107 protein-coding genes, 1 pseudogene and 1 riboswitch (1 of these 109 running past the window's edge) are annotated in these 112,215 nt (G+C 63.4%); of the genes and pseudogenes, 46 read left to right on the top strand and 62 right to left on the bottom strand.

Annotated elements, in window-relative coordinates:
* Positions 1-379, top strand: the 3' portion of a protein-coding gene (locus A3OO_RS0109355) for a hypothetical protein (RefSeq protein WP_018407581.1). Its footprint begins 113 nt before the window's first position; 379 of the gene's 492 nt are visible here — the last part of the coding sequence; its start codon lies beyond the left edge, outside the window; the stop codon is at positions 377-379.
* Positions 380-408: 29 nt separating this feature from the next.
* Here the strand turns inward: A3OO_RS0109355 and A3OO_RS0109350 are convergent, their stop codons facing one another.
* From A3OO_RS0109350 to A3OO_RS0109340, 3 genes are all read right to left on the bottom strand, one after another.
* Positions 409-1,398, bottom strand: a complete 990-nt coding sequence (locus A3OO_RS0109350; protein WP_018407580.1) for an SDR family oxidoreductase — start codon at positions 1,396-1,398, stop codon at positions 409-411.
* Between the two features lie 378 nt (positions 1,399-1,776).
* Positions 1,777-2,703, bottom strand: coding sequence for a translation elongation factor Ts (gene tsf / locus A3OO_RS0109345; protein WP_018407579.1), 927 nt, complete (start codon positions 2,701-2,703; stop codon positions 1,777-1,779).
* Positions 2,704-2,792: 89 nt separating this feature from the next.
* Complete coding sequence (locus A3OO_RS0109340) at positions 2,793-3,836, bottom strand: 30S ribosomal protein S2 (RefSeq protein ID WP_018407578.1); 1,044 nt, start codon at positions 3,834-3,836, stop codon at positions 2,793-2,795.
* A 422-nt stretch (positions 3,837-4,258) separates the two neighbouring features.
* Here A3OO_RS0109340 and A3OO_RS0109335 point away from each other — a divergent pair, with 422 nt between their 5' ends.
* Positions 4,259-4,450, top strand: coding sequence for a hypothetical protein (locus tag A3OO_RS0109335; protein ID WP_018407577.1), 192 nt, complete (start codon positions 4,259-4,261; stop codon positions 4,448-4,450).
* Between the two features lie 146 nt (positions 4,451-4,596).
* Here A3OO_RS0109335 and A3OO_RS0109330 read toward each other — a convergent pair whose 3' ends face one another.
* The 3 genes from A3OO_RS0109330 to cobO all read right to left on the bottom strand — a co-directional run bounded on the left by A3OO_RS0109330 (position 4,597) and on the right by cobO (position 7,379).
* The gene (locus tag A3OO_RS0109330) at positions 4,597-5,526 is read right to left on the bottom strand and encodes a DMT family transporter (protein ID WP_018407576.1); all 930 of its coding nucleotides are present in this window, start codon (positions 5,524-5,526) and stop codon (positions 4,597-4,599) included.
* Positions 5,523-6,566 carry a sterol desaturase family protein gene (locus A3OO_RS0109325; RefSeq protein ID WP_018407575.1) on the bottom strand — a complete coding sequence of 348 codons (1,044 nt, stop codon included), beginning with the start codon at positions 6,564-6,566 and terminating at the stop codon, positions 5,523-5,525. Before A3OO_RS0109325 ends, A3OO_RS0109330 begins: the two co-directional genes overlap by 4 nt.
* 180 nt (positions 6,567-6,746) lie before the next feature.
* The gene (gene cobO / locus A3OO_RS0109320) at positions 6,747-7,379 is read right to left on the bottom strand and encodes a cob(I)yrinic acid a,c-diamide adenosyltransferase (protein WP_018407574.1); all 633 of its coding nucleotides are present in this window, start codon (positions 7,377-7,379) and stop codon (positions 6,747-6,749) included.
* A gap of 48 nt (positions 7,380-7,427) precedes the next feature.
* Positions 7,428-7,623: riboswitch (cobalamin riboswitch) on the top strand.
* Positions 7,624-7,674: 51 nt separating this feature from the next.
* Between cobO and A3OO_RS0109315 the strand changes: the two genes are divergently transcribed.
* Genes A3OO_RS0109315 through A3OO_RS0109260 form a run of 12 tightly spaced genes read left to right on the top strand, consistent with a single transcriptional unit; the run spans position 7,675 to position 20,219 of the window.
* The gene (locus tag A3OO_RS0109315) at positions 7,675-7,860 is read left to right on the top strand and encodes a CbtB domain-containing protein (protein ID WP_018407573.1); all 186 of its coding nucleotides are present in this window, start codon (positions 7,675-7,677) and stop codon (positions 7,858-7,860) included.
* Between the two features lie 12 nt (positions 7,861-7,872).
* Positions 7,873-8,535 carry a CbtA family protein gene (locus A3OO_RS0109310; protein WP_018407572.1) on the top strand — a complete coding sequence of 221 codons (663 nt, stop codon included), beginning with the start codon at positions 7,873-7,875 and terminating at the stop codon, positions 8,533-8,535.
* The gene (cobW, locus tag A3OO_RS0109305; RefSeq protein ID WP_018407571.1) at positions 8,532-9,563 is read left to right on the top strand and encodes a cobalamin biosynthesis protein CobW; all 1,032 of its coding nucleotides are present in this window, start codon (positions 8,532-8,534) and stop codon (positions 9,561-9,563) included. The genes A3OO_RS0109310 and cobW overlap by 4 nt, the downstream gene beginning before the upstream one ends.
* A 6-nt stretch (positions 9,564-9,569) precedes the next feature.
* On the top strand, positions 9,570-13,052 hold the full coding sequence (cobN, locus tag A3OO_RS0109300; protein ID WP_018407570.1) for a cobaltochelatase subunit CobN: 3,483 nt from the start codon (positions 9,570-9,572) through the stop codon (positions 13,050-13,052).
* Complete coding sequence (cobG, locus tag A3OO_RS0109295) at positions 13,036-14,316, top strand: precorrin-3B synthase (RefSeq protein ID WP_018407569.1); 1,281 nt, start codon at positions 13,036-13,038, stop codon at positions 14,314-14,316. The genes cobN and cobG overlap by 17 nt, the downstream gene beginning before the upstream one ends.
* Positions 14,313-14,945: a precorrin-8X methylmutase gene (locus A3OO_RS0109290; RefSeq protein WP_018407568.1), complete on the top strand. Its 633-nt coding sequence runs from the start codon at positions 14,313-14,315 to the stop codon at positions 14,943-14,945. The genes cobG and A3OO_RS0109290 overlap by 4 nt, the downstream gene beginning before the upstream one ends.
* Positions 14,942-15,706 carry a precorrin-2 C(20)-methyltransferase gene (locus A3OO_RS0109285; protein WP_018407567.1) on the top strand — a complete coding sequence of 255 codons (765 nt, stop codon included), beginning with the start codon at positions 14,942-14,944 and terminating at the stop codon, positions 15,704-15,706. The genes A3OO_RS0109290 and A3OO_RS0109285 overlap by 4 nt, the downstream gene beginning before the upstream one ends.
* Positions 15,703-16,455, top strand: a complete 753-nt coding sequence (gene cobJ / locus A3OO_RS0109280) for a precorrin-3B C(17)-methyltransferase (RefSeq protein WP_018407566.1) — start codon at positions 15,703-15,705, stop codon at positions 16,453-16,455. Before A3OO_RS0109285 ends, cobJ begins: the two co-directional genes overlap by 4 nt.
* Positions 16,452-17,654 (top strand): bifunctional cobalt-precorrin-7 (C(5))-methyltransferase/cobalt-precorrin-6B (C(15))-methyltransferase, encoded by a 1,203-nt coding sequence (locus A3OO_RS0109275; RefSeq protein WP_018407565.1) that lies wholly within the window; start codon positions 16,452-16,454, stop codon positions 17,652-17,654. Before cobJ ends, A3OO_RS0109275 begins: the two co-directional genes overlap by 4 nt.
* Positions 17,633-18,049: a cobalamin biosynthesis protein gene (locus A3OO_RS0109270; protein ID WP_018407564.1), complete on the top strand. Its 417-nt coding sequence runs from the start codon at positions 17,633-17,635 to the stop codon at positions 18,047-18,049. The genes A3OO_RS0109275 and A3OO_RS0109270 overlap by 22 nt, the downstream gene beginning before the upstream one ends.
* Entirely contained in the window at positions 18,046-18,810 is a 765-nt protein-coding gene (cobM, locus tag A3OO_RS0109265; RefSeq protein WP_018407563.1) for a precorrin-4 C(11)-methyltransferase, read from the top strand. Before A3OO_RS0109270 ends, cobM begins: the two co-directional genes overlap by 4 nt.
* A complete protein-coding gene (locus A3OO_RS0109260) occupies positions 18,807-20,219 on the top strand; it encodes a cobyrinic acid a,c-diamide synthase CobB (RefSeq protein WP_018407562.1) in 1,413 nt (470 codons plus the stop codon). The genes cobM and A3OO_RS0109260 overlap by 4 nt, the downstream gene beginning before the upstream one ends.
* Positions 20,220-20,445: 226 nt before the next feature.
* Here the strand turns inward: A3OO_RS0109260 and A3OO_RS0109255 are convergent, their stop codons facing one another.
* Both A3OO_RS0109255 and A3OO_RS0109250 read right to left on the bottom strand, forming a co-directional pair.
* On the bottom strand, positions 20,446-21,705 hold the full coding sequence (locus A3OO_RS0109255; RefSeq protein WP_051080401.1) for a L,D-transpeptidase family protein: 1,260 nt from the start codon (positions 21,703-21,705) through the stop codon (positions 20,446-20,448).
* Between the two features lie 152 nt (positions 21,706-21,857).
* The gene (locus A3OO_RS0109250) at positions 21,858-22,823 is read right to left on the bottom strand and encodes an acetyl-CoA carboxylase carboxyltransferase subunit alpha (protein ID WP_018407560.1); all 966 of its coding nucleotides are present in this window, start codon (positions 22,821-22,823) and stop codon (positions 21,858-21,860) included.
* A gap of 173 nt (positions 22,824-22,996) precedes the next feature.
* Here A3OO_RS0109250 and A3OO_RS0109245 point away from each other — a divergent pair, with 173 nt between their 5' ends.
* The gene (locus A3OO_RS0109245) at positions 22,997-23,878 is read left to right on the top strand and encodes an alpha/beta fold hydrolase (protein WP_026222834.1); all 882 of its coding nucleotides are present in this window, start codon (positions 22,997-22,999) and stop codon (positions 23,876-23,878) included.
* A gap of 127 nt (positions 23,879-24,005) precedes the next feature.
* Here A3OO_RS0109245 and A3OO_RS0109240 read toward each other — a convergent pair whose 3' ends face one another.
* The 3 genes from A3OO_RS0109240 to A3OO_RS0109230 form a co-directional block, all read right to left on the bottom strand.
* Positions 24,006-25,220, bottom strand: a complete 1,215-nt coding sequence (locus A3OO_RS0109240; RefSeq protein WP_245257141.1) for a TolC family protein — start codon at positions 25,218-25,220, stop codon at positions 24,006-24,008.
* 140 nt (positions 25,221-25,360) lie between these two features.
* On the bottom strand, positions 25,361-28,507 hold the full coding sequence (locus tag A3OO_RS0109235) for an efflux RND transporter permease subunit (RefSeq protein ID WP_018407557.1): 3,147 nt from the start codon (positions 28,505-28,507) through the stop codon (positions 25,361-25,363).
* Positions 28,508-28,516: 9 nt separating this feature from the next.
* Positions 28,517-29,686, bottom strand: a complete 1,170-nt coding sequence (locus A3OO_RS0109230; RefSeq protein WP_040573777.1) for an efflux RND transporter periplasmic adaptor subunit — start codon at positions 29,684-29,686, stop codon at positions 28,517-28,519.
* Positions 29,687-29,988: 302 nt separating this feature from the next.
* Here A3OO_RS0109230 and pepN point away from each other — a divergent pair, with 302 nt between their 5' ends.
* Positions 29,989-32,625, top strand: a complete 2,637-nt coding sequence (gene pepN, locus A3OO_RS0109225) for an aminopeptidase N (RefSeq protein ID WP_018407555.1) — start codon at positions 29,989-29,991, stop codon at positions 32,623-32,625.
* Positions 32,626-32,747: 122 nt separating this feature from the next.
* Positions 32,748-35,186 (top strand): PAS domain-containing sensor histidine kinase, encoded by a 2,439-nt coding sequence (locus A3OO_RS21410; protein WP_018407554.1) that lies wholly within the window; start codon positions 32,748-32,750, stop codon positions 35,184-35,186.
* Here the strand turns inward: A3OO_RS21410 and A3OO_RS0109215 are convergent.
* From A3OO_RS0109215 to A3OO_RS0109170, 9 genes are all read right to left on the bottom strand, one after another.
* Positions 35,078-36,490: a sensor histidine kinase gene (locus A3OO_RS0109215; RefSeq protein ID WP_018407553.1), complete on the bottom strand. Its 1,413-nt coding sequence runs from the start codon at positions 36,488-36,490 to the stop codon at positions 35,078-35,080. The genes A3OO_RS21410 and A3OO_RS0109215 overlap by 109 nt on opposite strands.
* Positions 36,474-37,157, bottom strand: coding sequence for a response regulator transcription factor (locus tag A3OO_RS0109210; protein ID WP_018407552.1), 684 nt, complete (start codon positions 37,155-37,157; stop codon positions 36,474-36,476). The genes A3OO_RS0109215 and A3OO_RS0109210 overlap by 17 nt, the downstream gene beginning before the upstream one ends.
* 173 nt (positions 37,158-37,330) lie before the next feature.
* Positions 37,331-38,848: a Do family serine endopeptidase gene (locus A3OO_RS0109205; RefSeq protein ID WP_026222833.1), complete on the bottom strand. Its 1,518-nt coding sequence runs from the start codon at positions 38,846-38,848 to the stop codon at positions 37,331-37,333.
* A 218-nt stretch (positions 38,849-39,066) separates the two neighbouring features.
* Positions 39,067-40,071, bottom strand: coding sequence for a magnesium/cobalt transporter CorA (gene corA / locus A3OO_RS0109195; RefSeq protein ID WP_018407550.1), 1,005 nt, complete (start codon positions 40,069-40,071; stop codon positions 39,067-39,069).
* A gap of 14 nt (positions 40,072-40,085) precedes the next feature.
* The gene (gene grpE / locus A3OO_RS0109190) at positions 40,086-40,682 is read right to left on the bottom strand and encodes a nucleotide exchange factor GrpE (protein ID WP_026222832.1); all 597 of its coding nucleotides are present in this window, start codon (positions 40,680-40,682) and stop codon (positions 40,086-40,088) included.
* 56 nt (positions 40,683-40,738) lie between these two features.
* A complete protein-coding gene (locus A3OO_RS0109185) occupies positions 40,739-43,549 on the bottom strand; it encodes a [protein-PII] uridylyltransferase (protein ID WP_018407548.1) in 2,811 nt (936 codons plus the stop codon).
* A complete protein-coding gene (gene gshB / locus A3OO_RS0109180) occupies positions 43,546-44,523 on the bottom strand; it encodes a glutathione synthase (RefSeq protein ID WP_018407547.1) in 978 nt (325 codons plus the stop codon). The genes A3OO_RS0109185 and gshB overlap by 4 nt, the downstream gene beginning before the upstream one ends.
* 138 nt (positions 44,524-44,661) lie before the next feature.
* Positions 44,662-45,501: a serine O-acetyltransferase gene (gene cysE, locus A3OO_RS0109175; protein ID WP_026222830.1), complete on the bottom strand. Its 840-nt coding sequence runs from the start codon at positions 45,499-45,501 to the stop codon at positions 44,662-44,664.
* A 3-nt stretch (positions 45,502-45,504) separates the two neighbouring features.
* Complete coding sequence (locus A3OO_RS0109170; protein WP_018407545.1) at positions 45,505-46,101, bottom strand: LemA family protein; 597 nt, start codon at positions 46,099-46,101, stop codon at positions 45,505-45,507.
* Positions 46,102-46,237: 136 nt separating this feature from the next.
* On the opposite strand from A3OO_RS0109170, the gene A3OO_RS0109165 reads away from it, so the two are divergent.
* Positions 46,238-46,660 (top strand): SufE family protein, encoded by a 423-nt coding sequence (locus A3OO_RS0109165; protein WP_018407544.1) that lies wholly within the window; start codon positions 46,238-46,240, stop codon positions 46,658-46,660.
* A 64-nt stretch (positions 46,661-46,724) separates the two neighbouring features.
* Positions 46,725-47,399 carry a hypothetical protein gene (locus tag A3OO_RS0109160; RefSeq protein WP_018407543.1) on the top strand — a complete coding sequence of 225 codons (675 nt, stop codon included), beginning with the start codon at positions 46,725-46,727 and terminating at the stop codon, positions 47,397-47,399.
* Between the two features lies 1 nt (position 47,400).
* Here the strand turns inward: A3OO_RS0109160 and A3OO_RS0109155 are convergent, their stop codons facing one another.
* Positions 47,401-48,258, bottom strand: coding sequence for a DUF6456 domain-containing protein (locus A3OO_RS0109155; protein ID WP_018407542.1), 858 nt, complete (start codon positions 48,256-48,258; stop codon positions 47,401-47,403).
* A complete protein-coding gene (locus tag A3OO_RS0109150; protein ID WP_040573776.1) occupies positions 48,255-48,599 on the bottom strand; it encodes a helix-turn-helix domain-containing protein in 345 nt (114 codons plus the stop codon). Before A3OO_RS0109150 ends, A3OO_RS0109155 begins: the two co-directional genes overlap by 4 nt.
* Before the next feature lie 118 nt (positions 48,600-48,717).
* Between A3OO_RS0109150 and A3OO_RS0109145 the strand changes: the two genes are divergently transcribed.
* Positions 48,718-49,050 (top strand): DUF6477 family protein, encoded by a 333-nt coding sequence (locus A3OO_RS0109145; protein ID WP_018407540.1) that lies wholly within the window; start codon positions 48,718-48,720, stop codon positions 49,048-49,050.
* 74 nt (positions 49,051-49,124) lie between these two features.
* Positions 49,125-49,943 carry a hypothetical protein gene (locus A3OO_RS0109140; protein ID WP_018407539.1) on the top strand — a complete coding sequence of 273 codons (819 nt, stop codon included), beginning with the start codon at positions 49,125-49,127 and terminating at the stop codon, positions 49,941-49,943.
* A gap of 9 nt (positions 49,944-49,952) precedes the next feature.
* Here A3OO_RS0109140 and A3OO_RS0109135 read toward each other — a convergent pair whose 3' ends face one another.
* The 5 genes from A3OO_RS0109135 to A3OO_RS0109115 form a co-directional block, all read right to left on the bottom strand.
* A complete protein-coding gene (locus tag A3OO_RS0109135) occupies positions 49,953-51,056 on the bottom strand; it encodes a hypothetical protein (RefSeq protein ID WP_018407538.1) in 1,104 nt (367 codons plus the stop codon).
* 92 nt (positions 51,057-51,148) lie between these two features.
* Positions 51,149-51,622 carry a hypothetical protein gene (locus A3OO_RS0109130; protein ID WP_018407537.1) on the bottom strand — a complete coding sequence of 158 codons (474 nt, stop codon included), beginning with the start codon at positions 51,620-51,622 and terminating at the stop codon, positions 51,149-51,151.
* 23 nt (positions 51,623-51,645) lie between these two features.
* The gene (locus A3OO_RS0109125; protein ID WP_018407536.1) at positions 51,646-52,110 is read right to left on the bottom strand and encodes a cupin domain-containing protein; all 465 of its coding nucleotides are present in this window, start codon (positions 52,108-52,110) and stop codon (positions 51,646-51,648) included.
* A gap of 2 nt (positions 52,111-52,112) precedes the next feature.
* Positions 52,113-52,496 carry a hypothetical protein gene (locus A3OO_RS24240; protein ID WP_018407535.1) on the bottom strand — a complete coding sequence of 128 codons (384 nt, stop codon included), beginning with the start codon at positions 52,494-52,496 and terminating at the stop codon, positions 52,113-52,115.
* A gap of 143 nt (positions 52,497-52,639) precedes the next feature.
* Positions 52,640-53,176 (bottom strand): SixA phosphatase family protein, encoded by a 537-nt coding sequence (locus tag A3OO_RS0109115; RefSeq protein ID WP_018407534.1) that lies wholly within the window; start codon positions 53,174-53,176, stop codon positions 52,640-52,642.
* A gap of 139 nt (positions 53,177-53,315) precedes the next feature.
* Between A3OO_RS0109115 and A3OO_RS0109110 the strand changes: the two genes are divergently transcribed.
* On the top strand, positions 53,316-55,022 hold the full coding sequence (locus A3OO_RS0109110) for a hypothetical protein (RefSeq protein WP_018407533.1): 1,707 nt from the start codon (positions 53,316-53,318) through the stop codon (positions 55,020-55,022).
* An 88-nt stretch (positions 55,023-55,110) separates the two neighbouring features.
* Here A3OO_RS0109110 and A3OO_RS0109105 read toward each other — a convergent pair whose 3' ends face one another.
* Complete coding sequence (locus tag A3OO_RS0109105; protein ID WP_018407532.1) at positions 55,111-55,800, bottom strand: hypothetical protein; 690 nt, start codon at positions 55,798-55,800, stop codon at positions 55,111-55,113.
* Positions 55,801-56,438: 638 nt separating this feature from the next.
* On the bottom strand, positions 56,439-57,239 hold the full coding sequence (locus tag A3OO_RS0109100; protein ID WP_018407530.1) for an enoyl-CoA hydratase-related protein: 801 nt from the start codon (positions 57,237-57,239) through the stop codon (positions 56,439-56,441).
* 100 nt (positions 57,240-57,339) lie between these two features.
* Here A3OO_RS0109100 and A3OO_RS0109095 point away from each other — a divergent pair, with 100 nt between their 5' ends.
* The 8 genes from A3OO_RS0109095 to A3OO_RS0109055 all read left to right on the top strand — a co-directional run bounded on the left by A3OO_RS0109095 (position 57,340) and on the right by A3OO_RS0109055 (position 64,332).
* Positions 57,340-57,519, top strand: coding sequence for a hypothetical protein (locus A3OO_RS0109095; protein WP_198008777.1), 180 nt, complete (start codon positions 57,340-57,342; stop codon positions 57,517-57,519).
* 106 nt (positions 57,520-57,625) lie between these two features.
* Complete coding sequence (locus tag A3OO_RS0109085; RefSeq protein WP_018407528.1) at positions 57,626-58,309, top strand: RluA family pseudouridine synthase; 684 nt, start codon at positions 57,626-57,628, stop codon at positions 58,307-58,309.
* 67 nt (positions 58,310-58,376) lie between these two features.
* The gene (locus A3OO_RS0109080; protein WP_018407527.1) at positions 58,377-59,915 is read left to right on the top strand and encodes a TldD/PmbA family protein; all 1,539 of its coding nucleotides are present in this window, start codon (positions 58,377-58,379) and stop codon (positions 59,913-59,915) included.
* A gap of 3 nt (positions 59,916-59,918) precedes the next feature.
* Positions 59,919-61,253, top strand: coding sequence for a TldD/PmbA family protein (locus A3OO_RS0109075; protein ID WP_018407526.1), 1,335 nt, complete (start codon positions 59,919-59,921; stop codon positions 61,251-61,253).
* 15 nt (positions 61,254-61,268) lie between these two features.
* Positions 61,269-62,291 carry an ABC transporter substrate-binding protein gene (locus tag A3OO_RS0109070; protein ID WP_018407525.1) on the top strand — a complete coding sequence of 341 codons (1,023 nt, stop codon included), beginning with the start codon at positions 61,269-61,271 and terminating at the stop codon, positions 62,289-62,291.
* A 15-nt stretch (positions 62,292-62,306) separates the two neighbouring features.
* Positions 62,307-63,101, top strand: a complete 795-nt coding sequence (locus tag A3OO_RS0109065; RefSeq protein ID WP_018407524.1) for an ABC transporter ATP-binding protein — start codon at positions 62,307-62,309, stop codon at positions 63,099-63,101.
* Positions 63,098-63,895, top strand: coding sequence for an ABC transporter permease (locus tag A3OO_RS0109060; protein WP_083909802.1), 798 nt, complete (start codon positions 63,098-63,100; stop codon positions 63,893-63,895). The genes A3OO_RS0109065 and A3OO_RS0109060 overlap by 4 nt, the downstream gene beginning before the upstream one ends.
* Positions 63,892-64,332, top strand: a complete 441-nt coding sequence (locus A3OO_RS0109055; protein WP_018407522.1) for a GNAT family N-acetyltransferase — start codon at positions 63,892-63,894, stop codon at positions 64,330-64,332. Before A3OO_RS0109060 ends, A3OO_RS0109055 begins: the two co-directional genes overlap by 4 nt.
* A gap of 147 nt (positions 64,333-64,479) precedes the next feature.
* Here the strand turns inward: A3OO_RS0109055 and A3OO_RS21405 are convergent, their stop codons facing one another.
* Positions 64,480-65,883, bottom strand: coding sequence for a L,D-transpeptidase family protein (locus A3OO_RS21405; protein ID WP_210162186.1), 1,404 nt, complete (start codon positions 65,881-65,883; stop codon positions 64,480-64,482).
* Between the two features lie 115 nt (positions 65,884-65,998).
* Here A3OO_RS21405 and A3OO_RS0109045 point away from each other — a divergent pair, with 115 nt between their 5' ends.
* The 4 genes from A3OO_RS0109045 (at position 65,999) to A3OO_RS21400 (ending at position 69,719) form a co-directional block, all read left to right on the top strand.
* On the top strand, positions 65,999-67,810 hold the full coding sequence (locus A3OO_RS0109045) for a di-heme-cytochrome C peroxidase (protein ID WP_018407520.1): 1,812 nt from the start codon (positions 65,999-66,001) through the stop codon (positions 67,808-67,810).
* Positions 67,811-67,929: 119 nt separating this feature from the next.
* Positions 67,930-69,027 carry a redox-regulated ATPase YchF gene (gene ychF, locus A3OO_RS0109040; RefSeq protein ID WP_018407519.1) on the top strand — a complete coding sequence of 366 codons (1,098 nt, stop codon included), beginning with the start codon at positions 67,930-67,932 and terminating at the stop codon, positions 69,025-69,027.
* 75 nt (positions 69,028-69,102) lie between these two features.
* A complete protein-coding gene (locus A3OO_RS0109035) occupies positions 69,103-69,351 on the top strand; it encodes a hypothetical protein (protein ID WP_018407518.1) in 249 nt (82 codons plus the stop codon).
* The gene (locus tag A3OO_RS21400) at positions 69,348-69,719 is read left to right on the top strand and encodes a hypothetical protein (RefSeq protein WP_018407517.1); all 372 of its coding nucleotides are present in this window, start codon (positions 69,348-69,350) and stop codon (positions 69,717-69,719) included. Before A3OO_RS0109035 ends, A3OO_RS21400 begins: the two co-directional genes overlap by 4 nt.
* A gap of 196 nt (positions 69,720-69,915) precedes the next feature.
* On the opposite strand, the gene phaR is transcribed toward A3OO_RS21400, so the two are convergent.
* The gene (gene phaR, locus A3OO_RS0109020; protein ID WP_018407515.1) at positions 69,916-70,545 is read right to left on the bottom strand and encodes a polyhydroxyalkanoate synthesis repressor PhaR; all 630 of its coding nucleotides are present in this window, start codon (positions 70,543-70,545) and stop codon (positions 69,916-69,918) included.
* 243 nt (positions 70,546-70,788) lie between these two features.
* Here phaR and A3OO_RS0109015 point away from each other — a divergent pair, with 243 nt between their 5' ends.
* The 4 genes from A3OO_RS0109015 to A3OO_RS0109000 all read left to right on the top strand — a co-directional run bounded on the left by A3OO_RS0109015 (position 70,789) and on the right by A3OO_RS0109000 (position 74,710).
* A complete protein-coding gene (locus A3OO_RS0109015; RefSeq protein WP_018407514.1) occupies positions 70,789-71,961 on the top strand; it encodes an acetyl-CoA C-acetyltransferase in 1,173 nt (390 codons plus the stop codon).
* A gap of 177 nt (positions 71,962-72,138) precedes the next feature.
* Complete coding sequence (gene phbB / locus A3OO_RS0109010) at positions 72,139-72,864, top strand: acetoacetyl-CoA reductase (RefSeq protein WP_026222828.1); 726 nt, start codon at positions 72,139-72,141, stop codon at positions 72,862-72,864.
* Between the two features lie 99 nt (positions 72,865-72,963).
* The gene (locus tag A3OO_RS0109005) at positions 72,964-74,091 is read left to right on the top strand and encodes a lysylphosphatidylglycerol synthase transmembrane domain-containing protein (RefSeq protein WP_245257139.1); all 1,128 of its coding nucleotides are present in this window, start codon (positions 72,964-72,966) and stop codon (positions 74,089-74,091) included.
* A gap of 13 nt (positions 74,092-74,104) precedes the next feature.
* On the top strand, positions 74,105-74,710 hold the full coding sequence (locus tag A3OO_RS0109000; protein ID WP_018407511.1) for a L,D-transpeptidase: 606 nt from the start codon (positions 74,105-74,107) through the stop codon (positions 74,708-74,710).
* A 16-nt stretch (positions 74,711-74,726) separates the two neighbouring features.
* Here the strand turns inward: A3OO_RS0109000 and A3OO_RS24785 are convergent.
* The 5 genes and pseudogenes from A3OO_RS24785 to A3OO_RS0108985 form a co-directional block, all read right to left on the bottom strand.
* Positions 74,727-74,859, bottom strand: a pseudogene (locus A3OO_RS24785) (IS630 family transposase); the annotation flags it as partial.
* Positions 74,860-74,867: 8 nt separating this feature from the next.
* A complete protein-coding gene (locus A3OO_RS21390; protein WP_342446756.1) occupies positions 74,868-75,323 on the bottom strand; it encodes a pyridoxamine 5'-phosphate oxidase family protein in 456 nt (151 codons plus the stop codon).
* A gap of 44 nt (positions 75,324-75,367) precedes the next feature.
* Complete coding sequence (locus A3OO_RS24680; protein ID WP_342446755.1) at positions 75,368-75,490, bottom strand: hypothetical protein; 123 nt, start codon at positions 75,488-75,490, stop codon at positions 75,368-75,370.
* Between the two features lie 30 nt (positions 75,491-75,520).
* A complete protein-coding gene (locus tag A3OO_RS0108990) occupies positions 75,521-76,009 on the bottom strand; it encodes a nuclear transport factor 2 family protein (RefSeq protein WP_018407510.1) in 489 nt (162 codons plus the stop codon).
* 63 nt (positions 76,010-76,072) lie between these two features.
* The gene (locus tag A3OO_RS0108985) at positions 76,073-76,618 is read right to left on the bottom strand and encodes a carboxymuconolactone decarboxylase family protein (RefSeq protein WP_018407509.1); all 546 of its coding nucleotides are present in this window, start codon (positions 76,616-76,618) and stop codon (positions 76,073-76,075) included.
* A 125-nt stretch (positions 76,619-76,743) separates the two neighbouring features.
* Between A3OO_RS0108985 and A3OO_RS0108980 the strand changes: the two genes are divergently transcribed.
* Positions 76,744-77,688, top strand: a complete 945-nt coding sequence (locus A3OO_RS0108980; RefSeq protein WP_018407508.1) for a LysR family transcriptional regulator — start codon at positions 76,744-76,746, stop codon at positions 77,686-77,688.
* A 98-nt stretch (positions 77,689-77,786) separates the two neighbouring features.
* Here A3OO_RS0108980 and A3OO_RS0108975 read toward each other — a convergent pair whose 3' ends face one another.
* The 3 genes from A3OO_RS0108975 to A3OO_RS0108965 all read right to left on the bottom strand — a co-directional run bounded on the left by A3OO_RS0108975 (position 77,787) and on the right by A3OO_RS0108965 (position 81,202).
* Positions 77,787-78,686, bottom strand: coding sequence for a pirin family protein (locus A3OO_RS0108975; protein WP_051080399.1), 900 nt, complete (start codon positions 78,684-78,686; stop codon positions 77,787-77,789).
* Positions 78,687-78,760: 74 nt separating this feature from the next.
* On the bottom strand, positions 78,761-78,961 hold the full coding sequence (locus A3OO_RS0108970) for a hypothetical protein (RefSeq protein WP_040573771.1): 201 nt from the start codon (positions 78,959-78,961) through the stop codon (positions 78,761-78,763).
* Positions 78,962-79,102: 141 nt separating this feature from the next.
* Positions 79,103-81,202: an elongation factor G gene (locus tag A3OO_RS0108965; RefSeq protein ID WP_018407505.1), complete on the bottom strand. Its 2,100-nt coding sequence runs from the start codon at positions 81,200-81,202 to the stop codon at positions 79,103-79,105.
* 157 nt (positions 81,203-81,359) lie between these two features.
* Here A3OO_RS0108965 and rph point away from each other — a divergent pair, with 157 nt between their 5' ends.
* Positions 81,360-82,073 carry a ribonuclease PH gene (rph, locus tag A3OO_RS0108960; RefSeq protein ID WP_018407504.1) on the top strand — a complete coding sequence of 238 codons (714 nt, stop codon included), beginning with the start codon at positions 81,360-81,362 and terminating at the stop codon, positions 82,071-82,073.
* Positions 82,074-82,208: 135 nt separating this feature from the next.
* Here the strand turns inward: rph and A3OO_RS0108955 are convergent, their stop codons facing one another.
* The 10 genes from A3OO_RS0108955 to coxB form a co-directional block, all read right to left on the bottom strand.
* Positions 82,209-82,811 carry a GNAT family N-acetyltransferase gene (locus tag A3OO_RS0108955; protein ID WP_018407503.1) on the bottom strand — a complete coding sequence of 201 codons (603 nt, stop codon included), beginning with the start codon at positions 82,809-82,811 and terminating at the stop codon, positions 82,209-82,211.
* A 21-nt stretch (positions 82,812-82,832) separates the two neighbouring features.
* A complete protein-coding gene (gene thrC, locus A3OO_RS0108950) occupies positions 82,833-84,239 on the bottom strand; it encodes a threonine synthase (RefSeq protein WP_026222824.1) in 1,407 nt (468 codons plus the stop codon).
* A gap of 93 nt (positions 84,240-84,332) precedes the next feature.
* Positions 84,333-85,070, bottom strand: a complete 738-nt coding sequence (locus A3OO_RS0108945) for an SURF1 family protein (protein WP_018407501.1) — start codon at positions 85,068-85,070, stop codon at positions 84,333-84,335.
* On the bottom strand, positions 85,067-85,444 hold the full coding sequence (locus tag A3OO_RS0108940; RefSeq protein WP_018407500.1) for a DUF983 domain-containing protein: 378 nt from the start codon (positions 85,442-85,444) through the stop codon (positions 85,067-85,069). Before A3OO_RS0108940 ends, A3OO_RS0108945 begins: the two co-directional genes overlap by 4 nt.
* Before the next feature lie 71 nt (positions 85,445-85,515).
* On the bottom strand, positions 85,516-86,406 hold the full coding sequence (locus A3OO_RS0108935; protein ID WP_018407499.1) for a cytochrome c oxidase subunit 3: 891 nt from the start codon (positions 86,404-86,406) through the stop codon (positions 85,516-85,518).
* 76 nt (positions 86,407-86,482) lie between these two features.
* Positions 86,483-87,079, bottom strand: coding sequence for a cytochrome c oxidase assembly protein (locus A3OO_RS0108930; RefSeq protein ID WP_018407498.1), 597 nt, complete (start codon positions 87,077-87,079; stop codon positions 86,483-86,485).
* A complete protein-coding gene (locus A3OO_RS0108925) occupies positions 87,079-87,288 on the bottom strand; it encodes a hypothetical protein (protein WP_018407497.1) in 210 nt (69 codons plus the stop codon). Before A3OO_RS0108925 ends, A3OO_RS0108930 begins: the two co-directional genes overlap by 1 nt.
* Positions 87,289-87,300: 12 nt before the next feature.
* Positions 87,301-88,233 carry a heme o synthase gene (locus A3OO_RS0108920; protein ID WP_018407496.1) on the bottom strand — a complete coding sequence of 311 codons (933 nt, stop codon included), beginning with the start codon at positions 88,231-88,233 and terminating at the stop codon, positions 87,301-87,303.
* A gap of 112 nt (positions 88,234-88,345) precedes the next feature.
* Positions 88,346-90,007, bottom strand: coding sequence for a cytochrome c oxidase subunit I (ctaD, locus tag A3OO_RS0108915; RefSeq protein ID WP_040573769.1), 1,662 nt, complete (start codon positions 90,005-90,007; stop codon positions 88,346-88,348).
* Positions 90,008-90,062: 55 nt separating this feature from the next.
* Positions 90,063-90,926 carry a cytochrome c oxidase subunit II gene (gene coxB / locus A3OO_RS0108910; protein WP_018407494.1) on the bottom strand — a complete coding sequence of 288 codons (864 nt, stop codon included), beginning with the start codon at positions 90,924-90,926 and terminating at the stop codon, positions 90,063-90,065.
* Between the two features lie 326 nt (positions 90,927-91,252).
* Here coxB and A3OO_RS0108900 point away from each other — a divergent pair, with 326 nt between their 5' ends.
* Both A3OO_RS0108900 and A3OO_RS0108895 read left to right on the top strand, forming a co-directional pair.
* On the top strand, positions 91,253-91,789 hold the full coding sequence (locus A3OO_RS0108900; RefSeq protein ID WP_051080347.1) for an invasion associated locus B family protein: 537 nt from the start codon (positions 91,253-91,255) through the stop codon (positions 91,787-91,789).
* A 7-nt stretch (positions 91,790-91,796) separates the two neighbouring features.
* A complete protein-coding gene (locus A3OO_RS0108895) occupies positions 91,797-92,414 on the top strand; it encodes a hypothetical protein (protein WP_018407491.1) in 618 nt (205 codons plus the stop codon).
* A 77-nt stretch (positions 92,415-92,491) separates the two neighbouring features.
* On the opposite strand, the gene A3OO_RS0108890 is transcribed toward A3OO_RS0108895, so the two are convergent.
* From A3OO_RS0108890 to A3OO_RS0108870, 5 genes are all read right to left on the bottom strand, one after another.
* Positions 92,492-92,971, bottom strand: coding sequence for a F0F1 ATP synthase subunit B family protein (locus A3OO_RS0108890; RefSeq protein WP_018407490.1), 480 nt, complete (start codon positions 92,969-92,971; stop codon positions 92,492-92,494).
* A gap of 11 nt (positions 92,972-92,982) precedes the next feature.
* Positions 92,983-93,552, bottom strand: coding sequence for a F0F1 ATP synthase subunit B family protein (locus tag A3OO_RS0108885; protein WP_036242395.1), 570 nt, complete (start codon positions 93,550-93,552; stop codon positions 92,983-92,985).
* An 89-nt stretch (positions 93,553-93,641) separates the two neighbouring features.
* On the bottom strand, positions 93,642-93,863 hold the full coding sequence (locus tag A3OO_RS0108880) for a F0F1 ATP synthase subunit C (protein WP_014892520.1): 222 nt from the start codon (positions 93,861-93,863) through the stop codon (positions 93,642-93,644).
* A 45-nt stretch (positions 93,864-93,908) separates the two neighbouring features.
* On the bottom strand, positions 93,909-94,676 hold the full coding sequence (locus A3OO_RS0108875) for a F0F1 ATP synthase subunit A (protein ID WP_018407488.1): 768 nt from the start codon (positions 94,674-94,676) through the stop codon (positions 93,909-93,911).
* A gap of 169 nt (positions 94,677-94,845) precedes the next feature.
* Positions 94,846-95,334 carry an AtpZ/AtpI family protein gene (locus A3OO_RS0108870; RefSeq protein ID WP_018407487.1) on the bottom strand — a complete coding sequence of 163 codons (489 nt, stop codon included), beginning with the start codon at positions 95,332-95,334 and terminating at the stop codon, positions 94,846-94,848.
* Positions 95,335-95,504: 170 nt separating this feature from the next.
* On the opposite strand from A3OO_RS0108870, the gene A3OO_RS0108865 reads away from it, so the two are divergent.
* Positions 95,505-96,104: a CPBP family intramembrane glutamic endopeptidase gene (locus A3OO_RS0108865; protein ID WP_018407486.1), complete on the top strand. Its 600-nt coding sequence runs from the start codon at positions 95,505-95,507 to the stop codon at positions 96,102-96,104.
* Here A3OO_RS0108865 and A3OO_RS21385 read toward each other — a convergent pair.
* Positions 96,059-96,727, bottom strand: coding sequence for a ceramidase domain-containing protein (locus A3OO_RS21385; RefSeq protein ID WP_018407485.1), 669 nt, complete (start codon positions 96,725-96,727; stop codon positions 96,059-96,061). The two genes, A3OO_RS0108865 and A3OO_RS21385, sit on opposite strands and share 46 nt — an antisense overlap.
* 416 nt (positions 96,728-97,143) lie before the next feature.
* Between A3OO_RS21385 and A3OO_RS0108855 the strand changes: the two genes are divergently transcribed.
* Positions 97,144-99,687: an HWE histidine kinase domain-containing protein gene (locus A3OO_RS0108855; RefSeq protein ID WP_018407484.1), complete on the top strand. Its 2,544-nt coding sequence runs from the start codon at positions 97,144-97,146 to the stop codon at positions 99,685-99,687.
* 334 nt (positions 99,688-100,021) lie between these two features.
* On the opposite strand, the gene A3OO_RS23525 is transcribed toward A3OO_RS0108855, so the two are convergent.
* From A3OO_RS23525 to smc, 5 genes are all read right to left on the bottom strand, one after another.
* On the bottom strand, positions 100,022-100,165 hold the full coding sequence (locus tag A3OO_RS23525) for a hypothetical protein (protein ID WP_018407483.1): 144 nt from the start codon (positions 100,163-100,165) through the stop codon (positions 100,022-100,024).
* A complete protein-coding gene (locus tag A3OO_RS21380; RefSeq protein WP_051080346.1) occupies positions 100,135-101,061 on the bottom strand; it encodes an AI-2E family transporter in 927 nt (308 codons plus the stop codon). The genes A3OO_RS23525 and A3OO_RS21380 overlap by 31 nt, the downstream gene beginning before the upstream one ends.
* A 177-nt stretch (positions 101,062-101,238) precedes the next feature.
* On the bottom strand, positions 101,239-101,751 hold the full coding sequence (locus A3OO_RS22560) for a hypothetical protein (protein ID WP_018407482.1): 513 nt from the start codon (positions 101,749-101,751) through the stop codon (positions 101,239-101,241).
* The gene (locus A3OO_RS22555) at positions 101,738-103,162 is read right to left on the bottom strand and encodes an HD domain-containing protein (protein ID WP_198008776.1); all 1,425 of its coding nucleotides are present in this window, start codon (positions 103,160-103,162) and stop codon (positions 101,738-101,740) included. Before A3OO_RS22555 ends, A3OO_RS22560 begins: the two co-directional genes overlap by 14 nt.
* Before the next feature lie 134 nt (positions 103,163-103,296).
* Entirely contained in the window at positions 103,297-106,752 is a 3,456-nt protein-coding gene (gene smc / locus A3OO_RS0108830; protein WP_018407480.1) for a chromosome segregation protein SMC, read from the bottom strand.
* 440 nt (positions 106,753-107,192) lie between these two features.
* Here smc and A3OO_RS0108825 point away from each other — a divergent pair, with 440 nt between their 5' ends.
* Positions 107,193-107,789: a gamma-glutamylcyclotransferase gene (locus A3OO_RS0108825; protein ID WP_040573764.1), complete on the top strand. Its 597-nt coding sequence runs from the start codon at positions 107,193-107,195 to the stop codon at positions 107,787-107,789.
* 107 nt (positions 107,790-107,896) lie between these two features.
* Here the strand turns inward: A3OO_RS0108825 and A3OO_RS0108820 are convergent, their stop codons facing one another.
* Together A3OO_RS0108820 and A3OO_RS0108815 are read right to left on the bottom strand one after the other, a co-directional pair.
* Complete coding sequence (locus A3OO_RS0108820) at positions 107,897-108,343, bottom strand: hypothetical protein (protein ID WP_156824784.1); 447 nt, start codon at positions 108,341-108,343, stop codon at positions 107,897-107,899.
* A 280-nt stretch (positions 108,344-108,623) separates the two neighbouring features.
* Positions 108,624-109,556, bottom strand: coding sequence for a glycine--tRNA ligase subunit alpha (locus A3OO_RS0108815; protein ID WP_018407477.1), 933 nt, complete (start codon positions 109,554-109,556; stop codon positions 108,624-108,626).
* 259 nt (positions 109,557-109,815) lie between these two features.
* Between A3OO_RS0108815 and A3OO_RS0108810 the strand changes: the two genes are divergently transcribed.
* Complete coding sequence (locus A3OO_RS0108810) at positions 109,816-111,699, top strand: ATP-dependent nuclease (RefSeq protein WP_018407476.1); 1,884 nt, start codon at positions 109,816-109,818, stop codon at positions 111,697-111,699.
* Positions 111,700-112,215 lie beyond the last annotated feature (516 nt).

Genomic DNA, 112,215 nt, shown 5'->3' with positions numbered 1-112,215 from the left:
TTTTTTTGGTCCCGGCCTGCCCTTCAAAACCTATGAGCATGACGTGCTGGCGCGGCACAGAGACGTGTTTGAGGCGAGTTTGCTGTATCTTCGAGACCACTTCGACGCGATCAGCGCTGACGAGATGGATGCGATTCAAGAGATACGAAAATATCGGAACCGCATCGCCCATGAGCTTCCCCAACTAATCCTCGATATGGACGCCACGCAGAACGAGCTTATGCTCATTAAGGCAAGGACTTGCTTATTTCGGCTGAGTAACTTCTGGGTCTACATCAATGTAGGGGCGGACCCCGATTTCCGAGACACCGATTGGGAAGCAGCAGCAGGCGATGATCTGATGCTGCTGGATCAGATCATCGAACATCTAGCGGCATAGCTGTCGCGCGCCATCCGGCTGACACGGCGTCAAGGCCCCACCTCGCCGCCCGTCGCGCCAAACACCTGGCCCGTCGTGAAACTCGCCTCGCTTGACGCGAGCAGCACATAAAGCGGCGCGATTTCTGCCGGTTGTCCCGGGCGCCCCAGCGGCGTATCGACGCCAAATTCGGCGAGATGATCGGGAAATTGTCCGCCGCTCGGCTGCAGGGCCGTCCAGAACTGGCCGGGCGCGACGGCGTTGACCCTGATGCCTTTGTCGGCGAGCTGCTTCGCCAGACATCTGGTGAAATTGAGAATGGCGGCTTTGGTCGCCGAATAATCCAGAAGCTGCGGCGAAGGATCGAAGGCGACGATCGAACTCGTATTGATGATCGACGATCCCGGCTGGAGATGCGGAATCGCGGCTTTCGTGATCCAGAACAGCGCGTAGAGATTGGTTTGAAACGTCCAGTCGAGATCCTCGGTCGTAATGTCGAGAATCGATTTGCGCGCATGCTGACGCGCGGCGTTATTGACGAGAATATCCAAGCCGCCGAGATCGCGCGCCGCATCGTCGACTAGCTTGCGGCAAAAGCCTTCGTCGCGAATATCGCCCGGAAGCGCCACCGCATTGACGTCCGCCTCGCCCAGGAGAGTCATGACCTCCTTCGCGTCCGCTTCCTCCTCGGGCAGATAATTGATGGCGACATCGGCGCCTTCGCGGGCGAAGGCGATCGCTGCGGCACGGCCAATGCCGCTGTCGCCGCCGGTGATGAGCGCCTTGCGGCCAAGGAGACGCCCCGAGCCTCGGTAGCTCTCCTCGCCATGATCGGGACGCGGCGTCATAAGGCCGGCGAGACCCGGCCAGGGCTGCGTCTGCTTCTCGAAGGGCGGCTTGGGATAGAGCTCGCGCGGATCGCGCAGTTCCCGCGGGGAACGCGCATCGTCAAAGCCGAGCACGGAGGTCGCGGCTTCGATCGCGCTCTCAACGCGCGGTCCGCGAATCATTTCGTCTGCGGCGGTCTTCTTGGCGCGCATGCGCTGCTCCTTCTGCTTGATCTTCGCATTGCGACGAAAACCAATGTCCGGAGCCTAAACGCCGCCCGCCGGCGATTGTTTCGCGCGGGCGCAACAACCAGAGCATCGCCAACAGCTGGTGCAGCCTTCTTCGCGCACGCGGCCTAAGGAGGATGAGGCGAAGGCGAAGGTCGCCGCGGCGATGCGTGGGGAGTGACGGCGCGGACGTTCAGCCGTCATGGCCGGGCTTGTCCCGGCCATCACGCGACGCCGCTGAGCAGACCCGTGGATGCCCGGAAAAAGGCCGGGCATGACGCGGAGAGGTTCGCGGACACAAAAAAAGGCCGGGGTAAACGCCCCGGCCCGCACTAATTTTTTACCACAAGCGGAGGGAGTGACTTACCCCTTCGCGGCGGCCGCGACCTCGGCGGCGAAGTCGCTCGTCTGCTTCTCGATGCCTTCGCCGAGCGCATAGCGCACGAAGCCCTTGATGGCGATCGGCGCGCCGGCCTTGCCTTCGATCTCCTTGACCGCCTGGGCGACGCTCTTGCCGCTGTGGTCAGGATGGTTGGAGACCTGATCGAGCATGCAGACCTCCTTGGCGTAGGTCTTGATGCCGGAGTCGATGATCTTCTGCAGCACATTCTCCGGCTTGCCGGCGTTCTTCTCGGCAAGCAGCTTCTTTTCGCGCTCGACCGTCGCCGGATCGAGGCCCGAGGCGTCAAGCGCCAGCGGATTCGCCGAGGCGACATGCATGGCGAGCTGGCGCGCGAGCGTCGCCAGCACGTCCTTGTCGCCCTTCGATTCGAGCGCGACGATCACCGCGATCTTGCCCTGGCCGTCGACGACCTGCGCATGCACGTAACGGCCGACGACGCCCTCGCTGACGCTAAGCGCGGCGGCGCGGCGCAACGTCAGGTTCTCGCCGATGCCGGCGATCGCATGGGTGATCGCTTCGCTCACCGTTCCGCCGCCGGGATAGGCTTCCTTGCCGAGCGCCTCGACGTCGCTCTTGCCGCTTTTTAAGGCGACTTCGGCGATGTTCTTCACAAGCGTCTGGAAATCGGCGTTGCGGGCGACGAAGTCCGTCTCCGAATTCACCTCGACGACGACGCCGGAATTGTCTGAAACGAGCGCGGCGACGAGCCCTTCGGCGGCGACGCGATCGGCTTTCTTCGCGGCCTTGGAGAGGCCCTTCTTGCGCAGCCAGTCGACCGCCGCTTCGAAAGCGCCGTCCGTCTGGGTGAGCGCCGCCTTGCAATCCATCATGCCCGCGCCGGTGCTCTCGCGCAGTTCCTTTACAAGGGCGGCGGTGATCGTAGCCATGGCTGAAATTCCTTCTTAAGGGAGTCATGCGACGACGCCGGCCCATTGGACCGGCGCGCGCGTCTTAAGCATTGGACCTGACGGGTCGATTAGGCGGCGAGAAGCGCCTTCGCCTGATCGACCCAGCCGTCGCGCGCAATGCGGCCGTTCAGCTTCAACTCGCCGTCGAGTTTTTCGACTTCCGCCGAAGTCATCGCGGCAAGCTGCCAATAGTGATAGACGCCGGCGTCGTTCAGCTTCTTGACAAGCTGCGGGCCGACGCCGTGCAGCTTGGCGAGATCGTCCGGCGCGCCGCGCGGCGCCGACAGCAGTTCGAAGGCCTCGAGAGGCGTCTCCGCATCCGTCCCGGCGGCTTCGGCGGGACGCAAATCTTCGCGCACCACGGCGAGCGCGGGCTCAAGCGCCGGCGACTCATCGGCGCCGATATCGATTCCCACCGAGCCCTGGCTGCGCGAAATGCCGTCGATGGCGGCTCTCGCCACGAGATCGCAGTAGAGCGCGATGGCGCGGCCCGCGTCGTCGTTGCCGGGGATCGGATGGGTGACGCCATCCGGATCGCAATTGGTGTCGAGCACGGCGACGACGGGAATCTTGAGGCGATTCGCCTCCTTGATCGCGAGCTGCTCTTTGTTGGTGTCGATCACGAAGATCAAATCCGGCGTGCCGCCCATATCCTTGATGCCGCCGAGCGCCTTTTCGAGCTTGTCGCGCTCGCGGGTCAGCAGCAGGCGCTCTTTCTTAGTGATGCCCGAAGCGCCGGCCGAAAGCATCTCGTCGAGCTTGCGCAGACGGGTGATCGATCCGGAAATCGTCTTCCAGTTGGTGAGCGTGCCGCCCAACCAGCGGGAATTGATGTAATATTGAGCGCTGCGCTTGGCGGCGTCGGCGATCTGCTCCTGCGCCTGGCGCTTGGTGCCCACGAACAGCACGCGGCCGCCCTTGGAGACGGTGTCCGAAATCGTCTTCAGCGCCTGATGGAGCAGCGGCACCGTCTGGGCGAGATCGATGATGTGGATGTTGTTGCGGGCGCCAAAGATGAAAGGCGCCATCTTCGGGTTCCAGCGATGCGACTGATGGCCGAAGTGAGCGCCGGCCTCCAGGAGGCCGCGCATGGTGAAATCGGGCAGAGCCATAGTGTCTTTTCTCCGGTTGAACCTCGGCGAGAGAGTAAAGAGGCCGGAGATCCGGCCACCGGAGCGACGTCTTGAGGCAGACGCCGCGTAACTCTCGCCTGTGGAATGGCGCGCTTATAGGCGATGCGCCTACATCCGGCAAGGGCCGCCGCCGGCCAACCCCGCTCGGACGCTTTAGTCGTTTGACGCCTGGCTGGCTTATCGGCGTTCGAAGGGAAACGAAGACAAGGAAGTGCGCTCAATTTTTGCAACGTCCGCGACGTTCTGTCGCACGTTAACTTGTTGAAATTCAAAGGTATTGTTGCTTTTTTGGCCGGCGTTTCAGTCCCCAGAAGAGCGCATTGCCATCCGATCCGAAACAAGCTAGGCTCCCTCTCGATGCGGCAAGCATTCACGTAAAATCAAGAACAGGGGGAAAACGCATGGCCGTCAACGTTCACAATACCGGCGATATCGGCAAGATGCTGCTTTGGGTCGCCGCTTTCGTCGCGTTCGTCGTCGTCGCTCTGACCTGGGTTCCGGACTGGATCTCTCCTGAAGGAACCAACGGCACGGGCAACCGCAACGGCATGCAGGGCGATGGCGTTGGCTCTACCGCCCGCATGATCCAGTAATACATACCCCTGCCGAAAAGACTCGCCGGGCGCGAAAGCTCCCGGCCCTTGTCTTTCTGGCGGGTGATCGGCCGGTTACCGCGCAGATCATTTTGGAGCCGACGTTCTCGACGTGATCGAGCGTCGGCTTCCACTTTTTCGGACGGCTAGCGCGCCCGACTCCACACTTGCGACAGCCGACTCCAGTATTGCGATGCCCATATATTTTGTGCGGCCGGTCCAGCTTCGACGAGCACGGCGCTGAGCAAGATGAGCAACCCGCCCAGCATCGCCGGCGTGGTGAGGCGCTCGGATAGCAGGATGACGCCCGACAAGGCCGCGAAAACGCTCTCCAGCGACATGATAAGGGCGGCTTCGGCCGCTGGCGTGTAGTTGAGCGCCACGATTTGAAGCGTGAAGGCGATCCCTCCGGAGCAAAGCCCCGCATAGAGAATCGACGGCAGGGCGGCGCTCAGGCCCTCGAGCGAAAAAGGCTCGCCGCCGAGGCCCACGACAGTTCCAAGAACGCCGATGACGCCGAACTGCGCGAAAGCCAAAAAATACGGCCGATTGGCGCGAGCGAGAAAAGTCGGGACGAGACTGATCCCGGCCGCCCACGCAATATCCGCAATCAAAACCAAGGCGTCGCCCGACGTCCAACTCTGCAGCTGGCCGCTGTCCGTCAGCAGCCAGGCGCCCACGATGGACCCGAGGCCCGCGACGAGAACGACCTGCCGGGGTCGTACGCCGGTCAGCGCAAAGACAAATACTGGAACGAGCACGACATATAGCGCCGTGAGAAATCCGCCGTTGGTCGCCGTCGTCGTGGCAAGGCCGACTTGCTGCAAAGCCGCGGCGAGGAAGACGCACAAGCCGATCAGGCCGGCGAGCGCCAAATCGCCCTTTTTTAGGGAAGACTCACTGTGACGGCCCTCATAGAGGGCCAGCGGCGCGAGCGCGACGCACGACAGGAGAAAACGGACGCCGACGAAGGTGATCGGCCCCATAAGCTCGCCGGCGTTTTTTTGCGCGATAAAGGCCGTCCCCCAGATAAAAGCCGCAAGCACAAGCAGCAAGTCGGCGCGAACGCGGCTCATAATATGCCTGTGCTCTTCAGCCTTTGACGGCGCTGCTCGAGTCGCTCATTCGCTGCATTCCACGCGTCGGCGAGCGCGCCCCAGAGCGCGAGGGCGGCTCTATAAATCGGGGTCGCCAATAATCCGAATGACGAATGCGGGTCCGCGGCGTCTTCCTCGACCCCGTATTTGAGGCGCGGGTTTTTGCTCGTAGGCATCTCGAGCGATCCGAACATCCAGTCCCAAATGGCAAGAACGCTGCCGAAGTTGCGATTGAAGTGCTGGGGATCTGTCGAATGATGAATCTGGTGATGCGCGGGGCTAAGGACGATGTGTCCCAAAATCCCGCGAAAGGGAATCCAGAACTGCGAATGTTGAAGATGCCCGATCGTCCAAAGGAAGAAGATGAAAAGGATGTTCTTCCCGTCGACCGTGAAGGATTCAGTGGTTCGCCCAAAGACCCACGCCAATATGCCTGACGCGCCGCCAATGAACATCGCCAGCATGTAGCCGAAAAAGATGTTGTCGATCGGATGATTGCGAAAATTCGTCACCGGGGTAAGCACCTCGGCGGTGTGATGCACCTTGTGGAACTCCCACAAAAACGGGATTCGATGCTTGAGGTAGTGATCGACCCAATAGCCGATCTCATAGGCCAAAAAGAGCACGGCGGTAGAGAAGAGCTTTATCGAAAGGTCACAGCAAGAGGTCGGCGCAAAAGCGCCAAACGAACTACGCAGCGCGGCGCTCACGGCGGTCGCAACGCCGTTCGTCGATAGAACAAGCGCGCCCACCACGACCGGCATGAGAACGACGCTCAGGACGAAGAGCTTGACGTCCGCGGCAAAAGATTTGGATAGCAGGAGTCTCTTGTCGAAGATCGCCCGCGCCATGGCCCGCGGGTTGACGCGCCCCCGACGCATCTTGCGCTGATAGGCCAGCGCGCCAACGGCGATGAGAAACGTCGTCGCCAGGGAGTAGACCGAAAAAATCGATCCCGCCGAAAACAGTTCGTTGGAGATCTTCGCAGCGGAAAAGCGGAGCGCGCCGTAAACGTCCATCGAGCTTTCGGGTCCAGATGATGTTGAGAGTTCAGCCAGGACTGACGCGCCTCGGGATGCCTGCTCGCGTCGCTGGCGCGCGTCCCTGTCCGCCACGGAACTGCCTGCCCGCAAAGCGTATTCTCTACGCGAGCCGCTGCCAAGAGCGATATGCCGGCGGGCTTCAGAACAGGTTTCAGGTTAGAATTCGATTCCCTCCTGCGCTTTGACGCCAGCGCCGAAATGATGCTTGACCAAGGTCATCTCGGTGACGAGATCGGCTGCGGCGATGAGCTCCGGCTTGGCGTTGCGCCCGGTCACGACGACGTTGAGATCGTCGCGCCGCGCGGCGAGCGCGCTAAGCACTTCCTCCAGCGGCAAATGCTCGTAGCGCAGCGCAATGTTCAATTCATCGAGCACCAGCAGGCGAATGTGAGGGTCGTCCATCAGTTCGCACGCCTTCTCCCAGGCGCGCCGCGCCGCCGCCTCGTCCCGCGCGCGGTCCTGGGTCTCCCAGGTGAAGCCCTCGCCGAGCGTATGCCAGGCAACTTGACCGAACTCTTGGCCGAACTCTTGGCCAAGCTTTTCGAGCATGTTGCGCTCACCTGTCTGCCACTGGCCCTTGCCGAACTGAACGACGCCGATCTTCCAGCCATGGCCGAGCGCGCGCAGCGCCAGCCCGAAGGCCGCCGTCGACTTGCCCTTGCCGGCGCCAGTGTGGACCATCAGCAGGCCTTTGCGGGCGACCGTCTTGCCGGCGACCTCGGCGTCCTGGACGGCCTTGCGCTTCTCCATCTTGAGACGATGGCGGCGCGCCTCGTCCTCTTCATTCATCTCGGTCACAGGCGCTCCTCGGCCGGTTTGACGGAAGCCTAAGCCGCGCATATGACTAGTCAGGACGGTCCTTCGCAAGAAGTGAAAAGGGAACGCGGCGTGGGCATTACGCCCCTATCCGCGGCTGCCCCCGCAACTGTAGCCGGCAAGGTCCGCGCCATCTGCCACTGAGCGTGAGGCTTGGGAAGGCGGCGCGGTCCGACGACCCGGGAGCCAGGAGACCTGCCGTCAGGGCGATCAATTTGGATCGCCACGCGCATCGCATCGCCGCCGGTGGGGCGGCAGGGAGACCGATATGAACGCCAAATCATCCGCCAACGCCGCCGCCCTCCCCTCTTCGAGACTTGAGGCGCTGAAGGCCGCCGTTGTTGCGCTTACTCTCGGCTTCGGGCTCGTTTGGCTTGCGGGCTTCGCCTATCCAGAAAGCGTGCATGACGCGGCGCATGACACGCGCCACGCGCTCTCCTTCCCCTGTCACTAGGCCGCAACGCGCTTGATCGCGCGCGTTTTGACGACCGGCCTGATCGCCGGCCTTGTCGCCGGGCTTGCGGTCGCGGCCCTGCAGCACTTCACCACGACGCCGCTCATCCTCGCCTCCGAGGTCTATGAGGCGGCGCAGCATGCGCATGACGGCGGCGAAGCGAGCGCGGCGCTTTCCGGCCTGAGCCGCACGGCGGCGACCAGCGCCGCGACGATCGCCGTCTCGATCGGCTATGCGCTCATTCTTCTCGCCGCGATGCTTTTCTCTGGCGACGCCATCGCGCCGCGCCGCGCCGCGCTCTGGGGCGCCTGCGCCTTCGCCGCAACCGGGCTCGCGACGAGTCTCGGCCTCGCGCCGCAGCTTCCCGGCATGGCGGAAACCGATCTCGCCGTGCGCCAAATCTGGTGGCTTGCGACAGCGCTGTCGACCGGCGCCGGACTCTTCGCCTTGTTGCGGCTTGACTCGACCGCGGCAAAAATCGCCGGCGTCGTGTTGATCGTCGCGCCGCATTTCTTCGCGCCGCAGCCCGCGACGCCCGAGAGCACGGCGCCCGCGGAACTCGCCGCGCGCTTCGCGGCCGCCTCTCTCGCCGTGCAGGCGATCAGCTGGGCGCTTGCCGGCGCGCTCGCCGGTCTCGTCTGGCGACTCCAGTCGCGCCAACAGGAACTCTCATGAGCGCCAAAATCCCTGCAACGATTATCACCGGCTTCCTTGGCGCGGGGAAAACGACGCTCATTCGTCATGTGCTCGAGAACGCCAAGGGTCGACGTCTGGCGCTCGTCATCAATGAATTCGGCGACGTCGGCGTCGACGGCGAAATCCTGCGCGCCTGCGGCGTCGAAAACTGCCCGGAAGAAAACATCGTCGAACTCGCCAACGGCTGTCTGTGCTGCACCGTCGCCGATGATTTCATCCCGGCGATCGAAGCGCTGCTCGCGCATGACAAGCGTCCTGACCACATCATCATCGAGACGTCCGGACTGGCTCTGCCCAAACCGCTCGTCAAGGCGTTCGATTGGCCGGCGATCCGCTCGAAGCTGACGGTTGACGGCGTCATCGCCGTCATCGACGGCAAGGCCGTGGCGGAGGGCCGTTTCGCCGACGATCTCGACGCCATCGCCAAGGAGCGCGAAGACACGCAGACGATCGATCACGACAATCCGCTTGAAGAAGTGTTCGAAGATCAGCTCGCCTGCGCCGATCTTATCATCCTCAACAAGACCGATCTGCTGGGCGCCGACGAAGAACGCGACGTCGCAAACCGTTTGGCGCGAGGCGCTCGGAAAGCGGCGAAGATCGTGCGCGCCAGCGGCGGGCGAGTCGATCCGCTCGTGCTGCTCGGCCTTTCCGCGGCGGCGGAGGATGATCTGGCGACCCGTCCGTCGCATCATGACGCCGAGCCCGGACACGACCATGATGACTTCGACAGTTTCGTCGTGTCGCTCTCGGCGGTCGCCGATCCGGCGGCGCTGGTTGCGAGACTCGCCGAAGCGGCGCGCGCGCATGACGTGCTGCGCATCAAGGGATTCGTCGAAGTTATCGGCAAGCCCATGCGCCTGCTCGTGCAAGGCGTCGGCGCGCGCATCGAACATCATTTCGATCGGGCGTGGAGAGCCGATGAGCAGCGCATGAGTCGCGTCGTGATCATCGGCGAGAAAGGCCTCAATCGCGACGCGGTGATCGCGACGCTGGCGCAGCCGTGATACGCCATGCATCTTCTCCCGCGCGATCTCCATAATCTCGACGACGCCGGCGGCGCGGTCGATCTCGGTCAATCTCCCGCGGAGATCGTGTTTCTATCCTTTTCGGATTCCGAGCTGCGGCTGCTGGCGCGGCTTTATGAGCAAAGTCGCGCGACTCTCCCGAGCTTTCGCTGCGCGTCGCTCGCGCAATTGAAGCACCCCTACTCCGTCGATCTCTATCTCGACGCTGTGGCGCGACATGCGCGGCTGATCGTCGTGCGGCTGCTCGGCGGCAAAGAATATTGGCCCTATGGCGTCGAGCAGCTCGAGGCGCTTGCGCGCGCGAAGGGAATCGCCCTCGCGATCACGCCCGGCGATATGCATGACGACGCGCGCCTGAAGCAGGCGTCGACGCTCGACGCGCAGACGCTCGATCGAATTTGGCGTTTCTTGCAGGATGGCGGTCCAGACAATCTGCGTTCCTTTCTCGGTTACGCCGCGACGATCGCCGGCTATCCGGCGCAGTGGCGCGAAAGCGCTTGCGTCGCCAGCGCCGGGCGGTTCGACGCCGCCTGTCGCGGCGACGGCGCGTTACGCGCGACAATCGTCTTCTATCGCGCCATGTTCCTCGCCGACGACGTTGCGCCGATCGTCGCGCTCGCCGATGCGCTGGCTGAGCGCGGGTTCTCCGTCGAGGCGATCTATGTCGCGAGCCTGAAGGAGGCGGAGAGCGAAGCCTTCGTTTCGGGCGCGCTCGAATCCTTCGCGCCCGACGTCATTATCAACGCCACCGCCTTTTCGGCACGTCGCGACATGGGAAGCGTGCTCGATGGCGCGGACGCGCCGGTGCTGCAGGTCGCACTTGCCACCTCTTCACGCGAAGCATGGGAAGGCTCGACGCGCGGCGCGAACGGCGCCGATCTCGCGATGAATGTCGTTCTGCCGGAAGTTGACGGGCGCATCTTCACGCGCGCGATTTCCTTCAAGGAGGAAGCGCCGCTGCGTCTTGCGGCGGAATTCAGCGAGACGCGGCATGCGCCGGAACGCTCGCGCATCGACTTCGTCGCGGACCTCGCTTTGAACTGGGCGCGGCTGCGGCGCAAACCCAACGCGGAAAAAAGCCTCGCGCTCATTCTCTCCGACTATCCGACGCGACGCGGCCGGGGCGGCTACGCCATCGGCCTCGATGCCGAGGCGAGCGTGCATGAGATCGTCTCGGCGTTGCAAGAGGCGGGATATGACGTTGGCGCGGCGCCCACCTCCCCCTCGAGGGGGGAGGTCGCGTCGCGAAGCGACGCGGGTGGGGGTGACTCTGCGTATTGTGGAACGTCGCCCCACCCCGAACCGCTTCGCGGTTCGACCCTCCCCCAGCCAAAGTCGGCTGTTGCCGACTTTGGCCATTCTAGAAGCGCAAACCGGGAGCACCCGGTTTGCGAGGGGAGGGTGATACGCGCTCTGGAAGATGGATATCAGGCTAACCGCTTCCCGCTCGCCTACTATCTGGCCTTGCTATCGACCCTCCCCGCATCTTTCGTCGCGAGCGTCAACGACGCCTGGGGCGCGCCGCAAGATGATCCTGCCGTCGTCGACGGCGCCTTCCGCTTTTCCTGTCTCGAAGCCGGCAAGCTCGTCATCGCGCTGCAGCCCGATCGCGGCGCGCGCACGGAGCGCTACGAATCCTATCACGACGTGCAGCGCCCGCCGCGTCACGCCTATGTCGCTTTCTATCTTTGGCTGCGGCATGTGCAAAAGATCGATGCGCTCATTCATCTTGGCGCGCATGGCACGCTCGAATGGCTTCCCGGCAAATCAGTCATGCTGTCCGAGGCGTGCGCGCCTGAAGCGGTGCTCGGCCCAACGCCGCTCATCTATCCGTTCATCGTCAACGATCCCGGCGAGGCCGCGCAGGCGAAGCGACGCACATGCGCCGTGACCATCGGCCATCTGACGCCGCCGCTTGTCGACGCCGAACTGTTCGACGCGGCGGCGAAAGTCGAAACGCTTCTCGACGAATATGCGACAGCAAGCGCGCTCGACGCGCGCCGCGCGAAACTCATCGCCGGCGCGATCATCGACGAAGCCGAGCGCAGCGGCCTTGACGCCGAATGCGGCGTCTCGCGCGAGATGGACATCGCCGAGACTTTGACGCGGCTCGACGCCTGGATGTGCGACCTCAAGGACATGCGCATCGGCGACGGACTCCATGTCTTCGGGCGCACCCAGGACCATTCAATCGCCGATCCCGCGCGGGGCGCCTGCGCGCACGCCGAACGCAACGCGCTGATCGCCGCGCTTGCGGGCCGCTTCGTCGAGCCCGGTCCGGCCGGCGCGCCGTCGCGCGGGCGCGCCGACGTTCTGCCTACGGGACGCAATCTTTATTGCATCGATCCGCGCCACGCGCCCACGCAAACGGCCTATGACATTGGCCGGCGCGCCGCCGCCGAGGTGATGACGCGTCACGCGCAACTGCATGGCGAATTCCCGCGCCGCATCATGCTCGACCTGTGGGGCAGCGCCACAATTCGCACCGGCGGCGAAGATTTCGCGCAAGCGCTCGCGCTTCTTGGCGTCGCGCCGCGCTGGGACACGGCGAGCGCGCGCGTCATCGGCTTCGAAATTCTACCACAGGCGCGGCTCGAGTTTCCGCGCGTCGACGTGACGCTGCAGGTCTCGGGGCTGTTTCGCGACATGTTCGGAAATCTCATCGCGCTGTTCGACGACGCCGTGCGCGCGGTCGCCGCGCGCGATGAAGACGCTGAAATCAGTCCGCTGAAAACGGCCGATGATCTGCGCCGCGTCTTCGGAGCCGCTGATGGAACTTACGGAATTGGCGTGAGCGATCGCGTGCTGCGCGGCGAATGGTCGGACCGTGACGATCTTGCGCGCGCCTATCTTTGCGCCGCGGGTCACGCCTATGATCGCGCTGGCGAAAGCAACGAAGCCGTCGCGGCGTTCAGCGCGCGCGTCGCTGACGCCGATGCGCATGTCCATGTGCAAGACATGGCGGAAGTCGACGTTCTGATCGGACCCGCCTTCGCCGATTACGAGGGGGGCTTTGCCGCCGCCAACGCCATGCTTGGCGGCGACGCCGATTTGGTGCATATCGATGCGACGCGGCCGGAACGGTTACGGCCGCGCGCTCTGAAAGACGAAATCGCGCGCATCCTGCGCATGCGGCTCGCCAATCCCCAATGGCTGCAAGGCCAGAAGCGGCACGGTCACCGCGGCGCCGGCGAAATCGCCGAGACGATCGACAATCTCTATGCTTTCGCCGCGACAAGCGGCCTCATCAGCGACGCGCAATTCGATCTCGCTTTTGACGCCACCTTAGGCGATGATGCGACACGGGGTTTTCTTGCTTTAGAGAATCCCCGCGCGCTCACCGCCATCGCGCGCGTTTTTAACGAAGCGCTCGCGCGCGGCTTGTGGAATACGCAACGCAACAGCGTGCGCGGCGCCTTAAGCGATATCGAACACCAAGAGGGAGGGCGTCTTGCAGCCGAGGCCTGAGATCAAGGGCTGGTGTCCCGGAGCCTTCGCGCCGATGCCGAGCGGCGACGGTTTGCTGATCCGCGCCAAGGCGGTCGGCTCTCGCATGAGCGCGGCGCAGGCGCGTGAGATCGCGAGAATTGCGGACAACTGCGGCAATGGGCTGATTGATCTCTCGCAGCGCGCGCAATTGCAGCTGCGCGGAATCAGCGAGGCGACGATCGCCGAAGCCCTGCGCTGCCTCGAGGCGATCGGCATGCTCGCGCCGAGCGCCGACGCCGAACGCGTCACGAATGTCATCACGTCGCCGCTCGCCGGACTCGTCGCTGGCGCTTTCGACGCCAACGCCATGGCGGCGCAGCTCGCCGCTGAGCTACAGCGCGATGGCGCGCTGCGCGCGCTTCCGCCGAAATTTCTTTTTCTTCTCGATGATGGCGGCGCGCTGTCGATCGCCGACGTCGAGGCCGACATTCGGATCGAAGCGATTGCAAACGGGGAGGTCGCAATTCGCATCGCTGGCGTTTCCAATCGCGCCGTCGTCGTCGCGACCGATGACGCGCTCGACGTGGCGTTGCGCTTTGCGCGCGCCTTCGTGGAGCTGCGTGACTGTCATGCGAATAGCTTCAGGCGCGTCCGCGCGTTGGTCGAGGCGCTCGGCGCCGACGCGCTGCCACGCGCGGCCGGATTCGTCATGCGCTTCTGCAAGGAAGCGCCCGCGCCTGCGCGATGGTCGCAAATTTTTGGCGCCCAGCGCCGCGGCGCCGTCGCTTTCGCCGGCGTCGGCGCGCCTTTCGGCCGCTGGCGCGCAGACGAACTCGCGGCGGTCGCCGATTTTGCACAAAGCGAGGGAACAGGCGAACTGCGCCTCACGCCGTGGCGCGCCCTGCTGATCGTCACGCCCGATGAGGACAACGCGCGACGCGTCGTCTCGCGCGCGGAAAACCGCGACTTCATCACGTCGGCAGACGACAAGCGCCTTGCCGTCATCGCCTGTCCCGGAGCGCCGGAATGTCCGCAGGCGGCCGCCGAGACGCGCGCGCATGTCATGGATCTCGCGGCGCTGGCGCAAAAGATCGGCGGCGCTGACGGCGTTGGCCTACATCTTTCGGGCTGCGCAAAAGGCTGCGCCCGGCAGAGCGCCTCGCCCATCACGCTGCTTGCCTGCGCTGAAGGATTCGATCTCATCGAGAACGGCGGCGCCGACGGCGCGCCGCGCTTCCGATCGCTGACCTTCGAGGCCGTCATGCGCGAACTCTCCGCGCGCGCAAGCGGTCGGACGCAATGAGCCGCCGCTTCGACTATATCCATGAAGGCGTGCAGATTTATGCGCGCTCTTTTGCAACCATTCGCGCCGAGTCGAATCTCTCGCGTTTCACGCCCGAGCAGGAAAAGATCGCCGTGCGCATGATCCACGCCTGCGGCATGGTGGAACTCGCCGACGACATCGAATTCTCGCCGGACTTTGTTGCGGCGGCGCGCGACGCGCTGCAGAAGGGCGCGCCGATCCTATGCGACTCCAACATGGTCGCGCATGGCGTCACCCGTTCACGTCTGCCGGCGGAAAACCAGGTGGTCTGCACGCTGCTCGAGCCGCGCGTGCCGGCGCTCGCCGCCGAGATCGGCACCACGCGCAGCGCCGCGGCGCTGGAACTGTGGCGCAATCGTATGGATGGCGCGTTGGTCGCGATCGGCAATGCGCCGACCGCGCTGTTTCGCCTCCTCGAGATGATCGACGAAGGCGCGGCGCCTCCGGCCGCCATCATCGGCATGCCGGTCGGCTTCGTCGGCGCGGCGGAATCGAAGGACGCGCTGCGCGAATACGGCCGCGTCCCCTTCGTGATCGTGAAAGGCCGCAAGGGCGGCAGCGCCATGGCCGCCGCCGCCATCAATGCGCTGGCGAGCGAGCAGGAATGAACGCGCTCGCCTCGACATCGCAAGAAGCCGTCGCGACGCTCGGGGCGCTGATCGGCGTCGGACTCGGTCCTGGCGATCCGGAGCTTGTGACTGTCAAGGCAGCGCGCCTCATCGGCGCGGCGAACGTCGTCGCCTTCTTCGCCAAGCGCGGACGCGCAAGCCACGCGCGCGCGATCGCCGCGCCCTATCTCGCGCCTGGCTGCGAAGAGATCGCGCTGCTCTATCCGGTGACAACGGAGATTCCTTTCGATCAGCCGGAATATGTCTCGTCGCTTCAGGACTTCTATGAAGATTGCGTGATGCGCATTCGCGCCGTGCTCGAAGCCGGCCGCGACGTGACGCTGCTCTGTGAAGGCGATCCGCTGCTCTACGGCTCCTTCATGCATATGTTCGCGCGGCTCGATGCGCGCTTTCGGATCGAGATTTGCGCCGGCGTCTCGGGCATGTCGGGATGTTTCGCCGCGGCGCGCCAGCCGATGGCCTGGGGGGACGACATTCTCACCGTTCTCCCGGCGACTCTCGACGAAGACAGACTTGCGTCGCGCCTCGCCGAAACCGACGCCGCGGTGGTGATGAAGCTCGGCGGCAATTTCGCCAAGCTGCGCCGCGCGATGACTCGCGCCGGCGTCATCGATCGCGCGATCTATGTCGAACGCGGCGCGATGCCCGGCGAAAAGATCATGCGCTTCGCCGACAAGCGCGACGATGACGCGCCCTATTTCTCGATGGCGCTTGTGCCGGGGCGAGGCCGGCGCCCTTGAGCGGCGCGCTCGACATTGTCGGCCTTGGTCCGGCCGACGCGCGATGGCTGACTCACGAGGCGCAGGCGGCGCTCGATGAGGCGCAGGACATTATCGGTTATGCGCCTTATGTCGCGCGCGTTCCCGAGCGCGCAGGACAGACACGGCTTGCAAGCGACAACCGCGTCGAGATCGACCGCGCCCAGGAGGCGCTGGCGCGCGCCGCGCAGGGTCGCCACGTGGCCGTCGTCTCCGGCGGCGATCCCGGCGTCTTCGCAATGGCCGCGGCGGTGTTTGAAGCGGTCGATTGCGGCCCGCGGGAGTGGCGCGATCTCGATATTTGCGTGCTGCCCGGCGTTTCGGCGATGCAGGCGGCGGCGGCGCGGCTCGGCGCGCCGCTCGGCCATGACTTTTGCGCGATCTCGCTGTCCGACAATCTCAAGCCGTGGGACGTCATCGCCAAGCGGCTGGAACATGCCGCGCAAGGCGACTTTGTCATCGCGTTATACAATCCCGCGTCCCGCGCCCGGCCGACGCGCATCGACGACGCCTTTGCGCTGCTGCGTCGTCATCTTCCCGGCGAGACATTCGTTGGCCTCGCGAAATCCGTCGGTCGCGAGAATGAAGAGATCATTCTGACGCGACTTGATGAAGCCGAGGGCGCCAGGGTCGATATGTCGACGCTTGTCGTCATCGGCGCCAGCGGCACGCGGCGCATTGCGCGCGAGGGCGCGCGCGACTGGGTCTATACGTCGCGGAAGTCGATATGAACGCGCCATGGCTGTCGCTGATCGGCCTCGGCGAAGACGGCGCCGACGCTCTCGCGCCGGCGGCGCGCGCGCTCGTCGCGCAAGCCTCGCTGATCGTCGGCGGCGCGCGACATCTCGCGATGATCGACGCGCCGGCGGAGCGCCTGCAGTGGCCCTCGCCGCTCTCCGACGCCTTGCCGAGAATTCTGGCGCAGCGCGGCAAGCCCACGGTGGTTCTGGCCTCAGGCGATCCCTTCTTCTACGGCGTCGGCGATCTCATAGCGCGCCATGTCGCGCCTGACGAAATTTTCTGCGTTCCGGCGCCCTCGGCGTTTTCGCTCGCGGCCGCGCGACTCAAATGGAGCCTGCAGGATTGCGCGCTGTTGTCGCTGCACGGCCGCGCCTTTGAGCGCGTGACGCCGCATCTGCAGCCGCGCGCAAAGATCATCGCGCTCTCCTGGGACGAGTCGACGCCGGCACACCTTGCGCGCCATCTCGCCGAGCGCGGCATGGGCGGATCGCGCGTCTTTGTGCTCGAGCGGCTCGGCGGCGCGCATGAGCGCGTCCGCGACGCGCGCGCCGACACCTTCGGGCTCAATGACATTGCGCCGCTTAATACGGTCGCCGTCGAAGTGGAAGCCGGCGAAGACGCAGCGGTCATCCCGCGTACGCCGGGCCTGCCCGATGATTGGTTCGAGCATGACGGGCAGCTCACCAAACGCGACATCCGCGCCGTGACGCTTTCGGCGCTCGCGCCGCGCAAGGGCGAATTGCTGTGGGACGTCGGCGCCGGCGCGGGCTCCGTCGCCATCGAATGGATGCTGAGCGATCCCGCAAACCGCGCCATCGCTATTGAACGAGACATGGAGCGTGCGGCGCGCATCGCGCGCAACGCGCTGTCGCTCGGCGTCCCGGATCTCAGCATCATCAAGGGCGAAGCCCCGCAAGCGCTCGTTGAACTCGAACCGCCGCAGGCGATCTTCATCGGCGGCGGCGCCGATGCGGCGACGCTCGCCGCCGCGTGGGACGCGCTCCCTCGCTTCGGACGCATTGTCGTCAACGCCGTAACGATTGAGACTCAATCGCTGCTCGCCGACGCCTATCGCGACAAGGGCGGCGAGCTCATACATCTGCAGATAGCGCATGCGCGCCCGATCGGCCGCTTCCATGCGCTTGATCCCGCGATGGCGGTCACACAATGGCGAGCGACAAAGAGATGAACGCGACATATGCCTTCGGGCTCGGCGCAAGACGCGGCGTCGCCGCGAACGATATCGTCGAACTCGTGCGCCGCGTTGCGCAGGCGCATAAGGTCGACCTCAGCGAGGCGAGGCTCTACGCGCTTGAAAGCAAGGCGCAGGAAGCCGGGGTGCACGAGGCGGCGCGCGAACTTGGGCTTGAACTCGTCTTTCTGCCGCTCGCCGCGCTGCGCGCCCGCAAGGCGACCGCGGCGACGCATTCGCCGCGCGTGCAGGCGATGTTCGGCGTGGGCAGCGTCGCCGAAGCCGCGGCGCTCGTCGGCGCCGGACCCAACAGTCGCCTCGTCGCGCCGCGCGTGACGACGCCGGTCGCCGCCTGCGCTCTGGCGAAGCGCGGCGAAGAGAATAACTCATGACCGTGCATTTCATTGGCGCCGGTCCTGGCGCCGCCGATTTGCTGACCCTGCGCGGGCGCGATCTCATCGCGCGATGCCCGGTCTGCCTATACGCCGGCTCGCTCGTGCCCGCGGGAATCCTCGCGCATTGTCCGCCGGGCGCGCGCATCGTCGACACCGCGCCGCTCTCGCTCGACGACATCATCGCTCAGATGCAGCAGGCGCACGACGCCGAGCTCGATGTCGCGCGGCTGCATTCGGGCGATCTTTCGATCTGGAGCGCCGTTGGAGAGCAGATGCGCCGCCTCGACGCGCTCGGCATTCCTTGCACAATGACGCCGGGCGTTCCCGCCTTCGCGGCGGCGAGCGCCGCGTTGAAGCGCGAACTCACGCTGCCCGAAGTCGCGCAATCGCTGGTGCTGACGCGCACGTCGGGGCGCGCCTCATCGATGCCTGAGCGCGAAAGATTGGCGACATTCGCGCAATCCGGCGCGACGCTCGCGATCCATCTCTCGATCCATGTTCTCGCGCGGGTCGTGGAGGAGCTGACGCCTTATTATGGCGACGGCTGTCCCGTGGCGCTCGTTTATCGCGCCTCTTGGCCCGATGAGCGCGTCGTGCGCGGAACGCTCGCCGACATTGAAGGGCGCGCGTCCGAGACGCCGATGGAGCGCACCGCGCTCATTCTCGTCGGACCGGCGCTCGCGAGCGAAGATTTCCGCGAAAGCGCGCTTTACGACGCGGACTATGATCGCCGCTTTCGGCCGAGAGGCGAAGGGTGAACGCGCCTGGCCTGCTGATCGGCGCCGCCCGCTCCTCCTCGGGCAAGACGACGCTGACGCTCGGCCTGATGCGCGCGCTGATGCGGCGCGGCTTACGCGTCGCCCCCGTCAAATGCGGGCCGGATTACATCGACCCTGCCTTTCACGCGGCGGCCACCGGCCGACCCGGCGTCAATCTCGATTCATGGGCGATGAATGCGGCGTTGATTGCGCGGCTCGCCGCGCGGGTGAGCGAAGGCGCGGACATCGTGATCGCCGAAGGCGCGATGGGGCTCTTTGACGGCGCGCCCGGCGGGGCGGCGGGAATCGGCGCCAGCGCCGACATCGCCGCTATGCTCGGCTGGCCGGTCGTGCTCGTTCATGACGTCTCCGGCCAAGGGCAGACGGCGGCGGCGATTATTCGCGGCATCGCTGGACACGACGCGCGCGTAAAGGTCGCCGGCGTCGTGCTGAACCGCGTCGGCTCCGAGCGTCACCGCAGGCTCGCCGGCGAAGCGATCGAGGCGCTTGGCATCCCGGTGTTCGGCGCGCTGCCCCGCAATGAGGCGGTTGCTCTCCCCGAACGCCATCTGGGGCTGGTGCAGGCCGGCGAAACGCAAGGTCTCGACGAGCGTCTCGAGGCGCTGGCCGATTTCATCGAAGCGCATGTGGATGTCGCGGCGATTGTCGCTTGCGCGACGATCGCCGCAATAGGCGATGTCATTCCCGACGCTTCGCGCAAGCGAAGCGATCGGGAATCCAGCATGACGCCAGACGCGCCTGTCGCGGCTCTGGATTCCCGATCGCCCGGTGCGCGGGCGTCGGGAATGACAAGCGTCGTGGCGCTCCCGCCCCCCGCCCAGCGCATCGCGGTCGCGCGCGACGACGCTTTTTCCTTCTTCTATCCGCATCTCGCGCAGAGCTGGCGCGACGCCGGCGCGGAGCTTTGCTTCTTCTCACCGCTCGCCGATGAGGCGCCGCCTGAAGATTGCGATCTCTGCTGGCTGCCGGGCGGCTATCCGGAGCTGCACGCCGGCCGGCTGTCGGCGGCGCAGTCCTTCATAAAGGGGTTGCGGCGTTTCGCTAAAGAGCACTGGGTCCATGGCGAGTGCGGCGGCTACATGGTTCTCGGCCGCGCGCTGATCGACGCGGCGGGCGAGGCGCATGAAATGGCCGGACTGCTGGAACTGGAAACGAGCTTCGCTCAGCGCAAGTTGCATCTCGGCTATCGGCAGGCGCAACTCACGGCGGACCACCCGCTGGGCGATGTCGGATTTCGACTGCGCGGCCATGAATTTCACTATGCGACTGTTCTTCGCGAAGAGGGCCCGCCCTTCGCGCTGGCGCGTGACGCCTATAGCGATGATGAACGCCCGGCCGGACTGGCGAGAAATGGCGTCTCAGGCTCGTTTTTTCACCTGATGGCATAAAAAAGGGCCGCCGGACGAACCAGCGGCCCAAGTCAAGGGAGGAAACGCCCAAGGAGGGCTACGAAGCAAGACAACTCTCGCTGCGTCGCACTTTTATATTGCTGCGCCGCACAAGAGTCAAGATATTTTTCGCTACACGGCAAAGCTTCAGCTAGTCGCCGGCCACCGCTCTAGAAAAAGAAAGCCGCGCCTAGGCGCGGCTTTGAGTTCGAAGGATCCGAGAGTCTCAAAAAGATTTGGATGAATGAGCGGCGGCGGATTTCCTGACGCCAATAGAGGCCGGCGGCGTCGGAATATCTCCCGCTGATGCGTCCCTGTTGGAACGCGCCAATTTTTTAAGGCTGTTGGTGGGGCTTGGATCCGAGGCCGCAAGCGCGGACATGTCGCGGTGGTCGCTGCGCATCGGCGCCATCGCGACGACGCGCGTTTGCCGGCTTTCGTCAGCGGCCTTCGCCCCGGCCAAGGTCACGACCGGAGATTTGACGGCGAGATTGGCGGTTGCCGACCCGGCGCCTCGATTTGGCTTCTCGTCGAGGGCGATTTCGGTCGGCGGAACGATCGTCTCCGGGCGGCTCACCTCTGGAACCCGCGACGCAAAGGCCGGGTGCTGGCCGCCGTCCTGATAAACGATCCGCACCGGCTTCACGCCGCTTTGCGCGAGCTGGGCGATCTTGGCTTGGTCCTTGGCGCTCTTCTCGGCCACCGCCTGGGCGATCTCCGGATCCTGTTTGAGCGGCGGACAGGCGGCCTCCGGATCGAGATTGGCCGCGCCGGCGGCGTTGAACACGTAACGCCGATTACAGAAGGCGACTTGCGGCTCCTGCAAGGTCACCTCGAAATGATCGGAGCCTTCCTTGAGCTGCTTCCAGAAGTCGATGTTCGGATCGAGACGATGTTTGGCGAGATTTTCCGCCGTCATCTTGAAGGGGAAGGATTGCATCTGAATCGCGCGTTGACCGCCGCCGAGCGAAGATCGGGCGATCGCGTAGATTTCGGCGATCTGCTTGTCGGTCATGGAGAAGCAGCCGGCCGACGAGCATGCGCCATGCACCATGATGTCGCCGCCGGTGTGGCCAAGGGCGCGGTCGAGCGCATTCGGATAGCCGACGTTGAACGACAGATAATAGCTTGAGTTCGGATTCATCTGCGCCGGGCCGATGGCGTAAAAGCCCTCCGGCACTTGGCGGTCGCCCTGGCGACGCTTGGGGCCGAGCTGACCCGACCAGCGGCACATCGGAAACGTCTTCAGATGGACGTAATGACCGTCCGACCGCATCTTCCAGATTTCGAGCTCCGCTTCCTTTTTATAGGCGCGGATCAGCATCGGCGCTTCCTTGGTCGTGCCGGCCTGCTCCATCAGAGCGACAGTCTCGGAGGGGATCGGCGCAAGCGAGCGATGCGCGAGACCGCTCTGCTCGCAGGCTGAGAGCGCAAAGGCGGCCAGGACGGCAAGCCCCAGCGCCGGCGCCATGCCTCGAGTCTTCATAGTGTCCCCTCTGGCGGCGCAGTCGCCTCGCAGGCCTCGGAAGCGAGCCGCCGCGCTGATCACGAAAGACAAATAATGGGACGAGAACATGTCCGAATTCGCAAAGAATCGCGCATGTGCGCGCTTTTAGGGCCGATCTTCTGGAATTTACGTTAACGCTTCTCTTCAAGTTTACGGCCCATGGCCAAAAACTTGTCGGCGCGGAATTGTCTCAACTGTTCGCGCGAAAGATTGGCCAGGCCGGCAAGTTCCTTGGCGAGCGCGTCGCCGACGGCGCCAATGGCCGCCTGAGGATCGCGATGGGCGCCGCCCGGCGGCTCCGTCACAATCAGGTCGATGATGCCGAACTTTAAGAGATCCTGCGCTGTAATTTTCATGCTCGTCGCCGCCTCCTGCGCCTTGGCGGAATCGCGCCACAGGATCGAGGCCGAGGCTTCGGGCGATGCGACCGTGTAGACTGAGTGCTCAAGCATCAGCACTCTGTTGGCGGCGGCGATCGCGATCGCGCCGCCGGAGCCGCCCTCGCCCACCACCACCGCGACATTGGGCACGCCGAGCAAGAGCGACACGTCGGTGGAGCGGGCGATCGCCTCGGCCTGCCCGCGCTCTTCGGCGTCAATGCCCGGAAAAGCGCCAGCCGTGTCGACAAGCGAGACCACCGGCAAACCGAAACGGTCGGCGAGCTCCATCAGGCGGACCGCCTTGCGATAGCCTTCCGGCCGCGCCATGCCGAAATTGTGATGAAGCCGGCTCGACGTGTCCGAGCCCTTCTCCTGGCCGATGACGCAGATCGGCTCGCCGCGGAAGCGCCCGAAGCCGCCGACGATCGCGAAGTCCTCGCCGAACAGCCTGTCTCCGGCGAGCGGCGTGAACTCGTCGAAAAGCTGCCGCACATAATCGGAAAAATGTGGTCGCTGCGGGTGCCGCGCCACCTGGATCTTTTGCCAGGGCGTCAGTCCTGCGTAGAGATCCGCGAGCGCCTTCGCGGCTTTGGCCTGGAGCTTGTTGAGCTCCTCGCCGATCGAAACGGCCTCTCCGTTTTCGGCCAGCGCGCGCAGTTCGTCGACCTTGGTTTCGAGTTCTGCGACGGGCTTTTCGAAGTCGAGATAGGAGCGCATTGAGGCGGCGTTTTCCTTTAGGCGAGGGACGCCTCGCGGGCGCGGGCAAACTCGCCGCAACCGGCTTTGAAGTCAAGGAACACAAAGCGCCAACGGCGCAGTTGAAAAACCCGATTCATCGCGTCAATGTCGCTGCGACGGGGGCAGGTTCATCATGCGGGAATGGTCGTTCCATGACGTCTGGGCAAGAGCCGGTTAGCCGCTACATTCGCGCGGCCGACGGGCTCCGCTTGCATTATTTGGACTATCCCGCGCCGCCGGGCGGCGGGAGTCCGCTCCTCCCGGTCGTTTGCCTGCCGGGGCTTGCACGCTCGGCCGATGATTTCGATCGCATCGCCAGGACCCTGCAAGCTGACGGCCGGAGGGTTCTTGCCCTCGACTATCGTGGACGCGGCCGGTCCGACTGGGATCAGGACTGGCGCCGCTATGACTTCGACGTCGAGCAAGCCGACATCATGGCTCAACTTGCCGACGCGGGCGTCGAGCAAGCGGCGTTCATCGGGACGTCACGCGGCGGTCTTCACACAATGCGCATCGCGGCGCGCCGGCCGGGCGTCGTACGCGGCGCCGTGCTCAACGACATCGGACCGAAGATCGAGCATGCCGGCCTGCTCCGCATTAAGCGCTACGTTGGAAGACTGCCGCCAATCGCCTCCATGCGCGAAGCGATCGCCTTGATGCGGATGACCGCCGGCGTCGATTTTTCCGGCGTCTCGCCGCAGGAGTGGGAGGACTATGCGCGCCTCACCTTTGTCGAGAAAGACGGCAAGGTTCAGCTGCGCTACGATCCCGACCTGTCGCATACGCTCGACGCCGTAGCGCCCGATATGGAGCCTGAAGAATATTGGGACGACTTCGCCGCGCTGTCGAATGTTCCGATCCTCGCCATCCGCGGCGCGAACTCGGACATTCTCTCGCCTGAGGTCTTTGACGAGATGGCCCGGCGGGCGCCACGCCTTGAGCGGGCCTGGGTCGAAGGCCAGGCGCACGCGCCGCTGTTGCTTGATCAGCCGACGATTGCGCGCATCGCGGACTTCGTGCGCAAATGTCAATAGAGCGCGCGTCGCCGACGCGCGGGCAGGTCCGAAAACATTGACAGACTTTTTCGATCGGGCCCTGCTCCAACATTATGATTTGAGCGGTTCTTATCGATCACTTGATTCCATGTGATCAGGAGGCGCTCTAAGGCGCATATCCCTGCGCCTGATTGAGTCGGGAGATCGCGACGCCGACATTGATCTCGGCGTTCGCCTCCATGCGCTGCGCATCGAGTTGAATCTGGCGCACGCGATAAAGATCGAAGGCGCTGAGTTCGCCGAGCTTGAACGCTTTGCGCGACAGTTCGAATTGGTCGTTGGCGACGACGAGACGGGCGTTGGCGAATGTCGCCGCGCGCCGCGCCGCCGCCAATGATTCACGCGCAGCTTTTATCTCCGCCAGCACGACGCGCTTCGCGCGTTCATATTCAGCGGTGGCGCGATCCATTTCGGCAAGCGCCTCGGCGCGTCTTGGCTCATTTCGACCGGCGGTCGGAATCGCAATGCGTAAGCGCACGCCAACTGTCGTCGCATCGGTGCGTTGGTCGGAAATTTGCTGCGACGGGTCGGTCGAATATTGATCGTTATGTTCCTGGCGGCCAAAAATTCCGATTTCGGGATTATCGATCGGCGTCGCGTCGACAAGCTCCGCCTGCGCCCGCGCCCGCGCAAGCGCGGCGCGCGGGGCGCGCAGCGACGGATGCTCCTCGATGTCGATGGCCGGGCGCACCGATTCCAGCGCGCCGCTGGGCGGCGCGCCGCCGGTCAAGGCCATGTAGGTGACCTGCGCCACTTTTACCGCGCCCTCCGACTGCGCAAGCTCCGTTTCAGCGGCGAGCGTTTCATTCTTCGCAAGCAGCGCATCGGTCTGGGCGGCGTCGCCAAGCTCGACGCGGCGCGTCATGTCCGCGCCGATATCGCGCGCAGTGGCGACGCGATTGCGCGCAACGGAAACTTCCCGCGCCGCACGTTGCGCGTTCCACCATGCGTCGCGCAAAACGCCAGCGACTTCCAATCGACGGAGCGCGAGGCGCTCCTCCACCTCGAAGAGTCCGGTGTTCACTGTTCCCGCAAGGGCGTCACGTTGCCCCGGCAGCCATAACGGCATGCCGACCTCAAGTTCGGTCTCGTTGTAATTGCGTAGATTGCCGGCGGCCGCATTGCGCTGATAGCCTGCGACATAAGGCGAGCCTGGCGTGAGCGAATTGACTGTCGCGTAACGCGCGGAGATGGCGCGAAACTGCGCCTCGAGCGACCGGCTTTGGGCGTCGATCAGGACAGCCATCTCAAGATGTTTCGCCAACACGCCGCCGCTTCGCTGGGACGGCGGCCGCGCGCCGGCTTTCTTGGGCGATGTCACGCGCGCTTTCTTGGGTGACGGCTTAACAGACGCCTTTATCTGCATCTCCGCCGGCTCGTTCTGCTCCTGTGCAAAGACTCCCGTCTCGAAAAGCGAAGCGAACGCTATCAGGGAAAATGCTGTGAAAACCGCGCCGACCCTCATGCGCGAGCGTCCTCGCGCTCATGCATCGGCGCGGGTCGCCGCATCGCGCGCGCGCGGAACTTCTGACGAAGGACCAAGCCCAGATTGGCGGTGCGGTCATAAAGGATCGGCAGCAGGATCAAGGTCAGCGCCGTGGCCGAGATCAACCCGCCAATGACGACGATGGCGAGCGGGCGCTGGATCTCGGCGCCGGGCCCATGCGCGAACAGGAACGGTATCAAGCCGAAGGCCGCGATGGTGGCGGTGAGCATAACGGGCCGCATGCGCCGACGCGCGCCCTCTAACACCGCTTCGCGCGTGCTGCGCGTGCCTTCAGCCACAAGCTTGTTGATGTAGGAGATGAGCACGACGCCATTGAGCACCGCGATTCCAATAAGCGCGATAAAGCCGACCGACGAGGGCACGGACATAAATTCTCCCGAAAGCCACAGGCCCAAAATGCCGCCGATCGCCGCGAAAGGCACATTGCAGAACACCAGCGTCGCCTGTAGCACCGAGTTGAAGGTTAGATAAAGCAAGAGAAAAATCAGCGCCAGCGCGATCGGCACGACGATCGCGAGTCGGGCCGATGCGCGTTGCTGGTTTTCGAACTGGCCGCCCCATTGATAGCGATATCCCGGCGGCGTCTTTACGTTTTTGGCGACGGCTTTCTTGGCTTCGTCGACGAATCCGACAAGATCCCGTCCCGTCACATTGGCGAGGACGGTGGCGAAGCGACGGCCTTCCTCGCGAATGATCTGGATCGGCCCGTTTTCCACGCGCACGTCGGCGAGTTGCGACAGTTCGACGACTTTGCCTTCCGACGACACCATCGGCAGCCGCGCGAAATCGACGGATGAGCGGCGCGAGGTTTCCGAGCCGCGGATGACGAGCGGCGTGCGGATCGGCCCTTCCAGCACGATGCCGACCGGCTGACCGTCGACCCAAACGCGCAGCGCGTCCTGAATCTCGCCGGCGTTGAGGCCAAAGCGCCCCGCAGCCAGCCGATCGACGCGCGCCGTCAGATAGCGCATGCCGTCGTTCTGCAGACCGAAAACGTCGCGCGATCCCTTGATCTTGCGCAATGTCGCGGTAACCTCGCGGGTGAGGCGGTTAAGCTCATCGAGATCGTCGCCAAATATCTTGACGACCACGTCGCCGCGGGCGCCGATGATCATTTCCTGCACGCGCATGTCGATCGGCTGCGAAAAGGCGTAGGAAATGCCGGGCATGCTATCGAGCACGGCGCGGATCTCGCCCATCAGCCAATCGATATCCTTGCCGCGCCATTCGCTTTGCGGCGCAAGCGTCAGGAAATTATCGGTGTCGTTGAGGCCGACGGGATCGATGCCGAGCTCGTCGGCGCCGGCCCGGGCCATCATTCCCTTGACTTCCGGCACGCGCTCCATGATTGCGCGCTGAATGCGCATGTCGGTCTCCGCGGCCATATTGACGCTGATCGTCGGATGTTTGCGGATGGTGATGACGGGCGTGCCTTCGTTCATCACCGGCATGAAGGTCTGGCCGATGCGCGCATAAGCGGTGAAGGCGACGACGAGGCCAATGACGGCGGCCGCGCCGACAATTAACGGCTTGTCGAGGGCGCGCTTGAGCAGCGGCTCGTAGACGGCGGCGAGCTTGCGCACAAGCCAGGGCTCGTCGGCATGGCCCGGCTTCAGCAACGTCGCGCTCAGCGCCGGCACGACGGTGAGCGACAGCACGAGCGCCGATCCAAGCGCGAAGGCGATGGTCAGCGCCACCGGCGCGAACAAACGCCCTTCCAGCCCTTCGAGAGAGAGCAGCGGCAGGAACACGGTGACGATGATGACCACGCCGGACGTGAGCGGGACGGCGACCTCGCGAGTCCCTTCGAGCGTCATGAAAATGCGATCGGAAAGACTGACATCATGCGCGTGCGCCATGCGATGTTCGACGTTCTCCACGACGACGACCGCGCAGTCGACCAAAAGTCCAATGGCGATCGCAAGACCGCCGAGCGACATGATATTCGCCGAGAGCCCCCACCAGCGCATGATGCCGAACGTGGCGAGCGCGGCGAGCGGCAAAATGACCGACACGACGATCGCGGCGCGAAGATCGCCGAGGAACAAGACGAGCAGGATGACGACAAGGACGATCGCCTCGATCAGCACCTTCTGCACGGTCCAGACCGCCTTGCCGATCAATTCGCTGCGATCGTAGAAGATTTCGATCTTGGCGCCTTTCGGCAGCGTCGGCTCGATTTCGGCCAGCCGCTCCTTCACGCCCTTGACGACAATGCTCGCGTCGGCGCCGCGCAGACCCAGAACCAGCCCCCACACCGCCTCGCCTTCGCCGTTACGCACGACGACGCCGTTGCGCGGCAACGCGCCATTGCGCACTTCGGCGACGTCGCCGACGCGCACGATGCCGGTGTCCCGCGCGGCGATGACGACAGACCGTATTTCCTCCAGCGATCGCAAGCGGCCTTCGGCGCGCACGAGCAACGCTTCCTCGCCATCGCGCACGCGCCCCGCGCCGTCGTTTTTATTGTTGTTGGAAAGCGCCGACTGGAGCATCTCCACCGTGACGCCGCGAGACGCCATGGCGGCGGGGAACGGCGCCACTTCGAAGGTGCGTACGAAGCCGCCGAGCACGTTGAGGTCGGCGACGCCTGGCAGACCACGGATCGCCGGACGTATCGTCCAGTCGAGCAACGTGCGTTGCTCCGTCGGCGTGAGGTCGCCGCCGACAATGGTGAACATCACCATCTCGCCGAGCGGCGTAACGATGGGCGCGAGGCCGCCGGAGACGCCTTCCGGCAATTGGCTCTGCGCCTGCGCCAGACGCTCGTTCACCTGCGCCCGCGCCCAGTAGATGTCTGTCCCTTCCGAAAATTCGAAGGTGATCAGCGTCACCGAATAACGCGTCATCGAGCGCATGCGAACAAGGCTGGGAATGCCCTTCGCCGCGAGCTCGATCGGCACAGTGACGCGCGCCTCCAACTCCTCTGGCGTGAGGCCCGGCGCGCGCATGGCGACCAGCACCTGCACCGGCGCGACGTCTGGAAATGCGTCGATCGGCAGTTTGAAATAGCTGACCGCCCCCCACCCGGCGATGCCAAGTGCGCCAAGAAAGACGAGCAGCCGCTGCTGGAGCGCGACACGAATCAGTCTTTCAAGCATTGCGTATCGTCACCTTTCGGCCTCGGCGAGTTCCGCCAGCAAGGTCAGCAGGCCGCGGGTCGCAACGCGCTCACCCGCCTTGAGCGCGCCCTGGACGGACGCGGACTGCGGTGTCTCGGAAAGTAGCGTCACCGGGGTCGCGACAAAGCCTTCCGGCGAGCGCACGAACACCCAATTGTGATTTTTGAAGTTCACGAGCGCGTCAGCGGAAACGCGCCACTGGGAAACGTCGCCGCCCTTAAGGCGCAGGATCGCCTGGACCGCTTGGCCAGGGCGCAGAGGACTCGATCCAGTCCGAAACTCGGCCACCGCCGTGACCGACTGCGTCGCCGCGTCCACGGTGCGGCCGATGCGAATAAGTCTGCCGTCGATGCCCGCTAACGGCAAATGCACGCGGTCGACGTTGTCCAGTCCAGCGGCGCGGCCAAGGGGGATCTGCAGATTGACCCAGATGGGGTCGAGCCTCGCAATGGTGATGAGGGGCGCCGAGGCCTGCACGCGCTCTCCGGTGGTTCCGTGTCGCTGCAGGACGGTGCCGGTGACCGGCGCGCGCACGACAAGCGCACTTGCGAGCTTGCGATCACGCTGAAGCGCATTGATCTCCTGATCCGTCATGCCGGCCAGCGACAGAATTTGTCTGCGCTCATCGAGCGCCGAGCGCGCCTGAGTCGCCTCGGCGCGCGTGACGATCAATCGCCGCTCGGCGATGATATGCTCCTTGAACAGCTGCTCGTCGCGCCGCAGCTTCTCCGCCGCGAGGTTCGCCTCCGAGACAGCGTGCAGGAAGGCGCGCTGGGCTTCGATGAGTTCCGACGACTTCAACGTCGCGATCGGCGCGCCTTGTTTGACATCCTCGTCGATTGCGACGAGCAGAGTCTCGACGAGACCGGCGGCGGGCGCCGCCACAATGAGAAGTTGCTGCGGCGGCACCGCGACGACGCCGGGCACGACGAGTTCGCCCATGCCCGACTCCTTCTCGACGGGCTGAGTCTCAACGCCGGCGACGCGCATCTGATCTTCGCTGATTTTGACGAGGATCGGCTCCAGGTTCTGGGTCTCAGCCGGTGCAGCTTGCACGGCTGGAGCGCTGAATGTCAGAAGGCCGCCAAGAACGGAAAGGCCAGAGAGAACAAGAAGGCCAAAGATAGGAGCAAGCGCCCGCCGCATGTGACTGATCATAACCTTCGCTTTGCAGGCCGTCCGCCTGCCTTCCGCTGTCGAGGGCATTGGGACGCGCTCCAGAGGCGAAGCGGCGCACGCTGAAGTGACGCGCACAACAGCGGCCGCCGCATTCCTACGGCGCCGCGATGGCTGATTTTGCCCGGATGCGGCGACAGGCTCAAGGCAATTCGGCCGCTCGCCGGAGATTTTCCAAAAGAAACAGGCCGTGCGCTTCCGTATTCGGCGGCTCTGGACGTCGCAAACGACGGCTACCGTTCTATAATCACCGCAGAAACGTGGCCCTAGCCCTGAGGAGCGAAATGCGTCATCCTTCGACCGCCGCCATCCGGCTCGCCGATTATCGTCCTGCCGATTTCGCGATCGATTCCGTCGAACTCGATTTCAGCCTGCATCCGACCAAGACTCGCGTCTCCGCGCGACTGGCGCTGCGCCGCAATCCCGCGGGGGATTCTTCTGCACCCCTCGTGCTCGACGGCGACGAGTTGATGCTGCTGGGCGTGAAGCTCGACGGCCGCACGCTCGGGCCCGGCGAATATGAAGCGACGCCCGATCGCTTTACTCTCACCAATGTCCCCGACGCGCCTTTTACGCTGGAAATCGACACGGAGCTCAATCCGAGCGGCAATACGCAGCTTTCCGGGCTCTATCGCTCCGGCTCGGCCTATTGCACGCAGTGCGAGGCGGAAGGTTTTCGCCGCATCACCTATTTCCTGGACCGGCCCGACGTGCTCAGCGTCTATACGACGCGCATCGAAGCCGAGAAAAGCGACGCGCCGATCCTGCTGTCGAACGGCAATCCGGTCGAGCATGGCGATGTTGCAGGCTCCAATCGCCACTATGCCCTCTGGCGCGATCCATTCCCCAAGCCCTCTTATCTGTTCGCGCTCGTCGGCGGCGATTTGGGCGTTGTGCGCGACCAATTCACGACAATGTCGGGCCGCGTCGTCGAACTGGCCATCTACGTCGAACATGGCAAGGAATCGCGCGCCGCCTATGCGATGGACGCGCTGAAGCGCTCGATGCGCTGGGACGAAGAGAAATTCGGCCGCGAATATGATCTCGACGTGTTCAACATCGTCGCCGTTTCCGACTTCAACATGGGCGCGATGGAGAACAAGGGCCTCAATATCTTCAACGACAAATATGTGCTCGCCTCGCCTGACACCGCGACCGACGGCGATTACGCCGGCATCGAAGGAGTCATCGCGCACGAATATTTCCACAATTGGACGGGCAATCGCATCACCTGCCGCGACTGGTTCCAGCTGTGCCTCAAGGAAGGGCTGACAGTTTTCCGCGACCAGGAATTTTCAGCTGACATGCGCTCGCGCGCGGTTGAGCGCATCGGCGACGTGCGCGGCCTGCGCCTCGCGCAATTTCCCGAAGACGCAGGTCCGCTCGCACATCCCGTGCGTCCGGACGTCTATCAGGAAATCAACAATTTCTATACGTCGACCGTTTATGAGAAGGGCGCTGAAATCATCCGCATGCTGCGGACGCTGATCGGCGAAGACAAATTCCGCCGCGGCATGGATCTTTATTTCGAACGTTTCGACGGGACGGCCGCAACGATCGAAGATTTCCTCTCCTGCTTCGCCGCATCGTCCGGCCGTGACCTGACGCATTTCGCGCTTTGGTACAGTCAGGCGGGGACGCCCGTCGTGACGACGTCAGGCGAATACGATTCCGCCGCCCAGACGTTTGCCTTGAAGCTCAGTCAGCAAACACCTCCAACGCCGGGTCAAACCGACAAGAAGCCGGTCGTGATCCCGCTGGCGGTCGCGCTCTTTGGCGAGAATGGGCAAAAGCTCGATCTCGTGAGCGAAGACGCGGCGCCGACTGAACTTGCCCGTGGTCTGATCGAACTGGACAGCGCCGAGCGCGTCATCCGTTTCCGCGAGATTCCGTCACGGCCCGTGGTCTCGCTGCTGCGCGGCTTTTCCGCGCCTGTGCGCCTCGAGCCGGCGCCTGTGAGCGAGGATCTCGAGCGTCTGCTCGCCTGTGACGACGATCCGTTCAATCGCTGGCAGGCGTCGCAAAGCCTCGCCTTGCGGGCGATCTTCGGTCGACTCGAGACCGGCGCTCTTGACGCCGGGGGGCTGAGCGAAGCGCTGCGACTGCTGCTCGCCAAGGCCGAGGACGATCCGGCTTTGGTCGCACAGGCGCTGTCGCTGCCGTCGGACATCGATCTTGCGCGCGAAAAAGGGCGCGACGTCGACCCGGATCAGCTCTTTGAGGCGCGCATGGCGTTGCGCGCGGAGATCGGCAGGTCACTTGGCTCAGAGCTCGACGCGATCCAAGCGCGCTTTTCCGCCGCTGTCGCCTTTACGCCCGACGCCGCGAGCGCGGGACGCCGGGCATTGCGCAACGTGACGCTTGATCTCCTGGCCGCGGGCGATGCTGACAAAGGTCGATCTCTGGCCACGGCGCAGTTCGAAACCGCCGGGAATATGACGGACAAGCTCGCCGCGCTCGCGACATTGGCGCTTCTCGGCGGCCACGCGCGCGAGGAGGCCTTCGCCCGGTTTTACGCACAATATGCCGGTGACGCGCTTGTCATCGACAAATGGTTCTCGCTGCAGGCGATGATTCCGGAAGCGGCGACCACACAGCGCGTATTGGGTCTGATGACCCACCGGGAATTTTCGATGAGCAACCCCAACCGCGTGCGCGCTTTGATCGGCGCCTTCGCCAACGGCAATCTCACGCGCTTCCATGCGCTCGACGGGTCGGGATATGATTTGCTGACGGCCGTGGTTCTCGAAGTCGATCCGAAGAATCCCCAGGTGTCCGCACGGCTTCTCTCGGCGCTGCGTTCCTGGCGCACGATGGAGTCGCGGCGCCGCGACCTCATCGAAGCCCGGCTCAAGCATATCGTCGCGCAGGAAAATCTTTCGGCGGACCTGCGCGACATCGCCACGCGGGCGCTTGGCTGAGGCGCCCAAAAAAGAGTCGTTAACGTCGCGTTAAGTTCTGGACAATCGCGCGTCGAGAGATTCGAATGAAGGTGATTCGCTCGTAAGCCGCGTTCGCATCACAATCAATTTGGAGGCTATCGATGGCGCGCGCTCCCGCTGCCCGCGTGAAGACTCACGCCCATACCGTGTGGGGAGCGTGCCGGTTCGATGAGGACGGCGCAAAGGGCCTGAAGGACTTCTCCTGGCTGCGTCCTCTGGCGTTCGCCGCCTGCGCGGTTTGCCTCGTCTCTCTCGCCGCCTTTGTCGTGTCGCTGACCAGCGCGATGCAGGATCGACTGGTCGAGCAGGCGGTCGACGATCTTGATCTATTCGTTCGCGCCGTGTCGCAGGACCTGCGCGATAAAATCCAGACCGACGCGCAAAAGCCGTTCGGCGCGCCGCTCAATCAGCTCGTGCCGCAAGGCGCGCTGGCGCGAGGACGCCGCATTCTGGTGACGGACGAGCGCGGCCGCGTCGCCGCCGCCTTTCCGCCAATTCCTTCGAAAGACCTCACGCTGTCGCAAGCCATCGGCGCCGAAGATGCCCTCGTCGACTTCGCCGACAACGCCGGCGTCTTGCGCGTCACTTTGCCGGATGGCGTTCCCGCGCTCGTGAGCGTCAGGAAGCTGCCGACGCCATTCGGTCAGGTGGCGATGATTTATCCCGTGGACAATGTGCTGGGCGAATGGCGCGTGATCGCGTCCCGCTATGCGCTGCTGTTCGCCTGCACCACGCTGCTGCTGCTCGTCATCGTCCTCGCCTATTTCCGCCAGAGCCGGCGCCGTCAGGACGTCGAACGCGCCAATACGCTGATCCGCAGACGCCTCGAGGCGGCGCTTTCGCGCGGCCGATGCGGCCTTTGGGAATGGGACATTGCGCGCGGCCGGATCTCCTGGTCGGACTCCATGTATGAAATGTTGGGGCTGCCGGCCGACCGCCGCTCCCTCTCCTATACCGAATTGAGTGCGCTGCTGCATCCCGACGACGGCGACTTCCAGACGATGGCCGACATGGTCGCGAGCGCACGGACGAACAGCGTCGATCATGAGTTCCGGCTGAAGAACGCCGCCGGCGAATGGATCTGGCTGCGCGCGCGGGCGCAGATCGTCGAAGATGGTCGGGAAGCCGGCAAGCATTTGATTGGAATCGCAATCGACGTTTCGGAGCAACGCGCGCTCGCCGAACAAACGGAGATGGCCAATTTGCGCCTGCGCGACGCAATCGACGCCATTTCCGAAGCCTTCGTGCTGTGGGACGCCAAGAACCGCCTCGTGACCTGCAATTCGAAATTTCTCTCGCTGCATGGGCTTTCGCTGGAAGCCGCATCCGCCGGAGCCAACTATCGGCAGATCATGAGCTGCGCCACCGCGCCGCTGATCCGCACCCAGGTCGCTTCGCCAGACGGACCTTCGCCAGACGCCCGCACCTATGAGGCGCAGCTCATCGACGGCCGCTGGCTTCAGATCAACGAGCGCCGCACCAAGGATGGCGGCTATGTCTCCGTGGGCGCCGATATTACCGCGCTCAAGCGCAACGAGGAGAAGCTGCGTGAATCGGAGCGCCGACTCACCGCAAGCGTCGCCGATTTGACCCGCTCGCGACAGACGCTGGAGATGCAGGCGCAGCAGCTCGCGACTCTCGCCGAGCAGTATCATCATCAAAAGGCCGAGGCGGAAGCCGCTTATGTGGCGAAATCGGAATTCCTCGCCAATATGAGCCATGAGCTGCGCACGCCGCTCAACGCCATCATCGGCTTTTCGGAAATGATGGAGGCGGAGCCGTTCGGCGCGCTCGGTTCGCCAAAATATCTCGAATATTGCTGCGGCATACGCCAGGGCGGCAATTACCTCAACGAAGTTCTGTCCGACATTCTCGACATGTCGCGTCTCGAAGCGGGCCTCGTGCGTCTTGCCGAACGGGAGATCAACGTCGCCGAGGCGCTGCGCAAAGCCGTCGGAGCCTGGCGCGCGCGCGCCGACGTGAAGAACATCGAGCTTGTCGCCGACGCCCGCGAGAACCTGCGTTGCGTCGGAGACGAAGCGGCGATCGTCAAGACGCTCAGCATCTTTCTGTCCAACGCCGTCAAATTCAGCGAATTCGGACGCGTGGTGCGGGTGCGCGCGCGAGCGCATGGCGGCGCGATCGACGTCTATGTCGAGGATTCGGGGCGCGGCATCGACCCGCGCGCCATCCCCAAGCTCGGCAAGCCGTTCGAACAATGCGCTGATCTGATGGAGAACGGCATGCGGGGGTCCGGGCTCGGCCTCGCCATCGCCCGCGCCCTCATCGAGCTGCATGGCGGCGCGCTGCGCGTCCGCTCCCGTCTTGGAGAAGGCACGGTCGTCATGATGCGGCTGCCGGCCGCCTCAGCGACGGTGACCCCTTTGAAGGCGCGCGTGGTCGAACCCGGCGCATCCGCGAAGATTGCGCCTTATGCGCGTTCCATCCGCGCCGTCGGGCCGACAGTTGTCCGCATCGCGGGCAGCGACAGCGCCACGCGCAATCCAGGCGCGTTGTCTTCGATCCGCAACGCGCCATGATGCATCCGCGCAACCGCCGCCGCCAGCGACAGCCCGAGACCTGAGCCTGGCCGCGAACGGGAATTCTCAAGCCGCACGAAACGTCCCACGACGCGCTCGCGATCCGATGGCGCGATGCCGGGTCCGCGGTCCGCGACGATGATCTCCACACGATCGCCGACGCGCCGAGCCTCGATGGCGATGCGCGGCGCGTCGCCTGTCCCGCCATATTTCAGCGCGTTGTCCACGAGATTTACGAGCGCCTGCCCGAGCAGTTCGCGGCTGCCGGTGACCGCAAGTCCGTCCTGCGCCGCGACATCGAGATGGACGCCCTGCTCTTCGGCGACGGGCTCATACATCTCGGCGATGTCGCGCACGACGGAATCGGCGTCGAAGACGGCCATATTGTCGCTCGAATATCCCGCCTCCGCCCGCGCGATCATTAAAAGCGCGTTGAACACGCGGATGAGGTTGTCAGACTCTTCGATCACGGCGGCGAGCGCCGCACGATGCTCGCTGTCGTTTGAGCCCGCCCGCAAGGCCGCCTCGGCGCGGTTGCGCAATCGGGTCAACGGCGTCTTGAGGTCATGCGCGATGTTGTCGGAAACTTCGCGCAAGCCGGCCATCAGCTCGCTGATGCGTTCGAGCATGGCGTTGAAGTTTTCCGCCAACCGGTCAAGTTCGTCGCCGGCGCCCGAGATGGCGAGTCGCTCGTGCATATCGCCCGCCATGATGCGGCGCGCCGAGCCTGACATCACGTCGACGCGCTCCAGCATGCGATGCGACACGAACAAGCCGCCAAGCGCGCCGACGAGCGCGAGCCAGAACAGCGACACGCCGAGCGCGCGGCGCAATATGCCGCGAAGCACTTCATGATCTTCGATGTCATGGCCGATGAGCAGGCGAAAGCCGCCGGGAAGCAGAAACAGCCGCAGCAAGGCCGGATGCTTGACGCCCGGCTCGCCGCGTCGCTCATAGGGCGTCTCGACGAGTTCCGTGCCGCCGGAGGGCGTGAAATTCGGCGGCTCGATATTGCCGACGATGACGTCCCCGGCATGACTCGAGAGCAGATAGAGCGAACCGCCGGGCGCGCGCACGCGGCGCTCCACCGCATTGACGAGCTGGCGCAGGCCGCCCTGCGCATATTGTTCGGACAGCGCCCGGATTTCGGCGTCGACGGTTTGCTCGATCTGCTCATCGAGCACTTCCTTGACGCGTGCGCCGACCCGCGCGAGCACGAGTCCCGCGCCAATCGAGAACAGCACGAGATAGGCGATCGACAGTTTGAACGCTGTCGTGCGGAAAAGCTTACCGAGCGCCGTCACGGATCATATACCCAGCCCCGCGGATGGTGTGCAGAAGCGGGTTCTCGCGGCCTTTGTCGATCTTCGATCGCAGACGGGAAATATGCACGTCGATGACATTGGTCTGCGGATCGAAATGGTAATCCCAGACATTTTCGAGGAGCATGGTGCGGGTCACCACCTGGCCGGCATGTTTCATCAGATATTCCAGCAGCCGGAACTCGCGCGGCTGAAGCACCACCTCCTGGCTGCCGACCGTCACCTTGTGGGACAACCGATCGAGCTCCAGATCGCCTACGCGATATTGGGTTTCTTCGCCCTTGGGCCCGACCCGGCGGCGCGCCAGCGCCTCGACCCGCGCCAGCAATTCCGAAAAGGCGTAGGGCTTTGGCAGATAGTCGTCGCCGCCCGCGCGCAGACCCTTCACGCGGTCATCGACCTGGCCGAGCGCGGAGAGAATGAGCGCCGGCGTTTGAACGCCTTGCTCGCGCAAGCCCGAGATCAGCGACAGCCCGTCCATCTTGGGCAGCATCCTGTCGACGATCAGCACGTCGTAACCGCCTTCGCTGGCGCGTCCATAGCCAGAAAGCCCGTCGGCGGCGTGTTCGGCGACATGGCCTTGTTCACGGAACGCCTTGACGAGGTATTCGCTCGCTTCGCTGTCGTCTTCAATGATCAGAATGCGCATGTTTCACTATAGCTGAGATTGCAAAAAAACGGCAGGCCGGCGCATTGTGCGCCAGCCTGCCCCGCGTTCGGAAGCCAGGAGGGGACTGGCTCTGCCCGACGCTCTTCGTTGCGGAGACCGGCTGCGGGCGGGTGCAGTGTGACGGCCTCGACGCAAGAAGTCCTTAAGCGGCCTTAGCCGGCTCCGCCTCTCACCGGAACGGCGATGAACTTCGCGCCGTCCGCAGATTTCACACGCAGCAGCACCGAGCGCCGTCCCTCCTTGCGAGCCGCCTCAAGTGCGGAGGCGAGTTCGCCGCGCGAGCTCACCGGCTGCCCGGCGGCCTCGATAATCACGTCGCCCCTGCGCAATCCTTTTTGCGCGGCGGCGCCGGAGGGATCGATATCCGTCACGAACAGCCCTTCCCGGCCTGCTCCGCGGATGTCGGCCGCCGGGGCGACCTCGAGCCCAAGGCCGGACAGTTCCGGCCCCCGCTCCGAGAAGCCTTCATCATCGGCGCGCGCTTCCCGTTCGTCGGGAAGGGCGCCGAGTTTCAGCTTCACCGTCTTTTCGCCGCCCGAGCGCAGATAGGTGATGTCCGCTGTCTTGCCAGGGCCAAGGGTCGCGATGCGGCGCGCGAGATCACGCGACGTGTCGATCTTGTCGCCGTTGACGGCGACGATGATGTCGCCAGACTTCAGGCCGGCCTCTTCCGCCGGAGCGCCCCGCTGCGGCTGCGCGATCAGCGCGCCTTTCGTGGACTTCAGCCCCATGCTGTCGGCGATTTCCGGCGTCACGTTCTGAATCTTGACGCCGATCCAGCCACGCGACACGGAGCCTTTTTCCTTGAGCGCCGCGACGACGTCCTTGGCCACCTCGGCCGGAATGGCGAAGCCGATGCCGATCGAACCGCCCGAAGGCGAATAGATCGCCGTATTGACGCCAATCACATTGCCGCGCGAATCGAACGCCGGCCCGCCAGAGTTGCCGCGATTGACCGGGGCGTCGATCTGCAAGAAGTCGTCGTAAGGGCCGGCGCCGATGTCGCGGCCGCGCGCCGAAACGATGCCGGCGGTGACTGAGCCACCCAGGCCAAACGGGTTTCCGACCGCGATCACCCAGTCGCCGACGCGCGGCGCCGCAGAGCCCCAGTCGACATAGGGCAGCTTTGCGCCGTCGCTGATCTTGAGCAGCGCCAGGTCGGTGCGCTTATCCGTGCCAACAACCTTAGCGGGCAGCGTTCTTCCGTCGTCGAGCGCAACGTCGACTTCGCTGGCGTGTTCCACAACGTGGTTATTGGTGACGACATAGCCGTCCGGGCTGATGATGAAACCAGAGCCCTGCGACATCGTCATGTGTTTTTGCGGACGGCCACCCTGACCTTCGCCGAAGCGCTTGAAAAAGCGGTACATGGGGTCGTCAGGCGACACGTCCGGCATCTCGAAGATGCCGCCGCCCTGCTGATCATCGACGGCCTTGACCTTGATGGCGACGACAGCGGGCTTGACGCGCTCGACGACGTCCGCGAAGGAGGCGGGTCCGGCGGCGGTGACAGATCCTGAAAGCGGCGCTTCGGCGTAAGCCGGCGTCAGCGGCGCCGGACCGATCGCTGCGCTAAGCGCGAACGCCGCCGCAGCGCCCATCAGCGCCAGACGGGACGCGCGGCGCGGCGCTTCAACGGCGCGGGCGCGAGGATTGTTTGCGATAGGCATTTTTCGAAAATCTCCATCTTGAACGACGCCGCGTGGAGGAGAAGCGCAACGTCGCCGCAAGATGGAAGATGGAGATCACCGCTTTGCCGGCCAATGGCGGCGGGATGAAACTTTCGTAAGGCGCTAGGCCCAAGGAAACGATCGCAGGCGATTGCGCGTCAGACATGCGCAGTGTGAGAGCATTGGTGACGCGCCTCGACCGCGATGGCGGGCGGCGCTCACAGCCAGCCGGCGCGACGCAGCCGGAAATAAAGATAGCCGCAGATACTCACCGTCACGCCGAGGACGACGTAATAGCCATATTCCCACTTAAGCTCGGGCATATGCTCGAAATTCATGCCGTAGATTCCGGCGATAGCGGTTGGCACAGCAAGGATCGCCGCCCAGGCCGCGAGCCGGCGCGCGATATCAGTCTGCTGGATCTGCGCGTTCATCAGGCTCGCCTCGAAAGCGAAGGCGAGCGTCTCGCGCATCGTGTCGATGCGCTCCTGCACCCGGCGTAGATGGTCGCGCACGTCTCGGAAATGCGGCCGCATGACCGGATCGATGGCGACGACGTCGCTGCGCTCCAGCCGCCGGCAGACATCGGCCAGAGGCGTGACGGCGTTGCGCAGCCGCAGCAAGTCGCGCCGCAGCGTGTAGAGCTGTTCGATCTCGCTCTTGCCCATGGTCGTCGTCAGCACATGATCCTCGATGCCCTCGACCTCGACGTTGATGGCGTCGAGCACCGGGAAGTAGTTGTCGACGATGAAATCGAGAATGGCGTAGACGATGAAGTCCTCGCCCTCCGAAAGGCGCTCCGCGCGCTGCTCGCATCGTTCGCGCACATGCGCATAGGAACTCGACGCGCCATGGCGCACGCTCACGACATAGCCGACGCCAACAAAAAGATGGGTCTCGCCGAAGGCGATGCGAGCGTCGACCATCTGCGCGGTGCGCGCGACGATGAAGATGCTGTCCTCATATTCTTCGAGCTTAGGGAATTGATGCGCCTTGACGGCGTCCTCGATGGCGAGGTGATGCAGTGAGAACTGGCGTCCAACGCGCTCCAGCAGCCCTTGTGACGGCTCGTAGAGTCCGATCCAGACGACATAGCCTTCGCGCTTGGTCCACTCTCCGGCCTCATCGATCTCGATATCGGCGATCTTACGTCCACCGTGATAGACCGCCGCTGCGACAACCCCGGCTTCCGTGGGCTTTGTCGCGGTCGCTCGCTCGTCCATGCGCCCTGCCCCGGTCAGGACGGCTTTGATCCGCCGCGCGCCACGCCGACTTTTGCGGGCCGCAACACGCGTTCGCCGATCATGTAGCCTTGCTCAACGACCTGAGCCACCGTGCCCGCCGGTTGCGTCTCGTCGGGAATTTCGAAGAGCGCTTCATGCTGATTAGGATCAAAGCGCGAGCCTTTGGCGTCGATCTTCCTGACGCCAAAGCGCGCGAGCCGCGCAAGAAAATCGCGCTCCATCACGTCGACCCCCTCAAGCAGCGACGCGACCGCCGGCTCGGCGCGCGCCCCATCGGGCACGCTCTCGATCGCGCGGCGCAGATTATCGGCGAAGGACAGCATCTCCCGCGCGAAATTCGCCACGCCATAAGTTTTCGCGTCGGCGATCTCGCGCTCGGCGCGACGGCGCACATTCTCGACTTCGGCGAGCGCGCGAAGAAGCTTGTCCTTTAACCCTGCGTTTTCGGCATAGAGATTCTCGAGCTCGGTGAACGGCTCCGGCTGCGCAATGTCGGATTCGGCCGACGGCTGCGACAAGGATGAAGGCTCAGCGCCTCCCCGATTCTCGGTCGACTCAGCCTTCTTGTCTGCGTTCGTTGGATCGCTCATGCTGTCACCATCATTCTCTCGTAAAGGCTTCGATATCTGCGCGCCAAACGTCAAAATCAAGTCGCGGCGGCGGCGGGCGTTTTGGCCCCGCGCGCGCCGGAACCGCGAAACACGTCCAGAAGCTGGCGCTTGATCGTCGCCTGCCGCTGAGGTGAGGCGATCTTCGCTCCCGTCAAATCCGTGACATAGAAGGCGTCGACGGCGCGCTCGCCAAAGGTGACGATATGCGCCGAGGCGATATTGAGGTTTAGCCGCGAAATCGCGTTGGTGAGCTCGAACAGCAGCCCCTCGCGGTCGAGTCCCGAGACCTCGATGACCGTATAGACGTTCGACAGGCTGTTATCGACGACGACCTCAGGCGCGACCGAGAAGGCGTCGGTCGGCAGATGCGCTTTGGCGCGCGCCCGCAGCTCTTCGGACACGACGACCTCGCCGCGCAGCGCCCTGGCGATGAGGCCGGCGATGCGCCCGGCGCGGCGCATTTCGTCTTCGTCAAAATCAAAGGCGCGCGAGAAGAAGATCGTGTCGAGCGCGAGACCATCCGCAGTGGTGAAAATATGCGCGTCGACGATATTGGCGCCGCCAGCCGCGCAGCCGCCGGCGATGATCGACAGCAGACGCGGGTTGTCGGGCGCGACGACGGTCAGCTCCACGGCGCCGCGCGTCCTGTCGAGTTCGACCGCGGTCGCCAGCGGCGCCGATGCGCCGTTCATCTGGCGAAGCAGCTCCGCGTGGCGCAGCTTGCGGGCGATGTCGACCTTGAGCCAATAGGCCGGATAGTGACGCTTGGCGTAGGCGTCGAACTCCTCGTCGCTCCACTCTGGAAGCGCCGCGCGCAGCTCGGCCTTCGCGGCGGCGACGCGACTCTTGCGATCAACCGCCGAATGGCCGCCGCCGAGCACAACCTCGGTCTCCCAATAGAGCACGCGCAGCAGCTGCGCCTTCCAGGCGTCGAGCACGCCGGGCCCGACCGCGTTGATGTCGCAGACGGTGAGAACGAACAGCATCTTCAGCCGCTCCATCGTCTGAACGATGGCGGCGAAATTTTCGATGGTGACGCGGTCGGAGAGATCGCGGCTCTGCGCGAAGCTCGACATGGTGAGATGATGCTCGACGAGCCAGGCGACGGATTCGGTCTCGCCGGGGGTGAAGCCCAGACGCGGACACAGGCTGCGCGCCACCTCCATGCCGGCGAGCGAGTGATCCTCCTTTCGGCCTTTGGCGATGTCGTGCAGGAGCAGGCCCAGATAAAGCACCTTGCGGTTGACGATCGTCGGCAGGATTTCGTCAACGAGTTGCTGATGCTCCGGCATGCGTCCGGCTTCGAGATCGGACAGTCCGCCGACCACGCGCAGCAGATGCTCGTCGACCGTATAATGATGATACATATTGAATTGCATCATCGCGACGATCTTGCCGAAATCCGGAATGAACCGCCCAAGCACGCCGGTCTCATTCATCCGGCGCAGCGTAATTTCGGTCATGTTGCGCGAGAGCAGGATTTCGAGAAACAGCCGATTGGCTTCCTTGTTCGCGCGCAGATTGGCGTCGATCAGGCGCAGCGACAGAGTCACTGCGCGCAAAGCGTCGGGATGCAGCGGCAGGCCGTGATGATCGGCCATCCAGAAAAGCCGGATGATGTTAACGGGATCGCGCTTGAACACATCGGCGTCGACAATGCTGATGCGGTCGTGATCGACGATGAAGTCGCCTTGCGGGGCGCGGCTGCGCCGGCGCCGAAACGGCTGCAGAAAGCGCTCGAAGATGGCGCGTGGCTTCGCCTGCTTTTCTTCAAGCGCCGCGCAGACGATCGCGGTGAGATCGCCGACTTCTTTCGCGACGAGAAAATAGTGCTTCATGAAGCGCTCGACCGGCGACAGCCCGCTCCGGTCGTGATAGCCGAGGCGCCTGGCGATCGTCGTTTGCACGTCGAAGGCCAGCCGTTCTTCGGCGCGTCCCGTCGCGAAATGCAGATGACAGCGCACGCGCCACAAGAACTCCTCGCAGCGCTCGAAGAGACTGAGCTCCGCCGCGGTGAAGAGGCCGGCGGCGACGAGTTCCTTCGCCTCACGGACGCGATAGACATATTTGGCGATCCAGAACAGCGTGTTGAGATCGCGCAGGCCGCCCTTGCCTTCCTTCACATTCGGCTCGACGAGATAGCGCGACGCGCCGGCGCGCATCACCCGCGCGTCGCGTTCGGCGAGCTTGGCGGAGACGAATTCGCGCGCATCCGAACGGGCGATCTCGCGATCGAAGCTCTCGCGGAACTCGCTGAACAGCTCGGCGTTGCCGAGAATGAAGCGCGCTTCGAGAAGCGTCGTTCGAATGGTCATGTCGGCGCGGGCCTGACGCATGCACTCGGCGACGGAGCGCGTCGCATGGCCCACCTTCTGACGCAGATCCCAAAGAATATAGAGGATCGCCTCGATGACGCTTTCGCCCCACGGCGTCTGTTTATATGGCACGAGAAACAGAAGATCGATGTCGGAGCCCGGCGCCAGCGTCCCGCGCCCATAGCCGCCAACCGCGATAATGGCGAGACGCTCGGCAAAGGTCGGATTGTCGACGACGTAAACGTAGCGCACGACATAATCGTAGATGGCGCCGATCAGTTCGTCTTCGAGCCCTGAAATCAATCTCGCGCACGCCAGTCCCGAGCCGCGCGCCTCAAGCCGGGCGCGCGCGATCTCGCGTCCTTCCGCCAAAGCCGAGCGAAACAATTCGACGATCGCCGTGCGCCGCGCATGGCCGCGCTCACCCTTGCAGATCGCGGCGACCGATGGCGCGAGCGCCTGCCGCAGACCGCGAAACTGCTCATTGGGATCAAGCCCGGCGAAAACGCTGAGCGGCGCTGCTTCGTTCATGGAGTCAATTCCGGCGATCGGCCCGATGCGCGCAGGGCGCCCAGACGCGCCTCGATGGCGTCGAAGAGCGGCGGCGCAAGATCCGGCCCGCCGATGCGTTTTAGCGCGCGCAGCCCCGTCGGCGAGGTCACGTTGATCTCGGTGAGCCACCCATCGATCACGTCGATGCCGACGAAGACCAATCCGCGCCGTTTCAGCTCCGGCCCGAGCCTCGCGCAAATGTCTCTTTCACGCGCATTGAGTTCGGACGCCGCCGGCGCCCCGCCGCGCACCAGATTCGAGCGGATGTCGTCATCGGCCGGAATGCGGTTGATCGCGCCCAGCGCCTCGCCGTCAATGAGAAGAATGCGCTTGTCGCCCTTCACGATCTCCGGCAGGAACCGCTGCACGACCCATGGCTCCCGGAAGGTCGTCGCGAACATGTCAAACAGCGAACCGAAATTCGGATCGCGCGGCGCGACCTTGAACACCGCGGCGCCGCCATGGCCGTAGAGCGGCTTCATGACGATCTCGCCATGCTTGGCGCGAAAGCGCTCCATCGCCGCGCGGTCGCGCGTGATCAGCGTCGGCGGCATCAGATCGGCGAACTCCATCACGAAGATTTTTTCCGGCGCGTTGCGCACATGCGCGGGGTCGTTGACGACGAGAGTCCTCGGCGCGAGCCGCTCCAGAAAATGCGTGGAGGTAATATAGGCGAGATCGAACGGCGGGTCCTGACGCAGCAGCACCACGTCCATGGCGCCGAGTTCAAGGTCGGTGGCCTCGCCAAGCGTGTAATAGCGCGAAGAATCGTCGAAAACGTCGATGCGACGCGCCCGCGCCGTCAGCCTGTCGCCTTCAAGCGACAATTGATCCGGCGTGTAGAACCATAGGCGATGGCCCCTGCGCTTCGCCTCCAGCATCAGCGCGAAGGTCGAATCTCCAGCAAAATTAATGCGTTCCAAGGGGTCCATCTGGACCGCGATCTCGAGCATCGATCCCCCTGCTCCGGCAGCCGCCGCCCTGCGCCGGCCCTTGGGAACGGCGCCGCCGCCCGGCGACACATAGCAGGAGAACCGTGGCCCTGCGCAAGCCTCAATCGCCCCGGCCCTTAGCGGACGCGGCGGCGCGGGTCAGATGACGTAATCGAAAGAATCATAGGCGAGGCCGCGCAGGATCTGATCCATGTCGCGCGCCGGCTCCATACGCGATTCGGTCCCGACCACCTTCGCCGGAACGCCGGCGACGATGGAATTGGGCGGAACCGACTGCAGCACCACCGATCCCGCGGCGATCCGCGAACAGGCGCCGATCTCGATATTGCCGAGAATCTTGGCGCCCGCGCCGATCATGACGCCGCGCCTGACCTTCGGATGACGGTCGCCCGCGACCTTGCCCGTGCCGCCCAGCGTCACCCCGTGCAGGATGGAAACGTCATCGTCCACGACCGCCGTCTCGCCGACGACGAAGCCCGTGCCGTGGTCCAGGAACAAGCCTTTGCCGAAGCTCGCGGCCGGATGAATGTCGGCCGCGAGCGCGTCCGAGGCGCGGCTTTGGATGTAATAGGCGAAGTCATGTCGCCGCCCGCGCCACAGCGCATGCGCCAGCCGGGCCGACTGGATCGCGTGAAAGCCCTTGAAATAGAGCAGCGGTTCGATCATCCGCCCGCAGGCGGGATCACGCTCGACATAGGCGGCGAGATCGGCGCGGAAGGCCGTGGCGATCGCCGCGTCGTCGCGCACCGCCTGCAGGAAGGCGTCGGCGATCGTCTCCGCATCCACCGCTGAGGCGCCGAGTCGCGCGGCGATGCGATGGACCACCGCCTCTTCGAGCGATGCGCGATTGAGGATCGCGCCGAGCATGAGAGGCGTCAGCGACGGGCCGAGACGCAGCGCCTCCTCGGCTTCCCGGCGCATATGCGCCCACATCGCCTCCCGCGCGACCAGCTCTTCTGTCGGCGCGTCGGCGCTCATCATTTAGAACTTCACTTCCGGCGGCGATTGCGCCGCGCCGGCCGCGGAGAATTCCGCCATCGGCTTCGTGCCGGCGAAGAAGGTCTTCGCCCAGAGAAGCGTCGGAAAGGTGCGCAGCGACGTGTTGAATTCCCGCACCGCGTCGATGTAGTCGCGCCGTGCGACATTGATGCGGTTCTCGGTGCCTTCGAGCTGCGACTGCAGGGCGAGGAAGTTCTGGTTCGATTTCAGATCCGGATAGGCTTCGCTCACGGCGATCAGCCGGCCGAGCGCGCCGGTCAGTTGATTTTGCGCCTCCTGAAACTGCTTCATTTTTTCAGGATCGGTCAGCGAACCCGCGTCCACCTTGACCGACGTCGCCTTGGCGCGAGCCTCGACGACGGACGTGAGCACGTCCTTCTCCTGCCTGGCGTAGCCCTTCACGGTCTCGACGAGATTGGGGATGAGATCGGCGCGGCGCTGATATTGCGATTGCACGTCCGACCATTTCGCCTTGGCGTTTTCTTCGAGCGTCGGAATCGTATTGTAGCCGCAGCCTGCAAGACCCAGGCTCAGAAAAATCGCGGCGGCGACGGCGCGCCAGCGGGAAAAGTCGCTCATATAAATCTCCGTGAGAGCGGCGCGGCGCGCCAGCGATCATCGCGCGGAATGTAAGGCGTGGCCCTCGCCAAGGAAAGGGCGCGGCTTAGCGCCGAAATGAGGTAGAATACGCCTTCGCCGGAAGGATGCGGAGCAAATGCAGATCGACGAGATCATTGGCAATTTCGAGTTGCTCGATGAGTGGGAGGATCGCTACCGCTATCTCATCGAGCTTGGGCGCACGCTCGAGCCGCTGCCGAAAGAGGCCTATACGGACGCGAACAAGGTGCGCGGCTGCGCCAGCCAGGTGTGGCTCGAAACGACGCCGACGCGCGACGCCGACGGACGCACCGCGCTCGCGTTTCGCGGCGATAGCGACGCGCATATCGTGCGCGGCCTCGTCGCGCTCGTGCTGGCGCTCTATTCGGGGCGGCCGGCGCAGGAGATCGTCGAAACCGACGCGGCGCCGCTCTTTAAGGAGCTCGGCCTCGCCGAACATTTGACGCCGCAGCGCGCCAACGGCCTGCGGTCGATGGTCGAGCGCATCAAGAAAGAAGCCAAAGAGGCGATGGCGGCGTAGTCGCTTGCGAGCACCAGCGATCAACCACTGTGCCCCTCGCAAAAAATCCGATAATACCTTTGCTATGAAGCAGAAGCTTTTCGACGTCCTTTCGACGGTGAGCAACTCGCTCTCGATTTGGCAAGCTCTATCTGGAAGTGCGCTTTTGGCCAGCTTTGCGCTTCCCGCGTGGGCGGCAGCGACGACTGAGTGGATTTCGAGTTACGGGAGAATAGGTTGGGTGGCCGCGGGCTTCTCGGGGCTACTGGTCGGCGTTATTGCCGTATATGTAATGACATCAATAAAAATATCTTTGATAAAAATGTCTATTACCAGATTATTCTATCAGGAAGGGCAGCGGATAAACCCGTTGGACATCCATTATTTGAATAAGAGGATAAATTTGAGAGACTTGCTGCCACCAGGGCCCGGTATTATTGAAAATAAAACATTTGAAAACTGTGAGCTGGTTGGACCATTAAATATATTTCCAGTCAATTGTATTTTACAAAGGAATTTGTATACGGCTGTTGACTATATAGTAGTCGACAATGAGAAATCTCGATCCGGCAAAATCTTGAATGCAGCCATTTTTAATAACTGTCGATTTCTAAACTGCAAAATCTACTTCGTATCATTTCTCATAATGGAAGAATCATTTGAAGTCTTTGATAGTTGGGGTGGATGTAACTGGATTACCCAGACGCCAAAGGAAGGAGTGCAGCTGGCGGCCGGGACAAGCCCGGCCATCGCGGGTTAACTCACACCCTCGGCCGGTAATCCTCGGCGCCCCAATGCAGCAGCGCGTCGGCGCGGTCGCGGCCGCGCGCTTCGACCGCCAGCCCGTAATGGCGCGCCAATCGATCGAGGGCGATTTTGAGCACGACTTTCGCCGAGCGAGGCGGCCAGCCGCGCTCGCTTTCGACAAGCTCAAGGCCCTTGAGATAGCCGCAGACGTCGGTCAAGAGGCCCGCCAGTTCCGGCCCCACGGCGTCGAAGGCGCGCGCGAGACGACGGCGCGCATCGATCGCCACCTCGGAGACGGCGCCCGCGTCGCCGCCGCGGCGGGCGGCGTTGATCGACGCCTCCCAATTCGCGGTCACGCGCTGCAGGAGCTGCGCCTGCTCGATGTCGCGGCGGAAGCGCTCGCCGGCCTCGAGCTGCGCGGCGTCGAGAAAGCTTCGCCCCTCGCGGTCCTTTCGCCGCGCGAGCCAGGCGAGCGGACTTTCCGCATCATTGATGAGCGTCGGACGCGCGGCCTTTTCGAGCTGGCGCAGCGCATAGGATGCGTGCTGGGCGCGAAACGGCTCCGCCTGATCGACGTCGGGCGCGGACAATCGGCGCAGATGCGCGCGGCCGGCGTCGGTGAGCGCCAGCCGCCGCTCGGCGCCGTCCTGCTCCCATCGCACGAGTCCTTCGGCGAGCGCGGCGTCGGAAGCGGCCGCCGCAAATCGCGCGCGCGCCACGGTGACGCCTTTACGCGCGGCGAGCACGACGAGCGTCGAGGCTTCGAGCGGGCTGAGCGCGCCGCGCGCCCCCGGCTCGGCAAGCGCCTGCAGCAGCCGGCGCATGGCGCGGCTGGTTTCCTCCCGGATTGGGGTCCCCGCGCTTTTCTTCATTGCGCGCTCCCTTGCGCAAGGAGGGCGCAGATCATGTCGCGCTGCGCGGCCAGCGCGATTTCGAGCCGGCGGGCGCCGGCGTCGAACAGCGGGTCGTCGCGCAAGTCTTCGATCGTCGCGCAGGCGTGACGGACAGTCGCCCGGTCGCGCGCGAAAGCTTTGGCGCAGGCCGAAACGCTAGCGCCGAGCGCGACATGGTGGAGATAGACGGCGAGCTGACGCGCCCGCGCGACCGAGGCGCGGGAGCGGCGGGGAGAAAAGAGATCGGCGAAGGGCGCGCCCTTTGCGGCGGCGGCCGCGGCGGCGCTAAGCCCCGGAATAAGCGTCGGATCGAGAAACATCGAGGTCTCCAGCTTGGTGACGAACAACCGTAAGCTGGAAAATAATCCTATTCAAGGATAAAAAGCTTATCCTCATCCGTTTGAGGGAAAGCATTCTGAGCGTCACGGAGGATGATCCATGACGCACAGGCCAGTTCAAGCGCTGCAAAACGAGCGCCCCGCCCGCTTCGCCACAGCAGCTGGCGCGGCGCTCCAAGCCGCGCTCGCCGCGGGTCTCAACGCCTATGACCGCACGAGCGCGCTGTCGCGTTTCCATCGCCTGTCGGCTGAGACGATCGCCAGCGAATCGCCCGATGCGGCGCGCGCCGCGCTCAAGGAAATCGAGCGCGCGATGCGCGGCGAACGCGCCCGGCGCGGCCATTGGAGCTATGATCTCAACCGGCATATCAGCCTGCTCGTCGCCCACCGCGCCGAGACCGCACGGCTTCATCGCCTGTTGACCGGCGCATGAGCGCCGCCGCGCTTCCGCCCTCCTGCGCAATGCTTTAAGCTTCGCGCTTTCCGTCAGAGACGCAAAGGCCGGCGATGTATCTGGAGAAAATTCTGGCGCTGCTGGCTGCGGCGCTCGTCGCGGTCGGAGCCGGCATCGGCCTGACCTGGCTGGCCCTCAATCCCACGCCGCGCATGGCCGATGCGGGATCGGGGATCGCGGCGCCCGCCAATGGGCAAGTCGACAAGGGAAGCGCACGGCAGCAGATCGAGGCTCTGATCGCCTCGACGCCGGATTATGCGCGCTACTTCGCAAGACTTCGCGAGACCTTCACGGCCGACTACGAAGCGGCGATCAATGATTTCGCTACCCGCCTCGCGCAGACGAAAGAAGAGCAGAGCGTCGATTATTATCTTTCCGAGGCGGTGCGCCGGATCCGAACCTCCCGCGGCGCGCTCGCGGCGAAGGCCGAGCCAGAACCGATCGCCCGCGTCTTCGAAAAGCAGCTGGAAGTGCTGCAGGCGGTGGCGCGGGAGGACAAACGCATGTGCGTCGCCTTCCTCTACGGCGCGACCAATCTCGACTTCCAGCGATTCGCCGCCTCTCGCCGCCAAATCGTCTCGGACATGGCGCTTGCGGGACTCGAAGCCATCGTCAGCGGACAAGCCAAAAAAATCGATAGGACCGCGCCGACGGAGGCGGACTTCCGGGTGTTGGAGACCGCGCTCGCCGCGCGAGGTCTGAACAAGGTCGAGATCGACGCGCTGCTCGACGGCAAGATGCCGACGCCGCCGCTCGAAGACGCCCGCATGTGCGGCGCCGGGCAAACTTATTTTGAAGTGCTGAAAACCCTACCCGAACCCGCCCGCACGAAGGTCTACGGGCTGGCGCTCGAGCTGATGGCGCGCTCCTAAAAACTAAAATCACCGACCCGCATGCGCCGGCGGCGCATGCGCCGGGGGGCGCGCCGGCGCAGCATCGCCCTCCGGCTTCGCGGACCCCTCCAGCATCTGGCGCAGTTGCGCGACGGCGATCCGGATCAACGCGTCGCGTGGCCGCGCCGGCCCGATCTCGACCGCCGCCATATTGGCCATCACCTTGGCGAGATTTTCGGTCGGCGCGCCGTCGGCGGTGAACAGCGCCAGATCCTCGTTCGGACCGCCGACGACGCCCTGGGCAATATTGGTCGCGTAAGTGACGATCCGCGCCAGCTCCCCGGAGCAATTCGAAACGCCAACCGGCGGCGGTCGCGGCGCGGGCGACGGCGGCAGGTCGGCGATTGTCGTCCGGGGCGCCGGTTCGATCAGCTCGGTGAGCTTTTCCCGCCGCGCGGGAAGCTCGGAGACGCCCGCCATGATCGAGGGCGCCGGCATCAGGTCGACGGGCTTTCCGAGCGGTCGCCGCGCCGTCTTCAGATTGACCCCGCCGCGCCCATGCGCCGCCAACCAGCGCGAGCGGAGCGTGTTCTGAATGCCGCGCGGCGCGATCCCCATGGGCGCGACGCGCTGCAGCGACATGCGCGCCATGCCGCCGCGCGACGCCGGCAGCCCGGGAGCGACCGCCGGCCGCCGAGGCGCGGCGGGCGCGAACACAAGCGAACATTGCGCCGGCGCCCAGCGCTCGACGATGGCGCGCGCGGTGCGCCTGCCATAGGCGACATAGTACCGGCGCAGCAGCAGCGCCGCGACGGCGGCGCCCTCCTCCGCCGAAGCGAAGGCGACATGGCCGTCGGCGTCGGCGGCGATCTCGCCGTTCCAGCCCGCGCTTTTGATGCACCAGTAATTGTTGAGCTTGACGCAGCGGGCCGGTTCGCCCGCTTCGGCGCCGAGCGCCCGGCGGATCGCGGCGACAGGCGCCATCTCCAGCGCCAGCGCGCTTTCGAAGCGCCAATTGTCCACGGCGCGCGCTTGAGGCTGATAGGCGGGGCTTGGCGTCGCCGCGAACACCGACGACGGCGCGACGATCGCCGCCGGCGCCTTGTGGGGCGCGGCTACGGCCAGCATCGTCAGGAGCGCTTCGATCAGCATGGCCGCCTTGGGGGTTTGCGAACTGCGCTAGTCGGGGTCTTCCGTCGCCTCGCCCCGTAGAATGCCCGGCGTGACGAAGTGCGCAAGTCGCATCATGGCCCCGCATGCGGCTTTGCTTGCTCTTCCAGCAGCTGGCGCAGTTGCGCGACGGCGATCCGGATCACCGCGTCGCGCGGCCGCGCCGGCCCGATCTCGACCGCCGCCATATTCGCCATCACCTTGGCCAGATTTTCGGTCGGCGCGCCGTCCGCGGTGAACAGCGCCAGATCCTCGTTGGCGCCGCCGACGACGCCCTGGGCTATGGTGGCTGCGTAAGTGGCGATCCGCGCAAGCTCCCCGGAGCAATTCGAAACGCCAGCCGGCGGCGACCGCGGCGCGGGCGACGGCGACAGGTCGGCGACAATCGTCCGGGGCGACGGTTCGATGGCGCGCGCCGTGCGCCTCCCATAGTTGACGAGCAGCTCAATTGAGCAGCCTGAAGCCGACTGGCTGTGAGCCGCCCCGCAATTAGAATGCCGTGGAGCTGCATCCGTCGGACTGGCCTCTGCTTCGTCAGGAAGCGCCAATCTGGCGCCAACTGCGCGGAGGATCAGCGATATGGATTTGAAGCTGGCGCCCCCGAGCCATCGGTCCAGATGTCGTCCGGAAGCGAACGGTCGCGATGACAGACGCGGTCGTGATACGGATAAGTGATCGCATCGACAGGCGCACGTGCACCAACGACCAGGCACCGGGTCGGACGTTTGCTGCGGTTATGGAGCTGGTGGCCGACCGCGACGCCAGCGTTGAAAGCGGCCGCGTCGCCGGCGCGAAGGATCGTCTCGGTCTCGCCCTCGATCAGCGTGATTTCGCCTTCGAGGACGTAGATCAGCTCGTCCTCGGCGCTGTGCCAATGCTTCAGGGAAGACAGCGACCCGGGTTGCAGAATTTCGATAAGCGCGCCGAACTGGGTGAGCCCTGCCGCTTCGCTGATCCAGTGCGCGCGCGCCGGACCACAGACATCACTTTGTTCTCGGTCTTCGGTCACGAAGTGCTGTGGCGTGATGACGGGCATGCCTAATCTCCAGAAGCTGCAACCACCACGTCGAAGCTGGCTGTCGGCATGAGTGACCCGAAGTAGAATTCCTCCGCCTCATGCCACTGCCTTTCCCAAGATCCGATCGTTCCTTCCCGCGCGGCGAGGCGCGCCGGGCGCACCTCGTCAGGCACCGCGAGGACGACGCGCAAACCGAGCAAGTCGGCGAGTTCGGGCCGCGCGGCGACAGGCGCCATCTCCAGCGCCAGCGCGCTTTCGAAGCGCCAATTGTCCACGGCGCGCGTTTGAGGCTGATAGGCGGGGCTTGGCGTCGCCGCGAACGCCGACGAGGGCGCGACGAGCGCCGCCGGCGCCTTGTGCGGCGCGGCTACGGCCAGCATCGTCAGGAGCGCTTCGATCAGCATGGCCGCTCTTTGCGGGTTTGCGAACTGCGCTAGATCACGCTGCATTTGGGCGGAATCGCCCAAACGCAGATAACGTGATCGATTCCAAAAGTTTAGAGCGCGCTCAACGCGAAAAACCGGTTCCCACTTTTTCGCAGCGCGCTCTAGTCGGGGTCTTCCGTCGCCTCGCCCCGTAGAATGCCCGGCGTGACGAAGCGCGCAAGTCGCGCCCCGCCCCTGCCGACGTCCCCCCAATGATCGCTCTCAAAGTCGAGCATCGCCAGCGCCGCCGTTGGGAATTTAGAGCGCATCAGCGCCAAGTCATCGGCCTCGCCCGAGCCGGCGAGCCATGAGGCGAGTTCGGCAAAGCCGGGATTGTGACCGACGGCGAGCAGCGTCGCGACCTTGTCAGGCGTCTGCCGCAAAATCTCGACCAGATGGTCGACGGTCGCAAGATAAATCGTATTCTCGATCAGATGCGTGACATGGCCTGGAAACGCCTCAAGCACCTGGTCGAGGGTCTGCTTGGCGCGACGCGCATCGGAAGCGACGGCGAGGCCCGGCACGATGTCGGCGTCTCGCAGATACTCGCCCATGCGCCGTGCATCCTCCATCCCTCGACGGGTGAGCGGACGTTGGCGGTCGCCGCCGGCCGAATGCCGGTCGGCCTTGCCATGGCGCAGGAGCAGGAGTCGACGCATGCGGCCTCTCTATCACGGCGCCGCCGCGCCGCCACGCGCCGCCCCTCGCTAAACGCCGGCTGCGACGAAACTACGCGCCTCTTTACCCCGAAAGGCGCGGCGTGCAAGCTCTCTCCGTTCGTCTTCCCAAGGTTTCCTAATGCGCAAATCCCTCGCCATCGGCGTCGTGACGTCGCTTTCGCTCATAAGTTTCGCCGCGCCTTCGCCGGGCGCCGGCGAAAAGCCGCTGACGCTCGACAATCTCGTCATCACGATCGGGGCGACGACCTATCGTATCCCGCACATCGAAATCGAAGGCGCGAGTCTGCCGCTGACGGAATTGGCCACGCTGTTTTTGAGCGGCGACGCAAATGTCGCGGCGCGTCTTGCGCGCATTTCGGCGCGGCGAATCGCCGTGCCGGCGATGTCGAGCGAAAGCCGCAATGAGTCGAACATTGAGCGCGCCGCGTATCGCAAGCTGCTTTTCGAGAATGTCGTTTCGGGACGCGCGGCGACCGTGCGCGGCGACGGCGGCGAGGAGACGATCGAATCGACGAAGGGCGGCGTTCAGCGCGTCTTCTGGGGGGCCTCTATCGCCAAGGGCGTCGATCTTGCCGAACTCGCGCGTCTGGCGCTCTCCACGCGCAGCGAGGCCAATGCGCCTCTGAAGCCATTGGTCGAGGAGGAAGTCGTCGAGTCTTCGCGCCTTGAAGACGCGAGCGCCAATCTCGTTCTGACGACAGGCCGCCTGAAGATTGAGGGCGTGCGCGGCCGCGCGCTGCGGACTCCCGGCGGCAAACTCGTTGAAAGATTCGAGAAGCTCGATCCGGCGAAGCCCGAAGGTGATCCCGCGCTGATGCGCGATGTCCTGGATGCGCTTCAATCCTTCGAGGCGGCGTCGATCGAGGTCGACGATGTCGTCGCCGCCGGCAAGGGCGAGCCCGCAGGAAAGCCGTTCACGGCGAAGATCGCGCGCGCCGGCCTGCGCAAAGTGGCGGGCGCCGGCGCCGGCGAAATGTTTGTCGACGATTTCTCGCTCGCCGCGTCGGACGGCGGCCATCTGTCGGTCAAGCGATTTGCGCTGAACGAAGTGCAGCTGGCGCCGGTTTTAGAGGGCGCCGCCTATCCCAAGCTCGCGCGCATCGAGGTGCGCGGCGTCGCCGCCGATCTGCCCGACTCCAAAACCAGCGAAACGTCGCGAATGAAATTCAGCGTCGAGAACGCCAGCGCGACATTCGGCAATTATCTTGCAACGACGCCGACGAAATTCTCCGGCCGCGTCGACAATTTCGTCGTCGATCTGTCGGCGCGCGGCGACACGCAGACGACGGCGCACTTCTTAGCGCTCGGCTATCGCGAACTCGCGCTCTCCGGCGTCGCCGCTGGAGAATGGCGCGAGAAAACATCCGAAGCGGCGCTGGAGCCGGTCGCGATCGACGCGAAGAACATGGGCGTCGCGCATCTTTCGGCGCTCTTCGGCAATGTATCGAGCGCGGCGTTCTCGTCCTCGCCCCTCATTTCGCGCGCCGCCATGCTCACGACGTCGATCAAATCGATCGACCTGACGCTCGAAGGCGATGGTCTCGTCGATCGCGTGCTCGCGCTTGAAGCCAAAGAGCAGAAAACATCCGTCGAAAAGGCGCGCGCCGATTACGCCAAGGCCGCTGCGACGGCGATTACGGCGCTCGGCGGCGGCGGCGCCAACGCCAAGCGAGTCGCCGACGCCGTTTCGGCCTATATTGAGAAGCCGAAGCGCCTGCATCTGCGTTTCGTCGCGCCAAAGGGCGTCAACGCGATCGACGTGTTGGCGCGAAAGCCCAGCGAGATTTTGGAAGCTCTTGAGGTGGAGGCGAGCGCCGATCGATGATGACGCGCGAGATTGCACACGAGCTTCTTTAGCCCCCACGGCCAGTCCAGACTATACTTTGTTAAACTTCAGCTTTCACTCTATACATTCAACAAAGCCGCCGCGCCTTTAAAACAGCAAAACAAATATACGTCAGTATCAATTCTGTAAGAAACTGCACGGAGAATACAAATGCCAATGCGACGATAATGAGCATTACGGCCGGATGGCTCTCCAGTAATTTTTTTATAAGCAGAGCGCTTTTATATGCTCCTGGATAGGAGACCAGCCAAAAACCCCCTATAGGTAAAATAATCCAAACGGCATAGCCTAGCGGACCCTTGCCAGAACGCTCCATTGCTTTAACATGCTCAAGGCTTGACGGGCGTCCAAGTAACGCCAAACCTATAGAAAGCGCAATCCTGAGGCCCGCTATTATGCACGCGGCCAGCGCCAAAATATCCAACTGATGGAATACTGTATCATTGTCACAAAATGCGTCATATTCATTACAAAAAACGTCATATTGACGCGCAACAAAGCCAAATATATACTGTTTACTGACTGCAATTTGATTACCATCCGAAACATACCTGGATAAAGACTCAATAATTGGGGATATCAGCATTAACAATGGCGTAAGCACAACCGTGATGGCTGCTGCGCCTAATAGAACCGTAGGCGTATCTATTTTCGGGTATTTTGTTTTATCCGATGAATATATGACAGTTGTTACACTAAAGACGAGAAGAACAATAAACATAAGGCCGAATATTTTTTCATGCAGCGTTTCGAACATTCTAAACCTCAGCCTCGCCGCTTGACAACTGTCACCGCCCGAGCGGCGACGGTCACAACTTCAACAATGTCGTTGCCAGTTAGCTTCTCGCGCTGCTCCGCCATAGTCAGAGCCGACCATTCTAATTCAACCAACGCCGCGCCGCCGGAAAGGCGCTGCCGACTAGAGTTGCGGAAAACAGAAGCGCGCCGAGGCGCGGCTGGGCCCCGGCGGCCGACGATGATTTGCGCAAACCTTTGTTGAAAGGCCTCAAGACAATCCTTCCCGTAATTCGCCGCTACACGGGGATAGGCATCGCCAATAGTCGCTGAAACAGTAACCGCTATGCCCACGCGGTCAAGCCGACCTGGATAAACAACGGGGCTCCGAATCCAGGTTAACAAGGCGTCCTCTTACCGCGTCATGGCCGCGCTTGTCGCGGCCATCCACGCGACGACATGATGCAAATGTCAGAACATGAGCCGAGCATGCCGTCTCCGCACGATGCGTTGCGCGATGTCCCGGCGTGGATGCCCGGCGCAAGGCCGGGCAAAGCGAGCTGAATTAACCCGAGTTCGAAGCCCTGGCATAAGCAAAGCGCGCGTTTACGCTGGCGACGACCCCCATCGCCACGGCCCGCGCCCCAGCTGCGAGTAACGTCAGCGCCCGGAAAAATTCGGCTCGCGCTTCTCGAGGAACGCGGCGCGCCCTTCCATGTAATCCGCACTGTCGAAACAGGCGCTCGTCAGCGCTTCGCATTGTTCATGCGACGACGCGCCGGGCAGGCCTGCGGCGGCGCGGATCGCCGCCTTGGCGGCGCGCAAGGTCAGAGGCGCGCCGCCGGCGATGTTTTCTGCGAGCGCATGCACCGCGCCTTCGAAACTCTCGGTGGCGAAGAGGCGGCTGACGAAGCCGCGCTCCTTGGCTTCGACTGCGGTGAGGCGCCGGGCCGTGTAGAAGAGATCGAACGCGAGTTGCGGGCCGACGGCGGCGACGACATAGGCCATCGCCGCCGGCGGATAGCCGACGCCGAGCTTCGCCGCCGGAATCGCGAACGTCGCTTGCCCATCGGCGACGCGCAGGTCGCAAGCCGCGGCGATTCCGAATCCGCCGCCCAAGCAGAAGCCCGACACGGCCGCGATCGTCGGCTTGGAAAGATTCGAAATCGAGTCGAAGGCCTCGACATTGGCGTCCTCATAGAGGCGCCCGCCTTCGCTCGTCGCGCGCAGGTTGGAGAACTCGCTGATGTCGGCGCCGGAACAGAACGGCAGACCCGGCGCCCCGCTGATGACGAGGACGCGCGCGTCCTCCGCCGCGTCGACGGCGCGCAGCAGCGGCGGCAGCGCGCGCCACATCTCGAAGTCGAACGCGTTCCGCTTGGCGGGATTTTCGATGTAGAGGCGCGCGACGCCGAATTCGATTGTGACGCGCAGCTTCGGGGTCGCAGATATGATCGCCATTGTTCCTCGTACAGCAATGTTTCAACGTCGCCGGATCGCTCAATAGCAGCCATTCGCCGTCCATGTCGGCTTGTTTTGGACCCCCGACAAGGTCGTCCTCATGAACGGCGTCAACGACGCGAACCAGCACGTCGGCGCATCCGCCTATGTCGAATATACGGGAAAACTCGTCGAGTATTTCGCCGACGTCGACGACGTCGAAATCATCTGCATAACGCGGGTCGACGAACGGAACTCAAGCCGCCGACTCTCTACAGCGCCGTCAAGCATACGATATTGAGCTGTTTCTACGACGGAGAGTTCGTCGGCGGCGCGGTTTCGCTCGGAAAAGCCGAGGCCGCGAAATAGCGCCGCTTTCTTGCGCGCATCGCTGCTATAAGCCCGCCATGGACCTCCTTTCTCGCCTGCTCCACCGCGACGGGCTGATGCTGATCATCGACAAGCCCGCCGGCGTCGCCGTCCATCGCGGGCCGAAGGGCGGCCCGAGCCTTGAAGACGCCTTCGACCAGCTGCGCTTTGGCCTGCCGCGGCCGCCGGCGCTGGCCCACCGACTGGACAAGGACACGTCCGGCTGCCTCGTTCTTGGGCGCCACCGTAAGGCTCTCGAGCGGCTCGGCAGGCTGTTCAAGTCCGGCCGAATCGGCAAGACCTATTGGGCCGTGGTGGAAGGCGCCCCGGCGAGCGAGGAAGGCGAAATCGACCTCCCGCTCGGACGGCTCGACGCGACGCGCGGCTGGTGGATGCGGCCCGACCCGCTGGGCCTGCCCGCCAGAACATCCTGGCGCGTGCTTGGCGGAAGTCCGGATAACGCGCTGACGTTCATCGAATTGACGCCGCACACCGGCCGCACGCATCAGATCCGCGTGCATGCCCAGGCGATGGGATGGCCTATTCTCGGCGATCCCATCTACGGCTCAGGTCGCCGCGAGGACTCAGCCCCGCTACATCTTCATGCGCGCGCGGTGAGCGTGCCGATGCAGGACGGCAAGCCGCCCGTGGAAGCTGTCGCTGCGCCGCCCGCGCATATGGGCAAGGCGCTCGCCGCATGCGGATGGAACAGCGAAGCGTAACCGTAACACGGCGATTGCAAATCACCGCCGAAACGACCAACATATCGAGGGAATTATGGAGCGACCAATGGCGCCCGCCGCCCCGCCTTCGACGAGCGAAGCCTCATGCGCGAGGGGCCGCAGCGCCTTCGCGCTGGACCGCGCGCTGCTCTACGATCTCGCCGATATCGCGCTGACGGGCGCGAGGCAAAGCGGCGCCAGTTACGCCGACGTCAGAATCGGCGAAACGCGGCGCGAATACGCCTTCGCCAAGGACGACCGCTTGGAAAGTTTCGACGAGCGGGCGTCGCAAGGCTTCGGCATGCGCGTGCTGCTCGACGGCTGCTGGGGATTTTATGGCGCGCGGCGGCTCGATCCGCAGAGCCTGCGCGATGGCGTCGAGCGCGCGCTGGAGAACGCCCGCGCGGTGAAGCGGATACAAACCCAGCCGATCGCGCTTGAGCGGCTGCCCGTGCATGAAGCCGAATGGATCATGCCCATGGGCGTCGATCCCTTCGAAGTGTCCGCGGGCGAGAAGGCCGACCTGCTGCTTTCGATCATCGCCAGCGCGCGTGATCACGGCGCTGATTTTTGTTACGCGTCGCTTTCGGCGACCTGCGAAGAGCGTTTCTTCGCCAATAGTCTTGGCAGCCGCATTCATCAAACCCGCACGCGCGTCGCGCCGAACTTTCAGGCGACCGCCATCGACCGGGCCAGCGGCCATTTTGCGACGCGCGACTGCCTGGCGCCGGCGCGCGGCGCCGGCTGGGATTACATCGTCGGCGCCGGCCTGATCGAGGAAGCCGCGCGGGCCGGCGAGGAGGCGCGCGCGAAGCTTGGCGCCAAACCAGTGACGCCGGGCGACTACGACGTCGTGATCGACCCAACGAATCTGTGGCTCACCATTCACGAGACCGTCGGCCATTCGACCGAACTCGACCGCGTGCTGGGCTGGGAGGCGAATTTCGCCGGAACGAGCTTTGTCAAACCTCATATGCTCAACAAACTGCAGTTCGGCTCCGAATTGATGACGATCGTCGCCGATCGCGCGCAGCCCGGCGCGCTCGCCACGATCGGCTTTGATGACGACGGCGCCCCCGCGGAAGCCGCCGAGTTCGCCATCGTCGAGAAGGGCGTGTTCAAGAATTTCCAGATGGCGCTTGGACAGGCGCATCTCATCGGTCTGTCGCATTCGAACGGCTGCGCCTATGCGGACAGTCCGACGACTTTTCCCATTCAGCGCATGCCGAATATTTCGCTTAAGCCCAACCCTCAGAAATGCTCCTTCAGCGATCTCATCAGCGATGTCGAGAACGGCATTTATGTCGTCGGCGCCGGCAGCTGGAGCATCGATCAGCAGCGTGACAACTTCCAATTCGGCGGACAGCTTTTCTATGAGATCAAGAACGGCCAGCTCGGCGAGCTGCTGCGCGACGGCGCCTATCAGGGCCGCACCACGCAATTTTGGAACTCTCTCGCAGGGCTATGCGACGCGAGCGCCTATCATCTCGACGGCACCTTCACCTGCGGCAAGGCCGAGCCGGTGCAGGTGGCGCCGGTCTCGCATGGCAGCCCCCCGGCGCTCTTTCACAACGTGCGCGTATTGAACACGAGCGACGACGCATAGCGCATGTTTCTTTCTTCAGACGACGCAAAGTCGATCGCCGACAAGGCGCTCACGCGTTCCAAGGCCGACGCCTGCGCCGTGCATATCCAAGGCGGCTTGGATCAAAGTCTGCGCTTCGCGCGCGGCGGCGCGACGACCAATCTTGCGACCGCGGAAGCCACTCTGCGCATCTCGTCACATATTGGCGGGCGCATCGGCTCTTGCAGCATCTCGCGTTTCGACGACGCGGCGCTGGCCGGCGCCGTGGCGCGCTCGGAAGAGATCGCGCGGATGTTGCCCGTCGACCCGGATTACGTCGCGCCGCTCGGCCCGCAGAATTACGGTTTCTCCGACCGCTATGACGACGCGACCGCCAATCTGCGCCTCGACGCCCTCGCGGACGCGGCGGCGCGCGTCATCGACGAAGGCGCGCGCATCGGCGTCGACACCTTCGGCTGCGCGACGACAGCAAGGCGATTTGACGCATATGCGACGAGCGCCGGCCTTTTCGCCTATGAGCGGCGCAGCGAAATCGATCTTTCCGCCACGGCGCGCAACCGCGCCGACGCTTGGTCGGGCTGGGCCGGCGCGCATCAATTCTTCGCCGATCGACTCGATGCGGAGGCGATCGCGCGCGTCGCCTGCGCCAAGGGCGCCCATGACGTAACGCCGGTTGATCTCGAACCCGGCGCCTATACCGTCGTTCTCGAGCCGGAGGCGACGACCGAGCTCGCTTTTTGGCTCATCAGAACAATGGAGGCGCGCGCCGCCGACGAGGGGAGAAGCTTCTTCGCGCGTCCTGGCGGCGGCGCGCTTTTGGGCGAGAAGCTCTTTGACGAAAAGCTCACGATCCGCGTCGATCCGGCCGATCCGCTGGCGCCCGAAGCCGCCGTCGGTTACGAGGGCGTGCCGCATCGCGCCCGCGCGTTTGTCGAGAACGGCGTTGTGACGACGCTCTATCGTTCACGCGCCTGGGCGCAAAAGACCGAATCCGAACCAATCCCCTTCGCGCAGAATTTCGTGATGTCCGGCGGCGACGTTCCACTGCACGATATGGTCCGCTCGGTGCGGCGCGGCGTCCTGGTGACGAGGTTTTGGTACACCAATATCGTCGATCGGAAGAGCCTGCTGCTGACCGGCCTCACCCGCGACGGCAATTTTCTCATCGAGAACGGCCGGATCGTCGCGCCCATGCGCAACATGCGCTTCAATCAGCGATTGGGCGAGCTGTTCAGCAACATCAAAGCGCTCGGTCCAACGCGTCGGACCTGGCGCGCGGCGGGCGAAGGCGGCGCGCCGGCGGCGCCGGCGATGCTCGTCGAAGGCTTCAATTTCTCGTCGAAGTCGAGCGGGATATAGAGCCCGCGCGAGTTCATGTATGATGCGCGCCTCGCAGCCGGAGCCCGCACCATGCGCCTTGTCGCCTTGCTCATCGCTCTCCTCATCGCAGCGCCCGCCCTCGCGCTCGACAAGGTGCGCTTCGCCACCAATTGGCGGGCGCAAGCCGAGCACGGCGGATTCTATCAGGCTATCGCCGACGGCACTTATGCGCGCTACGGACTCGACGTGACCCTTTTGCAAGGCGGTCCGCAGCTCAACGCGCGGCTGCTGCTCGCCGCAGGCCGGGTCGACTTCGCGATGGGCGCAAACACCATTCAGATGTTCGAATCCGTGCAGCAGAACGTGCCGGTCGTCACCGTCGCCAGCATGTTTCAGGTCGATCCGGTGATTTTCATGTCGCATCCTGGCGTCGGCCTCGATCGTTTCGAAGATCTGCCGAAGGCGACGGCTTTCATCGCCAGCGACATGCGCGCTTCCGTCTGGCAATGGCTGAAGCAGGCCTATGGGTTCAAGGACCAAAACGCCAAGCCCTATAATTTCAATTCGGCGCCCTTCCTTGCCGACAAGACATCGATTCAGGAGGGAATTCTCACCTCGGAGCCCTACGCGATCGAGCGCGCGGGCGGTTTCACGCCCAACGTCTTTCTTTTGCACGACTACGGCTATGACGGCTATTCGACCACGATCGAGTCGCGCGCCGACACGATCGCCAAGACTCCCGACCTCGTGCAGCGCTTCGTCGACGCCTCGATTGTCGGCTGGTACAATTATCTCTATGGCGACAACGCTCAAGCCAATGCGATGATCAAGCGCGACAATCCGGAGATGACCGACGGTCAGATCGCCTATTCCCTCGCCAAAATGAAGGAGCGCGGCATCGTAGATTCCGGCGACGCGCTGACCTATGGCGTCGGCGTCATCACCGACGCGCGGATGAAGAGCTTTTTCGACAAGATGGCGAAGGCCGGCGTCGTTCCCGCCAACATTGATTACACGCGCGGCTACACGCTGCGTTTTATCGGCAAGAAGGTCGGCATGGAGCTGCGGCCCAAATGACGCCAGGGATCCGACATGAGCGCGCGTGACATCGCGGAGACGCAAATGGCGGCGCCCGCGCTCGTTTCACTGCGCGCGGTCGGCAAGACATTCCCAAGCGGGCTCGTCGCCCTCGCCGACTATGATCTTTACGTGCGCGAAGGCGAGATCCTGACGCTGCTCGGGCCTTCGGGCTGCGGCAAGTCGACGGTGTTGCGGCTCATCGCAGGGCTCGCGAGCCCGACGGCAGGCGCGATCAACTGGAACGCGCCTCAAGTTAAGGAGAATATCGGCGTTGTGTTCCAGGACGCCACCCTGCTGCCCTGGGCGAGCGTTTTCGACAATGTCTTTCTGCCGCTGCGGATTAAGGGCGTTCCACGCCAAGCGGCGTCGCCGCGCATTGAAGAGGCGCTCGCACATGTCGGCCTCCTCGCTTTTTCGCGCGCGCTGCCGCGAGAACTCTCCGGGGGGATGCGGATGCGCTGCGCCATCGCCCGCGCCCTGGTGACGCGGCCCACGCTGATGATGATGGACGAACCTTTCGCCGCCCTCGACGAGGTGACGCGCTTCAAACTCAATGACGATCTTCTCGCGCTCAAACGCCGATTCGGCGCGACGATCGTCTTCGTCACCCATTCGGTGTTCGAAGCCGCCTATCTCTCGACGCGCATCGTGGTGATGTCGCGGCGCGCCGGCAGAATCATCGACAACATCGAGATCGACCCGGCGATCCCACGCGACGACGACTATCGGTCGAGCAAGACTTTCGCCGACGTGTGTCGCCGGGCGTCGCGGGCGCTTCGCGTCTCAATCGAAGAGGCGACGTCGTGATCCCGAACCAACGCGCGATCCCCTGGCGCGACATCGGCGTGCCGCTCGCCGTTCTTCTCGCGGCGCTGGCGCTGTGGGAAGGGCTCGTGCGCTGGAAAAACATCCCGCCCTATATTCTTCCGGCGCCAAGCGTCATTCTCGCCAAACTCGTCGAGGACCGCGAACTCCTGTTCTCATCGCTGATGGTGACGCTCGGCGTCACCTTCGAGGCGCTTATCGTCGCCACCGTTAGCGGCGTGGCGCTGGCGCTGCTCATCGCGCAATCGAAATGGCTGGAGCGCGCGCTGCTGCCCTTCGCCATCACTTTGCAGGTCACGCCGATCATCGCCATCGCTCCGCTGCTGCTGGTTTATCTGCAGCCCGGCAATGCGGTGCTGGTCTGCGCCTTTCTCGTCGCCTTCTTTCCGATTCTTTCCAATACGTCGCTCGGACTCGCCTCCGTCGATTTCGGCTTGCGCGATCTCTTCGACCTTTATCGCGCCTCGCCATGGCAGAAGCTGATTTATCTGCGCCTGCCGTCGGCGCTGCCGCAATTCCTTGCCGGCTTGCGCATCGGCGGCGGACTGGCGCTCATCGGCGCCATCGTCGCGGAACTCGCGGCCGGCGCCTCGGGTCAGGGAACCGGCCTCGCCTACCGCATCGTCGAGGCGGGCTTTCGTCTCGACATCCCGCGCATGTTCGCGGCGCTGGCGCTCATCTCGCTGAGCGGGCTGGCGATCTACGGCGCGCTCGCGGCGCTGTCCTATATTCTGCTGCGCGGCTGGCACGAGAGCGCGAGAGCGCAAGACGAATGACGCTCATCCGGGACATTCGCGAGACGGACGCCGCGGCGTGGCGCAGGCTCTGGGCAGGTTATAATGATTTCTATGAAACGGCTGTGCCCATAGACGTGACGGAATCGACCTTGCGCCGCCTTCTCGGCCCAACCTCGGCCATGATCGGCCGGATTGCTGAAAGGGAGGGATGCATCGCCGGCTTTTCGGTTTCCGTGCTGCATGAAAGCAGTTGGACCTCCTCCCCTTCGTGTTACCTCGAAGACCTTTTCGTCGATCCAAATGTTCGGGGCGCGGGCGTGGGACGCGCGCTCGTTCAAGACCTCGTCGATCTTGGACGCGCTCGCGGATGGGCGCGCCTCTATTGGCACACGCAAGCGGATAATGAATGCGCGCGACGCCTATACGATTCATTCGTTGAAGCCGACAGTTTCGTTCGCTACCGCGTGACGCTGTAGCGCTCATACGGACGATACGTTTGGGTGTCATTCCCGACACGAGCAAAGCGCGTGATCGGGAATCCAGAACTTGAATATTGCCCTGGATTCCCGGTCGGACCTTCGGTCCGCCGGGAATGACATCCCGGCCATGCGAACCAACAAGGCCTATTGCTCGGCGATTCCGCTGATTTCGTCGAGATGATAAACGTCGTCGCGAAAATGCACGAGGCCGTCCGCCGACGCCCAGCCGGTCATATAGACCCACGCCACCGGCACATGCTGCGCCAGCCGCACCTCCTCGCGTTCGCCCGACGCGATTTTTGCGTTGATCTCATCCTTGCTCATCTGCGGACCGGATTCGCCGTCGAGCAGCCAGGCCGCGAGATCGACGACGCCCTGCACGCGCACGCAGCCATGCGACAGGAAGCGATAATCATTGGCGAAGAGATTCCGCGACGGCGTGTCGTGCATGTAGACGGAATGAGAATTGGGCATCGAAATGCGGATTGAGCCCAACGAATTGTCCGCGCCTGAATCCTGCCGCAGCGTATATTGGGCGGCGCGCTCGCTCGCCCAGTTGATCGAGCGCGGATCGACCTCCTCGCGTTGCGCATTCAGCACGCGAATATGCGAGCGCTGCAGGTAGGTCGGATCCTTCAGCATCTTCGGCGCGATCTCGTTCTTGATGATCGAGACCGGAACCGTCCATGTCGGATTGATGTTGACCGCGACGACCTTCGCCTGCAATTCCGGCGAATGGTGCTCGGGATCGCCGACGATCGCGGCGTAGCGGCGCACGACGCGATCGTCTTCCACCGCATCGACCGCCGTCGACGGGATGTTGACGACGATGTAGCGCGGACCAAAGGCGAAATCGAACGCGGTGAGCCGTTGTGCGGTGGACTCGAGCTGATGGAAGCGGGTCTCGGACGGAACGTCGAGTTCGCGTAGCGTCGCGCCGGCGACGACTCCCGTCTGTTTCAGCCCCAGGCGAAACTGAAAGCGCTTCACCGCCGCGGTGAGATCGGCGTCCCACTTCTCTTTCGCCGTGTCGATGAGGCTGTCGTCTTCGGCCGCGAGGCGCCGGCGCAGCGTCGACACCGCGGCTCCCTTCGCGCCAGGCCGAAGCGGGACGCCCACTCTCGGCCATCCGCCCCGATCGACGATCTGCCGATAGCGATCCGCCGCTTTCGAGGTGGTGAAAAATGTCTGCGGCTGCAATGCGGGCGTCGGATCATCGGATAGCGCCGTCTCGCGCGGCGGCGCAGGTTTCGGCTTTGGCTTTTTCACGGCGGTCTGAGCAGGCGCTGGCGTTGTCGCTTGCGGCGCGGCGCTGACAGGCGGCGCAGACGTTACGGGCGCAGACGTCACGGGCGCAGACGTCACGGGCGCAGGTTCGGACGGCGCCGCGGGTGCCGGCGGCGCTACGGGCGTCGGCGCCGGCTGCGCGGACGCAGGCGGCGATTCGGGCGTCGCGGGTTCAGCGCGAAGCGGCGCGCCTGTCGCGAGCATCGACAACAGCGCCCCAATCAGGAAGCCAAGACGAGAAGCGGAAGGAGTTTTCTTCATTTTCATGCCATGTCGGCGCGTGCATAGCGCACAGCGGCGGCGCGCCGCCGCCCGTTGTGAATCACGCGCGCCTATGCTCTAATTTCATCGCATATTCTATTGTTTTGGGGGAGCCATGATTGCAAACAAAGCACTGCGCGCGCCATTGCGTGCGCACATTGCCGCTGCCGCGCTGCTCGCACTCGCCGCCGCGAATCCTTCGCCCGCCGCCGAAGTGAAATACGCCGATCAGGGGGCCCATTGGGCGCCGGCGGACCGCGACGACTTCTACAGTCTCGACCAGGGCGCGCGAATCATGCCGCTCAACTGGTTCAAGGCTCTGAGACATTCTGACGGCAAACACTTCCTCGATGATCAGCTAACTCGCTACGGCTATCTGCCCAATCCAAACAGCCCGACTCCCGGACTGCCAGTGGGCTTTCTCGCCGCCTCCGAACAGGGCGCACAATTCTTCAGCATGACATGTTCCGCCTGCCATACGCGTCAGATCGACGTCAACGGCGTCTCCTGGCGGATCGATGGGGGGCCGGCGCTCAGCGACTTCCAAAGCCTTCTCGCCGACATAGATACGGCGTTCCAAAAAATTCTCGCCGACGAGGTCGCCTTCGACGAATTCGCCAAAGAGGCGCTTGGCGGCGACCCCAACGAACGCGCTCTCAGGAAACTGCGAAAGGAGGTCGAGGTCTGGTTCCAGCCCTACGACGTTCTGATGCGCAAATCGCTCCCCAAGCCTGGCTGGGGCGTCGCGCGCGCCGACGCCGTATCGATGATCTTCAACCGCGTCGCCGGACTGGACATCGGAACGACCTCGTCGCGGATCATCGAGCAGAACATCGCACTGGCCGACGCGCCGGTGCGTTACCCGTTCCTGTGGAACGCGCCCATTCAGGATATGACGCAGTGGCCGGGATTCGCCCGCAACGGCGACGACATTCTTGGTCTGGCGAGGAACGTCGGCGAAGTCTACGGGGTTTTCGGCGTCTACCGTCCGACGCCTCTCACGCTCGCATTGCCGCAACTCGTTAAATTCAATTCTTCCCGGCTCCCCAAACTCATCAACTTCCTCAATGATTCCTCGCTGAATTATCCGGGCCTCATGCGTCTTGAAAACTTGATCCAGCAGATCGGCCCGCCGAAATGGCCGTGGAATCTCGATCCGAAACTCGTCGCGCAAGGCGAAGAAATTTTCAATCGCGATCCCAAGCAGGGCGGCTGCGCGACAGGTTGTCACGAAGTCGCGAAAGGAACGCCCCGGCTTTGTAACCTCAACACGTGGAAAACGCCGCTTCAGGATGTCGGAACGGACGTTCGCGAATACAACGTGCTCGGACGCGAGGCGGACACCGGCGTGCTCAATGGCGCAGCGATCCCCTTTGTCCCCGGGATCGACACGCCGCTGAAGCCGAAAGACAAGATCATCAGCATTCTCGGCCTCTCGGTGATTGGATCAATCCTCGAAGCGCCGCTCCATTTCGGCGTCGACGTGTTCAAGCCGATCGTTGAAGAGTGCATCCCCGAGTCTCGACAAGCCAGGACGGAGACGGCCGCCAGTATCATTACCGCCAAGTTCTCGGCGGACCTGCAAAATCTCTACAAGAAGCCCAGCGCGCAACCAGCCGCGGTCTTTGAAGCGCGGGTGATGCGCGGCATCTGGGCGGCGGCGCCTTATCTGCACAATGGCTCCGTGCCGACTCTCGCCGATCTCTTGAAGAAGCCCGCCGACCGCCCGGCCTCCTTCAAAGTCGGCCCGGCCTATGACATTGAGAACGTCGGTTTGGCGAAGGAACAAGGCGCATTCAACTCGACCTACAACGCCGACGATTGCTCGATACGCGATTCCGGCAACAGTCGCTGCGGCCATGACTTCGGGACTTCGCTTTCGGACCCCGAGAAGAAGGCGCTTCTCGAATATTTGAAGAGCCTCTAGCGCAAAGACCGCGCGCGACGATCGCAGCATGAAGACGAGGGGGCCGCGCGCCCCCTTGCCTTTTCTCGCGCCGCCCCGCATACCGCGCCGCAACGCGCAATCCAAAAACCGGGACGGATATGGGGTTCAAATGTGGCATCGTCGGCCTGCCCAACGTCGGCAAGTCGACCCTTTTCAACGCCCTCACGCAGACCGCCGCGGCGCAGGCCGCGAACTATCCCTTCTGCACGATCGAGCCCAATGTCGGCGAAGTCGCCGTTCCGGACCCGAGGCTTGAGGAACTGGCCAGGATCGCCGGCTCCAAAGAGATCATTCCAACGCGCCTGACCTTCGTCGACATCGCCGGCCTCGTGCGCGGCGCCTCCAAGGGCGAAGGGCTCGGCAACCAGTTTCTCGCCAATATCCGCGAATGCGACGCCATCGCTCATGTCGTGCGCTGTTTCGAGGACGGCGACGTGACCCATGTCGAAGGCGGCGTCGATCCGATCCGCGATATCGAGACGATCGAGACCGAGCTGATGCTCGCCGATCTCGACAGCCTCGAAAAGCGCGTCGTCGCCATGGAGAAGAAAGCCAAGGGCGGCGACAAGGAGGCGAAGGAACTCGCCGATCTCATGAACCGCTGCCTTGTCCTGCTGCGCGAGGGCAAGCCCGCGCGTCTCGCCAAGGTGAGCGCGGAGGAGCGCGTCGCCTTCGCGGGTCTCGGGCTGCTTTCGTCGAAGCCGGTGCTTTACGTCTGCAACGTCGAAGAGGCGTCGGCGTCCGAAGGCAACGCCCAATCAGCGAAAGTTGCTGTTCGCGCCGCCGAGGAAGACGCGGCCGCGGTCGTCGTCTCGGCGAAGATCGAGAGCGAGATCGCCGTGCTGCCGGCCGCCGAGCAGAAGGACTATCTCGAAGCGGTCGGCCTCGTCGAGCCCGGGCTCAATCGCGTCATCCGCGCCGGCTACGACCTCCTGCATCTCATCACTTATTTCACCGTCGGGCCGAAAGAGGCGCGCGCCTGGACCATCGAAAAAGGCGTTCGCGCGCCGGCGGCGTCGGGCGTGATCCACACGGACTTCGAGAAGGGCTTTATTCGCGCCGAAACGATCGCCTATGGCGATTACGTTTCGAACAAGGGCGAGGCGGGCGCGCGGGACGCCGGGCGCTTAAGGCTGGAAGGCAAGGAATATGTCGTCGCCGACGGCGACGTGATGCATTTCAGGTTTAATACGTGATCGAGGATAGCGTGGTGGGCCGTGACTGCCGAAGGCCGAGCTTTAACCTTTCGGGGAATCGCTGATTAAGATCAGATGGCGCAAGAAAATATGGCTGTGACTAAGACCGCATCGGAAATGTTGTTCGAACGCTTTCTTTCTACCAATAATATTGCCTTCCAGCCAATCGCCACAGGGCTACAAAAAACACCTGACTACGTAGTACGTGTTGGAGGCGTTGAACTGTTCTTCGAGGTCAAGGAATTTGCAGAGGATTCAAACTTTGTGACAGAAGCACTCCATTCCAGGAGAGTGGGTCAAGGGTTTCTGACCAGCGCGCAATGAAGCAAATTCAGTCGGCATCTAAGAAGGGAAAACCGACGGTATTGCTGCTTTACAACAATCTGGACCCGCTGCAATTACACGGAACGGAAAACCACGACTTCGAGCACGCTATGTACGGTGAGCTTACAGTGGTCATTGATCCGATCAATCGCGCGAATGTCGACTCATTCCACGGGAAAAACAAGCTATTCCAAGAGGGCAAGAACACATCATTCAGCGCTTTGGGCAGACTAAGCAAGCGACCATTCTCGGCAGATGAGTCATTAGACGTAACGCTGTTCGAGAACATTCATGCAAGGGTGCCAGTCGACTACGATGCATTGCCGGCGTGCTTCAAAGTGGTCAGAGCTAAGCGGCTCGTTATATGAACGAAAAGGCGCAAGGCGGCGGAGGTGATGACCGTTCACGAAAATCGCTTTTCGAAAATCGAAAGCGAGTTGGCGGTATTGAAATGGATGCTCGGCTTCGTCATGGCGCTGCTTTCGGCAGTGCCGCTGAAGCTCTTTTTGCATTGACTTGGCTGCAGCGCTGACGGCGCCGCCGGGTCTTAGAAGCTAACCACCCTCACCCCTTCGACAGATTATCGATCCGCTTGTTCAGCTCGTCGAGCTGGCGCTTCAGATCGGCGACGTCGCCGCCTTCCTTGCGAACGCCGCCGCCATTCTCCTGCTCGTCGAGCGAGGGCGCCGTGGTCATCATGCCCTCTGTCGGCACGCCGAAGGGATTGAACATGGTCAGCGCCTGACGGAACACGGCCATGTTCTTGCGCGCCTGCTCTTCGAGCGACTGGAACGCCGCCCGTGTCGGCTCGGCGAACGGAGCGCCCCCGACGCCGAGCGCCGAGGTGAACTGATCCCGGAATCTTTGCTGTTCCTTCGTCAGCTTGTCGATCGAGAACTCGAGATAGCTCGGCACCAGCATCTGCATCGAGTCGCCGTAAAAGCGGATGAGCTGGCGCAGGAAGGCGATCGGCAGCAGGCTCTGGCCTTCTTTTCCCTCCTGCTCGAAGATGATTTGGGCTAGAACCGGGCGGGTGATGTCGTCGCCGGTTTTTGCATCGCACACGACGAAATCCTCGCCGCGCTTCACCATCCCGGCAAGGTCCTCCAGCGTCACATAGGTGCTCGTTCCGGTGTCATAGAGCCGACGATTGGCGTATTTCTTGATCGTTGTGGGTTTTTTCTCAGTCGCCATACGCCTGACATGCTCCCCTCGCCCCACGGCCGCCACCCGCCTAAAAACAGCCGTCTAGCGTTAGACGATACGCGCAAATTGGCGCCTGCGGCAATATTTTCATGCCGAAAGCCTTTCGCTACCGCTCGATTCCGTGCAAAACGGGCCGCGCTTGCCCACCGCAAGCGCGAAAGGACCAACACTTCGCCCCCTGGCCGGCTAAGGCGGTCGGGCGGTTGGACTATTTTTTAAGGAGATCGACAGATGACCGATATCGTGATCGTTTCCGCGGCGCGCACCGCCGTCGGATCGTTCAACGGAGCCTTTGGAGCGGTTCCGGCCCACGAGCTCGGCGCCGTCGCCATCAAGGCCGCTCTCGAGCGCGCCAACGTCCAGCCCAATGAGGTGAACGAAGTCATTCTCGGGCAGGTGCTCGACTCCGCGCAGGGCCAGAATCCGGCGCGTCAGGCGGCGATCAAGGCCGGCGTTCCGGACAGCGCCACCGCCTTCGGGATCAATCAGGTCTGCGGCTCCGGCCTGCGCGCCGTGGCGCTCGCCGCCCAGCAGATTCAGGCGGGCGACGCCAGCATCATCGTCGCCGGCGGTCAGGAGTCGATGTCGCTCGCGCCGCATGCGTCGCAGCTGCGCATGGGCACCAAAATGGGCGACGTCAAATTCGTCGACACCATGATCATCGACGGGCTCACCGACGCCTTCAACAATTATCACATGGGCGTCACCGCCGAGAACGTCGCCCGGCAGTGGCAGATCACCCGCGAGCAGCAGGACGAATTCGCGGTCAAGTCGCAGAACAAGGCCGAGGCCGCGCAGAAGGCCGGCAAGTTCAAGGACGAGATCATCCCCTATACGATCTCGACCAAGAAGGGCGACGTCGTCGTCGACGCCGACGAATATATCAAGCATGGCGTGACCATGGAGGGCGTCGGCAAGCTGCGCCCGGCCTTCGCCAAGGATGGCACGGTGACGGCGGCGAACGCCTCCGGCCTCAACGACGGCGCCGCGGCGCTCATCGTGATGAGCGCCGAAGAGGCCAAGAAGCGCGGCCTGACGCCGCTGGCGCGCATCGCCTCCTGGGCGACCGCCGGCGTCGATCCGTCTTTGATGGGCTCCGGGCCGATCCCCGCGTCGCGCAAAGCGCTGGAGAAGGCCGGCTGGAAGGTCGCCGACCTCGATCTCATCGAGGCGAACGAAGCCTTCGCGGCGCAGGCGCTCGCGGTCAACAAGGACATGGGCTGGGATCCGGCGATCGTGAACGTCAACGGCGGCGCGATCGCCATCGGCCATCCGATCGGCGCCTCCGGCGCACGCGTGCTCACCACGCTCCTGCACGAGATGGCGCGTCGCGGCTCCAAGAAGGGCCTCGCGACGCTCTGCATCGGCGGCGGCATGGGCATCGCGCTGACGGTGGAGCGGTAATCGTAGAGCGCAACTCGGAGGGAAGAGGCGCAAATCCTTCCCCTTGATGGGGAGGGTCGAAGCGCACAGCGGTTCGGGATGGGGTCAACGCCAAATTCACTTTCCCGCCCGACCTGCACGCACCATTTCGGCAATTGCGTCGCAATTTAAAAATCAAATCGGATAAGGAGACTCCAAGTGGCAAGAACTGCAGTTGTGACAGGCGGCACGCGCGGCATCGGCGAAGCGATTTCCAAGGCGCTGAAGGCGGCGGGCTATACTGTCGCGGCGACTTACGCCGGCAATGACGAAGCCGCCAATAAGTTCAAGGCCGAGACGGGCATTCCGGTCTTTAAATTCGACGTTTCCGATTACGACGCCTGCGCCGCCGGAATCGCGCAGATCGAGAAAGAGATCGGCCCGGTCGACATTCTCGTCAACAACGCCGGCATCACCAAGGACCGTCTGTTCCACAAGATGGAGCTTGCCCAGTGGCAGGCGGTGATCAACACCAATCTGAACTCGCTGTTCAACGTCACGCGCCCGGTCATCAACGGCATGCGCGATCGCGGCTTCGGCCGCATCATCGTCATCTCGTCGATCAACGGCCAGAAGGGCCAGGCCGGCCAGACCAATTATTCCGCCTCCAAGGCCGGCGACATCGGCTTCGTGAAGGCGCTCGCGCAGGAGAGCGCGTCTAAGGGCATCACCGTCAACGCCATCGCGCCGGGCTATATCGCGACCGAGATGGTGAAGGCCGTTCCGCAGGACGTGCTCGACAAGCACATCATTCCCTATATCGCCGTCGGCCGCCTCGGCGAGCCCGAAGAAATCGCGCGCGCCGTCGTGTTCCTCGCCGCCGATGACGCCGGCTTCATCACCGGCTCGACTCTGACGATCAACGGCGGCCAGTATCTGCACTAAGCAGATCATATGTGCGGGCCAGAGAATAGGCCGGTCTTCGCGCCGGCCATTTTTCTGACCTCTGAGGCGAAGCGCTATTCCGCGCAGAGCGAGATGGCCATGAGCGTAGAGGACGATCGACTTCGACCGACGCGTCTCGCGCCCGAGCTGCGATTGCGCGAGATTGTCTCGCCGGCCGGCGGCCTTCCGCCTCTGCCCCTGAGCGCCGGTGCGCAGCGAGCGACCAGCTCAATAAAATTCATCTCTCAGCGCAGCGGATATGTCGCGCTGATTTTAAACGCCGCCTTTTTTGCCTACATTTCCTACTGGCTCTACCAGAACATCGAATTCGCCGATCTGTCGCAGGAGCTGAAGCAGATCCCCTTAAGCGCGGTTCTGACGGCAATGACGATGAATGTGTTCGTCTTGCTGTTCTATGGGTCACGCCTGTCGACGCTGCTTGGCGGCGGACTCTCGTCCGGTTTTCTGATCGCCACGATGGGATTCACCTTCAACAGTTTAGTTCCATTCAGGGCTGGCGAAGGCGTGAAAATCTATTTCGGGCATTCCTATTATAATTATGCGATCGGCGGCATCAGCGCCGCAGTCCTGCTGGAAAAACTCTACGACGTTACAGCGATCGTCCTTTTGTCATTGCTCATTCTTGCGAACTCAGATTCGCGCATCATCGATCCGCGCCTGTTGATCGCAGCCGCGGTGGCCCTTTCGATCGTTTTTTGCGGCATGTTAGTCTTCCGGCGAAAAGCCGTCGTCTGGCGCCTTCCGGATTGGCGCATCGTGAACGCCTTGCGACTGGACGCTTTTTTCAAACAGGCAGGCGGATTGGTCGCCCATCATCGCGCGGCGAGAACGGCTTTCTTCACGGCCTCGATATGGATGACCAATGTCTGCCTGGTCTATGTCGCCTTCAGAACGCTGCTGCCTGAAATCGATTTCACCCTCATCCACGCGATGACATTATTGATGATCGGCGCGCTCGCGGTCGCCGTTCCCGCAAGCCCCGCCGGCTTGGGGCTGTTTGAGGCCGGCATCGTCGCCTATCTCGTCAACGGCTACGGCCTCCAGAAGGAACGCGCCATTTCCGCGGCCTTGGCGTATCACTTCTCAATCACCGCGCCCCATACGCTCATCATCGTCGGTTTTCTCGGAATTGCATGTTTCAGATGGTTGAAAGAACGCTTGCGGCCTGAGGGCGCTGCGCAAGATTCCGCTTCGACGCTCAGCTGAAGGAATTTCCCGCGTGCGCCGCCGCACGGAATGCGGGCGGCGCCACTTCTACAACGCGCTCATCGAGACATCGAACATCGAGCGCAAGACAATGAACCGCCGCACGTCCAAGATCGCCCAATTCGCTTTCGCCGCCGCCCTCATCGGCGCCGCCTCGGCGCCGCAGGCCGCCGCCGCGCGCGAATTCGTTCATTATCATTCCGAGCTCGATCCCGGCTCCATCGTCGTCAGCGAGCATGAGCGCAAGCTCTATCTCATCGTCGATCAGGACGACGCCATCGCCTACAAGGTGGCGGTGCCGAAGGCGGGCAAGGAATGGAGCGGCGTCGTGCAGATCAACGCCAAATTCGTCGCGCCCGACTGGACGCCGCCGGAAGATGTGAAACACGATCATCCAGAACTGCCGGAGGTGATCCCCGGCGGCGCGTCGAATAACCCGATGGGCGCCCGCGCCATGACGCTCAGCGAGGGTCAGGTCGCGATCCACGGCACCACGCAGAAGATGCGCAAGTCGATCGGCTCGGCCGCTTCCTATGGCTGCATCCGCATGCTCAACGAGGACGTCGTCGATCTCTACGACCGCGTCGCGGTGGGCGCGACCGTGGTGGTCGAGCCGTAATACCAACCTGCGCCAATTAGAACCGATGCGACCACTGGCGCAATCCGATGGACGTGATGCGCCAGGGTTGTTCGATGCGGTTGTTTCCAGGCGTCGCAGCAATGGTCGACGTTGTCATCGTATGATTTTGAACGCGCGATTGTTCGGTTTTTTGGACTTAGATTGAGGTCGCGGCGCCGGCCGCCTGGGCGAGTTGCTGCTCGAGTTCGGCGATCCGCGCCGTGAGCGGCGCCGTCATCGCGCGCACTTCGTCGAGCGTGTAGCGTTCGGTAATGTGCTGCGGGCAGTTCCAGTCGAACCCCTCGACCCTGATCAGGAAGCCGCGTTCGACGCGGGCGCGGTAGTCCGGGGTTTCGAGCAGAGACAAGGTCGCGTCATCGTCGAGACCGACGACCTTCGCGCGCCCGAAGAGCTTCAGCCGCGTCTTGTTCGGATAGTCCATGAAGAAAAGCGACACGCGATCGTCGTTCGCGAGATTGCCGAGACTGATGTATTGCCGGTTGCCGCGGAAATCAGCAAAGCCGATCGTGGAGTCGTCCAGCACGCGCACGAATCCCGTCGGACCTCCGCGATGCTGGATGTAAGGCCAGCCGGTTTCGCTGACCGTCGCCATGTAGAACGAATTTCGAGCCGCGATGAATTCGGTCTCCAGTTCGCTCAGGCGATGGTTCCTGGTCTCCGGCGCTCTTTCCTGCGTGCGTATGCGTTGCGGCTGCCAAATTTTTCCTGCGCCTTCTTCACCGTCGGGGTAAAGGCGATCTCGGCGTAACGATGCGGCATAGCGTCCTCCTGCGGGCCCGCGCCCGCGCCTTAAAGGCCGAGATCGGACAGACCCGGATGATCTGCAGGCCGCGGGCCTTGCGGCCAACGGAATTTCCGCTCGCTCTCCTGGATCGGTTGATCGTTGATGCTCGCGAAGCGCAGTCGCATCAGACCGCGTTCGTCGAACTCCCAATTCTCATTGCCGTGGCTGCGGAACCAGTTGCCGCCCTGATCACACGACTCATAAACGAAACGCACCGCGATCCGGTTCTCGGCAAACGCCCAGAGTTCCTTGATCAGGCGATATTCGAGCTCACGCGCCCATTTGCGCTTCAGGAACGCCACGATCTCCGACCGTCCGACCGGGAACTCCGCGCGATTGCGCCAGCGGCTGTCCTCGGTGTAGGCGAGGGACACGCGCTCGGCGTCGCGCGTATTCCAGGCGTCTTCGGCCATGCGAACTTTCTGTATGGCGGTTTCGCGTGTGAACGGCGGCAGCGGCGGACGAGCGCCGACGGGTTGAGTCACCTCGACCATTTGGATTCTCCTGTCTGGATTGAGGAATCCGGCGCAGACTCCGCCGCGCCGGAACTGAGTAAGTCAGGCGGCTTTGTTCAGCTCGATTTCCGGGAAGTCGATCTCGATCTGGGTCGCCTTGCCCAGCAGGTTGGTGAAGATGTTCATCGCGACATGCGTGATGATCTCGACGATCTCGCCATCCGAATGACCGGCCGCGCGCACGGCGTCGAATTCGGCCTTGCTCACCTGTCCGGCATGCTCGACGAGCGCGCGGGCGAAGGCGAGCGCGGCTTCCGCCTTGGCGTCGGACGAACGGCCCTTGCGGTTCGCCAGCATCTCCTGACTGTCGAGGCCGGCTTTGCGGCCGATGGCCGTGTGCGCCGAGACGCAGTACTGGCAGGCGTTCTGTTCGGCGACGGCCAGCGCGATACGCTCCCGCGTTTTCGGGTCGAGAAAACCCGCGCCGGCGATCCCGTGGATGCCGAGGAACGCGTTCAGCGCCGCCGGGGAATTGGCCAGCGCGCGGATGAAGTTGGGGACCGCGCCAAGGCTGGCCTGGACGGCGTCCAGCAATTTCTTGGCTTCGCCAGTGGCGGATGTGGGGTCGATGACGGCAATTCGAGCCATAGGGTCAATCCTTTTTTCGTCGACGGCGCGGCGCGCCTCGGCGCCGCTCCGCCAGACAATGGTTGGTTATTTTTCTTGTAAGAATATCTGACGTATGGAATTCATTATTCCGATTAGAGGAATAAATGGATCGTCTCCACGAGCTCGAGGTGTTCGTCGCCGTCGCCGACGCCGGCAGCTTCGCCAAGGCGGGAACGCGCTTGCGCCTGTCTCCCCCCGCGGTGACCCGGGCGATCTCCGCGCTCGAAGACCGCCTCGGCGCCCGCGTCTTCAACCGCACGACCCGTAGCCTGACCATCACGGATGTCGGTCAGCGCTTCCTGGAAAGCGCACGGCGTATCCTGACCGACCTCGATTACGCCGAACGCGAAGCCGTCGGCGAAACGGCGGTTCCGAACGGCCATCTTACGCTCACGGCCTCGGTGACTTTTGGTCGGACGGCCCTCGCGCCGGTGGTGTGCGCGTTTCTTAGCCAGCACCCGCGCGTAACCATGTCGGTGCTGCTGCTCGATCGCATCGCCAACCTCGTGGAGGAAGGGATCGATCTTGCGGTCCGCATCGGTCCGTTGCCTGACTCAAATTTGGTCGCGAAGAAGATCGGAACCGTTCGAAGGATATTGGTTGCGAGCCCGGACTATCTCGCGCGGCGCGGCGTTCCGCAGACGCCAGCCGATCTACGTCTCCACTCGATGATTGCGTTCACTGGCCTTATGCCGAACAGGGAGTGGCGCTTTCTCGACGGCAAAAAAAACAACAGCGTTACCTTTTTTTCGCGGCTCGAGATCAATGACGCGGCTGCATCCATCGCCGCGGCGGAAATGGGGGATGGGATCACCGTGGCGCTGTCGTACATGGTCGCCGACCAGATTCGCGACGGCCGACTCGCGCCTATTCTCGACAATTTCACGCCGCCGCCCGTCCCAGTTCACCTTGTCTATCCTCAGAGCCGCCTGGTCTCCTCCAAACTGAGAGCTTTCATCGACTTCGCCGCGCCGCGCCTTCGCGCAACGCTGGATAGCCTCGGCCTTCCCGAAACTAAAGCCCTTGGCCATCCAGCTGAGGGGCTTTAGGCATCAGCGTCTGATGATTTGTTCATCTGGCTGGGAGTGGATTGTGGAATTCACCTTATATGCCGAGCCTCGCGCCGACGGTGGCGGCTGATCGCCCGCTAATCTCCCGGCAGCGGAATGAACTCCGCGTCGCCCGGCACCGAAGGGAACTTCCCTTCCCGCCAGTCGCGCTTGGCCTGTTCGATCCGCTCCTTGCTGGAAGAGACGAGATTCCACCAGACGAAGCGGCGTCCGTCGACCGGCGCGCCGCCAAGCAGCATCATCCGCGCATCGGAAAGCGCGCGGATCGTAATCGCGGCGCCGGGGCTGAAGATCAGCAGTTGCGGCTCATCGAAACGTTCGCCGGCGATCTCGATGGCGCCCTCGACGAGATAAAGCGCGCGCTGCTCATAATCTGCGTCGAGCGGCGCGGAGGCGCCGGCATAGAGGCGCAGCTCGACATAGAACCAGTCTGACAGCGTCTCCACCGGCGACCTCGCCCCGAACGCGGCGCCGGCTATCACCCGCGCGAACACGCCTTGATCCTCAACGATGGGAAGAACGTTCGCGCTAAAATGCTGGAAGCTCGGCTCGGTTTCTTCTTGCGCCAGCGGCAAGGCCAGCCAGCTTTGCACGCCGAGCATCTGTTGCCCCGCCGCGCGTGGCCCCGGCGGCGTGCGCTCGGAATGAACGATGCCGCGCCCGGCGGTCATCAAATTCATCGCGCCAGGCGCGATCTCCTGCACATTCGCCAAACTGTCGCGATGCAGAATGCGCCCGTCGAAAAGATAGGTGACGGTCGCAAGCCCGATATGGGGATGCGGACGCACGTCTATCCCCTGTCCCGGCGCGAATTGAACCGGGCCGAAATGATCGTAAAAGATGAACGGCCCGACCATCTGGCGCCTGTCGTCGGGCAAGGCGCGCCTGACGCTGAAGCCGCCGAGATCTCGCGCGCGCGGCGCAATCTGCAATTCAATCGTCTTCGCCGCGGTCTCGGCGCCGCCGGGGATGGACATGCTGAGCCTCTTCTCGCGCATAGGGATGTTGCGCCACTAGCTATGTCCGCCGGTCGACGGATCAAGCGCCCGTATCACGCGCTGCGGCGCTTGCCCTTCATGACGCATCCGACGTTCGCCTGACGCATTTTTTTGCTCTTAACGCAACGCGGCGACGGATTGGCGTCGAGGTTCATCGCCTGCGGCGCTGAGGTCGACGCGCCCTTCAGGCCGCCAGCGCTCGAATAGAGACTGAAGGTCATGGCGAGAACGGCGGCCACCAGGAATATGAACATTCGCATCTCGATTTTCCTCTTTAGGAAGACGAGCGCGATCTTCATTCGAAACGCCGACGTTCGCTGTGCTCCCGCACACAAGCGAGCCCCAGCGCACAGCCTCGTTGGGCAAGTCACGACGCGTGCGCCTTGCGGGCGACACTATCCCGCGTTCGCCTTCGCCGTATGCGCGGCGACGATGTCGCGCGCCTGCTTGCCGACGACTTCCGCGAGATGGTCGAAACGCGCTTGATAAAAGCCCGCGCCCGCGGTCGCGGAGCGCAGTTCGACGATGAGATTGTCCATCTCCGCCTCGGGAATCAGAGTTTCGAGCTTGTCCCAGCCTTCCCAACCCTCGCGCGGACCAAAGCCCATGATCTGGCCGCGCCGCGCCGAGACGATGCCGGTGGCGCGCGACATCGCGTCGCTCGGCACGAAAATATCTACCGCGAGCACCGGCTCCAGCAGAATCGGCTCGGCCTTTTCCAGAGCTTCGCTCATGCCGATGCGCGCCGCGGTGCGGAACGCCATGTCGGAAGAATCGACGGAATGATACGAGCCGTCGGTCAGCACCGCCTCGACGTCGACCACCGGAAAGCCCAACGGGCCGTGCAGCAAGGCGTCCTGACAGCCGGCCTCGACGGACGAGAAATATTGCCTGGGCACGGAGCCGCCGTGCACGCGCTCGCTGAAGGCGAATCCTTCGCCGCGGCCGCGTGGCGCGATCTCCATCACCACGTCGCCGAACTGGCCATGTCCGCCCGACTGCTTCTTGTGGCGGCCGCGGACGGTGACCTTATGGCGGATCGTTTCGCGATAGGCGACCGTCGGCTTTGAGCAGTCGACCGCGACGTTGAAGCGCGAGGCGAGGCGTTCGAGCGCGACGCGCAAATGCATCTCTCCCTGGCCGAAGAGCTTGATCTGCGACAGCTCCTGGTCATGGACAAAGACGAGCGAAGGATCCTCTTCGATGAGCTTCGTCATCGCCGCGGCGAGGCGCATCTCGTCCTTGCGGTCCTTCACATTAAGCGCCAGAGCATGCACCGGATCGGGAGCTTGCGCGCGCGTCTTCTGCAGATCCGCCGCGCCAGCGCGCGCGTCGGCGACGATCGTGTCGCCGGTCTGCGCATGATCGAGACGCCCGAGAGCGACGACGTCTCCGGTCTTCGCCTCCGTCGTCTTGCTCGTCGCCGCGCCCATCAAATGCGACATGCCTGAAACGCGATCCTCCCCCTGCGGCGAAGCGACGGTCTGGCCGTCCGCGAGGGCGCCGCGCAGCACGCGCGCAACCGACATTTTTCCGCCGTGCGGCGTGTGGATCGTGCGGAAGATGCGGGCGAGCGCGGGGCCACCCTCGCCGACGCCAAGCCGCACGCGGGTCGCTTCGATTCCCGGCGCCTCGTGGCGCATCGCTTTCAACAGCCGCGTCACCCCGGCGCCCCGTTCGGCCGAGCCGATGAACAAAGGCACGACCAGTCCGGCGCGCAATTCCTTGGTGAGGTCGTCGAAAATCTGATCGCGCGGCGGCTCGATGTCCGAGATCAGTTCCTCCATCAGCGCGTCGTCATAGTCGGCGAGCCGCTCCAGCATCGAGTAGCGGGCTTCCTTCTCGGTCGCGACGTCGCCCCCGGAAATGTCGACGACTTCCGACGGCGCATGTTCGCGATAAACATAGGCGCGCTCCAGCGCGAGATCGATGAAGCCGACCGCGACGCCATTGTTCCAGATCGGAACCTGGCGCAGCAGCAGCGGCGTGCGCGAAGCCTGCTGCAGAATGCTGAGCGCCTCGCGCACATCGATGGTCGCGGCGTCGATCTTGTTCAGGAAAATGAAATGCGGCACGCCGAGCTCTTCGAGCTGGCGCAAAATGAGCTGCAGCGCCGGTATCTTGCGGGGGTCGGCCTCGCAAACGACGACGGCGGCGTCGACCGTCGGCAGGATATTGCGCGAGTCATGGGCGAATTCGACGGAGCCTGGCAGATCGACGAATGTGTAGTGGTCGCCCATATAATCGACCGTCGCGACATTGGACTCGACGCTCATCTGATGGGCGCGGGCTTCCGGACTGGAGTCGCCGACGCTGGCTCCTGCAGCGACGGGGCCCTGCCGCGGGATCGCGCCGGCGTGGGCCAGAATAGCCTCGAGAAGTGTGGTCTTGCCGCATTGAAAAGGGCCCGCCAGCGCAATCAGCCGGGGGCCCTGGGCTCTCGCCTCGTGAGAATGCGCTCCTTGGGACGACGCTTGGGACAATGTCTGGCCCATCACTCCCTCCTTTTCGTCGGAGCCTGGTTTCGTCCGGCCCCGTTAGCTCATGGTTTCACCATGCGGCCGCCAGCGCAAGACGCTGTCGCTCGCCTAGCGCTTTCACGCTCGCCGAAAGCGCGATAGAAGGCGCAACCCATACGACAACGGAGCTATTATGCGCCCCAGTAAACGCGCGCCCGACGAGATGCGCCAGGTGAGTTTCGAGCGAGGCGTCGCCCGCTACGCCGAGGGCTCCTGCCTCGTAAAATTCGGCAATACGCAGGTGCTCTGCGCGGCGTCGCTCGAGGACAAGCCGCCGCCGTGGCTTCGCGGCCAGGGCCGAGGCTGGGTCACGGCGGAATATTCCATGCTGCCGCGCGCCACCCACACGCGCACGCGTCGCGAGGCCGCCGCCGGGAGACTCTCGGGACGCACGCAGGAAATCCAGCGTCTCATCGGCCGCTCGCTGCGCGCCGTCACCAATCTGCCAGCGCTTGGCGAGCGGCAGATCGTCGTCGACTGCGACGTCATCCAGGCGGACGGCGGCACGCGCACGGCGTCGATCACCGGCGCCTGGCTGGCGCTGCATGATTGCCTTGATTGGATGCGTTCGCGCTCCATCGTCAAGGAAAGCCCGCTGCGCGATCATGTCGCCGCCGTGTCCTGCGGCATCTTCAACGCAACGCCGGTGATCGACCTCGATTACGCCGAGGATTCCACCGCGGCGACCGACGCCAATTTCGTTCTCACCGGCTCGGGCGGCCTGGTTGAAATTCAGGCGACGGCCGAAGTCGCGGTTTTTTCCCAAGATGAGCTGTCGGCCATGCTGGCGCTCGCCCAGCAGGGGGTTGCGGACCTCGTCGCTCTGCAGAAAGCGGCGCTCGCGTGAGCGATTTCCGAACAAGCAGCAGAAAGTCGGCGATAGGCTTTTGAAGAGACGGCGCGGCTCGAGCGGCACGGGAAGCTCGTCCCGCGCCGCGCGCCTTGCATTGATCGCCGGGCGCGTTTCTTTTCAGTGTTCCGCTTACGCCGGCGATGGCGGATTGAGCGGCTGAGGATCAGTTTCCAACAGCGCATAAAGCAAATGGTCGCGCCACTGTCCGTTGATGTTGAGATAGGAGCGCGCATAGCCCTCCTGCTTGAAACCGACGCGCTCCAGCAAGCGCTTCGACGGCTCGTTCGTCGGCAAGCAAGCCGCCTCGATGCGATGGAAGCCGCGCTTCTCGAAAGCATAGGCGCAAGCGGCGCGCGCGGCGCGGGTCATGTGGCCCTTGCCTGCATAGGGTTCGCCCATCCAGTAGCCGAGCGTCGCCGCCTGCGACACGCCCCGTCGGACATGACCGAAGGAGAGGCCGCCCATCAGCGCGTCGTCCTCCTCACGGAAGATGAAGAAGGAATAGGCCTCGTCGCGGGCCATTTCCTCGGCGTGGCGGCGCACGCGATAGCGAAAGCTCGCCCGTGTGAGATCGTCGATCGGCCAGAGCGGCTCCCAGGGCGTCAGGAAGGAGCGGCTTTTTTCGCGCAGTTCGGCCCACTCCAAGTAATCGCGCATTTCGGACGCGCGCAGATAAAGACCGTCGCCTCTAATCGGCAGGTCGCGTCGCCCGATTACGCTGAAGATCGCCATCGTGCTCCTTGCCAGACCTTGTCAGTTCTTCGCCGCGCGCGCGTGCGATGAAATAAATTCGGCGACTCGCGCGCCATCATTTTCAAGAATCGTGAATCGTTCCGGCGCGTCAAGTCGCGCCGCAATATTTTCAGGCGGCTGCGGACGCAGTCCGATGGCGCGCTCAATGGCGTCTGGAAACTTTGCCGGATGCGCCGTCGAAAGGGCGATGACGGGCGTCGCCGGATCTTTCGCAAGCCGCGCGCGCGCCGCGGTGACGCCGGTCGCCGTATGCGGATCGAGCACATAGCCGGTCTCGCGCCAGGTGCGGCGAATCTCCTCCGTCGTCTCGGTTTCGCCGACGGACTCGGCATCGAATTCGGCGCGAATGGCGGCGAGCGCCGCAGCAGGAATCTCGAAGGCGCCGGATTGATCGAGCGAGGCGAAAGCGGCGCGGACCACCGCCGGATCGCGCCCGCTCGCGTCGAATAACAAGCGTTCGAAATTGGATGAAACCTGAATGTCCATCGACGGCGACTGAGTCGGCGTGACGCCCCGCGGCTCGTAACGCCCGCTCGCGAGCGCGCGCGCAAGAATGTCGTTGGCGTTGGTCGCGACGACCAGTCTCTCGATCGGCAGACCCATCCGCTTGGCGACATAGCCGGCCAGCACGTCGCCGAAATTGCCTGTCGGCACGGCGAAGGAAATATGCCGATGCGGCGCGCCGAGCGCCACGGCGCTCGTGAAATAATAGACGGTCTGCGCGACGACGCGCGCCCAGTTGATCGAATTGACGCCGGCGAGTCCGACGCGCGTGCGAAAGTCGGCGGCGCGAAACAGCCGTTTCAATATCGCTTGCGCGTCGTCGAACGAACCCTGCAGCGCGATCGTATGAACATTGTCGTCGTCGACCGTGGTCATTTGCTTGCGCTGCACGTCGGAGACCCGACCGTGCGGAAACAGAATGAAAACGTCGACGCGGTCGAGACCCTTGAACGCCTCGATCGCCGCGGCGCCCGTATCGCCGGACGTCGCGCCGACGATGGTGGCGCGCAGATTTCGCTCTTCGAGCACATGATTCATCATGCGCCCGAGCAGCTGCATCGCCAGATCCTTGAAGGCGAGCGTCGGCCCGTGAAAAAGTTCGAGAACGAAGAGATTGTCGGCGATCTGCGTCAGCGGCGCGATCGCGCGGTGACGAAACCCGCTATAGGCGCTCTCTGTCTGCGCCCGCAAAATCTCACGCGAAAACGTCTCGCTGAGATAAGGCGCGATCACTTGCGCCGTCGCTTCGGCATAGGACCGGCCCGCGAGCCCGGCGATCTCGGAAGGCGCGAGCCGCGGATAGGCGAGCGGCGTGTAGAGCCCGCCGTCGGTCGCGAGACCGGCGAGCAGAACGTCGTCAAAGCCAAGCTGCGCGGCCTCGCCGCGGGTTGAGAGATAGCGCAACCGTCGATCCATGGATGGAAGAGCGCGCGCCGAGCGCGCGCGTGTCAGTTCGCTTTTCATAGCATATTCGACAGCGCCGCAAGCCCGAGGTCGCTAGATGCGCTCATGCGCAAGAACGCCACGTGCGTAGATCCCAAAAACGACGAGAAGCGCGAGCGATAGGCTGAACCAGGTCACGGCGTAGGAGAAATGATTATTAACGATCGTTGGGACGCCCCCCAGCGGGCGCGGCCAATCCGGCCCCGCTGCAGGAACCGCGTCGAGGACGAGCGCGAAAGGCGCGGCGTCGGCTAAGCCGAGAGCGCTAGCGATCGCCGCGGGATCGCGCGCATAGAAGACGCCCTTCTCGGGCTGGTCGGCGGGCGTGAAGGGGTTGCGACGCTCCGGCGCGCGCAGCAATCCGACGAGCGTCACTTCGCCCGGAGGGGCGGCGCGCACGGCGGCGTCGCCGGTCTTTGAGGCGGGGAGAAATCCGCGGTCGACAAGCAGGAGGCCGCCGCCCGTCAGCGCGAAAGGCGTGACCAGCCAATAGCCCGGCTCTCGGCTCGCGCCCTCCGGCGGCGCGGCGAAGACGAGCGCGTCGCGGCCGCCGATAAAACGACCCGCCGCGCGCACATGCATGAAGTCGTAATCTTCAGCGCGAAGGGTCGCCCATCGGTCAGGCGGCGGCAACGGCTGCGGCGACTGCGTGGAGCGCTGTTCGACGCGCGCGATCAGCGCCTCTTTTTCGCCGAGCCGCCGCACCTGCCAAAACCCCAGACTGACCAGCAGCGCAAAGAGCAGCGTCGTCGCAACCGCCGGCCCCAGAAGCGCGCGGACGGCGGCGCTCACGACTGATGGCGGCTTTCTTCAGCCTTGTTGAAATATTGCAGGGCGATCAGCAGGCCCTTCATCGGCCGCAGCAGCCCGACGCAGAGAATGGCCGACAGGGGCACAAGGATCGCGGCATGCACCCAATAGGACGGCTGATATGTCACCTCGACATACCACAGCACCGCGATCGCAACGAAGCCGACGACGGTCATGACCATGATCGCCGGACCATCGCCCGCGTCGGCAAAGGAGAAATCGAGCCCGCAAACCTCGCATGTCGGCGCAACGGTCAGCAGGCCGCGGATCATGTGGCCCTTGCCGCAGCGCGGACATCTGCCGAGGATTCCGTCGACATAGAGCGAGACGGGCGGATAGACGTGCTCTTGTGACATGTTGGTCCTCCAACGAAAACGGTCACGGGCGCGCCCGTGACCGTCCAATGTTCAGACGGGCGTCGGCGCACCTATTCCATTGTCCCGCCCCAGTTCCCCCACACGTAAATGCAGGCGAACAGAAACAGCCAGACGACGTCGACGAAGTGCCAGTACCAGGCGGCGAATTCGAAGCCCAAATGCTGGTCCGGCGTGAAGGCGCCCCGGAAGACGCGCAGCAGGCACACGATGAGGAAGATCGTGCCGACGATCACGTGGAAGCCATGGAAGCCGGTCGCCATGAAGAAGGTCGAGCCGTAATTCGTCGCCGCCGGCTTCGCCGGATCGAAGGCGAAGGCGAAGGGCGCGTGGAGATATTCATAGGCCTGGATCGTCGTGAACAGCAGGCCGAGCGCGATCGTCGCGATCAAGCCCTTCTTCAACACGTCGCGCTTGTTTTCCAGAAGGCCGTGATGGGCCCACGTCAGAGTCGCGCCGGAGCTGAGCAGAATGAGCGTATTGAGGAGCGGCAGCTTCCAGGGGCTCAGCACTTCCATGCCCTTGGGCGGCCAGACGCCCTGGAACAATTCGGTGCGCATGACCTGCACCGCATCGGCTGGGAAGAGCGCCGAATTGAAGAACGCCCAGAACCAGGCCACGAAGAACATCACCTCCGAGAAGATGAACAGGATCATGCCGTAGCGATGATGCAGCCGCACGACTGGCGAGTGAAATCCGCCGACGCTCGCTTCGTGAATAATGTCGCTCCACCAAGCGTACATCACGAGCAGAATGCCGCCCATGCCGACGAAGAACATGGTGCCGCCGAAGGTCATGCCGCCGATCGGCGCGCCCTTGTGCTGCGCCATCCACATGACCGCGCCGATCGCCGTGATGAGCGCGGCGAATGCGCCCACAATCGGCCACGGACTCGGATCGACCAGATGATAGTCGTGTTCGGGTTTCGCGTGTCCGTCCGCCATCTTGCTCTTCCTTGTCATCGGCCGGCGGTACCGGCCAGTCCCCTAGTTTGCCGCGCGGTCAAGTCGCGCGGCGCCGTCAACCCTTCGGCTTTGCGATCGCCGTCTCGCTGGTCTTCGCCGCGGTGGAATCCTTGATGGCGAAGAACGTGTAGGAAAGCGTGATCTCGCGAACGCCGCGCATGCCTTCTTCACGCTCAAGAGCGGGATCGAGATAGAAAACCACCGGCCATTCCTCGGCCTCGTGCGGTCCGAGCCGCTTCTCCTCGAAGCAGAAGCAGGCGACCTTGACGAAGAAGGCGCCGGCCTGGCCGGGCGTGACATTGTAGGCCGCCTGGCCGCTGGTCTCGCGATCAGAAAGATTGGCGACCTTGTAATAGACGGTTTTCGTCTCGCCGGTGCGCAAGGAGATCTTGGCGACCTCAGGCTCGAAGCGCCACGGAAGATCGCGGGCGACGTTGGCGTCGAAGCGCACGGTGAGCACACGTTCGCCCGGGGACGGCGCGCCGGCGAGATCGGTCCTCGGCGTGCCGCCAAAGCCGGTCGCCGCGCAAAAGGCGCGGTAAAGCGGAGCCGAAGCGAAAGACAGGCCGAGCATCGCCGCCGTGCCCACGACCAGCGCCGCCGCGATCATCTGCGGGCGTTTGCGTGAACGAGGCGCCGGCGCGTTCATCATCAGATCGTCCGGTTGACGACGGCCGCGCCAAACTTCACCAGCGTGACGGCGTAGAACAGCACGGCGAGAAGCGCGATCGTCACGCCGATCGCGACGTTGCGCGCACGACGGCTACGCGCCTGCTCTTCGGTCAGCACGACCCCTGGCCGGTCGAATAGACTGGCGCGCTCTTTCATCTTGTCTCCTGCATCGATCATTTCGCTCACCATTCGCTTAGCCGCCTAGATCAGCGCGAAAATATGCGCGGTCTGCTCGACGACGAGGACCAGGAACAGCAGGAATAGATAGAGGATGGAGAACAAAAACATCCGGCGGGCGGCCAGACGCGCCGCATCGCCTTCGCGCCGCCTGAAGACCATCGCCGCGACAGTGACGAGCGCGATCCCGCAGCCGATCGAGACGAGGCCGTAGGCGAGCGAGGCGAAACCCAGCAGCCATGGCGCAACGCCGAGCGGCGCGAGCGCCAGCGCATAGATCAGGATTTCGAGACGCGTGCGGTCTTCGCCGGCGACATTGGGCAGCATCGGCACGCCGGCGCGGGCATAGTCCTCGCTTCTCAGCAAGGCGAGCGACCAGAAGTGCGGCGGCGTCCACATGAAGATGATCGCGAAAAGCACGATGCTCGCAAGATTGAACTCGCCTGTCGCGGCGGCATAGCCGACCATCGGCGGAAGCGCGCCGGCGGCGCCGCCGATGACGATGTTCATCGGCGTCCAGCGCTTCAGCAGCATCGTATAGATCACGACATAGAAGAAGATGGTGAAGGCGAGCAGCGCGGCGGCGAACCAGTTCGCGACATAGCCGAGCGTAAAGACCGACAGCGTCGCCAGCACGAGACCAAAGCCAAGCGCCGCCTCGGGATCGAGCCGGCCGGCCGGTATCGGGCGCTTGCGCGTGCGCGTCATCAGCGCGTCGACGTCAGCGTCGTACCACATGTTGAGCGCGCCCGAGGCGCCGGCGCCGACGGCGATCGCCAGGAGCGAAGCAAAGCCGATCAGCGGATGCGGCGGCGTCGGCGCGAGCAACAGGCCGGCGAGCGCGGTGAACACCACAAGCGACATCACGCGCGGCTTGAGAAGCGCGAAATAATCCGATGGCGACGCGACGGAGATGCGCGGAGCCTGTTCGTCATGCAGATAGGATGCGTCGCTCATGGCGTTTCACTCAAAACCTTTGCCGCCGAGGCGGGCGCAGCGAGCCACGTCATGCTCGCCGGCGCCGGCTTGCAGCGTCGGCGCGAGTTCCCTCGCGCCGACGCTTCGTTGGTTACCGGCTCGCCCCGGTGATGCGCGGCAGAACCTGGAACTGATGGAACGGCGGCGGCGAAGACAGAGTCCATTCCAGCGTCGTTGCGCCCACGCCCCAAGGATTGGCGCCGGCCAGCCGCTTCTTCATGAAGGCATCAATGATCGCGTAGAACCAGACGATCAGCGAGAGCGTGACGAAGATCATGCCGGAGGACGACACCAGGTTCCACAGCGCGTAAGCGTCCGGATAGTCGATGTAGCGGCGCGGCATCCCGCCCAGTCCGAGGAAGTGCTGGGGGAAGAAGACGACATTGACGCCGATGAACAGCAGCCAGAAGTTCGCCTTGGCCAGAGTCTCCGAATACATGTAGCCGGTCATTTTGGGGAACCAGTAATAGAACCCCGCATAGAGCGCGAAGACGGCGCCGAGCGACAGCGTGTAGTGGAAGTGCGCGACGACATAGTAGCCCTCGTGGAACTGCTTGTCGGCGCTGGCGTTGGCGAGCACGACGCCGGTGATGCCGCCCATCGTGAACACGAAGATGAAGCCGATCGCCCAGACCATTGGCGCGCGGAACGAGATCGACCCGCCCCACATCGTCGCGATCCAGGAGAAGATCTTGATGCCGGTCGGCACCGCGATCACCATGGTCGCCAGCGTGAAGTAGCGCTGCGCATTGAGGGACATGCCGACCGTATACATGTGGTGCGCCCACACGATGCTGCCGAGCACGCCGATGCTGACCATCGCATAGGCCATGCCGAGATAGCCGAACACCGGCTTTTTCGAGAAGGTGGACACGATCTGGCTGATGATGCCGAAGCCGGGAAGAATGACGATGTAGACTTCCGGATGGCCGAAGAACCACAGCAGATGCTGGAACAGCAGCGGATCGCCGCCGCCGGCCGGATCATAGAACATCGTGCCGAAGTTACGGTCGGTGAGCAGCATCGTCACGCAGCCCGCAAGCACCGGCAGCACGAGCAGCAGCAGGAAGGCGGTCACGAGCATCGACCATACGAACAGCGGCATCTTGTGCAGCGTCATACCGGGCGCGCGCATGTTGAAGATCGTCGTGATGAAGTTGATCGCGCCAAGGATCGACGAAGCGCCGGCAAGATGCAGCGCCAGGATCACGAAATCCATCGCCGGGCCGGGCGAGCCGGTGTTCGACGACAGCGGCGGATAGAAGGTCCAGCCGCCGCCGAAGCCCTTCATGCCCGGCGCGCCCTCGACGAACATCGAAATGACGGCGAGCACGAGCGAAGCGAAGAGCAGCCAGAATGAAATGTTGTTGAGGCGCGGGAACGCCATGTCCGGCGCGCCGATCATGATCGGCACGAACCAGTTGCCGAAGCCGCCGATGAGGATCGGCATGGCCATGAAGAAGATCATGAGCACGCCATGGACCGTGATGAACACGTTGTAGAGGTTCTTGCCCGCATCCAGCGCCATCGACGGATCGGCGCCCTGGAGCGCTTCCGCAAGACCCGGAAAAATCTGCACGCCAGGATACGCCAGCTCGAGCCGCATGCCGAGCGACAGCAGGAAGCCGATGACGCCGCCAATCGAACCGAGGATGATGTAGAGCGTGCCGATGTCTTTGTGGTTGGTGGAGAAGAGGAAGCGGCGCAAACCCCTCGGATGATCATGCGCCCCGGCCATCGTCGAACTCGCCATCGTCATGTTCCTTAGAAAACTAGTGTGTTCCGTTGCGTCTCGTTTCAGCGGCTATTCAGTGGCTCTCGGCGGCGACCCGCACCCGCGAGTCGGCGCTGGCGAACTTCTGCTTCGCCTGGGCAAGCCACTCATTGTATTTCTCGCGGCTGACCGCGCGGATCACGATCGGCATATAGGCGTGATCCTTGCCGCAGATGAAGAAGCACTGGCCGTAGTAGACGCCTTCCTTCTCGATCTTGAACCATGTCTGATTCAAACGACCGGGGATCGCATCCATGCGAACGCCGAACGACGGCACGCCGAACGCGTGGATGACGTCATTCGACGTGATGTGCACGGCGATGACCTCATTGACCGGCACAACCGCCTCATTGTCGACGGACAGCAGACGAAGATCGCCGGGCTGAAGTTCGGATTCGGGCTTCAGCATCTGATCGAAGCCAAAGCCGCCGCCCTGATCCTCCGGATACTTATAGGACCAATACCACTGGTTGCCGGTCACTTTGATCGTGACGGAAGCCTCCGGGACTTCAACCTGTTCCGCCAGCAGTCGCAGCGACGGAACCGAGATGAACAGAAGGATCAGAACTGGAATCAAGGTCCAGACGATTTCGAGCGGCGTATTGTGCGTCAGCTTCGAGGGAATGGGGTTCCTCTGCTCGTTGAAGCGATAGCTGACATAGATCAGCAAGCCCAGAACGAAGAGCGCGATGAACGAAATGATCGGCATCAGCACCATGTTGTAGAATTGCTGAGTGCCCAGGCCGACCGGCGTCACCATGTTCGGCAGGCCGAGGCCGCCCGGGGTGGGCTGCCCTTCAACTTGTGCGAGGGCGAAGCCGGCGATCAAAGTCGCGGGAATCGCCACGGCGGCCGCCAATGCGCCACGCGTCAGCATCTGTCGATTGACGTTAAACATTAAAGCCGCCTTTCGAACCCTTCGCCAGACAGTCGTTGTTCTTTTTGTGATTTCCGCGCGCAGCCCGCCCAAAGCCCGCCCCGCTCGGTAGTCGGCCGGTTCAATCACAAACCGTCGGTCCGCGCAATTGTTGCAACGCCAGATTCGACAGACAAATCGTCGCGTCAAAGCGTTTGCCAAACAATGCGGCGCGAACGCCGACGACCTTGACAGTTGAAGTCCATTTGATAGGCAACGACCTGGCGCGCTGGACGGCCCGCGTCGACCGGCCACTTTCCCTGCGTTACGAAATTGAACGGCCACGGCGCCGTCAGCCAGGAGCCATCATGAAGCCCTTGCGCGCTGCGAAAACGCGTCGCCTGTTGCGACATCAGGTCGCGGCGGCGGCCTCATTGCTATTGCTCGGACTCGGCGCCAACGCGAGCCACGCGCAAGGCGGCCCCGCCAAGGCCAAATTCGGCGATTGGGAAATGCGCTGCGAAAAGCCCGCAGGCGCGGCGGCTGAACAATGCGCGCTGATTCAGAGCGTGGTCGCCGAGGATAAGAGCAACATCAACCTCATCGTCATCGTCTTGAAGACAAGCGACGGGAAGAGCCGTTTGCTGCGCGTGATCGCGCCGCTCGGCGTGCTCCTGCCCAACGGGCTCGGCTTGAAAATAGACCAAACCGACGTCGGCCGCGCCGGCTTCGTCAAATGTCTGCCGACGGGCTGCGTCGCCGAGGTGATGATGGACGACAAGCTCATCGATCAGCTGAAGAGCGGCAAGACCGCGACCTTCATCATTCACCAGGTTCCGGAAGAAGGCATAGGACTGCCGCTGACTCTGCAGGGATTCAAGGATGGATTCGCAAAGCTGCCGTAACGATTGCATGAAGCGCCCGGTGGGCAAGCTCTCCAGAACTGCGCAGAGCCGCCTGGCCATTGCTGTTTCAGCGTCTATCGCGCTTACGCCTGTGGCGGCGGCTTTCGAACTGCCGCGGCTTCGCGTGCCCAGCATCTTCGGCGGCGGCGAACAAAAAGAGGGGCAGCCCGCGCCGCCCGGCGCGACGCCCGATTGTCCGGAAGTCTTCGTCGAAAGCGGCGCGGCCATGCTGCGCTCGCCGCCGGACGCCGATAGCGCCAATGTGCGCTATCAGCTTTCGCTTGGCGAGACGGCGCGCGAATGCGTGGTCGACGGCGATCGTCTGACGATCAGAGTGGGCCTCGAAGGCTCCGCCGTGCTCGGCGCGCTCGGTCAACCCGGCGCCTTTGGCGCCAATCTGCGGGTGTCGATTCGCCGTCTGAAAGACGATACGCTCGTCGCCTCAAAGACCTATCGCGTCAGCGCCTCAATCCCAAAAGGCGGCACGCGCGGCGAATTTCAGGTCGTCGCCGATCCGTTCACGGTGCCGCTCATGAGCCCGCGCGCCCAGGACGATTACGAAATTTTGGTCGGCTTTCAGGGCGCAGAAAAGCCCCCAGCCGAGAAAAAGCGCAAGGGCGGCTAGAGCAGGTTTCGAAAAAGTTGATCGACTTTTTCGATAAGAACCTGCTCAAGCATTTTGATTTTGAGCCGCCCGTCTCATCAGTGCGCGAGCGACTTCAATTCCTTGATGCCGTCGCCGACGAAATCCTTGCCAGCGCCCGCGCCGGCGGAGAGCGCCCGCTCGGCGATCTTAACCGCGGCGTCGGCGGCCGCGGCGCGCACTTCGGCCGAGGCCTGCGCCTCCGCCTGAGCGATCTTCTGTTCGACCTGCTTGACGCTGCGGTCCATGAATTCGCCTAGGCGACGACGCCCCTCGGCGGCGATCAATTCCGCCTCTTCCTTCGCCTGCGCGACGATGGCCTTGGCTTCGGCTTCCGCTTCCGCCCGCTTCTGTTCGAAGGACGCAAGGAGCGCCTCCGCTTCGTTGCGCAGGCGTTCGGCTTCGGCGAGTTCGCCCTTGATGCGGTTGATGCGCGCATCAATGAAGGCGGCGAACTTCGAATGCGCGCCGACCCAAATCATCACGAGAAGGAAGATCGTGAAGCCGACGGCGACGTAAAATTCCGCGTCGAAATGCATTGAGCCTCTCCTCAGTTCGACGATGTCGCGTGCTTGGCGAGCGCGGCCTGGTCGATTCTGGCTCCGGTGAGCTTCTCGACGATGGAGGCGGCGGCGTCGACGGCGATCTGCTCGACATTGGCCAGCGCCTGAGTCTTGGCGCTCGCGATGCGCTCGTCGGCGGCGCGGATCTTCTCCGCGGCCTGCGATTCGGCGAGTTCGCGCTGCTTTGCGGTCTCAGCGGCGATCTTGTGCTGCGCCTCGCGGCCGATGCCTTGCGCCTCGTCACGGCGGCGACGAAGGTTTTCGTCATTCGCGGCCGCGGCGGCCTGCGCCTTCGACTGCATCTCGCGCGCAGCGCCGAGATCTGAAGCGATCTTGGCGCCCCGGTTCTCGATGATGCCGCCGACGCGCGGAAGCGCGATGCGCGACATCAGCACGTAGAGCAATCCGAAAATGACAACGAGCCAGAAGATCTGCGGCGCGAAATTTTCGGTCTGGAAGGGCGGAAACGCGCCCTCATGATGCGCTTCGCCGGCGCCGACGGTCTCGTGCGTCGTCTGCTCGCCCTCGGCGGCGAAAGCGGAAGAGATGATCGCCATGGACATGATCCAAGTCTCGGACAAAGGCCGCGCGGCGGCCGCGCGGCGCATGAGAAAGCGCGCCCGGCCGCAAGGCCGGACGCGAAACGTCACTGCTTCAGGAAGAGCAGGATTGCGATCAGAAAGGCGAAGATGCCCAGGCCTTCGGCAAGCGCCGCGCCGATGATGGCGTTGGTGAACTGGGAAGCGGCCGCCGACGGGTTACGCAGCGCGCCGTTGACGAAGTTACCGAAAATGATGCCGACGCCGATCGCCGCAGCGCCGGTGCCGATCGCCGCCAGTCCGGCGCCGACGAGTTGCATTTCTGACATATCTTTCTCCTGCTGAATGGGGCGACGTTTATTGTTCGATTTTTATCAGTGGCCCGGGTGAATAGCGTCGTTCAGATAGACGCATGTGAGAACGCTGAAGACGAACGCCTGCAGACAGGCGACGAGCAGTTCGAGCGCATAGAGCGCGACGATCGCCAGGATCGGCACGGGCGCGAGCGCCGCCCAGGCGCCGGCCCCGAGCAGCATCACCACGAAACCGCCGAACACGGCGAGGGTGATGTGGCCGGCGAGAATATTGGCGAAGAGACGGACGGAAAGCGACACCGGCCGTGACAGGAAGGAGATGATCTCGATCGGCACCAGCACGACGAGCACGGGCAGCGGCACGCCATGCGGCACGAAAAGGTTGAGGAAGCCGAAGCCGTGGCGATAGAGGCCGTAAACGACCACGAGCGAGATCACCACGATCGCGAAGGCGAAGGTGACGACGATCTGGCTCGTCACCGAATAGGTGTAGGGCACAAGCCCGATCAGATTGGCGATGAGAATGAAGGCGAAGAGCGTGAAGACGAAGGGAAAGAACTTCATCCCTTCCGTCCCGGCGGTCTGACGCACCATGCCGGCGACGAATTCATAGAGCATCTCGGCCATGGCCTGCACGCGGCCCGGCACGATCGCCTTCTTGGAGGTCGCAAGGATCATCAGCGCGACGACGCCGAGCGCGGCGAGCAACATGAACAGCGAGGCGTTGGTGAAGGACGTCTCGACGCCGTTGATCTCGAAGGGCCACAGTCGATGCAGTTCGAACTGCTCGATGGGATTGGACTTTGCGGCTGCTTCTTCCGGATTCATCGCTTTTTCCGGGCGTCGCCGCCCGGCCCCGCTTGGCGCTAGGACGCGCCTTCGTGTTCCCTAGAGCGCTTCCCGATCACATGGAATCGATGTGATCGGGAAGCGCTCAAAATCAAAACGTTGGAGCAGCCTCCCATCGAAAAAGTCTGCAACTTTTTCGGAACCTGCTCTACTCCTCGCCCGGCGCTTTCGGCTTCGCCACGCGATAGACATTCCAAAATCCCGCCGCGACGCCCAGTCCGAGCATCACGATCAGAAGCCATGGCGTCGTGCCAAGCCACTGATCCGCCTGCCAGCCGATAACGGCGCTGACCAACACCGCCCCGACGAATTCGGAGAACGCGTTGAGGCCGACGCGCATGGCGCGCGTGAAGCCCTTGCGCTCCGTCCGCGGCGCCGCTTCGGCGGCGGCCTGCTCTTCATCGACCTTGCGCAAGGCCGCGTTGAGCTTTTGAAGCCGCGCATTGAGCGCCGCGCGCTCCGCGTCTTCCGCGTCGTCGTCGTTTTCGTCGCTCATCGACGTTTTTCGCCTCGCAGATTGCGCCATGCGCAAAAATTGAACGATGGCGCGACGCCGCGCGACGGAAAAGTCGAACCGTTCGGGAGACGGCGCGAAATTCTCGGCTTGCGGCCAATCCTTTCGAGCCGCGCGCAACATATTTCCGCTCCTTCATTTAGTCAAGGCGAGGCTCGTCCAGATAACTCATTGAAACAAAAGCCCGTTTATCGGAACAGACCCATCTGCTCTCCAACGAGGCGCCGCGGCGCGGCAATTTGACGGAGCTCGGGCGCACGGAACTGTGACAGGGGGAAGTCTGTTACGCTTTTATGACGCTTCCCTTGCGATCCCTGGCGCCGCTGGTCGGCTTCGTGCTCTTGCTGCTCGCGCCGAGCCTCGCGATCGCCGCCGGCGCGCTGTCATTCCAAATCCGCTTCGAGGCGCTGCTTGTCGTTTCCGTTCTTTGCATCGCGGCCTGCGTGGTCGGCGGATATTCCTTCGCTGAACTCGGTCTGGGCGCGCCTAGAGGCGGTCTCGCCTGGCTCATTTGCGGCGCGCTGACCTGCCTGCTTCTGGCGGGAATCGTCGTCGAAGCGCAGTTCCTGAATCATTCGAGTCCGGAGCCGAACTGGGTCGCCTTCGCGCCCTTCTATTTGCTCGTCTCGAGCCCCTGCCAGGAGGTCGTCTGCCGCTCGGTCCCCAAGCTGATCGCCGATCGGCTGCAGATGAGCGGACGCAACTACGTGCTGTTTTCCTCGGCGGTTTTTTCGCTGATGCACGGCGCCTATGGCGATCCCGTCCTGCTCGCCAACACATTTCTCGCCGGAGTCGCGTGGAGCACGGCCTACCTTTTCACGCGCAACGTCTGGCCGCTGACCGCCTCTCACGCGGCGGTCGGCTCTTTCGCGTTCTGGATCGGACTCGCCTGATCGTCGCGGCGGGCTGTGGCGAAGATCGCCGCGCGCAGCAGCAGCCACAACACGCAGGCGTTCAGCATATGCCACAGGACATGCGCGCCGAGCGGAACGGCGGGACAGATCACGCGGTCGATCGTTCGAAAGACCAGCGAGATTGCGAAAAGCAGCGCGGCGGCGGCAAGAGTGCGCCCCGTCTCGCGCCTCGACGTCCACAGCAGCGCGGCGAAGATCGCCAGCGCCGCGAGCGCCGGCAGATAGCCCACCGAACCGTTTAGCGCGTCGACTGTCGTTGCGAAAGACGAGCCGGCGGCGAAGCCCAGCGTGATCGCCGTCGCCCAAATTATCGACAGACGAAAGTACCGGCGAAGCGCCAGCAGAAAATAGCTATAGATGAAGATCGCGATCGGAACGACGTCGAGCAGCATGGCGTCGCGCGTCGCGACGGTATGGAAGATGAAGCTGCCGACGCCGACCGACGCCGTGACGATGATGAGCGCGAGCGCAGGATAATCCGCCCCGCCCCGCCGTCGCCAAAGAAGAAAGGCGCTGGCGGCCGCGATCACGAAAGCGAAATTGCTCAACGCATTCGCCGGCTCCGCCCAGAAGGCCGAGGTCTGTCTCTCGCAATAATCCATTACCGGCGCGCGCCAATCCATGAGCTTTTTTTGCAGGTCAATTGCTACGGCTGGAAGACGCTCTCAAAAGTCGCGGCTCGCGTCGTTGAAATTGATTGTTTTCATGTTTCACGTTATTGTGACACACGTAGTTACATAAGCTTTGACACATGCAGTTACATTGCTTCGAAGCCTTCCTTAAAATCAAGACGCCATTTCACGCAGTCCTCGAAAATCCAGTGACTTGTATTCACAGAACGCCCTACAGATTTTGAGACGGTGGCCAGGTGGGCTCATCCCAACGGATGTCGCGATAGCTCAAGGTCATTATGACGATCAGCAGCATAGACGAGAAACAAATACGCCAGAGCCGATTTTGATCCACCCATTGCCGAGAAGCGTCTGGACCGGAGATAACGCTAAGGCTAAGCTTGGTCATGGATCTTTCCGCTTGCGACAAAGAACCGATCCACATATCCGGCGCGATCCAGCCGCATGGAGTTTTGCTCGCGCTCGACCCTGATCACATGACCGTGGTCCAGGTCGCGGGCGACACAATGGGGCTTCTCGGCGCGCCACCTGACGCGTTGCTCGGCCAGAGTTTGGAGGCCCGCCTCGGCTCGGTTGCGGCGACCAAACTCTGCCGACTCATCGACGAAGCGATCGTCATTCCACGTCCTCTGCTGGTGTTCGAGACGTCTATTGGCGTTTCGCGAATGGCGCTCGATGGCGTCGTGCACATCTCCGAGGGATTGATCATCATTGAACTCGAGCCGCAGCGCTCGGGGTTCGAGCGGGAGCCTCTCGCGCTTGTTCAGCGCATGATCGCCAACTGCACCGCAACGGAGACGATTTCGAAGTTCGTCTCATCCGTGGCCGAAGAGGTTTTCAGAGCCACCGGCTTCGACCGCGTGATGGTCTATCAATTTCTACAAGACGGGTCGGGAAGCGTTATTGCCGAGTCGCGCGCCGAAGGCGTCGACTCGTTTCTCGGGCTTCGATATCCGGCGTCCGATGTTCCGCAGCAGGCGCGACGGCTTTATGTCGCCAATTGGTTGCGATCGATTCCCGACGTAGACTACACGCCAGCGCCGCTCATTCCGGCGGACAACCCGAAAACCGGCCGGCCGCTCGATTTGAGCCACAGCGTTCTGCGCAGCGTCTCGCCCATCCATGTCCAGTATTTGAAGAACATGGGCGTGCAGGCTTCCATGTCGATGTCAATCGTGATCGACGGGGAGTTGTGGGGCTTGATTGCCTGCCATGACTATTCCCCGCATTTTTTAGACACGCGGTTGCGCGCAGCCTGCGAATTGTTTTCGCAAGTCGCTTCCCTTCAGCTCCAGGAGAAGATCGCATCTGAGCTGGCGGGAGCGCGCGTGAAAGCCGGAGAGATCGAGCGCGCGATTGTCACATCGATGGCGCGAAAAGGCTTCAACGACGCGCTGATTTCCAGTCCGCCGAATCTGTTGGATCTCATCCCAGCGAATGGTTGCGCGATCTTTGTCGATGAAAAATTGACGAGCATTGGCGACGTGCCTTCTGAAAAGCAGATTATGTCGCTGATCCATTGGCTCGACGCCAATGGGCAAGATGGCGTTTTCGTCAGCGAATCTCTCCCTGTGCTGTTTGCGCCAGCAGAAGACTTTCGTCAGGTCGGCTCCGGGGTGCTGGCGATATCCGTTTCGCGGACGCCAAGGGATTACGTGATCTGGTTCAGACCGGAAGTCACGGAAATCGTGAAATGGGCTGGAAACCCGGAAAAGCCCGTTCAGCCCTCGTCCGATGGCGAGACGCTGTCGCCCCGCGCCTCCTTCACGGCCTGGGAACAAATGGTGCGCCTGAAGTCGGAGCCTTGGACCGGAAGGGAAGTGGAATCCGCCAAAGCGCTGCGCACATCGATTATGGAGGTTATTCTTCGCACGCTCGATGAAGCTTTGCGGGAGCGTCATGCAGCGAAAGCCCGTCAAGACATGTTGATGGCCGAACTCGACCATCGGGTGAAAAACACGATCGCCGTCATCCAGTCGCTCGTTCGATTCACGTCACGGTCGGCGGTCTCGCTCGAAGCGTTTCAGGAGGATTTGCAAAATCGGCTGTTCTCCATGGCGCGGATGCAAACTCTCTTGACCGAAAGCAGGTGGGAAGGAGTGTCCATCAAGGCATTGGTCGAATCGGAGCTCGAGACTCTTCCTTCGGATTGTTGCCGGGTCACAGGCGACCCGGTGGTGCTCAAACCAAAGGCGGCGCTCGCCATCAGTCTCGCCATTCACGAACTCGCCACGAATGCGCAGAAGTATGGATCTCTCTCGATCCCGGGCGGGCTCGTCAGCATCGACTGGGGCGCCGAAGAGAACAGCCCGGCGGAGTCTTTTGTCATCACATGGAAGGAGAGTGGCGGCCCGCGCGTTACACCGCCCACCAAAAAGGGCTTTGGACGGGTGCTGCTCGGCAAGGCCATCGCGCTCGATCTACAGGGCGCCGTCGAGCTTACGTTCGACCCCGAGGGCGTGCAATGTCGCTTGTCGATGCCGCTCACTCAGATCGCGCGGCGAGATGAGCCGCTCGACAAGAAGAAAGGCGTGCGCGTCGCGCCCGCGACCCTCGCAGCGTGCGACAACGCGCGCGTGCTTGTTGTTGAAGACTCCGGTCTAGTGGCGCTGAATGTGTGCGAACTGCTTCGCATGCATAAAATGATCCCGGTCGGACCCTTCGGAATGATTCGAGAGTCTTTGCGCGCGCTCGACGTCGAAAATTTCGATGTCGCTCTGCTAGATATCGATCTCAACGGCGAGCCAGCTTGGCCGATCGCAGACGCGTTGAAGGATGCGGGGAGGCCGTTCGTTTTCACGACCGCTTACGACACCGATATGCTCATTCCTGCCCGATTCGCCGCCATACCCGTGGTCAACAAGCCCTACTCGGACCAACGATTATTGGAGACGCTGTCCAAGGCTTTAACGCCAAGACCCGGCAATTAAGAAAGGGTGTGAGGCCGGCATCGGCCCTGCTCGGGCGGCACCGTTTTCATTCGGGCAGCTCGTGACCACATGTGGTTTTCGCTGGCGTCCGTCGATGCGCGGGCGGCTCTTTTCAATTTGATCGCCGCCGACGACGATCTCCACCCTCCCCTTGAGGGGGAGGGTCGAAACGCGAAGCGTTTCGGGGTGGGGTGACTTACGGATAAATGCATAAAATAAAGCGCACTAAATGGCGCGCCATAAGCAATCATCGGAGAAGGGCTTCACCCCACCCCGCGCCTTCGGCGCGACCCTCCCCCTCAAGGGGAGGGTTTTTGCGCAGCTTCTCACGCACTCATCCAACGCCAGGCAGACTCTTCGGCTGCGCCTTCTCTCCTGGCAGCGGCGTCGACTCGCCGAGCGTATCTCGCACATAGAGCTTGATCACCGCGACATAGATGACGACCGTCAGCGGCGCGGCGAAGATCGTCGCGCCCAATCCGAACAGCGTGCCGAACAGCGCGATCGAATGAGCATGAGCGCCGGCGGCACGCGCACCAATTGCCGCTGGATGAGCGGCATGATCATGTTGCCGTCGAGCTGATGAATGGCGAGATAGGCGAGGATCGTCCAAAGCATCGTGTAGGGTCCGATCGTGGCCGCGACCGCCACTGAAGGAAAGATCGCCAGAATCGGCCCGATATAGGGGATGAATTCCGAGAGCCCCGATATGGCGCCAAGCGCGAAAGGCGACGGCAGGCCGATGAGCCAGACGGCGACGCCGGCCATGACGCCCATTGTGACCATTTCAATCATCTGACCGAGCAGCCAACGGCGCAGCGCGGTGGAGACGTGACCGAGCGTTTCGCGCGCTCTGTTGCGCCAGCGCGGCGCAAACAGCAGCGTGAAGCCTTCGCTGTAGAGCGCCGGCTCGCTCGCGATGAACACGCCGGCGAAAAAAGCCACGAGCGCGCCAAGAACGGCCTCGATGCTGATGGTGAACGAACGTCCGATCAGGCCCGACAACGAAAAATCTTCGCTCAACGATTTTGGCAGATAGTCGGAGAGTCCCGATCGGGTGATTTCGAGCGAGATGGCGTCCGCCGTATCCTCGGCGCGGCGCAGCACCTCATGAAATTCCGAAGCCATCGTCCGGCCGAAGAGATAGAAGGTCCCGCCGATGATCGAGGCGATCAGCAGGCCCGAGAGCGTGAGCGCCACGCCGCGCGGCAGCCGCAGCTTAAGGAACGGCGTCGCCACAAGATGAATGAGCGTTGCGACGAGCACCGCGCCTGTCGCAAGGACGATGACGTCGAAGAGCAGCCAGATGAGAAACGGCGCCAGGGCGAGCGCAATGAAAATCGCCGAACGCAGAACGAATTCGCCTCTGGTCATGTCAGCTTAGCCCGATTACATGGTCCGCGCGTCCAGCGGAGCAAGCGCGTCCTCCCCGCGAACAATTTAGAGCGACAGGCGACTCAGCGCTCCTAGTCGCGTTGCCGGCGCAAACCTGCCGACGATGAAGCAAAGAAAATAGTGAGAAGCGAGACAGGCTGCTTTCGCGCGTCTCGCCTACGCGTCTTGCGGTGCCAATCCTAACGAGCGTAGCAATACCAACGCTTGTTCAATACGTCCGTTGCCGGTTTTTCCAGCCTTCCTGACTTCAAGCTCGCTACGCCAATCGGGAATCTGCTCCTTAAAAGCGAGCCAATGCACCGTCGCAGCTAGCTCGAGCACGGTCGATGTACAACCTGCAAACTTATCAAGATAGCGACGAGCACTCTCGCCGCTCAGGTTCCCTAGATTAGCGGGAGCCTGAGTAACAGTAGCGAAAGTGCTGTATGGCGCTCCGTCCGTAACACGGAAATTAACAGACTCCTTCAGGTTGCCCCAAAACTTAGCGTCTGTTACGGCATCCGAGACAGCTTCCGAGTAAGGCCCGTAGTGATGATATTCAAACGCCGCATCGCTCCCCATGCCAAGCTGATCGAGGAGGTAGATCACCTTCTGCATTCTAATGCGGCCGACGAGCTCACCGCCTGATAAGGCGACAGCTCCCACGACCAGATCATCAAGCTGGGACATAATTCTCCTCCGTGATTTCGAGGACCTTTTTCTGGTCTTTTTCGTTAATGAAGTAATAACGGAGCACTTCCTGATCTTCGAACAATGCTGCGATCGGCTTTGAGAGCGACGTTATATCGACAACCTTGCCACCCTCGCGTCGAATATAAACGCGCTTATGCGGTTTCACCGTTTCCTTACTCGGATCCTTGTAGATGGATAATGGTGCCCGATCTTCAAAAATAGATTGGCCGATAAGGGCTTTCATGTGCTCGGCAATATATTTCCTGCGTGCACCGTCGGCAGGCTGTTGGTTGACCATATCGATCGATATCGCCTTGAGAACCCTGCGGGAGCAAATGCGCTCCGCAAATTCCTTACAAGGTCCATTGCCTTTCACCGCTGACGTCTCCAACGCGTTCCAGATAATTGCATCGTCCAGCGCAAAATAATCCTCTATGCGTGGCTTAGCTTGCGCGTAATAGATGCGAAGGGGATGATCCACGGATACTGCAAGTTCAGCGTGTGGCCCCTTCGCGGCTTCTGCGCTGAAAGCCAACAAGAACGCGGTCAGCATCTGCTCGATACCGCGGGTTGTTCTATGAAGATAGACCTGAGAATAGAGATGGAAACGGGCCAGGATGAAGCTTTCCACTGCCTGAATCGCCTTCTCCTCAAATGCAAAAACTTGAATTGTGCGTCCTGAATTGTCTTGCGGATCCTCTCCACTGCTGCTCGCCACATCCACAACCCGCAGGTTGTCCAGCAGCCATTCAAAATCGATGGCTCCCGCTCTCGAGCCGGTCATCAGCCTGTCGCGCCGAAGATAATCAAGGCGGTCCGCGTCAAACGAACTTGAAACGACTGACGAATAGAAATCCTGCTCGTCCCCTCTCAACATGGCTGCGATATCGTCGGCAACAGACCCGTCGCCGCCAAACTCCTCCTTGAGGATGCGTCGGATATTTCCATCCCTTCGACGGATAAGCTCGGCAGTCCAATCCTCGTGATCTTGATAAACGTCTTTAGTCAATCGAGCTTTTTCGGCGTTTTCGAAAGCGTGACTGAAGGGACCGTGACCGAGATCATGCAGGAGCGCTGCCAAAAGAGCGGCGCGCATTCGATGGGGCCTCTGCTTTTCCTTTGGAACGTATCTCTGCGCGACATCCATCAAGCGGCGAGCGATGTGAAAAACACCGATTGAATGTGCTAGCCGCGTGTGAGTCGCGCCGGGAAAGGTGAACTCGGAGACGCCGAGTTGCTTAACCCGGCGCAAACGCTGGAACTCAGGTGTATTGATCAGACGCCAAGCGGCCCGCTCGACCTCGTCGTCTTGGTCGAAGGTCATCAGGCCGTGAACAGGATCACGGATTCGTTTCAGCGATGGCATGGCGCAGAACAAATATAGAACATATGCTGCCTCGGCAACCACTGTCAGCGAATCTCAAGGCATTTTTCACGGGACCGCGACATCCACGTCAAACGGACTTGCTCAAGCGCTGAGCATCCCAGATCTACCGCGGTGCTTACTACGCCACCCTCTCCAAACATCCGAAATTGAAATCATCAACTCGCCAGCGCGAATTTCTCCGCCTGCTCGAGATCGACCGAGACGAGCTGCGAGATTCCGCGCTCGGCTTGCGTCACGCCGAACAGCCGGTCCATGCGCGCCATGGTGATCGGATTATGGGTGATGGTGACGAAGCGCGTGTCGGTCTTCTTGCGCATCTCCTCGAGGAGATCGCAGAAGCGCTCGACATTGCTGTCGTCGAGCGGCGCGTCGACCTCGTCGAGCACGCAGATCGGCGAGGGATTGGTCAGGAACACCGCGAAAATCAGCGACATGGCGGTCAGCGCCTGCTCGCCGCCGGAAAGCAGCGTCATCGTCGTCGGCTTCTTACCCGGCGGTCGTGCGAGAATGTCGAGCCCGGCCTCGAGCGGATCGTCGCTTTCGACGAGCTGCAATTCCGCCGCGCCGCCGTCAAAAAGCAGCGTGAACAGCTCCTTGAAGTGCGCGTTGACCTTGTCGAAGGCCGCGAGCATGCGCTCGCGCCCCTCCTTGTTGAGACTGGCGATCGCGGCGCGCAACTTCTTGATCGCTTCCGAAAGATCGTCGCGCTCGGAGATCATCTTTTCGCGCTGCGTCTCGACCTCGGTGAGTTCGTCTTCGGCGCGCAGATTGACGGCGCCGAGCCGTTCGCGGTCGGCGCGCAGATTCTCCAGCCGCCGTTCGATGTCGGCGATCTCCGGCAGATCGTCGCCGTCTTTGACCTCGGCGAGCTGCGCGAGCGCTTGCGGCGTCGATTCGAGATCATGCGCGATGGCGCGCTCGACGTCGGCGACCCGCTGGCGCGCGGCGTCCAGCTGCGCCTCGCTGCGCGCCATCTCCTCGCGCGCGGCGCTCATCGCCTCGAGCGCGGCGCGGGCGGCGCGGTCGGTTTCGGCGAGACGCGTTTCGGCGCTGGCGCGCGCGTCGGACGCGTCGCGCCGGGCGGCCTCGGCCTCTTCGAGCGCATTCATCAGCGCGCGGCGCTGGCCGATGAAAGCGTCGGGCGCGTCGCCTATGCGGGCATGTTCCTCTTGCGACGTCGCCAGCCGCTCTTCCAGCTCGCCGATGCGGTCCTGCGCACGATCGCGGCGCTCCGCCCATGACGCGGCCTCTCGCACGATCGCCGCGAGCCGCGACGCGCGCGCGGCTCTTTCGTGGCGCAGGGAGGCGACCGCGGCCCGCGCCTCGCCGGCCTGGGCGCGCTCCGCCATGGCGCGGCCGCGCAAATTCTCCAAAGCGCCGGCGAGAAAGGCCGGCTCCTCAAGCTGGTCGAGCGCCTGCGTCACGCTTGCGCGCTTCTGCGCGGCCTCGTCGCGATTGGCGAGCGTCCGCGCCTTGGCTTCCTGCAGCGCCGACAGGCGCTGAGCGATTTGCGCCTGACGACGCTCCGCCGTCGAATGGCGTTCGCGCGCTTCCTCCAGGCGGACGCGGGCGCGGCGATGCGCGTCGCGCGCCTCCGCTTCGGCCTGAGCGGCCGCTCGCGCGGCCTCGCGCGCGGCGTTCAGCGCTTGCGTCAACGAATCGGCCGCGGCGCGCGCGGCGGTGGCTTCGACGCGCAGATCGGCAAGCCGGTTCTTTTCGGAGAGCCGGCGTGCGGCGGCGGTCGGCGCCTCGGCGGCCTGGGTGAAGCCGTCCCAGCGCCACAGATCGCCCTCCTTGGAGACGAGCCGCTGGCCGGGCTTCAAGAGTTTGCGCAGGCTCTCGCCCTCGGTGCGCAGCACGACGCCGATCTGCGCGAGGCGGCGGCGCAGCGCCGGCGGCGCGTCGACAAGCGCGGCGAGCGCGCGCACGCCATTGGGCAGGGCCGGATCGCCCTCCCCAGGCGTCACCGACCAATGCGCCGGCGCCGAATCGTCAGCCGAGGCGTCAAGATCGTCGCCGAGCGCCGCGCCCAACGCCGTCTCATAGCCTTTCTCGACGGTCATGCTTTCGACGACCGGCGCCCAGAGGCCGCCGGAGCCGGTTTGCAGCAGATGTTCGAGCGTGCGGATCTCGGTCTCGAGCCGCTGGGCGCGCAGCGCCGCCGGCTCCAGCGGCGTGCGAGCGGCGGTCTCGGCGTCGCGCGCCCGCCGCGTGGCGGCCTCGGCCTCCTGCGTCGCTTCTTCGGCGGCGCGCGCGTCCTGCGCCGCCTGTTCGAAAGCCTGCGCGAGACGCTCGACCTCGTCGGCGCCGCCGCCCTGCCCGGCGATCAGCGCAAATTCCGTCTCGATGCGGGTCAGCTCCGCCTCGAACCGCGCGACCCGCTGATTTTCATCGCGCAGCGCCGCCTCAAGCGCCGCCCGCCTGGCGTTGACGCCGGCGAGCTGCTCCTGCGCGCTCGACAGCTCGGCCTCGGTCGCCGCCAGCGCCGCTTCGATGTCGATCAGCCGCGCTTGCGCCTCAGCCTCGCGGCCGGCGTCGTGCGCGTCGCCGCCTTGCAGCTCGCCGCGCTCGTCCTCAAGCCGCTGCGCGACCTCCGCCGCGTCCTGAATCAGCGCGCGTTCGCGCTCGAGATCGCGGCCGAACTGCTCGATATGCCGCTGCAGCTCGGCGATTCGCTCCTTGGCGCGCCGCTCGTCGGCCTCGAGCGCGTCGCGCGCAACGACCAGCCGATGCAGCGCCGCGCCGGCCTCGGCCTCCTTCTCGCGCAGCGGCGGCAGCTCATGCGCGGCGACCGCCTGAAATTTCGCCGCCTCGGCCTGCTCCAGCGTGCGTTCCTGCACGCTGCGCCGGCCGGCGTCGAGCTTCGAAGCGGCGCCCTGCAGCTGCTGTGCGGCGAGCTGATAGGCGAGAAGCGCCGCCAGCGCCTCATTCTTGCGGATTTGCGCCGCCAGCCCGCGGTATTTGTTGGCCTGGCGCGCCTGCCGCTTCAAGCTGTCGGCCTGGCTGTCGACCTGCTTCAACACGTCTTCTAGGCGCGTGAGATTTTCGGACGCGGCGTTGAGGCGCAGCTCAGCCTCGTGCCGGCGCGAATGCAGCCCGGCGACGCCGGCGGCGTCTTCGAGGATGCGGCGGCGCGCCTGCGGCTTCGCCGAAATGATCTCGCCGATCTGGCCCTGGCGCACGAGCGAAGGCGAGCGCGCGCCGGTGGCGGCGTCGGCGAAGAGAAGCTGCACGTCGCGGGCGCGCACCTCGCGGCCGTTGATCCGGTAGGTCGAGCCCTGCTCGCGCTCGATTCGGCGCGTGACCTCGATCGCGTCGGCGTCGTTGAAGGCCGCCGGCGCGGTGCGCGACGAATTGTCGAGAACCAGCCCGACTTCGGCGAGATTGCGCGCCGGGCGCGAGCCGCCGCCCGAGAAAATCACGTCGTCCATGCCGGACGCACGCATGTTTTTATAGGAGTTTTCGCCCATCACCCAGCGCAGGGCTTCGACGAGGTTCGACTTGCCGCAACCATTGGGGCCGACGACGCCGGTCAAGCCCGGCTCGATGAGGAAATCGGTCGGCTCGCAGAAGCTCTTGAAGCCCAGAAGGCGCAGGCGCTCGAATTTCATTGCCTAAAGACCGCCACAAACTGCAGGGGAAAGCAAGAAAACCGACGCGATATGTTGTGGGTAGGCTCTACCGAAGGGCGCTCCCGAGACGGAGGCGCGTCGCATTCCGCCACCGAATCACGATTTTCATTGCATCGCAGGATTGCGGCGGAAAAAATAGGAATAGAGACGCTGGGCGTCTAGTGAAGGACAGCTATCCTCTCCCTCATGCTGAGGAGCGCCCGCAAGTCGCGGTTTACCCGACTTGCGGATTTAATGTCGATCGCGGGCAGGCCCGAGATCGAAGGCGCGTCTCGAAGCACGAGGGAGAGCTTAAAAGGCGTGCGTGAAGGTTTCCTCGTCCTTCGAGACGCCTGCTGCGCAGGCTCCTCAGGATGAGGAAACCTTCAGTCGAGCACTGCGAATCTTTGACCGAAATCGCGAGGCTCCAGAGCGAAGAAATGGGTTCAGCCAGTCCGCGGGACGAAGATTTCTGGGTGTTCGGCTACGGGTCGCTGATGTGGCGGCCGGGCTTCGACTTCATCGACAGCGCGCTCGCCTGGGTGCACGGCTATCACCGCGCGCTGTGCATCTTCTCGCATGTCCATCGCGGCACGCCGCAGCGGCCGGGGCTGGTGCTGGGGCTCGATCGCGGCGGCTCCTGCCAGGGCGTCGCCTTCAAAATCGCGGCGCGCGACCGCGACAAAACGATTCGCTATCTGCGCGAACGCGAACTCGTCACCTCGGTCTATCTTGAGAAAACGCTCGGCGTGCGCTTCGTCGACGGCGGCGCCGCCAAGGCCCTCGCCTATGTCGTCGACCGCACGCATATCCAATACGCCGGGCGGCTGCCGGAAGACGAGATGATTCGCCTGATCGCCGAGGGCGTCGGCCTTAATGGCGACAATCCCGCCTATGTGCGCAACACCTACGAACATCTGCTGCGGCTCGACATCCATGACGCCGAGCTCGCCGAGGTCGTCCGCCGGCTCGATCATGAGTCCTGCAGGACCGGGCCCGCGACCGGCGGCGCCGGCGATGAGCCGACGCCGCTTTGACGCGACGCCATACGCAACGCTTTTGCACAACGCTTTTACGCAACGACGCAACGCTCGCGCGCACGAAACTCGCGACGCAACGCTTACGCTACAGACGGTCCGCCTGATCAGTTGAGCAGCGACGCGGAAAGATCGCGCAACGACGCGGCGTCGGCGCAAAAATGCACATGCCATTCGGCGACGCCGAGCTCCCGCGCGATCTCGCGCAGCCCGCGGCGGTCGCCGTAGCTGCGTTCCTGCGCGAGAAAGACGCAGACCGGCCGCGTCGCCGCGCCCTCCCGCGCGACGCCGATGACGACGCCATTCGTCACGTCGGCGACGAAAGACTCCTCGCCCGACTGGAACACCGAGCACACATAGCGGCGCCCGGAAGCGCCGCGCCACGAAAAGAATCGGCTGCGCAGCGAATCCGTCTCGGCGAGCGATTGAAGCGCCTCGCCGCGCGGCGCGGAATCCTCAAGCGTTTGCCCCAAGACGCTGCTAGAGGCGCTGCGAGAGACGCTGCGAGCGATGCTGCGAGCGATGCTGAAAGACGGATAACGGGGCTGATACATGGCACGATCCGCTAACGAGGATGAACACGGAACATGACTAGAACGAAACAGGCACAGCGTCAAGGGAGCGCGCGCCCATCCATGTCTCTTGGGTTCCTGGCAAAAGACTGGACAGGCGCGCACGCGCCGCTACTCGCCAACGGCGCAAGACGGTTGCCCGTCTCACGCACTGTTATGCATGGCTTCGATCTTGGAAGATGTGCGCCAACGCGCATGACAAACGCTGTTACCTCTTATCGAGGTGGGCGCCGATTGAGGCTTTCGCAATAGCGCGCGCGCCCTATCCGTTCGCGCCGCCGCCCGCCGTGCGCAGCCAGGCCGCGCCGCAGGCTTTCGCCAGTTCGCGCACGCGCAGAATATAGCTCTGCCGCTCGGTCACCGAGATCACGCCGCGCGCGTCGAGAAGATTGAAGGCGTGGCTCGCCTTGATGCATTGGTCATAGGCCGGCAGCGCCATGAGATGCATCTCGTCGCCCGAGCCCGCGCCAAAATGCAGCAGGCGCTCGCATTCGGATTCGGCGTCCTTGAAATCTTCAAAAAGTTTGCCCGTGTCGGCGGCTTCAAAATTATGCCGCGAATATTCCTGCTCGGCCTGCAGGAAGACGTCGGCGTAGGTGACTTTCTCGTCGCCGTCGCGGCCGTTGAAATTTAATTCCATGATGCTGTCGACGCCCTGCAGATAGCAGGCGAGCCGCTCCAGCCCATAGGTGAGTTCGCCGGCGACCGGCGCGCATTCGAAGCCCGCCACCTGCTGGAAATAGGTGAACTGCGAGACCTCCATGCCGTCGCACCAGCATTCCCACCCGAGCCCCCAGGCGCCGAGCGTCGGGCTTTCCCAATCGTCCTCGACGAAGCGGATGTCGTGGAGCTTGGGATCAATGCCGATGGCGGCGAGCGAGGCGAGATAGAGTTCCTGCAGATCGGGGGGCGAGGGTTTGAGGATCACCTGGAACTGATAGTAATGCTGCAGGCGATTGGGGTTCTCGCCATAGCGCCCGTCCTTGGGGCGCCGGCAGGGCTGCGCATAGGCGGCGCGCCACGGCTTTGGGCCGAGCGCGCGCAGCGTCGTGGCGGGATGAAAGGTGCCCGCGCCCATCTCCATGTCATAGGGCTGCAGAATGACGCAGCCCTGCGCCGCCCAGAAGTTTTGCAGCGTGAGAATGAGCCCCTGGAAGGAGCGGATGGGGGAGAGGTGGGGGGAGACGGGGAGCATGGGGAAATCCTGCGCGAGTTGCGCGCAAGCTATTGGCGGGGCCAACGCAGGTCAACGACATGCTTCGCCGATGGCGGTCGGGTGAATATCCGCTATGCGCCATAGGCGAACATTCGCGCAGGCTCAATTTCGGTTCCTTTGCTAAGAGATTATGTGATTGGCACGTTCGGATACTGTGAACCCGCCTCGTGTGATAATTGATCTGTAACGCTTCGCGCCTTCTGCCCAGCTCAACAACTTTTCCGCGGAACTAGTCGAGATGATCGAGCAACCGATTACTTTCACTTTACCCAAGCCCTGGGCCGAGCAACAATTCACTCTCGAGCGCTTAGGCGAATTATCGTTTCTTGTAGGCCCCAACGGCAGCGGCAAATCGCGTTTCGCCAACACCCTGAAATTCGTTATTCCGAATGCGCGGCTGCTTGGAACGGACCGACTCGAAGGCATGTCGCAGAGCGCGATGTCGTCTATTCTCGGCGATCGGTTCTCGGGCGGTTACCAGAAGAGTCAATTCTCTCATTTCCGCCACGCGGGCACTGTCGGCTCCGGTATTGACGCCTTCATTATTTTAGAAGAGCGCCCAGATATTCGTGTCATCGTCGAGGCGACCCTAAGCTCGCTCTTCGACCGCGACATCACGCTGGAGTGGGACTCCGGCAACCTAGTCCCCAAGGCGCGTCTCGCACGCACGGGCGACGCCTACCGCATGGACCGTGAGGAATGCCATGGCATCCGCGAGCTCCTGGTCCTGCTGACGCACTTGCACAACGATGAGCATGCATTTCTTATTATAGACGAACCCGAGCTCAACCTTCACCCCCAGTTTCAGTCGTTCTTCATTCAGGAGGCACGTAAGGTCGCCGGGTCGCACGTTACCGGCTCCAGCCGGAAGGGTGTGCTCCTGATTACACATTCGCCTTTCATCCTCGATCTGCGTACGCTGGACGACATGCAGTCGATATTCTGCTTTTCGGCCGACCACAGTCCGCCGAGATTTATCGGGGCCTTGCAGAAGGCGGAGAGCGATCGCCTTGTCTCGCTGATCCCGCGACTGAATGTCCATCACAAGCAGCTGTTCTTCGCTGACAACCCAATATTCGTTGAAGGTGTTTCAGACGCGCAAATGATCGAGGCGATTCAGGAGCGGCGCAAGGCGTCGATAACTGCGGCCGGCAGTTGCCTGATCGATGTTGGTGGCTGCGAGGAAGTGACAAAGTATATTGAACTCTGCCGCCACTATGGCAAGGAGGCGTATTTCCTCTTCGATCTTGACAGTCTCTTCCTAGGTAGTCTTCGCCAGTGCGTTCGTGAGGACGGACTCATCGTCGAGTTTCTTGCAGGCCTGGGGCTCGGAGCCGATTTCGCCAACTATTGTGGCGCACTTGACCGCGAACTGACCACGGCAGTCCGGGCCATCGAAACCGCTAAAAACGCGCAGGGCGTGGTCGCGGCGCTTCAGACTTATTTTGGGACGCTGCTCCAAGACGCCAAGAAGCTCGCGCGCCAACGCGTGGCCGTGCTCGTGGAGATGGCGGCGAACCGCAACACTCTCCTGCCGGTTTTAACCGGGCAGCTTATCGCCGATATCGAAGGACGCTTGCATCAGGTACAGGCGGCGCTTGAGAAGAAACACATCTTTCTTCTCGGCGGCGGCGCGCTTGAGCACTACCTGCCATCATATGTAGGCGATCGGTACGCGCTGAACGACGCCGCCAAGAAAAAGGCCGTTGCGGCGGAGACCGCGTTGCTTGCGACCGGCACGGTCGACCACGAGCTGGCGGAAAGATATGGCGAGTTGTTTGGGTGCATCGAGATGCTGCCGGCTAAGCCGCCGGTCGATACCGAAAGCGTTCTGCGTGGATATGTGAGCAAATATATCCACGATCTCCAAGGGCTTGTCGTTAGCAAGCCTCACTGGGGCAAGGAACAGATCGTCGAGCATTTTGCGTCATCGCAGGCGGGCTTAGGCAAACTGATCACGCTCGCGGAGTTCAAAAGGCCGAGGGAGGGCGAATTCCGGGCAGTGCTGAAGATCGCAGGACCGCAGGGGCACCTCGTGGAGGTTTCACACGATACGAACGCTGGCATGAGACGCTTTACCTTTCGGTCCGAAACCGCCGTTTGTGGCGAATCGGCCTCATAACGATCCACGGTTATGGCGGGCTCCCGATCAAAACTCCTGCGCGGTGACCGCACCACAATCTGATTCACATCCACATCCGCAGGCTGCTCGATCGCGTAGCGAATCGCGCGGGCGATAGCGTCCGCCTGACCTGCTTGGCGAGGGGCTTCAAACGAGGTGCCGGCACCGATCAATTCGGTCGCGACCGCGCCGGCAATGGTCGTTGTCGGGCGGATCTTGCCGCCGACCTCCTACGCAGGCCTTCGGAAATCGTCGCGACCGCGAATTTCGCACTGCCATAGACCTTCCCGCGGGGGATCGCCGTTGAACCCTTCCGCGCCAAGCACGGCGGTCCCGCGACTGCGCCGATGCGGCTTGCCGCGCCCGTTACGGCCAACCTTGCATCCGACTAGCGCTTCGAATAGTTCGGACCGCGTCCCCTTTCAGAACCCTTTTCAGAACGACTTGAAGCAGCGCAGCTTTCGCCGTCGCGCGTCGTCAAAACGCGCCGGCGAGAGAGCGCCAATCTTGGCGCCA

The organism is Methylocystis rosea SV97 (assembly GCF_000372845.1).
In the GTDB taxonomy this organism is placed as follows: Bacteria; Pseudomonadota; Alphaproteobacteria; order Rhizobiales; family Beijerinckiaceae; genus Methylocystis; species Methylocystis rosea.
This window is presented reverse-complemented; position numbering and strand designations above follow the sequence as displayed.

Coding starts and splice junctions, on each gene's coding strand:
- A3OO_RS0109335 (WP_018407577.1), top strand. CDS start 4,259: ATGGCCGTCAACGTTCACAATACCGGCGATATCGGCAAGATGCTGCTT.
- A3OO_RS0108855 (WP_018407484.1), top strand. CDS start 97,144: ATGGATCTTTCCGCTTGCGACAAAGAACCGATCCACATATCCGGCGCG.
- A3OO_RS0108990 (WP_018407510.1), bottom strand. CDS start 76,009: ATGGTCGAGGTGACTCAACCCGTCGGCGCTCGTCCGCCGCTGCCGCCG.
- A3OO_RS0109015 (WP_018407514.1), top strand. CDS start 70,789: ATGACCGATATCGTGATCGTTTCCGCGGCGCGCACCGCCGTCGGATCG.
- A3OO_RS21400 (WP_018407517.1), top strand. CDS start 69,348: ATGAAGCAAATTCAGTCGGCATCTAAGAAGGGAAAACCGACGGTATTG.
- cobM (WP_018407563.1), top strand. CDS start 18,046: ATGACCGTGCATTTCATTGGCGCCGGTCCTGGCGCCGCCGATTTGCTG.
- A3OO_RS0108965 (WP_018407505.1), bottom strand. CDS start 81,202: ATGGGCCAGACATTGTCCCAAGCGTCGTCCCAAGGAGCGCATTCTCAC.
- A3OO_RS0109035 (WP_018407518.1), top strand. CDS start 69,103: ATGGCGCAAGAAAATATGGCTGTGACTAAGACCGCATCGGAAATGTTG.
- A3OO_RS0109315 (WP_018407573.1), top strand. CDS start 7,675: ATGAACGCCAAATCATCCGCCAACGCCGCCGCCCTCCCCTCTTCGAGA.
- A3OO_RS0109085 (WP_018407528.1), top strand. CDS start 57,626: ATGGACCTCCTTTCTCGCCTGCTCCACCGCGACGGGCTGATGCTGATC.
- A3OO_RS0108980 (WP_018407508.1), top strand. CDS start 76,744: ATGGATCGTCTCCACGAGCTCGAGGTGTTCGTCGCCGTCGCCGACGCC.
- A3OO_RS0108890 (WP_018407490.1), bottom strand. CDS start 92,971: ATGCATTTCGACGCGGAATTTTACGTCGCCGTCGGCTTCACGATCTTC.
- A3OO_RS24240 (WP_018407535.1), bottom strand. CDS start 52,496: ATGCTGATCGAAGCGCTCCTGACGATGCTGGCCGTAGCCGCGCCGCAC.
- A3OO_RS0109275 (WP_018407565.1), top strand. CDS start 16,452: ATGAACGCGCCATGGCTGTCGCTGATCGGCCTCGGCGAAGACGGCGCC.
- phaR (WP_018407515.1), bottom strand. CDS start 70,545: ATGGCGACTGAGAAAAAACCCACAACGATCAAGAAATACGCCAATCGT.
- A3OO_RS0108940 (WP_018407500.1), bottom strand. CDS start 85,444: ATGTCACAAGAGCACGTCTATCCGCCCGTCTCGCTCTATGTCGACGGA.
- A3OO_RS0108815 (WP_018407477.1), bottom strand. CDS start 109,556: ATGCTCCCCGTCTCCCCCCACCTCTCCCCCATCCGCTCCTTCCAGGGG.
- A3OO_RS0109290 (WP_018407568.1), top strand. CDS start 14,313: ATGAGCCGCCGCTTCGACTATATCCATGAAGGCGTGCAGATTTATGCG.
- A3OO_RS21385 (WP_018407485.1), bottom strand. CDS start 96,727: ATGGATTATTGCGAGAGACAGACCTCGGCCTTCTGGGCGGAGCCGGCG.
- cobW (WP_018407571.1), top strand. CDS start 8,532: ATGAGCGCCAAAATCCCTGCAACGATTATCACCGGCTTCCTTGGCGCG.
- A3OO_RS0109070 (WP_018407525.1), top strand. CDS start 61,269: ATGTATGATGCGCGCCTCGCAGCCGGAGCCCGCACCATGCGCCTTGTC.
- A3OO_RS0109135 (WP_018407538.1), bottom strand. CDS start 51,056: ATGCTGATCGAAGCGCTCCTGACGATGCTGGCCGTAGCCGCGCCCCAC.
- A3OO_RS0108810 (WP_018407476.1), top strand. CDS start 109,816: ATGATCGAGCAACCGATTACTTTCACTTTACCCAAGCCCTGGGCCGAG.
- A3OO_RS0108865 (WP_018407486.1), top strand. CDS start 95,505: ATGACGCTTCCCTTGCGATCCCTGGCGCCGCTGGTCGGCTTCGTGCTC.
- A3OO_RS0109100 (WP_018407530.1), bottom strand. CDS start 57,239: ATGGCGATCATATCTGCGACCCCGAAGCTGCGCGTCACAATCGAATTC.
- cobN (WP_018407570.1), top strand. CDS start 9,570: ATGCATCTTCTCCCGCGCGATCTCCATAATCTCGACGACGCCGGCGGC.
- cobO (WP_018407574.1), bottom strand. CDS start 7,379: ATGAATGAAGAGGACGAGGCGCGCCGCCATCGTCTCAAGATGGAGAAG.
- A3OO_RS0109210 (WP_018407552.1), bottom strand. CDS start 37,157: ATGCGCATTCTGATCATTGAAGACGACAGCGAAGCGAGCGAATACCTC.
- A3OO_RS0109250 (WP_018407560.1), bottom strand. CDS start 22,823: ATGCGCTCCTATCTCGACTTCGAAAAGCCCGTCGCAGAACTCGAAACC.
- A3OO_RS0108920 (WP_018407496.1), bottom strand. CDS start 88,233: ATGAGCGACGCATCCTATCTGCATGACGAACAGGCTCCGCGCATCTCC.
- A3OO_RS0108825 (WP_040573764.1), top strand. CDS start 107,193: ATGGGTTCAGCCAGTCCGCGGGACGAAGATTTCTGGGTGTTCGGCTAC.
- A3OO_RS0109005 (WP_245257139.1), top strand. CDS start 72,964: ATGAGCGTAGAGGACGATCGACTTCGACCGACGCGTCTCGCGCCCGAG.
- A3OO_RS0109125 (WP_018407536.1), bottom strand. CDS start 52,110: ATGCCCGTCATCACGCCACAGCACTTCGTGACCGAAGACCGAGAACAA.
- A3OO_RS0109115 (WP_018407534.1), bottom strand. CDS start 53,176: ATGCGTCGACTCCTGCTCCTGCGCCATGGCAAGGCCGACCGGCATTCG.
- coxB (WP_018407494.1), bottom strand. CDS start 90,926: ATGTTTAACGTCAATCGACAGATGCTGACGCGTGGCGCATTGGCGGCC.
- A3OO_RS0109245 (WP_026222834.1), top strand. CDS start 22,997: ATGACGTCTGGGCAAGAGCCGGTTAGCCGCTACATTCGCGCGGCCGAC.
- A3OO_RS0109045 (WP_018407520.1), top strand. CDS start 65,999: ATGATTGCAAACAAAGCACTGCGCGCGCCATTGCGTGCGCACATTGCC.
- A3OO_RS0109075 (WP_018407526.1), top strand. CDS start 59,919: ATGTTTCTTTCTTCAGACGACGCAAAGTCGATCGCCGACAAGGCGCTC.
- corA (WP_018407550.1), bottom strand. CDS start 40,071: ATGGACGAGCGAGCGACCGCGACAAAGCCCACGGAAGCCGGGGTTGTC.
- A3OO_RS0109145 (WP_018407540.1), top strand. CDS start 48,718: ATGACGCACAGGCCAGTTCAAGCGCTGCAAAACGAGCGCCCCGCCCGC.
- A3OO_RS0108955 (WP_018407503.1), bottom strand. CDS start 82,811: ATGGCGATCTTCAGCGTAATCGGGCGACGCGACCTGCCGATTAGAGGC.
- A3OO_RS0109325 (WP_018407575.1), bottom strand. CDS start 6,566: ATGGACGTTTACGGCGCGCTCCGCTTTTCCGCTGCGAAGATCTCCAAC.
- A3OO_RS0108935 (WP_018407499.1), bottom strand. CDS start 86,406: ATGGCGGACGGACACGCGAAACCCGAACACGACTATCATCTGGTCGAT.
- A3OO_RS0109150 (WP_040573776.1), bottom strand. CDS start 48,599: ATGTTTCTCGATCCGACGCTTATTCCGGGGCTTAGCGCCGCCGCGGCC.
- A3OO_RS0108820 (WP_156824784.1), bottom strand. CDS start 108,343: ATGTATCAGCCCCGTTATCCGTCTTTCAGCATCGCTCGCAGCATCGCT.
- A3OO_RS0108885 (WP_036242395.1), bottom strand. CDS start 93,552: ATGGCGATCATCTCTTCCGCTTTCGCCGCCGAGGGCGAGCAGACGACG.
- A3OO_RS0109055 (WP_018407522.1), top strand. CDS start 63,892: ATGACGCTCATCCGGGACATTCGCGAGACGGACGCCGCGGCGTGGCGC.
- pepN (WP_018407555.1), top strand. CDS start 29,989: ATGCGTCATCCTTCGACCGCCGCCATCCGGCTCGCCGATTATCGTCCT.
- A3OO_RS21390 (WP_342446756.1), bottom strand. CDS start 75,323: ATGGCGACGGTCAGCGAAACCGGCTGGCCTTACATCCAGCATCGCGGA.
- ctaD (WP_040573769.1), bottom strand. CDS start 90,007: ATGGCGAGTTCGACGATGGCCGGGGCGCATGATCATCCGAGGGGTTTG.
- A3OO_RS0109110 (WP_018407533.1), top strand. CDS start 53,316: ATGCGCAAATCCCTCGCCATCGGCGTCGTGACGTCGCTTTCGCTCATA.
- A3OO_RS0109155 (WP_018407542.1), bottom strand. CDS start 48,258: ATGAAGAAAAGCGCGGGGACCCCAATCCGGGAGGAAACCAGCCGCGCC.
- A3OO_RS24680 (WP_342446755.1), bottom strand. CDS start 75,490: ATGCCGCATCGTTACGCCGAGATCGCCTTTACCCCGACGGTGAAGAAG.
- A3OO_RS0108975 (WP_051080399.1), bottom strand. CDS start 78,686: ATGTCCATCCCCGGCGGCGCCGAGACCGCGGCGAAGACGATTGAATTG.
- A3OO_RS21410 (WP_018407554.1), top strand. CDS start 32,748: ATGGCGCGCGCTCCCGCTGCCCGCGTGAAGACTCACGCCCATACCGTG.
- A3OO_RS0108900 (WP_051080347.1), top strand. CDS start 91,253: ATGAAGCCCTTGCGCGCTGCGAAAACGCGTCGCCTGTTGCGACATCAG.
- A3OO_RS0109160 (WP_018407543.1), top strand. CDS start 46,725: ATGAAGCAGAAGCTTTTCGACGTCCTTTCGACGGTGAGCAACTCGCTC.
- ychF (WP_018407519.1), top strand. CDS start 67,930: ATGGGGTTCAAATGTGGCATCGTCGGCCTGCCCAACGTCGGCAAGTCG.
- cysE (WP_026222830.1), bottom strand. CDS start 45,501: ATGAGCGCCGACGCGCCGACAGAAGAGCTGGTCGCGCGGGAGGCGATG.
- A3OO_RS0109270 (WP_018407564.1), top strand. CDS start 17,633: ATGGCGAGCGACAAAGAGATGAACGCGACATATGCCTTCGGGCTCGGC.
- rph (WP_018407504.1), top strand. CDS start 81,360: ATGCGCCCCAGTAAACGCGCGCCCGACGAGATGCGCCAGGTGAGTTTC.
- A3OO_RS0109185 (WP_018407548.1), bottom strand. CDS start 43,549: ATGAACGAAGCAGCGCCGCTCAGCGTTTTCGCCGGGCTTGATCCCAAT.
- gshB (WP_018407547.1), bottom strand. CDS start 44,523: ATGCTCGAGATCGCGGTCCAGATGGACCCCTTGGAACGCATTAATTTT.
- A3OO_RS0108970 (WP_040573771.1), bottom strand. CDS start 78,961: ATGTTCATATTCCTGGTGGCCGCCGTTCTCGCCATGACCTTCAGTCTC.
- A3OO_RS0108930 (WP_018407498.1), bottom strand. CDS start 87,079: ATGATGAACGCGCCGGCGCCTCGTTCACGCAAACGCCCGCAGATGATC.
- A3OO_RS0109080 (WP_018407527.1), top strand. CDS start 58,377: ATGGCGCCCGCCGCCCCGCCTTCGACGAGCGAAGCCTCATGCGCGAGG.
- A3OO_RS0109285 (WP_018407567.1), top strand. CDS start 14,942: ATGAACGCGCTCGCCTCGACATCGCAAGAAGCCGTCGCGACGCTCGGG.
- A3OO_RS0108870 (WP_018407487.1), bottom strand. CDS start 95,334: ATGTTGCGCGCGGCTCGAAAGGATTGGCCGCAAGCCGAGAATTTCGCG.
- A3OO_RS0109205 (WP_026222833.1), bottom strand. CDS start 38,848: ATGCCTATCGCAAACAATCCTCGCGCCCGCGCCGTTGAAGCGCCGCGC.
- A3OO_RS0109170 (WP_018407545.1), bottom strand. CDS start 46,101: ATGAGCGACTTTTCCCGCTGGCGCGCCGTCGCCGCCGCGATTTTTCTG.
- A3OO_RS0108875 (WP_018407488.1), bottom strand. CDS start 94,676: ATGAATCCGGAAGAAGCAGCCGCAAAGTCCAATCCCATCGAGCAGTTC.
- A3OO_RS0109095 (WP_198008777.1), top strand. CDS start 57,340: ATGAACGGCGTCAACGACGCGAACCAGCACGTCGGCGCATCCGCCTAT.
- A3OO_RS0108880 (WP_014892520.1), bottom strand. CDS start 93,863: ATGTCAGAAATGCAACTCGTCGGCGCCGGACTGGCGGCGATCGGCACC.
- tsf (WP_018407579.1), bottom strand. CDS start 2,703: ATGGCTACGATCACCGCCGCCCTTGTAAAGGAACTGCGCGAGAGCACC.
- A3OO_RS22560 (WP_018407482.1), bottom strand. CDS start 101,751: ATGTCCCAGCTTGATGATCTGGTCGTGGGAGCTGTCGCCTTATCAGGC.
- A3OO_RS0109235 (WP_018407557.1), bottom strand. CDS start 28,507: ATGCTTGAAAGACTGATTCGTGTCGCGCTCCAGCAGCGGCTGCTCGTC.
- A3OO_RS0108985 (WP_018407509.1), bottom strand. CDS start 76,618: ATGGCTCGAATTGCCGTCATCGACCCCACATCCGCCACTGGCGAAGCC.
- grpE (WP_026222832.1), bottom strand. CDS start 40,682: ATGAGCGATCCAACGAACGCAGACAAGAAGGCTGAGTCGACCGAGAAT.
- A3OO_RS0109255 (WP_051080401.1), bottom strand. CDS start 21,705: ATGAAGACTCGAGGCATGGCGCCGGCGCTGGGGCTTGCCGTCCTGGCC.
- A3OO_RS21405 (WP_210162186.1), bottom strand. CDS start 65,883: ATGAAGAAAACTCCTTCCGCTTCTCGTCTTGGCTTCCTGATTGGGGCG.
- A3OO_RS0109340 (WP_018407578.1), bottom strand. CDS start 3,836: ATGGCTCTGCCCGATTTCACCATGCGCGGCCTCCTGGAGGCCGGCGCT.
- A3OO_RS0109140 (WP_018407539.1), top strand. CDS start 49,125: ATGTATCTGGAGAAAATTCTGGCGCTGCTGGCTGCGGCGCTCGTCGCG.
- A3OO_RS0109330 (WP_018407576.1), bottom strand. CDS start 5,526: ATGAGCCGCGTTCGCGCCGACTTGCTGCTTGTGCTTGCGGCTTTTATC.
- A3OO_RS0109230 (WP_040573777.1), bottom strand. CDS start 29,686: ATGATCAGTCACATGCGGCGGGCGCTTGCTCCTATCTTTGGCCTTCTT.
- A3OO_RS0109165 (WP_018407544.1), top strand. CDS start 46,238: ATGCAGATCGACGAGATCATTGGCAATTTCGAGTTGCTCGATGAGTGG.
- A3OO_RS0108925 (WP_018407497.1), bottom strand. CDS start 87,288: ATGGTGAGCGAAATGATCGATGCAGGAGACAAGATGAAAGAGCGCGCC.
- smc (WP_018407480.1), bottom strand. CDS start 106,752: ATGAAATTCGAGCGCCTGCGCCTTCTGGGCTTCAAGAGCTTCTGCGAG.
- A3OO_RS0109065 (WP_018407524.1), top strand. CDS start 62,307: ATGAGCGCGCGTGACATCGCGGAGACGCAAATGGCGGCGCCCGCGCTC.
- A3OO_RS0109105 (WP_018407532.1), bottom strand. CDS start 55,800: ATGTTCGAAACGCTGCATGAAAAAATATTCGGCCTTATGTTTATTGTT.
- A3OO_RS0109350 (WP_018407580.1), bottom strand. CDS start 1,398: ATGCGCGCCAAGAAGACCGCCGCAGACGAAATGATTCGCGGACCGCGC.
- A3OO_RS21380 (WP_051080346.1), bottom strand. CDS start 101,061: ATGACCAGAGGCGAATTCGTTCTGCGTTCGGCGATTTTCATTGCGCTC.
- A3OO_RS0108895 (WP_018407491.1), top strand. CDS start 91,797: ATGAAGCGCCCGGTGGGCAAGCTCTCCAGAACTGCGCAGAGCCGCCTG.